This is a genomic window from Spirillospora sp. NPDC048824 (genome assembly GCF_043198455.1).
In the GTDB taxonomy this organism is placed as follows: Bacteria; Actinomycetota; Actinomycetes; order Streptosporangiales; family Streptosporangiaceae; genus Spirillospora.
In genome coordinates this window covers 1-112,752 of record NZ_JBICUS010000009.1, presented here as the reverse complement: position 1 = coordinate 112,752, position 112,752 = coordinate 1, and the positions used below count along the sequence as shown (strand labels likewise).

103 protein-coding genes, 3 tRNA genes and 2 pseudogenes (1 of these 108 only partly in view) are annotated in these 112,752 nt (G+C 71.7%); 46 read left to right on the top strand and 62 right to left on the bottom strand.

Annotated features, from left to right (window positions below):
- A protein-coding gene (locus ACGFIS_RS19710; protein ID WP_392908028.1) for an AraC family transcriptional regulator crosses the window boundary here: on the bottom strand, positions 1-482 show its 5' portion. Its footprint begins 226 nt before the window's first position; the window shows 482 of its 708 coding nt (coding positions 1-482); its start codon is at positions 480-482; the stop codon falls past the left edge of the window.
- A gap of 46 nt (positions 483-528) precedes the next feature.
- Here ACGFIS_RS19710 and ACGFIS_RS19705 point away from each other — a divergent pair, with 46 nt between their 5' ends.
- Positions 529-1,143 (top strand): class I SAM-dependent methyltransferase, encoded by a 615-nt coding sequence (locus ACGFIS_RS19705; protein WP_392971993.1) that lies wholly within the window; start codon positions 529-531, stop codon positions 1,141-1,143.
- Positions 1,144-1,280: 137 nt separating this feature from the next.
- On the opposite strand, the gene ACGFIS_RS19700 is transcribed toward ACGFIS_RS19705, so the two are convergent.
- From ACGFIS_RS19700 to ACGFIS_RS19640, 13 genes are all read right to left on the bottom strand, one after another.
- Entirely contained in the window at positions 1,281-4,175 is a 2,895-nt protein-coding gene (locus ACGFIS_RS19700; RefSeq protein WP_392971991.1) for a M36 family metallopeptidase, read from the bottom strand.
- A 257-nt stretch (positions 4,176-4,432) separates the two neighbouring features.
- Positions 4,433-5,569: an allantoicase gene (alc, locus tag ACGFIS_RS19695; protein WP_392971989.1), complete on the bottom strand. Its 1,137-nt coding sequence runs from the start codon at positions 5,567-5,569 to the stop codon at positions 4,433-4,435.
- Entirely contained in the window at positions 5,566-6,906 is a 1,341-nt protein-coding gene (allB, locus tag ACGFIS_RS19690) for an allantoinase AllB (RefSeq protein WP_392971987.1), read from the bottom strand. The genes alc and allB overlap by 4 nt, the downstream gene beginning before the upstream one ends.
- Positions 6,903-8,045, bottom strand: a complete 1,143-nt coding sequence (locus ACGFIS_RS19685; protein WP_392908041.1) for a glycerate kinase — start codon at positions 8,043-8,045, stop codon at positions 6,903-6,905. Before ACGFIS_RS19685 ends, allB begins: the two co-directional genes overlap by 4 nt.
- A 9-nt stretch (positions 8,046-8,054) precedes the next feature.
- Positions 8,055-8,957: a factor-independent urate hydroxylase gene (gene pucL / locus ACGFIS_RS19680; RefSeq protein ID WP_392908043.1), complete on the bottom strand. Its 903-nt coding sequence runs from the start codon at positions 8,955-8,957 to the stop codon at positions 8,055-8,057.
- Positions 8,958-8,995: 38 nt separating this feature from the next.
- Positions 8,996-9,523, bottom strand: a complete 528-nt coding sequence (gene uraD / locus ACGFIS_RS19675; protein ID WP_392908045.1) for a 2-oxo-4-hydroxy-4-carboxy-5-ureidoimidazoline decarboxylase — start codon at positions 9,521-9,523, stop codon at positions 8,996-8,998.
- 38 nt (positions 9,524-9,561) lie between these two features.
- Positions 9,562-11,088 carry an NADH-quinone oxidoreductase subunit C gene (locus ACGFIS_RS19670; RefSeq protein WP_392971985.1) on the bottom strand — a complete coding sequence of 509 codons (1,527 nt, stop codon included), beginning with the start codon at positions 11,086-11,088 and terminating at the stop codon, positions 9,562-9,564.
- Positions 11,089-11,101: 13 nt separating this feature from the next.
- The gene (locus ACGFIS_RS19665; RefSeq protein ID WP_392971983.1) at positions 11,102-12,589 is read right to left on the bottom strand and encodes a proton-conducting transporter membrane subunit; all 1,488 of its coding nucleotides are present in this window, start codon (positions 12,587-12,589) and stop codon (positions 11,102-11,104) included.
- Positions 12,589-13,248, bottom strand: a complete 660-nt coding sequence (locus tag ACGFIS_RS19660) for a hypothetical protein (protein ID WP_392908053.1) — start codon at positions 13,246-13,248, stop codon at positions 12,589-12,591. The genes ACGFIS_RS19665 and ACGFIS_RS19660 overlap by 1 nt, the downstream gene beginning before the upstream one ends.
- The gene (locus ACGFIS_RS19655) at positions 13,245-14,195 is read right to left on the bottom strand and encodes a respiratory chain complex I subunit 1 family protein (protein ID WP_392908055.1); all 951 of its coding nucleotides are present in this window, start codon (positions 14,193-14,195) and stop codon (positions 13,245-13,247) included. Before ACGFIS_RS19655 ends, ACGFIS_RS19660 begins: the two co-directional genes overlap by 4 nt.
- The gene (locus tag ACGFIS_RS19650; RefSeq protein ID WP_392908058.1) at positions 14,192-16,246 is read right to left on the bottom strand and encodes a proton-conducting transporter membrane subunit; all 2,055 of its coding nucleotides are present in this window, start codon (positions 16,244-16,246) and stop codon (positions 14,192-14,194) included. The genes ACGFIS_RS19655 and ACGFIS_RS19650 overlap by 4 nt, the downstream gene beginning before the upstream one ends.
- The gene (locus ACGFIS_RS19645) at positions 16,243-16,728 is read right to left on the bottom strand and encodes an NADH-quinone oxidoreductase subunit B family protein (RefSeq protein WP_392908060.1); all 486 of its coding nucleotides are present in this window, start codon (positions 16,726-16,728) and stop codon (positions 16,243-16,245) included. Before ACGFIS_RS19645 ends, ACGFIS_RS19650 begins: the two co-directional genes overlap by 4 nt.
- 182 nt (positions 16,729-16,910) lie before the next feature.
- Positions 16,911-17,270, bottom strand: a complete 360-nt coding sequence (locus ACGFIS_RS19640; RefSeq protein ID WP_392971981.1) for an ArsR/SmtB family transcription factor — start codon at positions 17,268-17,270, stop codon at positions 16,911-16,913.
- A 185-nt stretch (positions 17,271-17,455) separates the two neighbouring features.
- Here ACGFIS_RS19640 and ACGFIS_RS19635 point away from each other — a divergent pair, with 185 nt between their 5' ends.
- The 4 genes from ACGFIS_RS19635 to ACGFIS_RS19620 all read left to right on the top strand — a co-directional run bounded on the left by ACGFIS_RS19635 (position 17,456) and on the right by ACGFIS_RS19620 (position 23,237).
- Entirely contained in the window at positions 17,456-18,298 is an 843-nt protein-coding gene (locus tag ACGFIS_RS19635; RefSeq protein WP_392971979.1) for an NAD-dependent epimerase/dehydratase family protein, read from the top strand.
- Positions 18,299-18,399: 101 nt separating this feature from the next.
- Positions 18,400-20,097 carry a sulfatase-like hydrolase/transferase gene (locus ACGFIS_RS19630; RefSeq protein WP_392908066.1) on the top strand — a complete coding sequence of 566 codons (1,698 nt, stop codon included), beginning with the start codon at positions 18,400-18,402 and terminating at the stop codon, positions 20,095-20,097.
- A gap of 106 nt (positions 20,098-20,203) precedes the next feature.
- The gene (locus tag ACGFIS_RS19625; protein ID WP_392971977.1) at positions 20,204-21,436 is read left to right on the top strand and encodes a beta-1,3-glucanase family protein; all 1,233 of its coding nucleotides are present in this window, start codon (positions 20,204-20,206) and stop codon (positions 21,434-21,436) included.
- Between the two features lie 136 nt (positions 21,437-21,572).
- Positions 21,573-23,237: an ArnT family glycosyltransferase gene (locus ACGFIS_RS19620; RefSeq protein WP_392908071.1), complete on the top strand. Its 1,665-nt coding sequence runs from the start codon at positions 21,573-21,575 to the stop codon at positions 23,235-23,237.
- Between the two features lie 7 nt (positions 23,238-23,244).
- On the opposite strand, the gene ACGFIS_RS19615 is transcribed toward ACGFIS_RS19620, so the two are convergent.
- From ACGFIS_RS19615 to polA, 4 genes are all read right to left on the bottom strand, one after another.
- The gene (locus ACGFIS_RS19615; RefSeq protein ID WP_392971975.1) at positions 23,245-26,091 is read right to left on the bottom strand and encodes a hypothetical protein; all 2,847 of its coding nucleotides are present in this window, start codon (positions 26,089-26,091) and stop codon (positions 23,245-23,247) included.
- A gap of 138 nt (positions 26,092-26,229) precedes the next feature.
- Positions 26,230-27,783 carry an FAD-dependent monooxygenase gene (locus tag ACGFIS_RS19610; RefSeq protein WP_392971973.1) on the bottom strand — a complete coding sequence of 518 codons (1,554 nt, stop codon included), beginning with the start codon at positions 27,781-27,783 and terminating at the stop codon, positions 26,230-26,232.
- Between the two features lie 67 nt (positions 27,784-27,850).
- Entirely contained in the window at positions 27,851-28,342 is a 492-nt protein-coding gene (locus tag ACGFIS_RS19605; protein ID WP_392908078.1) for an inorganic diphosphatase, read from the bottom strand.
- Positions 28,343-28,398: 56 nt separating this feature from the next.
- Positions 28,399-31,047, bottom strand: a complete 2,649-nt coding sequence (polA, locus tag ACGFIS_RS19600; protein WP_392971971.1) for a DNA polymerase I — start codon at positions 31,045-31,047, stop codon at positions 28,399-28,401.
- Between the two features lie 63 nt (positions 31,048-31,110).
- On the opposite strand from polA, the gene ACGFIS_RS19595 reads away from it, so the two are divergent.
- Complete coding sequence (locus tag ACGFIS_RS19595) at positions 31,111-31,950, top strand: LLM class F420-dependent oxidoreductase (RefSeq protein WP_392908082.1); 840 nt, start codon at positions 31,111-31,113, stop codon at positions 31,948-31,950.
- Between the two features lie 83 nt (positions 31,951-32,033).
- Here ACGFIS_RS19595 and ACGFIS_RS19590 read toward each other — a convergent pair whose 3' ends face one another.
- The gene (locus tag ACGFIS_RS19590; RefSeq protein ID WP_392971969.1) at positions 32,034-33,548 is read right to left on the bottom strand and encodes a M20/M25/M40 family metallo-hydrolase; all 1,515 of its coding nucleotides are present in this window, start codon (positions 33,546-33,548) and stop codon (positions 32,034-32,036) included.
- Positions 33,549-33,984: 436 nt separating this feature from the next.
- Between ACGFIS_RS19590 and ACGFIS_RS19585 the strand changes: the two genes are divergently transcribed.
- Genes ACGFIS_RS19585 through ACGFIS_RS19570 form a run of 4 tightly spaced genes read left to right on the top strand, consistent with a single transcriptional unit; the run spans position 33,985 to position 37,873 of the window.
- Positions 33,985-36,471, top strand: a complete 2,487-nt coding sequence (locus ACGFIS_RS19585; RefSeq protein WP_392908086.1) for a nitrate- and nitrite sensing domain-containing protein — start codon at positions 33,985-33,987, stop codon at positions 36,469-36,471.
- Positions 36,468-36,911, top strand: coding sequence for a roadblock/LC7 domain-containing protein (locus tag ACGFIS_RS19580; protein ID WP_392908088.1), 444 nt, complete (start codon positions 36,468-36,470; stop codon positions 36,909-36,911). The genes ACGFIS_RS19585 and ACGFIS_RS19580 overlap by 4 nt, the downstream gene beginning before the upstream one ends.
- A 7-nt stretch (positions 36,912-36,918) precedes the next feature.
- Complete coding sequence (locus ACGFIS_RS19575; protein WP_392908090.1) at positions 36,919-37,293, top strand: DUF742 domain-containing protein; 375 nt, start codon at positions 36,919-36,921, stop codon at positions 37,291-37,293.
- On the top strand, positions 37,274-37,873 hold the full coding sequence (locus ACGFIS_RS19570) for an ATP/GTP-binding protein (protein WP_392908092.1): 600 nt from the start codon (positions 37,274-37,276) through the stop codon (positions 37,871-37,873). The genes ACGFIS_RS19575 and ACGFIS_RS19570 overlap by 20 nt, the downstream gene beginning before the upstream one ends.
- Here ACGFIS_RS19570 and ACGFIS_RS19565 read toward each other — a convergent pair.
- Complete coding sequence (locus ACGFIS_RS19565; protein ID WP_392908094.1) at positions 37,870-38,505, bottom strand: TetR/AcrR family transcriptional regulator; 636 nt, start codon at positions 38,503-38,505, stop codon at positions 37,870-37,872. The genes ACGFIS_RS19570 and ACGFIS_RS19565 overlap by 4 nt on opposite strands.
- A gap of 86 nt (positions 38,506-38,591) precedes the next feature.
- On the opposite strand from ACGFIS_RS19565, the gene ACGFIS_RS19560 reads away from it, so the two are divergent.
- Positions 38,592-39,734 carry an acyl-CoA dehydrogenase family protein gene (locus ACGFIS_RS19560; RefSeq protein WP_392908096.1) on the top strand — a complete coding sequence of 381 codons (1,143 nt, stop codon included), beginning with the start codon at positions 38,592-38,594 and terminating at the stop codon, positions 39,732-39,734.
- A gap of 17 nt (positions 39,735-39,751) precedes the next feature.
- On the opposite strand, the gene ACGFIS_RS19555 is transcribed toward ACGFIS_RS19560, so the two are convergent.
- Complete coding sequence (locus ACGFIS_RS19555) at positions 39,752-40,153, bottom strand: PaaI family thioesterase (protein WP_392908098.1); 402 nt, start codon at positions 40,151-40,153, stop codon at positions 39,752-39,754.
- 186 nt (positions 40,154-40,339) lie between these two features.
- On the opposite strand from ACGFIS_RS19555, the gene ACGFIS_RS19550 reads away from it, so the two are divergent.
- The 5 genes from ACGFIS_RS19550 to ACGFIS_RS19530 all read left to right on the top strand — a co-directional run bounded on the left by ACGFIS_RS19550 (position 40,340) and on the right by ACGFIS_RS19530 (position 46,692).
- Positions 40,340-41,158: a 4Fe-4S dicluster domain-containing protein gene (locus ACGFIS_RS19550; protein WP_392908274.1), complete on the top strand. Its 819-nt coding sequence runs from the start codon at positions 40,340-40,342 to the stop codon at positions 41,156-41,158.
- Positions 41,155-42,198: an NrfD/PsrC family molybdoenzyme membrane anchor subunit gene (nrfD, locus tag ACGFIS_RS19545; protein ID WP_392908101.1), complete on the top strand. Its 1,044-nt coding sequence runs from the start codon at positions 41,155-41,157 to the stop codon at positions 42,196-42,198. The genes ACGFIS_RS19550 and nrfD overlap by 4 nt, the downstream gene beginning before the upstream one ends.
- A 162-nt stretch (positions 42,199-42,360) precedes the next feature.
- Positions 42,361-43,974 (top strand): alpha-amylase family protein, encoded by a 1,614-nt coding sequence (locus tag ACGFIS_RS19540; RefSeq protein ID WP_392971967.1) that lies wholly within the window; start codon positions 42,361-42,363, stop codon positions 43,972-43,974.
- Between the two features lie 163 nt (positions 43,975-44,137).
- A complete protein-coding gene (locus ACGFIS_RS19535) occupies positions 44,138-44,779 on the top strand; it encodes a hypothetical protein (protein WP_392908105.1) in 642 nt (213 codons plus the stop codon).
- A 230-nt stretch (positions 44,780-45,009) separates the two neighbouring features.
- The gene (locus ACGFIS_RS19530; protein WP_392971965.1) at positions 45,010-46,692 is read left to right on the top strand and encodes a cytochrome bc complex cytochrome b subunit; all 1,683 of its coding nucleotides are present in this window, start codon (positions 45,010-45,012) and stop codon (positions 46,690-46,692) included.
- Between the two features lie 23 nt (positions 46,693-46,715).
- Here the strand turns inward: ACGFIS_RS19530 and ACGFIS_RS19525 are convergent, their stop codons facing one another.
- A complete protein-coding gene (locus ACGFIS_RS19525; RefSeq protein WP_392971963.1) occupies positions 46,716-47,273 on the bottom strand; it encodes a TetR/AcrR family transcriptional regulator in 558 nt (185 codons plus the stop codon).
- Between the two features lie 115 nt (positions 47,274-47,388).
- On the opposite strand from ACGFIS_RS19525, the gene ACGFIS_RS19520 reads away from it, so the two are divergent.
- Positions 47,389-47,727 (top strand): YciI family protein, encoded by a 339-nt coding sequence (locus ACGFIS_RS19520; protein ID WP_392908111.1) that lies wholly within the window; start codon positions 47,389-47,391, stop codon positions 47,725-47,727.
- Positions 47,728-47,729: 2 nt separating this feature from the next.
- Positions 47,730-48,941 (top strand): RNA polymerase sigma factor, encoded by a 1,212-nt coding sequence (locus ACGFIS_RS19515; RefSeq protein ID WP_392971961.1) that lies wholly within the window; start codon positions 47,730-47,732, stop codon positions 48,939-48,941.
- Positions 48,942-48,957: 16 nt separating this feature from the next.
- On the opposite strand, the gene ACGFIS_RS19510 is transcribed toward ACGFIS_RS19515, so the two are convergent.
- The 3 genes from ACGFIS_RS19510 to ACGFIS_RS19500 form a co-directional block, all read right to left on the bottom strand.
- Positions 48,958-49,662, bottom strand: coding sequence for a Crp/Fnr family transcriptional regulator (locus tag ACGFIS_RS19510; protein WP_392908115.1), 705 nt, complete (start codon positions 49,660-49,662; stop codon positions 48,958-48,960).
- Positions 49,663-49,737: 75 nt separating this feature from the next.
- The gene (locus ACGFIS_RS19505) at positions 49,738-50,526 is read right to left on the bottom strand and encodes a DUF427 domain-containing protein (RefSeq protein WP_392971959.1); all 789 of its coding nucleotides are present in this window, start codon (positions 50,524-50,526) and stop codon (positions 49,738-49,740) included.
- Between the two features lie 44 nt (positions 50,527-50,570).
- A complete protein-coding gene (locus ACGFIS_RS19500) occupies positions 50,571-51,971 on the bottom strand; it encodes an erythromycin esterase family protein (protein WP_392971957.1) in 1,401 nt (466 codons plus the stop codon).
- A gap of 428 nt (positions 51,972-52,399) precedes the next feature.
- Here ACGFIS_RS19500 and ACGFIS_RS19495 point away from each other — a divergent pair, with 428 nt between their 5' ends.
- Complete coding sequence (locus ACGFIS_RS19495) at positions 52,400-53,476, top strand: DUF2637 domain-containing protein (RefSeq protein ID WP_392971955.1); 1,077 nt, start codon at positions 52,400-52,402, stop codon at positions 53,474-53,476.
- Between the two features lie 66 nt (positions 53,477-53,542).
- Here ACGFIS_RS19495 and ACGFIS_RS19490 read toward each other — a convergent pair whose 3' ends face one another.
- From ACGFIS_RS19490 to ACGFIS_RS19430, 13 genes are all read right to left on the bottom strand, one after another.
- Complete coding sequence (locus ACGFIS_RS19490) at positions 53,543-54,298, bottom strand: SDR family NAD(P)-dependent oxidoreductase (protein WP_392908123.1); 756 nt, start codon at positions 54,296-54,298, stop codon at positions 53,543-53,545.
- Positions 54,299-54,359: 61 nt separating this feature from the next.
- The gene (locus tag ACGFIS_RS19485; RefSeq protein WP_392971953.1) at positions 54,360-55,232 is read right to left on the bottom strand and encodes an ABC transporter permease; all 873 of its coding nucleotides are present in this window, start codon (positions 55,230-55,232) and stop codon (positions 54,360-54,362) included.
- Entirely contained in the window at positions 55,229-56,158 is a 930-nt protein-coding gene (locus tag ACGFIS_RS19480; protein ID WP_392908126.1) for an ABC transporter permease, read from the bottom strand. The genes ACGFIS_RS19485 and ACGFIS_RS19480 overlap by 4 nt, the downstream gene beginning before the upstream one ends.
- A complete protein-coding gene (locus ACGFIS_RS19475; RefSeq protein WP_392908129.1) occupies positions 56,148-57,335 on the bottom strand; it encodes an ABC transporter ATP-binding protein in 1,188 nt (395 codons plus the stop codon). Before ACGFIS_RS19475 ends, ACGFIS_RS19480 begins: the two co-directional genes overlap by 11 nt.
- Positions 57,336-57,444: 109 nt before the next feature.
- Positions 57,445-58,665 (bottom strand): extracellular solute-binding protein, encoded by a 1,221-nt coding sequence (locus ACGFIS_RS19470; protein ID WP_392971951.1) that lies wholly within the window; start codon positions 58,663-58,665, stop codon positions 57,445-57,447.
- A gap of 62 nt (positions 58,666-58,727) precedes the next feature.
- The gene (locus ACGFIS_RS19465; RefSeq protein ID WP_392908134.1) at positions 58,728-59,765 is read right to left on the bottom strand and encodes a LacI family DNA-binding transcriptional regulator; all 1,038 of its coding nucleotides are present in this window, start codon (positions 59,763-59,765) and stop codon (positions 58,728-58,730) included.
- Positions 59,766-60,066: 301 nt separating this feature from the next.
- Positions 60,067-60,540 (bottom strand): carboxymuconolactone decarboxylase family protein, encoded by a 474-nt coding sequence (locus tag ACGFIS_RS19460; protein WP_392908137.1) that lies wholly within the window; start codon positions 60,538-60,540, stop codon positions 60,067-60,069.
- Positions 60,541-60,631: 91 nt separating this feature from the next.
- The gene (locus ACGFIS_RS19455) at positions 60,632-61,759 is read right to left on the bottom strand and encodes a hypothetical protein (RefSeq protein ID WP_392971949.1); all 1,128 of its coding nucleotides are present in this window, start codon (positions 61,757-61,759) and stop codon (positions 60,632-60,634) included.
- 40 nt (positions 61,760-61,799) lie between these two features.
- Entirely contained in the window at positions 61,800-64,091 is a 2,292-nt protein-coding gene (hypF, locus tag ACGFIS_RS19450; RefSeq protein ID WP_392908142.1) for a carbamoyltransferase HypF, read from the bottom strand.
- 133 nt (positions 64,092-64,224) lie between these two features.
- Complete coding sequence (locus ACGFIS_RS19445) at positions 64,225-64,857, bottom strand: SRPBCC family protein (RefSeq protein ID WP_392908145.1); 633 nt, start codon at positions 64,855-64,857, stop codon at positions 64,225-64,227.
- Positions 64,854-65,255 (bottom strand): ArsR/SmtB family transcription factor, encoded by a 402-nt coding sequence (locus ACGFIS_RS19440; RefSeq protein ID WP_392908147.1) that lies wholly within the window; start codon positions 65,253-65,255, stop codon positions 64,854-64,856. The genes ACGFIS_RS19445 and ACGFIS_RS19440 overlap by 4 nt, the downstream gene beginning before the upstream one ends.
- A gap of 46 nt (positions 65,256-65,301) precedes the next feature.
- Positions 65,302-65,946: a CE1759 family FMN reductase gene (locus ACGFIS_RS19435; RefSeq protein WP_392908151.1), complete on the bottom strand. Its 645-nt coding sequence runs from the start codon at positions 65,944-65,946 to the stop codon at positions 65,302-65,304.
- Positions 65,943-67,037, bottom strand: coding sequence for an LLM class flavin-dependent oxidoreductase (locus ACGFIS_RS19430; RefSeq protein ID WP_392908153.1), 1,095 nt, complete (start codon positions 67,035-67,037; stop codon positions 65,943-65,945). The genes ACGFIS_RS19435 and ACGFIS_RS19430 overlap by 4 nt, the downstream gene beginning before the upstream one ends.
- A gap of 173 nt (positions 67,038-67,210) precedes the next feature.
- Between ACGFIS_RS19430 and ACGFIS_RS19425 the strand changes: the two genes are divergently transcribed.
- The 8 genes from ACGFIS_RS19425 (at position 67,211) to ACGFIS_RS19390 (ending at position 73,576) form a co-directional block, all read left to right on the top strand.
- Complete coding sequence (locus ACGFIS_RS19425) at positions 67,211-68,026, top strand: universal stress protein (protein WP_392908155.1); 816 nt, start codon at positions 67,211-67,213, stop codon at positions 68,024-68,026.
- A 171-nt stretch (positions 68,027-68,197) separates the two neighbouring features.
- On the top strand, positions 68,198-69,163 hold the full coding sequence (locus ACGFIS_RS19420; protein ID WP_392908157.1) for a CHAP domain-containing protein: 966 nt from the start codon (positions 68,198-68,200) through the stop codon (positions 69,161-69,163).
- 41 nt (positions 69,164-69,204) lie between these two features.
- A tRNA-Gly gene (locus ACGFIS_RS19415) sits at positions 69,205-69,277 on the top strand.
- Positions 69,278-69,304: 27 nt separating this feature from the next.
- Positions 69,305-69,375 (top strand) — tRNA-Cys (locus tag ACGFIS_RS19410).
- Positions 69,376-69,387: 12 nt separating this feature from the next.
- A tRNA-Val gene (locus ACGFIS_RS19405) sits at positions 69,388-69,462 on the top strand.
- 133 nt (positions 69,463-69,595) lie between these two features.
- Positions 69,596-71,152, top strand: a complete 1,557-nt coding sequence (locus ACGFIS_RS19400) for an alkaline phosphatase D family protein (protein WP_392971947.1) — start codon at positions 69,596-69,598, stop codon at positions 71,150-71,152.
- Positions 71,149-72,015: a discoidin domain-containing protein gene (locus tag ACGFIS_RS19395; protein ID WP_392971945.1), complete on the top strand. Its 867-nt coding sequence runs from the start codon at positions 71,149-71,151 to the stop codon at positions 72,013-72,015. Before ACGFIS_RS19400 ends, ACGFIS_RS19395 begins: the two co-directional genes overlap by 4 nt.
- A gap of 169 nt (positions 72,016-72,184) precedes the next feature.
- Complete coding sequence (locus ACGFIS_RS19390) at positions 72,185-73,576, top strand: GntP family permease (RefSeq protein WP_392908164.1); 1,392 nt, start codon at positions 72,185-72,187, stop codon at positions 73,574-73,576.
- 11 nt (positions 73,577-73,587) lie between these two features.
- Here ACGFIS_RS19390 and ACGFIS_RS19385 read toward each other — a convergent pair whose 3' ends face one another.
- Complete coding sequence (locus ACGFIS_RS19385) at positions 73,588-74,295, bottom strand: FadR/GntR family transcriptional regulator (RefSeq protein ID WP_392908167.1); 708 nt, start codon at positions 74,293-74,295, stop codon at positions 73,588-73,590.
- Between the two features lie 33 nt (positions 74,296-74,328).
- Between ACGFIS_RS19385 and ACGFIS_RS19380 the strand changes: the two genes are divergently transcribed.
- Positions 74,329-74,865 carry a gluconokinase gene (locus ACGFIS_RS19380; RefSeq protein WP_392908169.1) on the top strand — a complete coding sequence of 179 codons (537 nt, stop codon included), beginning with the start codon at positions 74,329-74,331 and terminating at the stop codon, positions 74,863-74,865.
- Between the two features lie 86 nt (positions 74,866-74,951).
- Here the strand turns inward: ACGFIS_RS19380 and ACGFIS_RS19375 are convergent, their stop codons facing one another.
- The 7 genes from ACGFIS_RS19375 to ACGFIS_RS19345 all read right to left on the bottom strand — a co-directional run bounded on the left by ACGFIS_RS19375 (position 74,952) and on the right by ACGFIS_RS19345 (position 82,823).
- Positions 74,952-75,299, bottom strand: coding sequence for a DUF4387 domain-containing protein (locus tag ACGFIS_RS19375; RefSeq protein ID WP_392908171.1), 348 nt, complete (start codon positions 75,297-75,299; stop codon positions 74,952-74,954).
- The gene (locus ACGFIS_RS19370) at positions 75,292-76,680 is read right to left on the bottom strand and encodes an acyclic terpene utilization AtuA family protein (RefSeq protein WP_392908173.1); all 1,389 of its coding nucleotides are present in this window, start codon (positions 76,678-76,680) and stop codon (positions 75,292-75,294) included. Before ACGFIS_RS19370 ends, ACGFIS_RS19375 begins: the two co-directional genes overlap by 8 nt.
- A gap of 11 nt (positions 76,681-76,691) precedes the next feature.
- Positions 76,692-77,786: an ABC transporter ATP-binding protein gene (locus tag ACGFIS_RS19365; RefSeq protein ID WP_392908175.1), complete on the bottom strand. Its 1,095-nt coding sequence runs from the start codon at positions 77,784-77,786 to the stop codon at positions 76,692-76,694.
- Complete coding sequence (locus ACGFIS_RS19360) at positions 77,779-79,518, bottom strand: ABC transporter permease (protein WP_392908177.1); 1,740 nt, start codon at positions 79,516-79,518, stop codon at positions 77,779-77,781. The genes ACGFIS_RS19365 and ACGFIS_RS19360 overlap by 8 nt, the downstream gene beginning before the upstream one ends.
- Positions 79,519-79,618: 100 nt before the next feature.
- Positions 79,619-80,731, bottom strand: coding sequence for an ABC transporter substrate-binding protein (locus ACGFIS_RS19355; protein WP_392908180.1), 1,113 nt, complete (start codon positions 80,729-80,731; stop codon positions 79,619-79,621).
- Positions 80,732-80,970: 239 nt separating this feature from the next.
- On the bottom strand, positions 80,971-82,092 hold the full coding sequence (locus ACGFIS_RS19350; protein WP_392908182.1) for a tartrate dehydrogenase: 1,122 nt from the start codon (positions 82,090-82,092) through the stop codon (positions 80,971-80,973).
- The gene (locus ACGFIS_RS19345; RefSeq protein ID WP_392908184.1) at positions 82,089-82,823 is read right to left on the bottom strand and encodes a GntR family transcriptional regulator; all 735 of its coding nucleotides are present in this window, start codon (positions 82,821-82,823) and stop codon (positions 82,089-82,091) included. The genes ACGFIS_RS19350 and ACGFIS_RS19345 overlap by 4 nt, the downstream gene beginning before the upstream one ends.
- 84 nt (positions 82,824-82,907) lie before the next feature.
- On the opposite strand from ACGFIS_RS19345, the gene ACGFIS_RS19340 reads away from it, so the two are divergent.
- Positions 82,908-83,891: a phosphoglycerate dehydrogenase gene (locus ACGFIS_RS19340; protein WP_392908186.1), complete on the top strand. Its 984-nt coding sequence runs from the start codon at positions 82,908-82,910 to the stop codon at positions 83,889-83,891.
- Positions 83,892-83,957: 66 nt separating this feature from the next.
- Here the strand turns inward: ACGFIS_RS19340 and efeU are convergent, their stop codons facing one another.
- The 3 genes from efeU to efeO are packed head-to-tail and all read right to left on the bottom strand — an operon-like array spanning position 83,958 to position 87,218.
- Positions 83,958-84,812, bottom strand: a complete 855-nt coding sequence (gene efeU / locus ACGFIS_RS19335) for an iron uptake transporter permease EfeU (protein WP_392908188.1) — start codon at positions 84,810-84,812, stop codon at positions 83,958-83,960.
- Positions 84,812-86,065 (bottom strand): iron uptake transporter deferrochelatase/peroxidase subunit, encoded by a 1,254-nt coding sequence (gene efeB, locus ACGFIS_RS19330; RefSeq protein ID WP_392908190.1) that lies wholly within the window; start codon positions 86,063-86,065, stop codon positions 84,812-84,814. Before efeB ends, efeU begins: the two co-directional genes overlap by 1 nt.
- Before the next feature lie 10 nt (positions 86,066-86,075).
- Complete coding sequence (gene efeO, locus ACGFIS_RS19325; protein ID WP_392908192.1) at positions 86,076-87,218, bottom strand: iron uptake system protein EfeO; 1,143 nt, start codon at positions 87,216-87,218, stop codon at positions 86,076-86,078.
- Between the two features lie 431 nt (positions 87,219-87,649).
- Here efeO and ACGFIS_RS19320 point away from each other — a divergent pair, with 431 nt between their 5' ends.
- From ACGFIS_RS19320 to ACGFIS_RS19305, 4 genes are all read left to right on the top strand, one after another.
- Complete coding sequence (locus ACGFIS_RS19320) at positions 87,650-88,213, top strand: hypothetical protein (protein ID WP_392971943.1); 564 nt, start codon at positions 87,650-87,652, stop codon at positions 88,211-88,213.
- Positions 88,210-88,647, top strand: coding sequence for an ATP-binding cassette domain-containing protein (locus tag ACGFIS_RS19315; protein ID WP_392971941.1), 438 nt, complete (start codon positions 88,210-88,212; stop codon positions 88,645-88,647). Before ACGFIS_RS19320 ends, ACGFIS_RS19315 begins: the two co-directional genes overlap by 4 nt.
- 13 nt (positions 88,648-88,660) lie before the next feature.
- Positions 88,661-89,596, top strand: coding sequence for a sigma-70 family RNA polymerase sigma factor (locus ACGFIS_RS19310; RefSeq protein WP_392971939.1), 936 nt, complete (start codon positions 88,661-88,663; stop codon positions 89,594-89,596).
- 86 nt (positions 89,597-89,682) lie between these two features.
- On the top strand, positions 89,683-90,660 hold the full coding sequence (locus tag ACGFIS_RS19305; protein ID WP_392971937.1) for a S1C family serine protease: 978 nt from the start codon (positions 89,683-89,685) through the stop codon (positions 90,658-90,660).
- Positions 90,661-90,673: 13 nt separating this feature from the next.
- On the opposite strand, the gene ACGFIS_RS19300 is transcribed toward ACGFIS_RS19305, so the two are convergent.
- Positions 90,674-91,519, bottom strand: a complete 846-nt coding sequence (locus ACGFIS_RS19300) for an LLM class F420-dependent oxidoreductase (RefSeq protein ID WP_392971935.1) — start codon at positions 91,517-91,519, stop codon at positions 90,674-90,676.
- 173 nt (positions 91,520-91,692) lie between these two features.
- Here ACGFIS_RS19300 and ACGFIS_RS19295 point away from each other — a divergent pair, with 173 nt between their 5' ends.
- Entirely contained in the window at positions 91,693-92,085 is a 393-nt protein-coding gene (locus ACGFIS_RS19295) for a nuclear transport factor 2 family protein (protein WP_392908206.1), read from the top strand.
- Positions 92,086-92,328: 243 nt separating this feature from the next.
- Here ACGFIS_RS19295 and ACGFIS_RS19290 read toward each other — a convergent pair whose 3' ends face one another.
- From ACGFIS_RS19290 to ACGFIS_RS19275, 4 genes and pseudogenes are all read right to left on the bottom strand, one after another.
- Complete coding sequence (locus ACGFIS_RS19290; protein WP_392908208.1) at positions 92,329-92,589, bottom strand: hypothetical protein; 261 nt, start codon at positions 92,587-92,589, stop codon at positions 92,329-92,331.
- 11 nt (positions 92,590-92,600) lie between these two features.
- Positions 92,601-92,915: pseudogene (locus ACGFIS_RS19285) on the bottom strand (ATP/GTP-binding protein); the annotation flags it as partial.
- A 4-nt stretch (positions 92,916-92,919) separates the two neighbouring features.
- A complete protein-coding gene (locus ACGFIS_RS19280; RefSeq protein WP_392908210.1) occupies positions 92,920-93,108 on the bottom strand; it encodes a hypothetical protein in 189 nt (62 codons plus the stop codon).
- Positions 93,105-93,510, bottom strand: a pseudogene (locus tag ACGFIS_RS19275) (roadblock/LC7 domain-containing protein). The gene ACGFIS_RS19280 and the pseudogene ACGFIS_RS19275 overlap by 4 nt, the downstream one beginning before the upstream one ends.
- A 709-nt stretch (positions 93,511-94,219) precedes the next feature.
- Between ACGFIS_RS19275 and ACGFIS_RS19270 the strand changes: the two are divergent.
- A complete protein-coding gene (locus tag ACGFIS_RS19270) occupies positions 94,220-95,335 on the top strand; it encodes a 5-methyltetrahydropteroyltriglutamate--homocysteine S-methyltransferase (protein WP_392908215.1) in 1,116 nt (371 codons plus the stop codon).
- Positions 95,336-95,593: 258 nt separating this feature from the next.
- Positions 95,594-96,430, top strand: a complete 837-nt coding sequence (locus ACGFIS_RS19265; RefSeq protein ID WP_392908217.1) for an undecaprenyl-diphosphate phosphatase — start codon at positions 95,594-95,596, stop codon at positions 96,428-96,430.
- A gap of 120 nt (positions 96,431-96,550) precedes the next feature.
- On the opposite strand, the gene ACGFIS_RS19260 is transcribed toward ACGFIS_RS19265, so the two are convergent.
- A complete protein-coding gene (locus tag ACGFIS_RS19260; protein ID WP_392908219.1) occupies positions 96,551-97,996 on the bottom strand; it encodes an amidohydrolase family protein in 1,446 nt (481 codons plus the stop codon).
- A gap of 227 nt (positions 97,997-98,223) precedes the next feature.
- On the opposite strand from ACGFIS_RS19260, the gene ACGFIS_RS19255 reads away from it, so the two are divergent.
- From ACGFIS_RS19255 to ACGFIS_RS19235, 5 genes are all read left to right on the top strand, one after another.
- Positions 98,224-99,423 carry a CaiB/BaiF CoA transferase family protein gene (locus tag ACGFIS_RS19255; protein ID WP_392971933.1) on the top strand — a complete coding sequence of 400 codons (1,200 nt, stop codon included), beginning with the start codon at positions 98,224-98,226 and terminating at the stop codon, positions 99,421-99,423.
- Positions 99,416-100,270 carry a citryl-CoA lyase gene (locus tag ACGFIS_RS19250; protein WP_392908225.1) on the top strand — a complete coding sequence of 285 codons (855 nt, stop codon included), beginning with the start codon at positions 99,416-99,418 and terminating at the stop codon, positions 100,268-100,270. The genes ACGFIS_RS19255 and ACGFIS_RS19250 overlap by 8 nt, the downstream gene beginning before the upstream one ends.
- Positions 100,263-101,159 carry an extradiol ring-cleavage dioxygenase gene (locus ACGFIS_RS19245; protein WP_392908227.1) on the top strand — a complete coding sequence of 299 codons (897 nt, stop codon included), beginning with the start codon at positions 100,263-100,265 and terminating at the stop codon, positions 101,157-101,159. Before ACGFIS_RS19250 ends, ACGFIS_RS19245 begins: the two co-directional genes overlap by 8 nt.
- A gap of 294 nt (positions 101,160-101,453) precedes the next feature.
- Positions 101,454-101,816, top strand: a complete 363-nt coding sequence (locus tag ACGFIS_RS19240; RefSeq protein ID WP_392971931.1) for a hypothetical protein — start codon at positions 101,454-101,456, stop codon at positions 101,814-101,816.
- A gap of 2 nt (positions 101,817-101,818) precedes the next feature.
- Positions 101,819-102,784, top strand: coding sequence for a zinc-binding alcohol dehydrogenase family protein (locus ACGFIS_RS19235; protein WP_392908233.1), 966 nt, complete (start codon positions 101,819-101,821; stop codon positions 102,782-102,784).
- On the opposite strand, the gene ACGFIS_RS19230 is transcribed toward ACGFIS_RS19235, so the two are convergent.
- From ACGFIS_RS19230 to ACGFIS_RS19215, 4 genes are all read right to left on the bottom strand, one after another.
- On the bottom strand, positions 102,762-103,571 hold the full coding sequence (locus ACGFIS_RS19230; RefSeq protein ID WP_392908235.1) for an IclR family transcriptional regulator C-terminal domain-containing protein: 810 nt from the start codon (positions 103,569-103,571) through the stop codon (positions 102,762-102,764). The two genes, ACGFIS_RS19235 and ACGFIS_RS19230, sit on opposite strands and share 23 nt — an antisense overlap.
- Positions 103,572-103,686: 115 nt before the next feature.
- Entirely contained in the window at positions 103,687-104,139 is a 453-nt protein-coding gene (locus tag ACGFIS_RS19225; RefSeq protein WP_392908238.1) for a MaoC family dehydratase, read from the bottom strand.
- Entirely contained in the window at positions 104,136-105,023 is an 888-nt protein-coding gene (locus ACGFIS_RS19220) for an amidohydrolase family protein (RefSeq protein ID WP_392908241.1), read from the bottom strand. The genes ACGFIS_RS19225 and ACGFIS_RS19220 overlap by 4 nt, the downstream gene beginning before the upstream one ends.
- Positions 105,020-105,940, bottom strand: coding sequence for an SDR family NAD(P)-dependent oxidoreductase (locus ACGFIS_RS19215; RefSeq protein WP_392908244.1), 921 nt, complete (start codon positions 105,938-105,940; stop codon positions 105,020-105,022). Before ACGFIS_RS19215 ends, ACGFIS_RS19220 begins: the two co-directional genes overlap by 4 nt.
- A 256-nt stretch (positions 105,941-106,196) precedes the next feature.
- Between ACGFIS_RS19215 and ACGFIS_RS19210 the strand changes: the two genes are divergently transcribed.
- The 3 genes from ACGFIS_RS19210 (at position 106,197) to ACGFIS_RS19200 (ending at position 109,865) form a co-directional block, all read left to right on the top strand.
- Positions 106,197-107,045: a PaaX family transcriptional regulator C-terminal domain-containing protein gene (locus ACGFIS_RS19210; RefSeq protein WP_392908247.1), complete on the top strand. Its 849-nt coding sequence runs from the start codon at positions 106,197-106,199 to the stop codon at positions 107,043-107,045.
- Positions 107,046-107,235: 190 nt separating this feature from the next.
- Positions 107,236-108,510, top strand: a complete 1,275-nt coding sequence (locus tag ACGFIS_RS19205) for a pyridoxal phosphate-dependent aminotransferase (RefSeq protein ID WP_392908251.1) — start codon at positions 107,236-107,238, stop codon at positions 108,508-108,510.
- A gap of 140 nt (positions 108,511-108,650) precedes the next feature.
- A complete protein-coding gene (locus ACGFIS_RS19200) occupies positions 108,651-109,865 on the top strand; it encodes a cytochrome P450 (protein WP_392908254.1) in 1,215 nt (404 codons plus the stop codon).
- Between the two features lie 169 nt (positions 109,866-110,034).
- On the opposite strand, the gene ligD is transcribed toward ACGFIS_RS19200, so the two are convergent.
- Positions 110,035-110,988: a non-homologous end-joining DNA ligase gene (gene ligD / locus ACGFIS_RS19195; RefSeq protein ID WP_392908256.1), complete on the bottom strand. Its 954-nt coding sequence runs from the start codon at positions 110,986-110,988 to the stop codon at positions 110,035-110,037.
- A gap of 86 nt (positions 110,989-111,074) precedes the next feature.
- Entirely contained in the window at positions 111,075-111,350 is a 276-nt protein-coding gene (locus tag ACGFIS_RS19190; protein WP_392908258.1) for a sulfurtransferase TusA family protein, read from the bottom strand.
- 330 nt (positions 111,351-111,680) lie between these two features.
- On the opposite strand from ACGFIS_RS19190, the gene ACGFIS_RS19185 reads away from it, so the two are divergent.
- The gene (locus tag ACGFIS_RS19185) at positions 111,681-112,034 is read left to right on the top strand and encodes an STAS domain-containing protein (RefSeq protein WP_392971929.1); all 354 of its coding nucleotides are present in this window, start codon (positions 111,681-111,683) and stop codon (positions 112,032-112,034) included.
- Between the two features lie 3 nt (positions 112,035-112,037).
- Here ACGFIS_RS19185 and ACGFIS_RS19180 read toward each other — a convergent pair whose 3' ends face one another.
- Entirely contained in the window at positions 112,038-112,289 is a 252-nt protein-coding gene (locus tag ACGFIS_RS19180) for an ROK family protein (protein ID WP_392972141.1), read from the bottom strand.
- A gap of 297 nt (positions 112,290-112,586) precedes the next feature.
- On the opposite strand from ACGFIS_RS19180, the gene ACGFIS_RS19175 reads away from it, so the two are divergent.
- A partial coding sequence (locus ACGFIS_RS19175; RefSeq protein WP_392908278.1) for a maltotransferase domain-containing protein occupies positions 112,587-112,752 on the top strand: 166 nt, incomplete at its 3' end.

Sequence of the window (112,752 nt, the reverse complement as noted above, 5' to 3'; positions counted from 1 at the left end):
GTCCGGCCCCACTGGACGAGTGTGCGCTGGTCGGCTGGGTCGCGGGCGAGCAGGCCGGCGACGCGGCGGGCGCGGTCGTCGACGGGGGCGGGCACGTGGACGGTGGCGGCGGGCAGTGGCGACACCAGGTCGAACATGACGGCTTCGGCGCGGGCCCGGGCATCCGGACGCAGATCGGTGGCGAGGTACTCGATGAGCTGCCCGAGCAGCCCGGAGGTGTCGATGACGGTCGGCTCGCAGAACCCGATCGGGCACGTGCCCGGATCGAGGTAGAGGCTGACCATGTTGACCGGCGCGCTGGCAAGGACATCGTGGTCGACCCCGGCGGGAATCCACAGACCACGGGCGCGCGGCAGCACCCACGTCCGTCCGGCCGCTCCCAGCGTCAGGACGCCACGGGATGCCCAGGCGAATTGGTGGAAGGGGTGCGTGTGGGTGGGGAAGCGCGCCCCGTCGCGCAGCATATTCGCTCGGACGGCCACGACGGCAGACTGTCTTGTTCGCGACATGAGTCGTCATGCTACGCCGTTGTGGACACCACCGGCCGGACCTACCGTGGTGCCGGTGAACAAGAATCACCTCGCCCTCCTGGCGACCGATGACTGGCGCAACGTCCTGCGAGACCTGATCTTCCCCTTCGCGTTCAAGGGCGCCGAGCCGAGTGATCTCGGTGACGACGCCATCGAAGTCGGCCCGGGTCCGGGGCTGACGACCGATCTGCTCCTTGCGCGGATTCAACGGCTGACGGCGATCGAACTCGATGCAGACCTGGCGGACGCCCTGTCGGCACGTACCGACCCTGCTCGCGTGACGGTCGTGCACGGCGACGCCACCGCGATGCCGTTCGAGGCCGGGCGCTTCAGCGGCGCCGCGTGCTTCACGATGCTGCACCACGTCCCCGACGCGGCCGGTCAGGACCGGTTGTTCACCGAGGTGTGCCGTGTGCTGCGGCCGGGCGGGGTGTTCATCGCCAGCGACAGCGTCGCCAACGATGAGCTGGCTGCCTTCCACGAGGACGACATCTACAACCCGGTCGACCCGGCGACGTTGGAGGCGCGCTTGTACCGGGCCGGTTTCGACCGCGTCGGGGTACGCGTCGTCCCCGACCGCGCGTGGGCGGTCCGGGCCTTCAAGCCGGCCTGACCGGCCGGCGGCGGGGCCGGGCGGTGGGCGGTGGGCGGCGCCGGCGGAGCCGGTCGAGGACAGGAACCGGTGACACCACGGTGACCGGTGCCGCCCCGCCGCCACACCGGCGGGGCGGCACCGTCCGGCCGCTCCGGTTATCGGGCGAAGGCCTGGAGTTCGGCGGCGCGGACTATGCCGGCCCGGGGAGAGGCCGTGGTGCAGTCGGTGCCGGAGCGCGGGTCGTTGTCCTGCTCGCCCGCGTACGCCGGGGAGCCGGTGCACTGGCTGGAGACCACCTGGAACCGCAGGTGCGTCGCGGTGAAGTCCCGTGTGTCGAAGGAGCGCAGGGCGATGTCGGGTGCCGTGGGTCGCGGCCGGTCGGCGGGGAAGGCGTCGTCCGGGCTGGTGTAGACGGTGCGGTACGAGGTGTTCTGCGAGCAGTCGGCCTTCGTGGCGTTACAGGCCAGCAGCCGGAAGGCGCGCAGGGCGGTGAAACGGTTCTGTGACGTGTCGGGGCCCTCCGGGTCTTCGGCCACCGTGGGGCGCAGCATCGCGCTCACCTGGACCCGGCCGATCCTGACCGGGCGGTCGCCGGCCAGGTCGACGGTCACCTGGCGACCGGCGACCGGGGCCTCGACCGACTGCCAGTTGGTCGCCTCGGTCTCGTCCAGCAGCGCCCGGTGCGACAGGCCGTCGCCGGTGGCGGTGGCTCCGTTGGCGCTCGCGGCCTGGTTGCGGTGCATCGCGACCGGCAGGGTGCGCCGTGATCCTCTGATCGTTGCGGTGAACTTCTTGTGGCCGACGCCCTCGCCCACCGCGACGAAGGAGTAGCGGCCGGGTGTGATGGCGAAGGTGGCACCGAGCGGGGTCGCCGGGTCGGTGTCGGCCACCGGGACCGCGCGGGCCTCGTAGTCGCCCACGTACAGCCGGACCTTCGCGTCCTCGGCGTCGCCGCGGGGTTCGAGCGTGACGCCGGCGTTGCGCGAGAGCGGAGAGGCGAAGCTCGGCGTGGGGTCGGCGTCGGCGGGGCCGTCGCTGGCGGCGGTCGCGCCCAGGCCGTGCTGGGCGAAGACCTTCCACATCAGCGCCTGGTTCTTGCCGCCGAAGCGGATGGCGTCGGCGGCCAGGAGGGCGTTGCGGTGGTCGACGTAGCTGACCGCTCCGGTGGCCATGAGAAGGAGCGCGTCGAACGACAGCTGCATCCACCGCCTGTTCCCCGGGCACCTGTCCACCGGCACCTTCCCGTCGGCGCACTTGCGCTGCAGTGCCGTGTTGCCGTCGCCGTACCGCCGGACGAAAGCCCGGCGCAGGTCGAACTGGGTGGCGGTCCAGATCTCACCGTCGGCGTGGACCTGGGCGCCGGTCAGGTCATAGCCGAGATCGCCGTAGTTGAGGGGGCTCCGGCTCATGTCATAGTTGCGGATTCCTGCGCGCGGTTCTCCGGTGACGTATCCGCCGATGACGTACGGCGTCCGGCCGGGAGAGCGCAGCCCGTACTCGCTGAGGTACTCCATGGCCAGCAGGTCGGACGTGCTCTCGTTCATGGCCCCCGCCTGCGGCCCGTTCCATCCGGCGTCCGGCCCGGCGACCATGCGGCCGGAGATGGCGTGGCCGTACTCGTGGCCGATGACGGTCATGTCGAAGTCGCCGTCGACGCACGGCGGGTAGAACGCGCCCGCGATCGGCTGCCACAGGTACATGTTGGTGATGGCGGCGACGCCGTCGGGCGGCGTGATCTGGTTCGCGTTGTCGCGGATGGCGGGGAACCTGGCGCCGGCCTGGGCGTTGCCCTGCTCCGGGTCGCCGCCCAGGCCGCCGCGGTCGCCGTTGTCGACCTGCATGTTCCAGGCCGACTCGGTGAACCCGAGCCGGTAGGACCAGTCGTGCATGCGGTTGTGCTGGACGAACAGGTTGGACATGGCCGCTTCGACATCGGCCTCCTGCGGGCTGTCCAGCGTCGCCGGGTCGCACTTGCTCGTGTGCCACTGGTTGGCCCAGGGGTAGGTGTAGTTGCGGTCCGGCTTGGACGCGCTGGTGCGGGTGCCGACGCTGAACGGGTCGTCGCTCGCGCGGTTCTCGTACGTCCGGGCCGCGTTGCCCAGGCTGGTGGTCGTGGACGCGCCGGTCGCGGGATCGGCGTCCCACGGCAGCCCGCCGGAGGGGTCGCCGCCCACGACCATGCGGCATCCCGCCGCGGGGACGAAGCACCAGGTCTGGCGGGTGTCACGGGACGAGTAATCGCCGGGCGGGGTGGCCGGGAAGACCGACCAGCGCGGGTCGTCGCTGTCGTGATCGACGAGGTTCTCGCGCACGAGCACCGCACCGGAGCGGGCGTCGACGTGGGACGTGACCGCCTTGGGCTCGCCGCCGGAGGAGTCCATGAGGACGACCTGGTAGGCGCTGCGGACACCCCCGGCGGTGGGGACCGCGACGAGCCGCACCCTGCGGATGTCGCCGGCGGAGACGGCGATGCCCGCGTCGCGCCCGGCGGCGGCCACCGCGTCCTCCTCGGAGAGCGTGGCGGGCGCCGGGGGCCCGTCGTCACGGGACAGGGTCGAGGTGACCGAGACGACCTTGCCGCCGGTCACGCCGACCGCCACCAGTCCGTCGTGGCCGGCGGGCAGGTCACCGAAGCGCTGGCGCAGCAGCACGGCGGCGCCCTCGCCGATGGGGTTGACGGCGACCTTCTCAAGGCCGGCCACGGCGTCGGCGTCCAGGCCGAACAGTTCCCGATGGCCGGTCAGGTAGGCGCGTGCGGCCTTCTCGGGGTCGCCGGCGAGACCTGCGGCCAGGGGGCCGCTTGCGGTCACCGATGCGGGGGTGCCGAGCTTGTTCCAGCGCACGGTCACGCCGCGGGCCGCGCCCCGCTGCCGGGTGGTGGGCGCCAGGCGGCCGGTGCGGGCGTCCTTGTCGGGCAGTTCGACGTGTTCGCCCGGGGGCTGGGAGCGGGGAGTTCGTGTCTCGGCTTGCCCGGGGACCGTGAGTCCCGATGTGAGGAGTGTTCCGGTGACCGCGAGCGCGGTCGCGGCGATCCAGCGTGTCCTGGGCACCTTTGCCTCCTGGAGGCGGGCGGACGACCCGTGGGGGGACGGCCGGATGATCACCCGGCCGCTTCACGAGACAAGCACCACACCAGGACCGCAACTATGGCGATATGAGACACGAAGGACGCATGAGCGGGAGGCGATCCTCGCCGTTGACAGTGACCGCTTCACATGGATGCGGTGACCACACGGCTGGAAGGGCGAGAAGTCAGCCGGGCGGCCGCCGCGGCGGTGCCGGTGCCGGCAGGCCTTCATGGGCCGCCTCAGGGGCTCCGGAGGATGCGATCCAGGAGGTCGGCGGGGAGGGCCGTGGGGCGGGTGGCGAGGAGGGACCTGGCCTCGGATGCGGGGAGGCCCGCGTCGGTGAGGATCGCCGCGGCGTGGTCGCCGGGAAGGATGTTCAGGAAACGGGCGGTCGCGGCGGCGCGGCTTTCGGGGGTCAGGGTGCCGTGTACGCGCAGGCGGGCTATGCCGCCGTCCGGGTAGACGTCCAGGCGGACGTGGGTCACCGGGGCCGTGGTCGCCGAGCGGAGGTGATGGCGGGTGTCGGGCTGCAGGCGGGTCTTCGGGAGGAGGTCCACGCGGGCGTCGGTCCGGGCGTCGATGCCCGTGAGGGAGGCCCAGCCGGGGGCGTTGCCCACGTAGTAGGACGTGTCGATTTCGACGCGGTGGACGTGGGCGCGGCCGGCCAGCGCGACGGTGACGTGGTCGTTTCCGTCGTCGCGGCGGCGGGCGTTCTCCCAGCCGTCGCCCATGAGCCGTGACCGTCCCGGCAGGAGGATGTTGCGCGGTGAGCTGTAGAACATGTCGGAGCAGTCCACGACGTCGCCGCCGGACTCCAGGGCCGCCAGGTCGACCGTGCCGTCCATGAGGCGGGGGTCGGGTACCGGCTCGCCGTGGACGCGGAATCGCGCCACGCCGCCGTCGGGGTAGATGGTGAGCCGGACGTGGGTGAAGCGGTGGGGGTCGGTGACCGGGAACGGGTTCTCCGCGTCGCCCTTGATCGGTGATCTGTCAACGAGTGTCACCCATGTCGCCTGATGCAACTCGTCGGGTGAGGGGTAGCCCTCGACGCCGGTCGCCTCCACGGAGGCCAGCGGCGGGTAGTTGCCCTTGAACCAGGCGGTGTCGATGACGACGCCCCTGACCACGCCGGGTACGCCGAGGCGCACGATCGCGTGGTCGCCGCCCGTGCCCGGTTCCCGGCGGCGGCGCGTCTCCCAGCCGTCGTAGGTCTTGCCCTTGTGCCCGAAGTCCTCGGCGGAGAAGGCGGCGGGTCCCGGTTTGATGAGGTTCTCGCGCTCGGCGAAGAACTCGTCGCTGGCGAAGACGACGCCGGCGGCGAGGTCCCGGCAGGCGAGGTCGGGCAGGGCGGTGAAGCCGGTGGCGCCGGACGTCATGCCTCTCCTCTCGTCAGGAGCCGGCCGCGCGGCTCCCCGGCGATGTCGACCTGCGCGCCGCGCAGCCAGGTGGCGCGCACGGTGCCGGTCAGCGGGCGGCCGTCATAGGGGGAGATCCGGTTCCGATGGTGCAGGCGCCGGACGTCCACGGTGAAGGCGTCGTCGGGGGCGAAGACGCAGAAGTCGGCCTGGTGGCCCAGGGCGATCCGTCCCTTGCGGCGGAGGCCGGTCTGCCGCGCGGGATGCTCGGCCGTCCAGCGCACGACGTCGGCGAGCGAGTGGCCGCGGCGGCGGGCCTCGGTCCACACGGCGGGCAGGACGACCTGGAGGGAGGCGATGCCGCCCCAGGCCTCACCGAAGTCGCCGGTGTCGAGACGTTTCAGCTCGGGTGTGCAGGGTGAGTGGTCGGAGACGACCATGTCGATCGTCGCGTCGGCGAGGCCCTGCCACAGCAGTTCGCGGTTGCGGGCCTCCCGGATGGGCGGGCAGCACTTGAACTGGGTGGCGCCGTCGGCGATCTGCTCCGCCGCGAACGTCAGGTAGTGGGGGCAGGTCTCCACGGTGATCCGGACGCCGTCCCGCTTGGCCGAGCGGATCATCGGGAGGGCGTCCGAACTGGACAGGTGCAGGATGTGCGCACGCGCGCCGGTCGACCGTGCCAGCCCGATGACCTGGGCGATCGCGAGGTTCTCCGCGCCTCGGGGGCGGGACGCCAGGAAGTCGCGGTAGCCGGCGCCGTGCGCGGCGGGCGCCCGGTCAATGGCGCGGGAGTCCTCGGCGTGGACGATCATCAGCGCGTCGAAGTCGCGCAGTGCCCGCATCGCCCGGCGAAGTTCGTCGCCGGTGAGGGGCGGGAACTCCTCGACGCCCGAGTGCAGCAGGAAGGCCTTGAAGCCGAACACGCCCGCGTCGTGCAGTTTCCGCAGGTCCGGCAGGTTGCCGGGGACGGCGCCGCCCCAGAATCCGACGTCCACCCAGGCCTGTGTCGCGGCCGTCTCGCGCTTGATGCCGAGCGCGCCGGCGTTCACCGTCGGCGGGATGCTGTTCAGCGGCATGTCGACGATCGTGGTGATGCCGCCGGCGGCCGCCGCGCGGGTCGCGGTGGCGAACCCCTCCCATTCGGTGCGGCCGGGGTCGTTGACGTGGACGTGGGTGTCGACCAGGCCCGGCAGCAGGACCTCGTCGTCGCGGAGTTCCACGACGCGGGACGCCCGGAGCGCCGAGCCCGGCGGCTCGATCGCGGCGATCGCCCCGTCCCTCACCCCGACGCAGCGGGGCGCCTCGCCGGAGCCGGTGATCACGCGCGGGGCGCGGATGAGGAGGTCGAGTTCCGTCATGTGCCGCCTCCGGGGCGGGCGAGGCCGAGGTCCGCGGCGAGCCGCGCGGCCAGCCGTTCCAGCAGCGGGCCGGCCTCGGCCATGCTGCGCCGCACGTCGGGTTCGAGGTCGGTGAGGGTGTAGACGCGGGAGATCCCCGCCGTGGCGAGGTCGGGCGCGGTCAGGGTCGCGCGCCCGGCGACGGCGGCCACGGGGACACCGGCCCGCGCGGCGGCCGCGGCGACGCCGGCGGGGGCCTTGCCGCTGAGGGTCTGCTCGTCCAGCGAGCCCTCACCGGTGATCACGAGCCTGGCTCCGGGGAGCCGTTCCGCGTAGCCGACGAGTTCGAGGACGATGTCGATGCCGGGCCGCGGTGTTGCGTTCAGCAGGGCCAGCGCCGCGAACCCCGCCCCTCCCGCGGCGCCCGCCCCCGGGGTCGCCGAGTGGTCGGTGCCGGTGGCGCGGGCCACCTGCGCGGCCCAGCGGGCCAGCGCGCGGTCGAGGACGGCGACGTCGCCGGGGCCGGCCCCTTTCTGCGGGCCGTAGACCGCCGCCGCGCCCCGCGGGCCCAGCAGGGGGTTGTCGACGTCGCAGGCCACGATGAACTCGGTCTCGGCGATTCTCGGGTGCAGGCCGCGCAGATCGACCTCCGCGACGTCGAGCAGGCCCGCTCCGCCGCGTTCGACGTCGCGGCCGTCGCCGCGCCGGACGCCGGCGCCGAGAGCCTGCGCGAGGCCGGCGCCGCCGTCGGTGGACGCGCTGCCGCCGAGGCCGAGGACGACCGTGTGCGCTCCGGCGTCCAGCGCCGCCCGCACGACCTGCCCGGTGCCGTGGCTGCCGGCGCCGAGGGGGTCGAGCCGGCCGCCGGGCAGCAGGGAAAGGCCGGAGACGCCCGCCATCTCGACGACGGCGACGCCGCCGCGCAGCGCGAACGCGGTGGTGACCGGTTCGCCGGTGGGGCCTTCGGCGGTCACCGGCACGCTCCGGAAACCCGCGGACAGCGCGGCGTCGACGGTCCCGTCGCCGCCGTCGGCCACGGGCAGTTCGACGACGTCCAGGCCGGGGGCGGCCCGGCGCAGGCCGGCCGCGACGTGCCCGGCGACCCGCCGGGCGGACAGGCTGCCCTTGAACTTGTCAGGGGCGACGACGACATGGCTCATGGCGGTTCCTCAGCAGAATCCGGGGACGCCGAGCCAGGCCTGGCCGGCGTCCGGCGCGTCGTCGCGGGTCACGGTGGCCTCGATGAGGCCGTACGGCCGGTCGGCCGCGATGAACACCTCGCCCGCATTGTCCAGGCCGAACGGTGACAGGTCGACCTCGAAATGATGTCTGTTCGGCGCGGAGAAGCGGATCTCGGCGACCTCCGGGCGCCGTTCGAGCACGGCGCTGCCCATGGCGTACAGCGACTGCTGCAGGGCGAGGCTGTGCACCTCGGCGAACCGCTCCAGCAGCACCGAGCGGATCGCGGAGTGGCTTTCGTCGAAGTCGGCGTCCGTGCCGGCGTAGCGCCACCGGGCCACCAGCGACGTGGCGAGGACGCGGTCGGTGGTCTCGGCGAGGGTGGTGTACTCGTCTTTCAGGAAACCGGAGAACTCCGAGCCGGTGGTCTTGGCGATGACGAGGTCCCGGAGGCCGGACACGACCCAGGCCCGCCGGGCGGCGCCCTGGCCCGCGACCGTGACGACCGTGGTGCGGGTCTCCCCGCCGCGCCGGACGAACGAGTGGTCATGGCCCCCGCTCCCGGCCGGGATGCGGTCCCAGGCGTACTCCTCGATCTCGATGCGGGCGCCGTCGGCGGCGGGGACCTGCGCGACGAAGTGGTCGGCGAGGGTCAGGCCGAACTCCTCGATCGCGCCGATGCCCCGCTTGGCGAAGGAGAACACGGTGTTCTTCTGGGTGTCGGTCGGCAGCACGCCGGACTGGTCGCCGGTGTCGTGCGCCGCGGTGAAGTCGCCGCGCAGCAAGGTCGACACGTTGAGGTCGCGTATCTCGTGCCGGGCGGTCTCGCGGTGGACGCGGAAGACCCGGTTCTGCGCCTTGCCGTACTGGTTGGGGCCCAGGACGATGCCCATGGATCAGCTCCCTCGGTAGGTGGCGTGGGCGAAGGGGCTCATGAGCCGACGGCCTTCCGCAGGCGCAGCAGGGCGATCTTGCGGAGTTCCCCGGCGACGACCCGCCGCTCGGTCTCGTCGTCGTTGCCGAGACGGGCGCGGGCGGCGTCGAGGACCTGCCCGGCGTCCAGGCCGGTGGCGCAGATGAGGAACACGCGGCCGAAGCGTTCCTCGTAGCGGCGGTTGGCCTCGGCGAGGTCGGCGAGGACACCGGCGTCGTCGCCCACCCCGGACTGCTCACCGCGTGACCAGCGGGCCCGGGTCCCGGTTCCGGCGGGCCGTTCCCCGATCCGCGGGTGCGCCGCCAGAGCCCGGTCGATCTCGCGGGGGGCGAGCTTCCGGGCGGCCATGTCGGCGCGTTCGAGAAGCGCGTCCAGATCGGTGTAGGGACGGGCCGACAGCAGGGCGTCCGCCCACGCGGGTACATCGAGGCAGGCCAGGAGCGACTCGCGTGCCTGCGCGTCCGGCAGCGTGTTGAACCGGCGGAGGCCGGTGGCCTCCTCGGGGAGCTCCGCCCGGGATGTCATGCAGGCAGGCTAGCCGCCGTCGCGGCCGTCGTCGCCGGTCAGAGGTCGTTGCCGGCGTAGGAGAGGTTGAAGCTCTTGTTGACGAGGGGGAAGTCGGGAACGATCGTGCCGGTCAGGGCGACGGGCAGGGCCGGCCAGTTGAAGAAGGACGGGTCGACGATCTTGGTGCGGGTGATCGAGCCGTCCCGGGCCAGCTCGACGCGGTGGACGATGGTGCCGCGCCAGCCCTCGACGACGCCGACGCCGGACACGGGGCCGTCCAGCGGGGCCAGCGGCGGCCAGTAGGTGACGACGCCCGGGGACATTCCGTACGCCAGGTCCTTCACGATCGCGGCGGAGACGGCGATCTCCTGGACGCGGACCTGGAAGCGGGCCAGTACGTCGCCGGTGGCCCGGGTGGCGACGCTGAAGGCGGGCCGCAGGTCGGTGAACGGGTGGTCGCGGCGGGCGTCGGCGCCGATGCCGCTCGCGCGGGCGACGTAGCCGAGGGCGCCCAGATCGCGGGCGGCCTGGGCGGGCAGCTCCGCGGTGCCGGTGAAGCGGTCGGCGACCACGGTGTGGGAGAGGGCCAGGGCGGCGAGTTCGGCGGCGTCCTCGGCGATGGCGGCCAGCCGGGCGGGGGCGGGGACGGCGCGCAGGGCTGCGCCGCCCAGCACGACTCCGCCGCGCAGGAGGCGGTGGCCGGTGACCTCGCGGTTGAGGCGCAGCAGGTGCTCGCGGATGCGGCCGAACTGGGAGTTGAGGATGGAGTGGCCCACGTCGTTGCACAGGGCGCCCAGGTCGGTGACGTGGTTGTAGAGGCGTTCGAGTTCCAGGAGCAGCGCCCGCATCCGCCGCGCGCCCGGGGAGACCTCGACGCCGGTGGCCTCCTCGACGGCCATGCAGAACGCGAGGGTGTGCCCGACGGTGGTGTCGCCGCTGACGCGTTCCGCGAGCGGCACCGCGTCGGCGGCGGCGCGGCCGTGGAACAGCTTCTCCAGGCCCTTGTGCACGAACCACAGCCGTGCCTTCAGCTTGAGAATGCTCTCGCCGACGACCGAGAACCGGAAGTGACCGGGTTCGATCATCCCCGCGTGAACGGGCCCGACCGGGATCTCGTACACGCCGGGGCCCTCGACGCTGACGAACGGGTAGGGCCCCTCCGGGTCGCCGAACTCCGGCGCGGGACCGGCGTCGGCGCGCATCGGGTACCAGCCGCGGGGCCAGTGGTGGTGCCGGACGAGGCGGCGCGGCAGCGGATGGTTCTCGGGGACGATCCCGTAAAGGTCGCGCATCTCCCGCTCGAACCGTCCGGCGGGGAAGCTGGTCGCGGCCAGGCTCGGGACGGCCGGGGCGTCCGGGTCCAGCCGGACGTGCAGTTCGGTGCGGCGGTCCGGGGACGCGGCGGTGAACAGGTACACGATCCGGAGCGCGTCGGGGTCGTGGTGGGCGGCGGCCAGCGCGAGCCGGTGTCCGCCGTCCAGGAGCGCGGCCGCCCGTGCCGGGAGCGCACCGGCGTCGATGTCGGTGATCGTGCGGTGCGGGCCGGCGGGCCGGTCGCCCGCGGGCCGGTCTTCGGTACTCATCGGGACACCCCCTTCAGAAGGCCGTGAGGATTTCGGCGGCGGCGTCCAGCAGCGTCCGCAGCGGCCATGCGGTGACGCCGATGACGGCGCAGGCGGCGAGGCCGGCGATCAGCGCCGCGGTGAGCGCGGCCGGCGGCCGCAGGCCGGCCTGGATGGTGGCCGCTCCGGGTCCGTCCGGGCGGGAGCCGAGCAGCATCCCGGCCATCCGCGCGGAGACGGCGGCCACGATGAGGAGCGTCAGGACCAGGGCGATCGTCACCGCCCAGCCGAGCCCGGCGGAGAACCCCGCGCGCACCATGGCGATCTCACCGGCGAACAGGGTGAACGGCGGGAACCCGAGCAGGGCCAGCAGCCCGGCGCCCAGGGCGGCGGCGAGCACCGGGGCCCGGCCGCCCAGTGCGCGGACGGCGTCGATGCGGCTGGTGCCCAGGGCCTGGTGGATGCGTCCGGCGGCGAGGAACGAGACCGACTTGGCCAGCCCGTGACCGAGGATGTGCAGCAGCACCGCGCCCATGGCCAGGCGGGTGCCGATCGCGGTGCCGAGGGCCAGCAGGCCCATGTGCTCGATGCTGGAGTAGGCGAGCATCCGTTTGAGGTCGCGCTGGCCGAGCAGCATCGCGGCGGCCACCGCGATCGAGGCCAGCGCGACGATCAGGAGCAGCGTCCGGGCGAAGCCGGTGCCGAGCGCGATGTCGGCGATCACCTTCACGCGCAGGACGGCGTAGAGGGCCACCGACAGCAGCACGCCCGACATCAGCGCGGAGACCGGTGCGGGCGCCTGGCTGTGCGCGTCGGGCAGCCAGGCGTGCAGCGGCGCGAGCCCGGCCTTGGCGCCGAACCCGATGATCAGCAGCGCCACCGCGATCCGGGTGACGCCGGGGTCCAGGTCGGCGGCGTGCTCGGCCAGCCGGACCCAGTCCAGCGCGCCCGACGACGGGACGTGCGCGTGCCGGGCCGCGAAGTGCAGCAGGACGATGCCGAGCAGCGCCAGCCCGATCCCGGCCGAGCAGATCACCACGTACTTCCAGGCCGCCTCGGTGGCGTTGCGGGTGCGGCGGTGCCCGACCAGGAACGCCGTCACGATCGTGGTGGCCTCGACCGCGACCCACAGCACGCCGAGGCTGGCGGCCAGCACGGCCAGCGCCATCGCGGCCACGAACCCCTGCGTCAGGACGCCGTACCGGCGCGTGTCGGCGGAGGTGGCGTGGCCCGCCGCGCGCTCGGCGGCCAGATACGACGGGCTCGCGAGCATCGCCAGCAGCGCCACGGCGCCGATCACGATCAGCATGTAGGCGGTGAGGGCGTCGGCGCGCAGGAGCCCGCCGAGGCCGGTCCGGGGACGGCCGGCGGCCGGCACCGCCAGCAACACCGCGGCGGCGAGCACGCCCGCGGCCGCGGCGGGGGCCAGCCATGCCGTGCCGCGCCGCCAGCCGAACACGGCGTAGCCGCAGGCGGCCAGGGCGGGCACGGCGACGGGGGCGATCAACAGGGTCGTCGTCATCAGTCGTGCAGCTCCCGCAGGTCGTCCAGGTCGCTGTCGCCGAACGCGGCGCGGATGCGGGCGGTGAGGATCTGCAGCACCAGGACCGCGAGCAGCACGTCCAGGGACACTCCGAGCTCCACGATGAGCGGCACGCCCGAGGTGGTGAGGAACGCGACGGCGGTGATGCCGTTGTCCATCATCAGGAAACCCGCCACCTGGGACAGCGCGCGGCGCCGGGTGACCAGGACGAAGAAGCCGAGCAGCACCACCGTGAGCGCCACCGGGACGGCGCGGGTGGCCGGGGACGGCGACAGCGCGACCACCGGGCGCATCACGGCGAACGACAGCAGCGCCAGCAGCGCGGCGGCGACCAGCGAGGACGCCACGTTCACCAGCGGCTCGGTCTCCCGGAACGCGCCGCCGGCCCGCATCGCCCGGCGCAGCATCAGCGGCAGGACGGCGCCGCGCAGGACGGCGATCCCCGCGGCCAGCGCGATCGTCCCCGCGTGGCCCTCGTGCAGCCCGAGCACGGCGACCAGCGCGGCCAGGGCCGCCCCCTGGACGGCGAACAGCCGCACGATGGCCGCCAGGTCGCGCCGCCACAGCGCCAGGACGCCCGCCAGCAGCAGCGCGCTGCAGGACACGTCGAGGAGCTGGACGTAGAGGGTCTCGCTCATGGGGCCGCCAGGAAGAAGGACGCGGCGACGGCCAGCAGCGCCAGCAGGAACGACCCGGCCAGCAGCTCGGGAACGCGGAACATCCGCAGTTTCGCCATGAACACCTCACCGGCGGCGAGCAGGCCGCCCAGGACGACGACCTTCGCGCTGAACGCCGCCACCGCGACGGGCAGCATCGCCATCGACGTCCCGGCGATCCCCCACGGCGCGAAGAGGTTGGCGAACAGGCCGAGCAGGACCGTCAGCCGCATCGCCGACGCCCATTCGACCAGGGCCAGGTCCGGCCCGGAGTACTCCAGCACCATCGCCTCGTGGATCATCGTCAGCTCAAGGTGGGTGGACGGGTTGTCCACCGGGATCCGGCCGGTCTCGGCGATGGTGACCACGGCCAGCGCGACCGCCGCGAGCAGGCTCACCGGGGAGATCACGAGTTGCGGCTCGTGCAGGGTGGTGGTGACGATCGACCCGAGGTTGGTCGAGCCGACCCGCGCCGACAGCGCGAACACCGACAGCAGGATCGTCGGCTCCACCAGCGCCAGCACGACCATCTCGCGGCTGGCGCCCATGCCGCCGAACGCGGTGGCGGTGTCCAGGCCCGCGAGCGCGAGGAACACGGTGCCGAGCGCCAGCAGCGCGGTCACCGCGAACAGGTCGGCCGTCCCGTCCAGCGGCGAGGCCGTGGTCACGATCGGGACCACCGCGCTCACGACCAGTGCCGTGCCCGCCAGCACCAGCGGCGCCGCGCGGAACAGCACGCCGGTCCCGTCCGGGGTGATCGGCTCCTTGCGCAGCAGCTTGCGCAGGTCCCGCCACGGCTGCGCGACGCCCGCGCCGGCCCGCCCCTCAAGGCGGGCCCGGACCTGCCGCATCACCCCGACCAGCAGCGGTGCGCCGAACGCCACCAGCGCCACCTGGATGACCGCCCCGGCGGCTCCGGCCGCGCTCATCTCGTCACCGCCAGCAGGATCAGCATGCCGGTGAAGGCGTAGAAGCCGTACCCGACGTAGCGGTGGACGCTGCCGTTGGCCAGGGGCCGGGCCGCCCGCCCGATCCAGTCGACCGCCGCCAGCACCGGCCGGTACAGCCGGTGCTCGATCCGGTCGCCGACCCGCGTCCGGTAGCGGACGCTGTCGACCAGGTACGCCGACTCCTCGACCGGTGTGACGTCCAGGTCGGTCTCGGGGGCGAGCACGTCGTCGAACACCCGCACCAGCGGCTCGGCGAACGACGTCGCGGTGTACTCCATCCGCGCCGAGGCCGGCCCGGCCCCGCAGTCCCACAGCCGGGCCCGGCGGCGGGCGCGGCGGGCCGTGACCGCCCGCAGCACCGCCATCAGCACGACGACCGCCGCCAGCAGCGCCACGGTGATCAGCAGGGGGGACATGGTGCTCGGCATCCCGGCCGGGCGGAGCGTCACCGGGCCCGTGACGGTACCGCCGGCCGGTCCGGCCACGGCCGCCGCGACGCCGACGGCCCGTGCGAGGCCGCCGGCGACCAGTCCCGGCGCCAGCGCGGCGGCGACGCAGCCCAGCGCGGCGAGGACCATCCCGGCGATCATCGCCGGGGGGCTCTCGTGGGCGCGCTCGGCGGCGGCGCTGCGGGGACGCGCCAGGAACCCGACACCGAACGCCTTGACGAACGCGGCGATCGCCAGCCCCGCCGACAGCGCCACCACGGCCACCGCGACGGGCATGGTGACGGCGGCGACCGTCCCGCCCTCGGGCAGTGCGTGGACGAGGCTCTGCAGCAGCAGCCATTCGCTGACGAAGGCGCTGCCCGGCGGCAGGGCCGACGCCATCAGCGCCCCGATCCCGAACAGCGCGGTCGTGGCCGGCATCGGCGAGCGCAGGCCGCCCAGCGCGTCCAGGTCCCGGGTGCCGGTGGCGTGCAGCACGGACCCGGCCGCGAGGAACAGCAGCGTCTTGAAGCCCGCGTGGTTGACCACGTGCAGCAGCGCGGCGGTGAGCGCGAGCGCCGCCATGGTGCGGGCGCCGGACACCGACAGCAGGCCCGCGGCGCCCACGCCGATCAGGATGAGACCCATGTTCTCGCAGGTCGAATACGCCAGCAGACGTTTCATGTCGGTGGCGACCACCGCCTGCAGGACCCCGTACAGGGCCGACACGGCGCCGGCGGCCAGCACCGCCAGCCACCACCACGCGGGTCCGCCGCCGAGCAGGTCCAGCCCCACCCGGACGATCCCGTACACGCCCATGTTCACCATCGCCGCGCTCATCAGCGCGGACACGTGGCTGGGCGCCTCGGGATGGGCGCGCGGCAGCCAGACGTGCAGCGGCACGACGCCCGCCTTCGAGGCGAACCCGGCCAGCGTCGCCACGAACACCGCGCTCCGCACGGCCGGGGACAGTCCGTCCGCCGCCGCCCGCATGCCCTCGAAGGACTCGTCGTGCGACGCGGCGGCGAACCCGGCGAGGCCCGCCATGATCGTGACCAGTCCCAGGTGGGTCATCACCGCGTACCACAGCCCGGCCTCGCCCACCGACGCACGGCGCCGGTGCTCGGCCACCACGAGCAGCAGCGACGTGACCGCCATGAGCTCCCACGCCAGCAGGAACGTGCTCACGCTGGCCGCGGCGGGCACCAGCAGCATCGCCACCACGAACAGCGGCAGCATGGCCTGCACCGCCCGGCCGTCCAGGCCCGGCACGTCACCCGCCCCGGCGCGGGCCGGACGGGTGTAGCCGATCGCGTACACGGCGGCGCACACGGCCACGGCGCCGGTGACGGCGATGAAGAGCCCGCTCAGCGCGTCGACCGCCAGGCGTACGCCGGCCAGGGGCAGCAGGTCCGGCAGCCACACCGCCCAGGGGTGCCCCGCCATCGCCGCGAGGCCCGCCACGACCGCGGCGGCGCCCGCGGCGGCCGTCCCGCCCCCGGCGGCGGCCGGGCGCACCCGGCGCGGCAGCAGCGACCCCGCGGCGGCGAGCAGTCCAAGACCCAGGGCCGCGGTGAACGCGGCACCGGTCACAGTCGTCATCGGCCGGTGAGCCCCCGCAGCGCGGCCACGATCGCCTCCGGCTCCGGCGGGCAGCCCGGCACCTCGACGTCGACGGGGACCACGTCGTTCACGGCACCGGCCACCCCGTACGCACCCGCGAACACCCCGCAGCCGCGGGCGCAGTCGCCCAGCGCCACCACGACCTTCGGCTCCGGCACCGCCTCGTGGGTGCGGCGGAGCGCCACCTTCATGTTGCGCGTCACCGGCCCGGTCACCAGCAGCGCGTCGGCGTGCCGGGGCGAGGCCACCAGCCGCGCCCCGTACCGCTCGGCGTCGTGGACGGGCCCGAACGCCGAGGCGATCTCGACCTCGCAGCCGTTGCACGACCCGGCGTCCACATGGCGGAGCTGGACCGATCCCCGCAGTTCGGCCGCGCGCTCGGGCACGGCGCCCTCGGGACGGGCGGGCGCGTCCTCGGCGACCCGCCCGGTCCTCATGATCTTGCGGAGTAGATCCTTCACCCGGTTCCCCGACCTTGCGACGGCAGAGCTGTGACCCGCGCCGGAAAGCTAGTGTCCTGCGCAATTGCCAATATTAGCAATCAATGAGGTGTGGGTCGGACAGGGTGGCCGGAGGGGTGGCGGCCGTCCCGTGAGGGGGATGGAGTCCCAGGCGGGACGGCCGCGGCTCGATGCCGGGCGCGCTACCCGGGCGGGCGCTCCCCGCCCGCCGGCGCACCTCCGGAGCGCAGGTCGTCCAGCAGCTCCGCCTGCCCGGTCAGCACCCCGGTGAGGATCGACCTCGCGACGGCGAGAAGGTCCGCGACCTGGGGGCTGGTCAGCGAGTAGATGACCGTCGCTCCCTCCTTGCGGGAGACGACCAGCCCGGCGCGGCGCAGCACGGCGAGCTGCTGGGACAGGTGTGCCGGCCCGATCCCGACCTCCGGCAGCATCTCGGCGACCGCGTGGTCGCGTCCGCTCAGGAGTTCCAGTACCCGGATCCGGGCCGGGTGCCCCAGCGTCTTGAAGAACTCGGCCTTGAGCTGGTACAGCGGAGTGCTCACGGCGGGCGGCCCCTCACAGGGTTTCCGCAGCGGCCGGCCCGTGGCACTGAACGAACCACACCCGGCGCCCTGCTGGACGATCATCGGTTTACTACATTGGCAATTGCCAATTCTAGCAACACCGCCGGACGTCCGCGGGCGATCCATGACACTATGGAAACGCTGTTTCCCCATGGAGGTCGCGCGTGCGGTATCTGATCATCGGCTGCGGCCACATCGGCACGGAGCTGGCCCGGCGCTGGACGTCCGCCGGTCACCACGTCGTCGGCACCACCACCTCGCCCGGCCGGGTCGCCGAACTCGGCCAGATCTGCTCCGGCGTGGCCGTCCTGCGCGGCGCCGACCGGGAGGCCGTCGCCCGCGCCGCCGACGGCGCCGACGCGGTCGTCCTGACCGTGAGCCCGCGGCTGCAGCGCTCCTTCGACGCCGCCCAGCGCGTCGCCGAATACGCCGACACGCTCACCGCGAGCGCCCGGACGGCCGTCGCCGCGCACCCTCGCGTGGTGTTCACCAGCTCGTCCTCGGTGTACGGGGCGGGCGACGGCGCCCTGCTCGACGAGGAGGCCCCGACCACCGCCGACACCGACGCCTCCCCGCGCAACTTCGTCGCCGCGGAGCAGGCCGTGCTGTCCTCACCGCGCGGCGCCGTGGTGCGCATCCCCGACGTCTACGGCCACCCGGACGACATCGACTACCCGACCCGGGTGAAGTTCGCGCACGACGTCCTGGGCGGCAGCGTCCCCTTCTCCGCGGACGCCCTGCTGTACCGCATCGACTACCGGGACGCGGCCGCCGCACTCGACTTCGTCGTGACCCGCGAGCTGACCGGCGTGTACAACGCCGTCCCGGACGAGACCGTCCCGCCGACGAACGCGGCGGCCTTCGGCGAGATCTGCGAGACCGCGAACCTGCCCGCGCTCACCTACCGCGGCGAGATCAAGACCCCGTCCGTCCCCGTCACCTCCGCGAAACTGCGCGCCGCGGGCTTCACCTTCACCCACCGGGACGACGGCGCCGCGCGAGGGTGATGGCCGCCCGGCCCCTCAGGTGGGAGCGTTGAACCGGTGGGCGCCCCATCCACGTGCAGTGGGTGTCGCGTCTGCGGCGGGGGGACCGAGCCTGGGAGGACGTGCTGACCACCGATAGCCGCCTTGAGCGGGTGAAAGACGATGACGGCGCCGCGGAGACCGCCGCGGGGACCGCCCCGGGACCGGGCGGCCGGCGGAGATGGCGGCGGGCCGCGGGCCGGGCGGTCACCGTCGCGGCCTTCCTGTTCGTGGCGGCCGCGCTCGTCGCACCGGCCGAGTCCTCCAAGCTGACCCCGGCGGCGTTCGCGCGGGTGCCGCTGGAGGGGATCGCGGGCGTCGCTCTGATCCTCGCCGTGCCGGCGAGGGCGAGACGGTACGTGGCCGGGGCGGCGGGGGCGGTCCTGGGGCTCCTGTTCGTCCTGAAGGTCCTGGACCTCGGTTTCGAGGCCGTGATGTTCCGGCCCTTCGACCTCGTCCTCGACTGGCCGCTGCTCAGCCCCGCCATCGAGTTCGTCGAAGGGTCGGCCGGGCGGGCCGGGGCGGTCGGCGCCGTGATCCTGGCGGTCGTGCTGGCCGTCGCCGCGGTCACGCTCATGTCGCTGTCGGCGCTGCGGCTCGGCCGCGTCGCCGCCCGCCACACCAGGACGGCGGCCGGCTCGGCCGCCGTGCTGGGCGCCGTCTGGCTCCTGTGCGCCGCAATGGGCGCCCAGTTCGTCGACGGGGTGCCGGTCGCGTCGCGGAGCACCGCCGTCCTCGCCTACGACCACACCGTGCAGGTGCGGTCCAGCCTGAACGACGGGGAGGAGTTCGCCGAGGCCGCCGCCGTCGACGCCTTCCGCGACACGCCCCCCGGCAAGCTGCTGACCGGACTGCGGGGCAAAGACGTCGTCCTGGCGTTCGTGGAGAGCTACGGGCGTTCGGCGGTCGAGCACCCCGAGTACGCGCGGCAGGTCGGCGCGGTGCTGGACGCCGGGACACGGCACCTGGACGAGGCCGGGTTCTCCGCGCGCAGCGGCTGGCTCACCTCCCCCACGGCCGGCGGCGGCAGCTGGCTGGCGCACGCGACCCTGCTGTCGGGCCTGCGGGTCGACAACCAGCAGCGCTACCGCACCCTCGTCAACAGCGACCGCTTCACCCTCAACCACGCGTTCCACCGCGCCGGCTCGCGGACGGTCGCTCTCATGCCGGCCATCACCCGGGCCTGGCCGGAGGGCGAGTTCTACGGCTACGACAAGGTGTACGACAACCGCAACCTCGGGTACCGGGGGCCGCGCTTCGCGTTCGCCACCATGCCCGACCAGTACACGCTGTCGGTCCTGCAGCGCAGCGAACTCGCGGCGGACGACCACGCCCCGGTGATGGCGGAGACGGCCCTCGTGTCGAGCCACGCGCCGTGGGCGTCGATCCCCCGCATGGTCCCGTGGGACAAGGTCGGCGACGGCTCGGTCTTCCAGGGCATGGGCAAGGGCTACGACGCGCCGTGGCCGCCGCCCGACGAAATCCGCGGCGAGTACCGCAAGTCCGTCGAGTACACGCTGAACGCCCTCGTCTCGTTCATGGAGACCTTCGGCGACGAGGACACCGTGCTCGTCTTCCTCGGCGACCACCAGCCCGCGCCGGTCCTCACCGGCCAGGGCGCGAGCCGCGACGTGCCGATCACGGTCGTGGCCAAGGACGACGCCGTCCTGGAACGGATCTCCGGCTGGGGCTGGCAGGACGGTCTCAAGCCCGCGAAGAACGGTCCGGTATGGCCGATGAAGGACTTCCGCGACCGGTTCCTCACGGCTTTCGGCGGCTGACCGGATTGGCGGGAAGGCATCCCGGGAATGGTCAGTGTTGATCAGAATTGATCAGCATCCGCAGGTGCCGACCCACCTCCCCGCCAACTCCTGTGGAAAGGCCATCATGCCGTACCCACCCCGACGGCCGCATTCCCGCACGCCCTGGAAGTCCCGTCCCGGAAAGGCATTCCGCCCGCTCGCCGCGGTCATTGCGAGCCTCCTCGTCCTCGCCCCGTTCTCGCCGGTGCGCGCCGCCGTGCGAGACGTGCTGCCGCTGCACGTCGCCAACGAATCCGGGCGCACCGGCCAGGTGCATCTTTACATCGTCGGAACGGACATCGACACGGGCAGGCTCGGATACGTCGACGAGTCCGGAACGTTCACGCCGTGGCCGGCGGGTTCCATCCCGCCGAGCCCCGCCCCCGACGTCTCGATCAGCGGCCCGGCCGGCGGCGCGACCAGGACGCTCCGCGTCCCGCGCGGACTCTCCGGGCGCGTCTACTTCTCGTTCGGGGAGAAGATCAGGTTCTTCCTCACGCCGACCGGGCTCGTGCAGCCGGCACCGTGGAATCCGGGCGACCCCAACCACGACGTCCTCTTCGACTGGAGCGAATTCACCTACAATGACGACGGGCTGTGGCTCAACAGTTCCCAGGTCGACATGTTCAGCATCCCGCATTCCGTCGCGGTGACGAACGGCGCGGGCTCGACGACGCGAACCGGCGTGCTCGTCACGAATGGACGTGAACGAATCTTCAATGCCGTACAAGGCCAGGCCGGAGACTGGACCAGTCTGATCACGACGCGTTCGGACGGCCTTCGGCTCCGCGTCCTTTCTCCGGCGAAGGGCATCGACGCCGGTGTTTTCAGTCCCGCGTATCTCGACGGCTATATCAGCAGCGCATGGAACACCTACAGGACTCGCGCGCTGACCGTCGTGCCATTCCAGCACGAGCCGCAGAAGCGGTTCACCGGCCGGACCGGCGCGGACGACGTCATGCGCTTCACCGACGGCACGGGCGCCACCGTGGCCTCCTTCGAGAAGCCCGGCACGAAGGACGTGCTCGGCTGCGACGGCAGGCTCCACGCGCCCAACGACGCCGTGGTGGGCCCGATCGCGCGGACGCTGTGCGCGGCGTTCCACCGCTCGACGCTCGGCCACCTGCACACCCAGCCCACCTACGACTCCGGGCAGTTCTACACGCGGGACGTCACCGACCACTATTCGCGGATCGTCCACGAGAACATGGTCGACGGCAGGGCCTACGGGTTCGCGTTCGACGATGTCGGCGGGTTCGAGTCCCTCGTCCACGACGGCTCCCCCTCCTCCGCAGCGATCGGCCTGACCCCGTGGTGAGGACCCCGTGGTGAAGGCGCCGTGGTGAAGACCCCGTGGTGAAGGCGCCGTGGTGAAGGCGCCGTGGTGAGGGCGTCCTCGTGAAACGCCGTGGTGGGAGCCGTGATGAGAAGCCACAGCATGCGAGGGTGATGCGGTGACCTCACTGTCCGCCGAGCCCGGACGGCCGCCGGCGTCTCCCCGCGAGACGCCGGCGGGCCGTTTCGGGGCGCTGCGCCGGCACCGGCGGTGGCTGCTCGTGCTCGTCGTGGCGGCGCTGCTGGCCGAGATGGCCGTCGCGATGGCCGCCACGGCCGTGCGGCAGTCGCCGACCTCCGACGAACCCGTCTACGTGGTGGCCGGCGTCGAGTACCTCCTCGAACACGACCTGCGCCACAACCCGGAGCATCCGCCGCTCGGCAAGCTGCTCATCGGCGCCGGAGCGGTGCTCGCCGGCCCGCATTTCGACGCCGCCTACACGGGCTCGCAGACGCAGGCCGGGCGGCACCTCCTCTACGGGTCGGGCAATGACGCACAGCGGCTGCTGCTGGCCGCGCGGATCCCGGTCATCCTCGTGACGCTGCTGTTCGGGCTGGTCGTGTTCGCCTTCGCCCGTGACCTCGCCGGCCCGGCCGCCGGGGTGACGGCGCTCGCCCTGTACGCGTTCTCGCCCGGCGTCATCGCGCACGGCTCCCTGGCGACGCTGGACGTGCCCACGGCCGGCCTTCTGGTCACATCGGCGTGGCTGGCGTGGCGTGCGCGCGGGCGGCCCCGGCTCCATGTGCCGTTGGCCGGGCTGGCACTCGGCGCGGCCCTCGCCACCAAGATGTCCACGCTTCCCGCCGTGCCGGTCCTGATGGCACTGGTGGCGGGGTCGGTGTGGTCGTCGCGCCGTTCCGTGCGCGCCGCCGCGGCGTCGGCGGCCGGTGTGGCCGCGCTGGCGGTCGCCGTCGTGTGGGCGTCCTACCTGGCCGTCGATCCGCGGCTGCACTGGACGACGCCCCCCGGCGTCCCCGCCGTGGACGGGCTGCGGGGACTCGCCGTCGCCCTCATGCCGTTCCCTGAGCCTTTCCGGGACGGGATGCGCCTCCAGTTCGGCTTCGAGGACCTGCAATGGGGCGGATTCCTGTTCGGAGACGCCTACCGGGGCACTCGCTGGTACTACCTTCCGGCCGCGCTGCTGGTGAAGACACCGCTCGGGACGCTCGCCCTGTGGGCGGCGGGGATCGCGGCGATGACGGCGCTGCCGCGGCTGCGGCCCGCCGCGCCGTACGTGCTGGGCACCACGGCCGTCCTGCTGGCGGCGGCGATGACGGGCACCCGCGACTTCGGCATCCGGTACGTCATCTTCATGCCGATGTTCCTGGCGGTGGCGGCAGCCGGAGTGACGCTCGTGCGATGGCGCTGGGCCAGGGCCGCCGCCGGTGGACTCGTGTTGTTCGTGGCGGTCAGTTCGCTGCGGACGTTCCCGTACTACCTGCCCTATTCGAACGAGGCGTTCGGCGGCCCCGCCAAGACCCGCCTGCACCTGCACGACTCCAACGTCGACTGGGGGCAGGATCTCTGGCGGCTCGCCGACCGGCTCCACGAGCGCCACCCGGGCGAGAGGGTCTGGCTCGTCTACAAGGGCGGCGGCGTCCCGGCCTACTACGGCGTCCACGCGTCCGATCCGCGCACCGCGCGCCCGGACGAGGTGCACGGGCTTCTGGTGGTGTCCAACAGCTGGATCTCCAAGCAGGACCCGCGGCTGGTGCCGCTGATCCGCTCCAGCGAGCGGATCGGCGAGGTCGGCCACTCCATCACCATCTTCCGCCGCCCCTAGGCGCGGCTCAGCGGCGGTGACCGTGGGCACGGGCCCACAGCGCCGTCCATCCGCCGGAGGCGAGCCAGGACGCGGGGACGCGCAGCCCGTGTCCGGCGATCCCGTCCCAGAAGGCGGCGGTGTCGGCGCCGAGTTCGCGGGCGGCGGGCAGGGCGCGCTGCCACGGGCCGTCCCCGTCCTTGAGCGTGGTGGCCGGGTAGCCGGGGACCCTGACCCTCCGCGGCGCCGTCACGGGCACCGGCTCGATCCCGGAGGCGTCGCAGTTGACGGTGACGATGAGCGCGCAGAGCAGCGGCTCGGTCGCACGCCGCGCGAGGGCGCGGGCGATGACCGGGTCGTCCTGGACGGCCAGCCGCCCGATCGCCCGGCGCGTCCGGCGTCCCGCCAGGTCGAGGTTGTAGGCGTCGGCGATGGCGGGGACCTTGATGAGCCTGCGCAGCGTCTTGGGGAGCGGCGGCTCGCCCAGCAGGAGCGGGAGCTGGTCGAAGCGGTCGCGGAGCGACGGGTCCAGGCCGTCCAGCGCGGTTTCGAGGGGACGGTTCCCGGTCGCCGCCCAGAGTTCGATCAGGTCGGCCCGCTCCGTGGCGAGCGCTCGCCGGACGGCGGAGGCCAGCTGGGCGGCGCCCAGGCGGCGCAGCCGGACGAGAGCGGCGTCCGGCGGCGTCGCGGCGACGGCGGCGAAGACGCCGAGGACCCCGGGGGCCGTCTCCTCCCAGGCCCGGCGCGCGAGCGTCCCGAGCGCCGGGCCCGCGTCCTCGACGAGGCGGGGCGCGGCACGGCGCCGGGCGGGCCGCGCGGGCGGAAGCTCGTCGGGAGGAGGAGTGGGCTCCTCTTCGAGGGTGCCGGGGATCGCGGCGACCCAGTCGCGAATCCGCCGCTCCAGCTCCTCGTCCGGGTCGTCGTTGAACCTCGCCGCGATCTCGCTGATCCGCCATCCCCGCGAGGCGGGCCGCAGCGGGGCCAGTTCGGCGTTGACGACGAGCAGCCCGTGCTTGCCGTAGAAGCCGAGGAGGCCGGTGCGGCCCTTGCGGGCGTCGTCGAGATAGGCCGGGCCGGCGATGCAGTTGCCCATGTAGTCGGCCCATTCCGCCAGATCGCGTGCGCCGCGCGCGACCTTCACCCTGACCCCGGCGCCCGGGACGGCCTTGCCGTCCCATGCGAGCAGCGGCGCGGGGACGGCGAAGCCGCCGGTCAGCGCCTCGGCGATGGCGGTGCCCGACATCAGCCCGCCGGTGAGGGCGGACCAGGTCCGGGCGCCGCGCGGCGGGACGCCGCCGAGCGCGGCGAGCTGGGCGGCGCCCGAGACCGCCAGCGTGATCGAGTCGAGGCGGGGCGCCAGCGGTTCGACGACCGGTTCCGGGTCGTGGTCGAGCCAGGGCGCCCCGAAGCCGGGCACGCCCTGCGCCCGGTCGTGCCCGTGCAGGCGTGCGAGCGCGTCGAGCAGATCCGCGTACCACAGCAGGTCGCCGACCTTTTCCACAGCGGCCGGTTCTTCGGTGGCGGTGAGGCGCTCGTGGAGCGGCGCGGTGTCGCCCAGCAGGGGGCCCGACCAGGGCGGAATGCCGGCCCACTCGCCCGGAGGGCGCTCGTATCCCACGGCCTCGCGCCAGTCCCGCAGCCCGGTCGCCCCCCACTCGCGAAGCATCTCGTCACGGACGCCGCGCATCTCGTCCAGCAGCCGCTCGACGTCCTCGATGATCACGAGGGCGTAGTCGCGGGCGGACGTCAGTCGGGGCCTGAGGTGGGCGGCGAACCTGGCGTCCCTCGGGGCGCCGCCGGAGAGCCTGCGGTGGATGTCGCGGACGTGGGCGGCCGGGCGCGCCGGGATGCCGGTGAGCCCCGGCACGCGGCGCGCCGATTGCGCCGCGGTCATGTCGTTCACCTGCGCCGCCGCGGCGCCGATGAGGGCCGCCGAACGGTCCAGGCCGTCCTGCAGCCCGTGGTCGGCGACCGCCGTCGCGGTCCGCAGCAGCGCCGTCGCGCCGAGCGCGTCCTGGACGATCACCTGAAGCCGGTCGCTCCAGTACCGCTCGTCCGGCTTCCAGCGCGCGGCCTCCGCGAGCGACGGGTCCCTCACGATGCCCAGGGACGTCCGCAGCAGGTTGAGGATCCATTCGTCCTCGTAGTGACGGCGCCGCTCACGCAGATCGGCGACCCGGTCCCGGCGGCCCTGCGTCCCCAGCCGCCGCTTCCGCCGCGCCACCCCCGCATGGTGTTCCAGGACCCGTTCCCACAGGTCCAGGATCAGGTCGAGCCTCCGGGGCCGCGGGACCGGCTCGAACACCTGCCGCAGATGCTCCCCGAGCACCGAGGGCAGGCCGCCGGGGACGATGTCGACGCCCTCGGGCGCCTCCAGCGCGAGGACCCGCTCCAGCTGCTCGGGCCCCAGGACGTCGCTGGCCGCCACCGCCAGATGCAGCGCCGCCCACCGTCCGTCCTCCACGGCCCGCCCGGCCGCCGCGCCCACCCGTCGTGTGACCGCGGGCCCGAACAGAGCCACCAGGAATCCCGCCCGGTCCCCCAGCCGGCCCGCCTCGCGCAGGCCCACGGCCCGCAGTGCCGCCAGGACCGCGTCCCGCTGGTCCCCGCGCGCCCCGTCCAGCCGCGCGGACCGGAACCCCGCCCCGAGATCGACGCCCGCTCCCGCCGCGACCACTCCCCCGGCCCCGACGAGCCGGCCCAGTTCCGCGACGGCGTGCGCGACGTCCTCCCCGGAGGCCTCCTCGGGCCCCAGGGCGACGGCCTCCCCGGGACGGGCGTCCGCCTCATCCGGCAGCCGGGCCGGACCCGGCGGCCGGGCGGCCCAGGCGCACAGGCCCGAGGCCACCACACCCCACGCAAGCCGGATCTTCACCCGCCCCATGATCCCCGCCGGACCGCCCCGGGCCAACGGGGTTTCGGCGATCACCCCGGCCCGCATGCGCTCCCGTACCCGTAAGCGGCGATCCGTTTTCCCCGTCCTGTCGTCATCGCAGGCGGTGGTCCTGACGGGCTAGGGGCGGCCGCAGGCGCGGTCGAGGGCGTCGGTCAGCGTCGCGGGGTCGCAGGACGGGAGGACGGCGGCGAGATGGCCGTCCGGGCGGACGACGTGAACGGTGTCCGGGCCGGCCTGCAGGGCGGTCCGCAGGACCCCGTCCACGTCGATGTCGTCCAAGGCGCGTATCTCATGGGGGACGTCGGTCTCCGGTTCCAGCGCGCGGCGTCGCGCCGTCAGGACGACGAAGCCGGTTCCGAACAGGCGGCGCAGGCGGGTGGTCTCGCCGGAGACGGCGCACGGGCCGTCCGGGCAGAGGGTTCCGGGCACGGGCGGGCGGGCGGCCCCCGGTTCGAGCGGGAAGTCGTCCACCGGGCCGGACGGGGTGGTCAGCGGCGAGTCCAGGTACCAGAACGGTTCGGCGAGCTTGCCCGAGTCGATGATCGTGCGGGGTTCCGGATGCGTCCGCGCCCGCTCCAGGGACTCCAGCCGGTGGGTGCGCTGCGCGGGCGTCTGCGGGACGAGGAACTCCATCGTCCGCGTGGTGACGCGGAGGTTCTCCCCCGCCGCGGCGCGGCGCTCGGTGTCGTAGGACGCGAGCAGCCCCTCGGGCGCCAGGCCGTGCCGGACGAACGCGAGCTTCCACGCGAGGTTCTCCGCGTCCTGGAGGCCCGAGTTGAGCCCGCGGGCGCCGAACGGGGCGTACAGGTGGGCGGCGTCCCCGGCGAGGAACGCGCGGCCGGAGGCGAACGTCGCCGCGCGCCGCTCGTGGAACCGGTACACGGTCGCCCACACGATCTCGTACGGGACGTCCCCGACGATCTTCCGGATCCGCGCGTCCAGGGCCCCGGAGGCGCGTTCGGTGTCGAGGTCGTGGTCGGCGGGGACCTGCCAGTCGATCCGCCAGATGCCGTCCGGGCACTGGTGGACGAGGACCTGCCGGCCGGGATTCCACTCGGGGTCGAAGTGGAACCGCCGCTCGCTCGGGAACGGCAGCTCGGCCCGGATGTCGCAGATGAGGAACCTGTCGGCGAACGTGCGCCCGGGGAAGCCGATGCCGAGCAGCCGCCGGACGGCGCTGTGCCCGCCGTCCGCGCCCACCAGATGGCTGCCCCGGACGGTGACGCCCGCGTCGGCCTCGACACCTCGCCCGTCCTGGTGGAGCCCGCTGACGGGATGCCCGTACCGCAGATCGACCAGCGGCTCGGCGAGGGCGAGTTCGCGCAGGTGCCGCTCCACCTCCGCCTGGGAGATGTTGATCCAGGGCGGGACGGCGCCGCGCCCGGCGCCGGGGAAGGTGACCGAGAACAGCTCATCCCCGCGGTAGTAGGTCCGGCCGGTCGTCCACGTCACGCCGCGGGCGATCAGCTGCTCGGCGCAGCCGGCCCGGTCGAGGACGTCCAGGACGTCGCGCTGGAAGCAGATGGCCCTGGACCCGGACGGATCACGCCGGGCGGCGGCCTCCAGCACCACGCTGGGCACGCCGTGCCGCGCCAGCAGCAGCGCCGTGACCAGACCGACCGGCCCGGCGCCGACGATGACGACCGGCTCCATCACGCTCCGGGAGCTCACCTGAAAATGGTGCGCCTCCCGGCCGCCGCCGTAAAGGCGGCCACGCCGGGCGCGGCCGTGGCCGCGGTCAGGGCGTCGTCTTGGTCCGTGCCCGTTCGGCGGCCTGGGAGATGGTCTGGTCGGCGATCTGGCGGTCCTGCCAGCCGCGCACGTCGGAGCTCTTGTTCGGCTCCAGGTTCTTGTAGATGTCGAAGAAATGGGCGATCTCGTTGCGGATGTGCTCGTGCACGTCGTCCAGGTCGCGGAGTTCGGCGTAGCGGACGTCCTTGGACGGGACGCAGAGGATCTTCGCGTCGGGGCCGCCCTCGTCGTGCATCCAGAACACCCCGAGGCTGCGGACGGTGATCTGGCAGCCGGGAAAGGTGGGTTCGTCCAGCAGCACCATCGCGTCCAGCGGGTCGCCGTCCTCGGCGACCGTGTCCGGGATGTAGCCGTAGTCGACCGGGTACTGGGTCGAGGTGAACAGCATCCGGTCCAGCCGGATGCGGCCGAGCCGGTGGTCCATCTCGTACTTGTTGCGCGATCCCCTGGGGATCTCGACGATCATCTCGATCTCCATGCATGCCTCCCCGTGCATCTTCATATCCGCTGTCGGGTGGTTCATCGGGCGGCGGTTCAGTGGGCGGCGGCGTTCCAGTCGGGGCCGGCGCCGATGGCGACCTCCAGTCCGACGGAGAGCGGGTACGCGGTCGTCATGTGGGTGCGGACGATGTCCTCCACCCTGTCACGTTCGCCCGGAGCGACCTCCAGGACGATCTCGTCGTGGACCTGGAGCAGCAGGCGGCTGGCGAGCCCGGCGCCGGTCAGCGCCTCGTCCACCCGCAGCATCGCGATCTTGACGATGTCGGCGGCGGAGCCCTGCACGGGGGCGTTCAGCGCCATCCGCTCGGCGGTCTCGCGGCGCTGCCGGTTGTCGCTGGTCAGGTGCGGCAGGTAGCGGCGGCGGCCGAGGACCGTGCGGGTGTAGCCGGTGACGCGGGCCTCGGCGACGACGTGGTCGAGGTAGTCGCGGACGCCGCCGAGCCGCTCGAAGTAGGCGTCCATCAGCGGACGCGCCTCCGCCATCGGGACGCCGAGCTGCTTGGCCAGGCCGAACGCCGACAGGCCGTACGCCAGCCCGTACGACATCGCCTTGATCTTGCGGCGCATGTCGGGGGTGACGGCCTCCGGGGCGACCCCGAACACCTGTGCGGCCATCGTGGTGTGCAGGTCCTCGCCGGATTCGAACGCGGCGACGAGCGTGGGGTCCTGCGACAGGTGCGCCATGACGCGCAGTTCGAGCTGGCCGTAGTCGGCCGTCATCAGCGACTCGAAGCCGCCGCCGGGCAGGAACGCGCGGCGGATGCGCCGCCCCTCCTCGGTCCGGACGGGGATGACCTGGAGGTTCGGCTCGGTGGAGGTGAGGCGGCCGGTGGCGGCGACGGTCTGCTGGAACGTGGTGTGGATCCGGCCGTCCGCGCCGATCTCCCTGATCAGCCCGGCCACGGTGGCGCGCAGCCGCGCCTGGTCGCGGTGATGGAGCAGGACCTGCGGCAGGCCGTTGTCGGTCTGGGTGGCGAGCCAGGTCAGCGCGTCGAGGTCGGTGGAGTACCCGGACTTGATCTTCTTGGTCCTGGGCAGGCCCAGCTCGCCGAACAGGACTTCCTGGAGCTGCTTGGTCGAGCCAGGGTTGAAGCGGCGCCCGGCGATGTCGGCGGCCTCGCCGGCCGCGCGTTCCATCGCGTCGGCGAAGTGGCGTTCCAGCTCGTGCAGGAGGCCGGCGTCGACATGGACTCCGGCACGTTCCGCTCTGGCGAGCAGGCCCGACAGCGGCAGCTCGACGTCGCGGAGGACCTCGTCCATGCCCGTGGAGGCGAGGTCGGCGGCGAACCTGCCCGCCAGGTCGAGGACGGCGCGCGCGCTCAGCATCAGCCCGGCCGCCCCGTCGGCGGGCGGACGGCGCCCGAGGTGACGCCCCGCCAGGTCGGCGATGCCGTAGGCGGCCAGGCCGGGCAGCAGGAGGTAGGCGGCCATCGCGGTGTCGGCGGCGATCCCGGCGAGCCGCCAGCCGCGCTCACCGAACACGCGCAGCAGCGACTTCACGTCGTGCAGCGCCTTGGGACGGCCGGGGTCGGCCAGCCATTCCGTGAAGGCGCGCTCGTCGTCCTCGGTGAGGCCGGACGGTTCGAACGAGGCCGCATGCCTCTCGCCGGTGGCCAGCGCGATCCGGGTGACGTCGCCCGCGCCGCGGACCCAGGTGTGGTCGGCGGCCAGCCCGACCGTGCCGGCCGCGTGGGACCGGAGCCAGCCCGCCAGCTCGTCCGGCCCCAGCTCACGGCCCCTGATCGGCTCGGGCCCGGCCGACCCGGCCGGCCCGGTGTCCGGCGCGCGGCCGCCGCCCGGGTCGGCGGCGAACAGGCGCTGCCGGAGGCTGGCGTTGCGGAACTCCAGCTCGTCCAGCAGGGACGTGAACGCGGACAGGTCGTAGGGCCGCCGCCGCAGGTCCCCGATCTCCACCGGCAGGTCCAGGTCGCGGACGAGTTCGGTCAGCCGCCGGTTGAGCCGCACCGAGTCGAGCGCGGCGCGCAGCTTCTCGCCCGCCTTCCCCTTCACCTCGCCGGACCGGTCCAGCAGAGCGTCGAGGGAGCCGAACTCGCGGACCCACTTCGCGGCGGTCTTCTCCCCGATGCCCGGGATGCTCGGCAGGTTGTCGGACGGGTCGCCGCGCAGCGCCGCGAAGTCGGGGTACTGCGCCGGGGTCAGGCCGTACTTCTCCCGCACCGCATCAGGCGTGTACCGGATCATCTCCGAGGCCGTCCGGTAGAAGTACAGGACGGTGACGTCGTCGCTGACGAGCTGGAGGACGTCCCGGTCGCCGGTGATGATGAGCACCTGGAGGCCGTCCGCCTCGGCCCTGGCGGTGAGGGACGCGATGACGTCGTCGGCCTCGTAGCCGGGCGCCCGCAGCACCGGCATGTTCATCGCGGCGAGGAGCTCGTCCAGGATCCTCAGCTGGCTGCCGAACTCGTCCGGCGACCGTGACCGGGTGGCCTTGTACTCGGGGAACGCCTCCGTCCGGAACGTCCGCCGCGACACGTCGAACGCGACCGCGGCGTGCGTCGGGCGCTCGTCGCGCAGCGCGTTGGCCAGCATGTTCGCGAACCCGTACACGGCGTTGGTGGGCTGCCCGGCGGTGGTGCTGAAGTTCTCGACCGGCAGCGCGTAGAACGCCCGGTAGGCCAGCGAGTGGCCGTCCAGGAGAAGAAGGCGGGGCCGGTCGGTCATGCATCCCATCCTGGCACCGGGGGAAGGTGGCATGAAACAGCCGGACGACGTGTTGGGGGCGACATGACGAAGATCGATCTGGGCAGGCTGGGGATCTGGCGCCCGTGGAGCGAACTCGGCCCCGAGCTGGCCAAGGACGTCGAGGACCTCGGCTACGGCACCATCTGGATCGGCGGTTCGCCGCGCGGGGACCTGAAGGTCGCCGAGCGGCTCCTCGCCGCCACCGACCGCATCGTGATCGCGACCGGCATCGTGAACATGTGGACCACGCCCGCCGATGAGGTCGCGGCGTCGTACCACCGGCTCGACGACGCGTACGGCGGCCGGTTCCTGCTCGGCGTCGGCATCGGCCATCCGGAGGCGACGCAGGAGTACCGCAGCCCGTACGAGACGATCCTGGCGTATCTGGACCGGCTCGACGCGGCGGACGTTCCGGTGGGCAGGCGGGTGCTGGCCGCGCTGGGGCCGAAGGTGCTGCGGCTGTCGGCGGAACGCGCCGGGGGTGCGCACCCGTACCTGACCACGCCCGAGCACACGCGCCGGGCACGGGAGACGCTCGGCGACGGCCCGATCCTCGCTCCGGACCAGAAGGTGGTGCTCGACACCGACCCCGAGCGCGCCCGCGCGCTGGCCAGGGAGAAGATCGGCTTCTACTTCCGGCTGACGAACTACGTCGCCAGTTTCAAGCGGCTCGGCTTCACCGACGAGGACGTCGCCGGGGACGGCAGCGACGCGCTCCTGGACGCGCTGGTCGCGCACGGGGATCCGGCGGCGGTGGCGGCGCGGCTGAGCGGCCACCTGGACGCCGGTGCCGACCACGTCGCCGTCCAGGTGCTGACCGAGCAGGGCGCAGACCCTCGTCCCGCGCTGCGGACGATCACCGAGACGCTCTCCCCGCGCTGACCCCGCAACGGGGGGAGGCGCGGGGAAACGGCGGGGGACGCGCCCGGTCGCGGACGCGTCCCCCGGTCGAACGGCTGGGACCGCTACTTCGTCGCGAAGTGGCCGATCATGTCCGGCACGGCGCGCTTGCCGGCCGGCGCCTGCCTTCTGGCGAGTTCGTTGCCGTTGACGGTCAGGGTGCTGTAGGCGAACTTCTGGGTGACCGCCGCCGCGCCGTCGGTCATCTGGTCGAGGCCGCGGGGGTCGACGTTGCCGTAGCGGTCGCAGACCGCGTGATAGCACGGGTCGTACGCCTCGCCCGCGGTTCCGCCGTACACCTGCGCCTGCTCGGGCGTCTTGATGCCCTCGGCGCCGGTGAACAGCCCGCCGGCGGGGATGCCCGCGTCGATGAAGGCGCTGTAGTCCGACCGCCCGTTGAACGGCGACGGGTCGGTGGCGAGCCCGCGCTTGGCGAAGTAGTCGTTGAACGCCTTCTCGATCGCGCCGGACCCTGCGGGTGACTCGACGGGGTTCTGGCCCTCGCTGTTGTCGCCGTCGTAGACGAACCGGACGAAGTTCGGAGAGCCGATCATGTCGAAGTTGAGGTTCAGCGCGATCTTGTCCCGCTCCTCCTCCGGGAGGTTGGCCACGTAGTGGTTGGAGCCGAGCAGGCCCTCCTCCTCGGCGCCCCAGAACGCGAACCGCACCGTGTTGCGGAGCTTGGGCCCGAGCTTGTGGATCTGCTTGGCCATCTCCAGCAGCGCCGCCGTGCCCGAGCCGTTGTCGTTGATGCCGGGCCCGTCGATGACGCTGTCGTTGTGCGCGCCGACGACCACGACGTTGTCGGTCTTGCCGCGGCGGGTGTCGGCGATGACGTTGGCCGCCCCGCGCTCCTCGGTGAAGGTGTCGGTCTTGACGCGCAGCGTCACTCCGCCGTCCTGCGCCTGCTGGACGAGCGCCGTCCCGACGGCGCTGGTCGGGCCGATGACCGGGATGCCGTACGGCTTGGTCAGCGTGCCGGCGACCGGTCCCGGCTGGTCGGGGAGCTGGTAGATGGCGACGGCGGCGGCGCCGGCGGCGATGGCGTGGTCGGTCTTGAGGGAGAAGAAGCAGCCGCCGCGCTGGATCAGCGCGATGTGCCCCGCGGGGAAGCCGGCGAAGTCGTCGGCCTCGCAGCCGCTGCCGACCCCGGTGGCGCCCGGGTCGACGGGGGTCGCGGCGGCGGTGACGTCGCCGGCGCCGGAGTACTGCATGGTCGCGAAGTCGGTGCCGGGCTGGAACGTCTTCTGCCCGGGTGCGGTCTGCTCGAAGACCGGCTCCGACATTTCCTGCCAGAAGTCGAACGTGAACTTCTGGACGGTCGGGTCGTATCCGGCCCGTTCGAGCTGGTTCGCGATGTACTTGACGGTGATCTCGTTGCCCGGGAGCCCGGCGGCCCGGTTGCCGCCGTTGGCGTCGGCGATCTTCTGCAGGTTCAGCTGGTGGTGGCGGACGTTCTTGAGCTTGACCAGGCGGGCCAGTTGGGAGTGCGCCGGTGCGGCGGCCTGGGCCGGTACCGCGGCCAGGGTGGTGGCGGCGAGTGACAGCCCGGTGAGGGCTGCTAGCGCGGTTCTGCGCATGACTTGGTCTCCGTTTTGTGGGGGGGACGAAGCAACCCGAAGCCTGACACGCGTCAATTCACGCAACAAGACACGACTCGGCATCAAAACGGCCAATATTGGTCTCATTCGGAACCCGTATTTACAAGATCAGCATCCGTATCGCGATCACCGTCCGTTCCCTTCGCCACCACCGTTAGTGTCGATCATGACGGCACCACGGAAACGCGTTCTCCAAGGTCAGCGCCGGAATGGCCGCCCCTGCGGACGCCGTGACCTGCGGGAACGGCGAGAAGGGGCACGCGGGCACACGGCACCCGCCGGCCAGGGCGCCGAGAGCCGCGGCACACCCGGCGCGCCCGAGTTCCAGCAGGTGAGACCACTGGCCCCGGACAAAACGGCCTGAGTATGCTTCGTGACCCCTACCAGGTGGCCGCCGACGATCAGGAGTGGGCTGTTGTCGAGTCCCGAACAGGTGCATCGATCCCGGAGACGCCCCCGGACGAGCCCGATCGGACGAAGGATCGCACTGCTCCTGGCGATCCCGCTGGTGTCGCTCGTGTCCCTGTGGTCGTTCTCGGCCGTCCCGGCGCTGAGCGACGCGCTGGAGCGGATCCAGTACGCCGGGAACCACGACCGGGTCGGCCAGCCGTCCAACCTCGCCATGCAGGCGCTGCAGGAGGAACGTGCCGCCGGGATCGCCGCGCTGACGGCGCCGTCCCCCGCGAACACGCAGAAGTTCCAGGCGCAGGCCGCCAAGACCGACCGTGCGGTGGCCCTCTTCCGCAAGTCGGCGTTCTCCCCCGAGGCCGCGGAGAACAGAACCGCCGAGGCGATGCAGCGCACCCGGAACGTCGGCAACCAGTTCGACCAGCTGGCCAGCATCCGGTCCCAGATCACCTCCCGGAACGTCTCGGCGCTGGAGACCATCAACACCTACAGCGAGGTCTTCGACAACGTCGTCCGGCTGCTCAGCACGCTGGTGAGCATCGGCGACATCGAGGTCTACCAGCAGACCAGCGGCATCCTGTACATGTACTGGTCGCGCGACTTCATGCTGCGCGAGGATTTGCTGCTGACGAGCCTGCGCGGCAACCGGCTGAAGTCCGGCGGCCGGGCCGCGTTCGCCCAGTGGGCGGGCACCCGCGCGGAGCTGTTCGACCTCGGCCAGACCGGGATCGGCGGCGAGGTCGCGCGGACCATGAGCGGCCTGGTGAACTCCCCCGCCCTCGCCTCCTACGTCGCCCTGGAGAACGGCGTCGTGCAGCAGGGCAGGACCCCCGACCCGCAGCGGTGGCAGGCCGCCGTCAAGGCGGCCGGGCAGATATGGCTCGGCACGACCTACAAGGCCGGCGAAGTCATCCAGCACGACGAGGTCGAGCCCGCCGCCCAGCGGATCATGCTGCGGGTCTACCTGGCGGGCGGCCTCGGGCTGCTGGCCGTGATCGCGTCCATCGCGCTGTCGCTGCTGTTCGCCCGCAGGCACGCCCACGAGCTCAGGAGCCTGCAGCGGTCGGCGCAGGAGCTGGCGAACGACCGGCTGCCCCGCGTCGTCGAGCGGCTGCGGCGCGGCGAGCGCGTGGACCTGGAGGCGGAGACGCCCGGCCCGGCGGCCGGAAGGACCCGCGAGGTGGCCCTGGTCAGCGAGGCGTTCGACACCGTCCAGCGGACGGCCATCAGCACCGCGATCGGTGAGGCGGACCTGCGCGCGAGCATCAACCGGGTCTTCGTCAACCTGTCGTGGCGCAGCCAGTCGCTCCTGCACCGGCAGCTGCGGCTGCTGGACCAGATGGAGCGGCGCGCCTCCAGCCCCGAGGAGCTCGACGACCTGTTCCGCCTCGACCACCTGACCACCCGCATGCGGCGGCACGCCGAGGGCCTGGTCATCCTGTCCGGCTCGCCGACCGTCCGGGCCTGGGACCATCCGGTCGCGGCCGAGGACGTGGTGCGCGCGGCGATCGCGGAGGTGGAGGACTACACCCGGGTGGAGCTGACCGGGGAGTCGTCGGCCGCGGTCTCCGGCGGCGTGGTCGCCGACGTCATCCATCTGCTGGCCGAGCTGATCGAGAACGCGACGATGTTCTCGCCGCCCGCCACCGAGGTCACCGTCAAGGTCGAGACCGTCGCCAACGGACTGGCCGTGGAGGTGGTCGACCGGGGCCTCGGGCTCAACACGCAGGAACGGGACGAGCTGAACCGGCGGCTGGCCAGCGCGGTGGAGTTCGACCTGGTCGACACCGAACGTCTCGGCCTGTTCGTCGTCGCGCGGCTGGCCGCCCGGCACGACATCAAGGTCTCGCTGCAGCCGTCGCCGTACGGCGGCACCACCGCGATCGTCCTCGTCCCGCACTCCCTGGTCGTCCTGAGCGACGACTGGCATTCCTCCCGCGGCCTCGGCGCCGGCACGCAGCAGCCGGTCGGGGCGGCGGCCGCGGCCGGATCCCCGCCGCCGCTCGGCCGCCCGGCCCGCCCGGCCCGCCCGGCGCTCCCGGCCGCCGACCAGCCGCCCGCACCGTCCGGCGAGCCGCCGCCGGGACCCGTTCTCGACCCGGGCCGCGTTTTCGACCCGGGCCCTGTTCTGGACCCGGGCCCTGTTCTCAGCCCCGGCCCCGCCTACGACCCGGCGCAGCCGGGCGATGCGCTCGCCGGCGGCCGCGGCCGCCGGTCCGGCGAGGATCCGGAGGCGGGCGGCATCGAGGACAGCGAGATCACCGGCAGGCTCCCGCGCCGGGTACGCCGTGCCCACCTGGCACCTCAGCTGCGCAAGCGTCCCGCACGGCGGAACGCCGAATCATCCCGGGGGGCCGACGACGACTTCGACGAGCCCAGTCCGGAGTTCAGCCGCGACCTGATGGCCTCACTACAGTCGGGTTGGCTGCGCGGCAGGAACGCCGACGACGAACCGGGCGATCTCGATCCACGCGACGAATGGGGGGACTCATGATGGGGCAGAGCCACGCCACGGGCGAGCTCGACTGGCTGCTCGACGACCTGGTGGAACGGGTCGGCGAGGTCCACCAGGCCGTCCTGCTGTCCCGGGACGGGCTGGTCATGGGCGCGTCGAAGGGCGTCACCCGCAAGGACTCGGAGTTCCTGGCGGCACTGTCGTCCGGCTTCCACAGCCTGGCCAACGGGGCGCGCGAGCACTTCGAGGCCAAGCAGGTGCGGCAGACCGTCGTCGAACTGGACGGCATGCTGTTCTTCATCATCCCCGCCGGCAGCGGCAGCTGCCTGGCGGTGCTGAGCGACGCCGGAGGCAACGCCGGGCTGGTCGCCTACGAGACCACCATGCTGATCAAGCGGGTGCGCCGGCAGCTCAGCGCGTCGCCCCGGACCCCGGACGACGCGCAGGACCCCTCGCTGCATTCGGGTGCCTCGGGCTGAGCCGACGGTGGAGACTCCGAGAGAGCGCTGGATCGGGCGGGACGCCGGCCCGGTCGTCCGGCCGTACGCGGTCACCCGCGGGCGCACTCGCGCCCGCGGTCCCGTCGTCGACCTGGTGGCGATCCTCGTCGCGACCGGGCGGACCCCGGGCGACCGGGTGTGGCTGTCCCGTGAGCACCGGATGCTCCTTGAGATGTGCGGGCGGCCGTCCACCCCCGCCGACCTGGCCTCGAAGGCCGACCTGCCGTTCCGGGTGGTGCAGATCCTGCTGGCGGATCTGCGCGAATACGGCCTGATCGAGGAGTCGGACCAGGACCGGCCGTCCGAACGCCCCGACCCCCGCATACTGATGAGAGTGCTCGATGAACTTCGCCGCCTCTAAGACCGTCCCGCCGCGAGACGCGGACGACGACATCCCTCTGCACACGCTGAAGGTCCTGGTGGCCGGCGGCTTCGGCGTCGGCAAGACGACGCTGGTCGGCACGGTGAGCGAGGTCCACCCGCTGCGCACGGAGGAGACGCTCACCGACGCCTCCGTCGGCGTGGACGACCTCGGCGGCGTGGAAGGCAAGACGACCACGACCGTCGCCATGGACTTCGGCCGGCTGACGTTCTCCGGCGGTGTCCGGCTGTACCTGTTCGGGACGCCCGGACAGGAGCGGTTCTGGTTCATGTGGGACCAGATCGCCTACGGCGCGATCGGCGCGATCGTCCTGGTCGACACCCGCCGGCTCACCACGAGCTTCGCGTCCATCGACTTCTTCGAGCAGCGGGAGATCCCGTTCGTCATCGCCGCGAACAGGTTCGACGGCGCCCGCGCCTACACCGTCGAGGAGATCCGCGACGCCCTCGACGTCGACCCCGAGGTCCCCGTCATGCTCTGCGACGTGCGCGACCCCGTCATGGCGAAGGGCGCGCTCGTCGCGCTCGTCGAGCACGCGCTGCAGGCGTCGAAGGTCTAGCCCGGCGCGGTCTGGCCGGCGGCCATCCGGGCGACGATCAGGGACGCGAGCGCGGCGTAGGCGGCGGAGTCGTCCAGGCCGGTCTGCGCCTTGATCTCGCCGCGGTGGATGGACTCCATGACCTGGCCCGCGACGGCGCCGACGAACGCGGCGTCGGTCCCGGCGCCGGTGCCGGGCGCCGCCTCGCGGACGAGTCCCTGCACGCGCCGGACGGCGAACCCGGTGTTCCGCTTGTAGATCTCGCGGGCGGGGGCGAAGGCGTCCAGGTCGGCGAAGAAGGCGGGCGACGCGGGCGCCAGTTCGCCGGAGATCGCACGCAGGTAGGCGCCGACGCGGTCGCGCGGGTCGGCGCCCGCCCGCGTGACCGCGTCGAGGGCGGCCTCCACCCGCTCGGTGGCGCGGCGGAAGAACGCGCGGACGACGGTCACGATGATCTGCTCCCGGCTCGCCGCGACGGAGTAGAGGGTGCTCTTCGAGCAGCGCAGGGCGGCGGCCAGCTCCGCGACGCTCAGCTCGGCGAAGCCGCGGTCGAGGAAGACGTCGATGAGGCGGCCGACGAGTACGTCGCGCCGCCGCATGGCGCGGGAGGCCCGTGCGGCGGGCGTGGCGCGGGCGCCGTCCAGCGAGGTCATGCCCGAGACGGTACCAAAACGCAGTACCAGAATCGGTTCGCCAGTACTGCCGTTGGTACGGTGAGCGTGCCGAAAGGAGTCCGCCCATGCCCGCCACCCGGCACCTGCCCACACCCGAGTCCGAGGACCTCATCGCACTCACCCGCGAGATCGCGGCGAAGGAGCTGGAGCCGCGGGCCGCCGGCGCCGAGCGCACCGGGACGTTCCCCCGCGAGGTGTTCGCGACGCTGGGCCGGGCGGGGCTGCTCACGCTGCCGTACCCGGAGGAGTTCGGCGGCGGCGGCCAGCCGTATGAGATCTACCTCCAGGTCCTTGAGGAGATCGGCGCGGCGTGGGCGAGCGTCGGCGTCGGCGTCAGCGTCCACGCGCTGTCGTGCTTCCCGCTGTTCGCCTACGGGACGGACGGGCAGCGCGCCCGGTGGCTCCCGGACATGCTGTCCGGCGAGCGCCTCGGCGCGTACTGCCTGTCGGAGGCGCACGCCGGGTCCGATCCGGCGGCGATGCGGGCCAGGGCCGTCCGGGACGGCGACTCCTACGTCCTGAACGGCGCCAAGGCGTGGACGACCCACGGCGGCAAGGCCGACTTCTACACCGTCATGGCCCGCACGTCCGACGACGGCGCCCGCGGCATCTCGTGCTTCCACGTCCCCGCGGGCACGGCCGGGCTGGAGTTCGACGAGCCCGAGGACAAGATGGGCCTGATGGGGTCGACGACCGCGACCGTCCGCTTCGAGGACGCGCGCGTCCCGGCCGGCAACCTGATCGGCGGCGAGGGCCAGGGCCTGTCGATCGCGCTCGCGGGTCTCGACGCCGGCCGCCTCGGCATCGCCGCGGTCGCCACCGGGCTCTCCCAGGGCGCGCTCGACACCGCCGTCGCCTACGCCAAGGAGCGCGAGGCGTTCGGCAAGGCGATCATCGACCACCAGGGCCTGGCGTTCGTGCTGGCCGACATGGCCGCCGCCGTCGAGTCGGCCCGCGCGACGTACCTGTCGGCGGCGCGCCTGAAGGACGCGGGCCGCCCCTACGGCCGGGAGGCGTCGATCGCCAAGCTGGTCGCCACCGACAACGCGATGAAGGTGACCACGGACGCCGTCCAGGTCCTCGGCGGCGCCGGCTACACCCGCGACTTCCCCGCCGAGCGGTTCATGCGCGAGGCGAAGGTGATGCAGATCTTCGAGGGCACCAACCAGATCCAGCGGCTGGTGATCTCGCGCCATCTGGCCCGCTGACCGGCCGCGAGTCCCCCTCAGCCTTCGGGCGGGGTGAGCTTCAGCAGGTTGACCGTGCCCTCGGCGACCACGCGGCCCTTCTCGTCGGTGATCGTCGACTGCCAGGTCACATGGTCGTCCACCCGGTCGACCGGACGGGCGCGGGCGGTCAGCCGGCCCTCGCGCACGGCCCGGATGAACCGGGTGTGGTTGCTGACGCCGACGACCTGGCTGCCGAGCCCGACCGTGAGCGCGGCACCCATGCTGCACACCGTCTCGGTGATCGCGCAGTACACACCGCCGTGGACGATGCCGTACGCCTGCATGAGCTTGTCGGTGACCTCCAGTTCGGCCACGACCTCCTGTTCGGACGCCTCGACCACCAGGAGACCGAGCGTCTTGTCCAGCGGACCCGCGTAACCGACCCGTTCAACCGTCATCCCCAGAAGCTATCCAGCCCCCGAAATCGGCGTCAACGAGGGTGTAGAGCCCGGCTGCCCGGGAAGGTGGCCAGCGCCCCGGGATATGGAGGTCGCGGAATGAGCAGCCTGGTCGGACGGAACCTGCTGGCGGGGGCGGAGCCCGATGTCGCGGCGAACGCGGGCTACACCGACCCGCCCCCCAGGATGGGCTTCTTCACCGACACGTCCGTCTGCATCGGCTGCAAGGCGTGCGAGGTGGCCTGCAAGGAATGGAACGCCATTCCCGAGGACGGCCTGGAGTTCACCGGCATGTCCTACGACAACACGCAGGGCCTCGGCGCCGACACCTGGCGGCACGTCGCGTTCATCGAGCAGGACAAGCCCATGGGGAACGCCGAGGCCGGCGTCGACCACGGCGGCGCCACGGGCGGCGGTGCCACGGACATGCGCTGGCTGATGGCGTCCGACGTGTGCAAGCACTGCACGCACGCCGCCTGCCTGGACGTCTGCCCGACCGGTTCGCTGTTCCGCACGGAGTTCGGCACCGTCGTCGTCCAGGAGGACATCTGCAACGGGTGCGGCTACTGCATTCCCGCCTGCCCCTACGGCGTCATCGACCAGCGCAAGGACGACGGCCGGGCCTGGAAGTGCACGATGTGCTACGACCGGATCGGCGTGGGGCAGGAACCGGCGTGCGCCAAGGCGTGCCCGACGGACTCCATCCAGTACGGGCCGCTCGACGAGTTGCGCGAGCGCGCCGCCCTGCGCGTCGAGCAGCTCCACGACATCGGCGTGGAGGACGCGCGCCTGTACGGGCACGACCCGGACGACGGCGTCGGCGGCGACGGCGCGTTCTTCCTCCTCCTGGACGAGCCGGAGGTGTACGGGCTGCCGCCGGACCCCGTCGTCACCACCCGCGACCTGCCGTCCATCTGGAAGCACGCGGGCGTGGCGGCCGCCACGCTGCTCGGCGGTCTCGCCGCCGTCTTCACCGTCCACGGCCGCAACGGAGGCGGGCGATGAGCGACCCTCGCGACGAAAGCGGTGTCGGCAAGGAGGGCATGCGCGGGCAGCGGCCGGGCCGCGAGGCGGAGATCGGCAAGGGCCTGCCCGGCCGGGACGGGAGGCGCCGCAAGCGCCGGGGCGAGAAGGCGATGGTGCCGGAGGCGGAGTTCACCTCCTACTACGGCCTGCCCATCCTGAACCCGCCCGTCTGGAAGGCCTACGACATCGCCGGGTACTTCTTCCTCGGCGGGCTGGCCGGCGCCGGTTCGGTGCTGGCCGCCGGCGCGCAGCTCACCGGGCGTCCCGGCGCCGCACGGGCGCTGAAGGTCTCGTCGCTGCTGGCCATCGGCGGGTCCACGGCCGCGCTGATCCACGATCTCGGGCGGCCCGCCCGGTTCGCCAACATGCTGCGCGTCATGAAGCCCACCTCGCCGATGAGCATGGGCTCCTGGCTGCTGGCGGCCTACGGGCCGGCCGCGGGCGCGGCGGCCGTCCTGGACGTGACCGGGCTGTTCCCGCGCCTCGGCGGGACCGCGACGGCGGGCGCCGCCGCACTGGGACCGGCCGTCGCCGCCTACACCGCGGCACTGGCCGCCGACACGGCCGTGCCCGCCTGGCACGACGTCCACCGCGAGCTGCCGATGGTGTTCGTGGGCTCGTCCGCGGCCGCCGCGTCCGGGATGGCGCTGATCACCTCCCCGGTCCGCGAGACGGCGCCGATGCGCAGTGCGGCGGTGCTCGGCACGGCCCTCGAACTGGCTGCGGCGAAGGTGATGGAGCGTCGAGCCGGCGTGGTCGCCGAGCCGTACAAGGAGGGCAGGGCCGGCAGGTTGGTGCGCGCGGGAGAGATCCTGTCGGCCGCGGGCGCCGCCGGGGGCGCCCTGCTCGGCGGGCGCAGCCGCGCGGTGGCGGCGCTCAGCGGGGCGGCGCTCCTGGCGGGCTCGGCCTGTACGCGTTTCGGTGTCTTCCACGCCGGGATCCAGTCGGCCCGGGACCCCAAGTACACGGTCGTTCCCCAGCGGGAACGTCTCGCCACACCCGTGTCGGACCGCGACTGACTCGATTGCCGACTTTCTGAAACTCCATTGAAATTTTGCGCAAGCTCTTGACCTTGCTGCAAGAAGAGAGCATTCTCACGGTGCATCGCGGACGGCCGTCCCCCACCCCTCAGGCGCCCACACCGCCGGCACCCGGGCGCCCTGTGACAGGAGTTCGCCCCCATGCAACGCGCCAGAGTCCCCCGCCGCCTGTCCCTGCTCGCCGCAGGAGCCCTCGTCCTCGGCGGGCCGGCATCCGCCGCCCTGCTCCCCGGCGACGCCGGCGCCACCCCTTCCTCCGCCGCATCGCTCAACACCGGTGACGTGACCGCCAACCTCTGGGAATGGAACTGGCCGTCGGTCGCGGAGGCGTGCACCGGCCATCTCGGGCCGGCCGGGTACGCGGCCGTCCAGGTCGCACCGCCCGCCGAGTCGGTCAGCCTCGCGAGCACCGGCGACGGCGCCCACCCGTGGTGGGAGGTCTACCAGCCCGTCTCCTACGGCCTGACCAGCCGGCTCGGCACGCGCGCCGAGTTCTCCGCCATGGTCGCCGCCTGCCACGACGCCGGCGTCCGCGTCTACGTCGACGCCGTCATCAACCACATGGCCGGCCACAACAACACGGTGAACACCACCTACGGCGGCTCGGCGTTCGACCCGGCCGGATTCTCCTACCCGGCCGTCCCCTACGGCCACGGCGACTTCCACCACGCGAACGACGGGTACTGCCACGACGACGACGCGGGCATCGACGACTGGAACGACAAGTCCGAGGTGCAGAACTGCGAACTGGTGTCGCTGTCGGACCTGAAGACGCAGTCCGGCCACGTCCGCGGGAAGATCGCCGGGTACCTCAACGACCTGATCGGGCTCGGCGTGGACGGGTTCCGCATCGACGCCGCCAAGCACATCGACCAGGACGACTTCGCCGCCGTCAAGGGCGCGCTGAACACCACGACCGCCGAGGGCAGGCCGCCCTACATCGCACAGGAGATCTTCCCGGGGGCGTCCAACCCCGATCTGAAGGCGGCCGCGTTCACCCGGAACGGCGACGTGCTCGGCTTCGCCTACGCGATGGGCCTCAAGACCCAGTTCCAGGACGGCACGCTGGCGAACCTGTCTGGCATCCCCTCCTGGTCGCTGGACGCCGACGGCTCGCAGACCTACGCCATGATCACCAACCACGACACGGAGCGGGACGGCTCGACGCTCAGCTACAAGAACGGCTCCGACTACACCCTGGCCAACTACTTCCTGCTGGCCTACCCGTACGGGAAACCGGCCATCTTCGACGGGTTCGCCTGGTCGTCCCGGGGGCAGTCACCGCCCGCCGACTCGCGCGGCTTCGTCACCGGCACGGACTGCTCAAGCGGCTGGCAGTGCATCACCCAGTCGATCGGGATCAAGGGCATGGTCGGCTGGCGCAACGCGACCGCGTCCGCCACGACCGTGTCCGACTTCACGGCGACGGCGAGCGGCGTCATCGGGTTCCGCCGCGGGTCGAGGGGCTGGATCGGCCTCAACGACTCGTCCGGGCCGTCCACCGCGTCCTACCCGACCGGGCTCGCGGACGGCGTCTACTGCGACGTCATCACCGGCGGGGCCGGGCCGGGCGGCTGCGCGGGCACGGCCGTCACCGTGTCCGGCGGCACCGCGACCGTGACCATCCCGGCGCGCGGCGCGGTCGCCGTCCACGCGGACGCCATGTCCGGCGCGACCCCGACGGCCTCCTCAGGCGCGAACCGCGGCTCCACCACCGGCACGTCGTTCCGTACCGGGAACGACACCTGGAGTTAGCCCCTCCCGGGCAGGCACCGCCCCGCGCCGCCCCGATTATCGGGCGCGGCGTGGGGCAGATCACAAAGGTCGGTCTCCGGATCACGTCACGTTCGGGGACTTCGATCCATCTTTCTGTGTGGGTGCCCGGTCCGGCGGCACCGGCGGAGAGCTTGGAGGCGCCATGGGCTGCGAACCAAGGCGGTTCGACCTGACGATGCTGCACGCCGCGTACGACGCGTTCCGCCGCGACGCGGCCCGGATCGAGGCCGCGGCCGACCTGGGCGGCACGCCGGCGGCCCCGGCGGTCGCGAACACCTGGTCCCTGTTCCGGTTCCACTGGCGCGTCCAGGACATCACGGAGAAGAGCGCCCTCTGGTCGGTGATGTACGCCAAGGACGCCGGCGCCCCGGGGCGGCTCGGGATCGTCCTCGACTCCATGGCGTTCCAGGCGATACGGGTCGTCTCGCTGATCGACGCCCTGGACGCCGCGCTGGAGCACCGTGACCGGCTCATGTTCGCCCGGTACGCGCAGGAGCTTCACACGTCCGTGGATACGCTCCTGGCCTTCAAGGAGTCGGAGGTCCTCCCGCTGATCTCCGGGACCCTGACCGCGTTCGAGTGGGGCACGTTCGACGTCGAGTTCCGCCGCGAGCTCGGCATCCGGGGACTCGGCGTCTTCCTGCCGTGGCTGCTGGACGACGCCCCGGAGGCCACCCGCCGCGCGGTGCTGCACCTCCTGCCGCCGCCGATCCGGCTCTTCTACCGGACGAGCTGGCGTCCCCGCTATCGGCGCCGCAGCCGCCTGGCCGTCCCGGCCTGCTGAACCCGGCCTGCTGAACCGCGCCTTCTGAACCCCCGGCCTTCTGAACCCCCGCCTGCTGAACCCCGCCTTCTGGATCCCGCCCGCCGGACTCCCGGGTGTGACGGGGTCCACATCCGCGTGATGTCACATCTCGCCGCACTGGATCGGTCTTATGCGCACAAGCGCGACATGCGCGGTCGTTCGGCATGTGCAGTCGCGCGGCGACGACGTGCGACGAGAGGACGTTGACGATGGCGGGGAGTCGGACGGCCGGCGGAGGACGGCCGGGCGAGCGCAGGGCGCCGAAGTCCGTGGACGCGACGGCGCGGGCCCTCGACGAGCGGTTCGGCTCGACCGGATTCGCCCGCAGGGCCATGCGCAAGGCGTTCCCGGACCAGTGGAGCTTCCTGGTCGGCGAGATCGCGATGTACTCGTTCGTGATCATTCTGCTGACCGGGGTGTTCCTCACGCTGTTCTACAAGCCGAGCATGCAGGAGGTCATCTACGACGGCTCCTACACCAGGCTGCAGGGCGTGGAGATGAGCGAGGCGTACGCCTCCACCCTCAAGATCAGCTTCGATGTGCGGGGCGGGCTGCTCGTCCGGCAGCTGCACCACTGGTCGACGCTCATCTTCATGGCGGCGATCCTCGTCCACCTGCTGCGCCACTTCTTCACCGGCTCGTTCCGCAAGCCGCGGGAGCTGAACTGGCTGATCGGCATCGCCATGTTCATGCTCGTCATGCTGAACGGCCTGTTCGGCTACTCCCTGCCGGACGACCTGCTGTCGGGCACGGGCCTCCGCATCCTGGAGGGCGTCCTCGCGTCGATCCCGCTGGTCGGCTCGTACGCGGTGATGTTCGTGTTCGGCGGGGAGTTCCCCGGGACCGACATCGTCCCGCGGCTGTACGTCGTCCACGTACTGCTGATCCCCGGCATCCTGGCGGCGCTGATCCCGCTGCACGCGATCGTGCTGACGTGGCGGCAGACGCACACCCAGTTCCCCGGGAAGGGCAGCTCCAACAAGGCGCAGTACGGCTACCCGTTCTTCCCCGTCTTCATCGCCAAGACCACGGCGCTGTTCCTGTGGGTGCTGGGGGTGTCGACGCTCCTCGCGGCGTTCATACAGATCAACCCCGTATGGCTGTTCGGCCCGTACGACCCGGGCGCGATCAGCTCCGGATCGCAGCCCGACTGGTACATGGGCTGGCTGGAGGGCGCGCTGCGGATCATGCCGGCCTGGGAGATCAGCGCGTGGGGCCACACGGTCACGATGAGCGTCGTCGTCCCGGCGCTGGTGGTCCCGGGCGTGCTGTTCACCGGTCTCGCCCTCTACCCGTTCATCGAACGCTGGGTGACCGGCGACGACCAGATCCACCACCTGCTCGACCGTCCCCGCGACGTCCCCGCCCGCACCGGCATCGGGGTCGGCGGCGTGATCTTCTACGGGACGCTCTGGCTCGCGGGCGGCAACGACATCCTCGCCGAGCGGTTCGACATCCCGCTGTTCTGGACGACCTGGTTCTTCCGCGGCCTGATCATCCTCGGGCCGGTGCTGGGCTACGTCGTCGCCTACCGCATCTGCCTCGGCCTGCAGCGCCGCGACCTCGGCCTCGTCCGGCACGGGCTGGAGACCGGCATCATCCGCCAGTCCCCGGACGGCGGGTTCAGCGAGGTCGAGCGGCCCCTGCCCGATGAGGCGATCGCCGCGATCACCGATCCGCGCCCGGCGGCCGCCGCCGACCTGGACGTCCCGCCGCCGGTCGACGGCATCGAGAGCCCGCGCGCCCGCAGCGCCTTGCGCCGGGTGCGCGCCTCCCTGAACCGCCGGTTCAGGGCGGACCTGGCCGTCGTCCCCGTGCGTCCCCCGGCCGAGGGCGACGGGGACCGGCGCGAGATCACCGGCTCCGAGTCGGAGTCCGTGCCGTCACGCTGACCCGGGCCGGACGCCGGGCCGGGTCAGCGGTCGAAGAGGTGGCGGATGACCGGGCGGGCGGCGGCCACGGGGTCGTCGCCGAGTTCGGCGGGCAGGGCGCCGCTCAGCCAGAGGTGCGCGAAGCCGTGGACGATCGACCAGGCGGCGATCGGGGCCGTCCGGTCGTCGTCCGGGCGGCCCGGTGCGGCGCCGCGGACGCCCGCGGTGAGGACCCGGCCGGCGCGGTCGCGGGCGGCGGCCACCTCGGGGTCGTCCGGCCGGTACAGCTCCGGCCTGAAGATCACCTCGAAGTAGGGCCGGTGGTCGACGGCGAAGCGGATGTAGGCGAGGCCCACCTCGTGCAGGTCGTCGCCGGCGGCTTCGAGAGCGTCCGCGAACCGGGTGTAGCCCTCGGCGGCGACGGCGGTCAGCACTCCCGCCCGGTCGCCGAAGTGGTGGGCGGGCGCGGCGTGCGAGACCCCGGCGCGGCGCGCCAGCTCGCGCAGGCTCCAGGCGGCCGGGCCGGATTCGGCGATCGCCCCGACGGCCGCATCGATGATCGCCCGCCGCAGATTGCCGTGATGGTAGGTGTCGCCGCTCATGACCGCGATCCTATCTTGCCATTGACAAGTTCATGGCCGGGTCGCGGAGAATTGATGTACTGCGGTGTCGGATCGGCGAAGCCGCCGATCGTCTCAAGGGCAGGAGGTGACGCACATGAGGTATGTGCTGATGTTCGTGGAGAACGAGGAGTACGCCAAGGACTGGGAGGCCAGGCCCGAGGACGAGCGGCAGGAGCTTTTCGGCAAGGTCGAGAAGTGGCTGGCCGACCACTCGGCGCAGATCGTGCACAGGACGAGGCTTCAGAGCCGCGAGACCGCGACCACGGTCCGGCTCGGCGGAGGCGACCCGGTCGTGACCGACGGGCCGTTCGTGGAGGGCAAGGAGGTCGTCAGCGGCTACGTCGAGGTCGAGGTCGCGGATTTGGACGAGGCGCTCGCCATCGCGAAGGCCTGGCCGTCCTGCCCGATCGTCGAGATCCGTCCCGCGCTGTGACCATGCGCGGCGAGCGGAGCGTCCCGGAGAAGGAGGCCGCGGCCGAACTGGCCCGCGTGGTGCGCGAGCACTCGGGCCGGCTCGCCGGGGCCCTGGTCCGGGTCCTCGGCGACTTCTCCCTGGCGGAGGACGTCGTCCAGGACGCGGTGTGCGTCGCGCTCGAACGCTGGCCGGCCGAGGGCATCCCCGACCGTCCGGACGCCTGGCTGTTCACCGTCGCCCGCAGGCGGGGCCTCGACGTGCTCCGCCGCCAGGCGCGCTACCGCGACAAGCTGGCGATGCTGGACTGGTCCCCGCCGCACGAACCCGACGACCGGCTCCGGCTGATCTTCACCTGCTGCCATCCGGCGCTGCCGCGCACCGCCCAGATCGCGCTCACCCTGCGGGTCGTGTGCGGGCTCACCACCGCGCAGATCGCCGCCGCGTTCCTCGTCCCGGAGCCGACGGTGGCCCGGCGCATCACCCGGGCCAAACGCAAGATCTCCGACGCGGGGATCCCCTACCGGATCCCCCGCGACGCCGAGATGCCCGAGCGGCTCGCCGAGGTCCTCACGGTCATCTACCTGCTGTTCAACGAGGGCTACCTGTCGAGCACCCCCGACCAGGAACGCCACCTCGCCGACGACGCCGAATGGCTGGCCGCACTGCTGGCGTGGCTGGTCCCCGCCGACCCGGAGGCCACCGGCCTGCTGGCGCTGATCCGGCTCCACCAGGCACGCGCCGCGGCGCGTTTCGACGCCGCCGGCCGCCTCGTCCTGCTGCGCGACCAGGACCGGTCACGCTGGGACCACGCCGCCATCGACGACGCCACCGCCCTGCTGGCCCGCGCCGCCCGCAAGGGCAGGCCCGGCCCCTACCAGCTTCAGGCCGCCATCGTCGCCTGCCACGCCGACGCCCCCACCTGGGACGACACCGACTGGCACCAGATCGTCGTGCTGTACGACATGCTGCTGCGGCTCGCCCCGTCCCCGGTGACGCGGCTGCACCGGGCCGTCGCGCTGCACCACCACGCGGGGCCGTCCGCCGCCATGTCCGAGCTCGACGCGCTCGCCGGCGACCTGGACTGCCATCACCTCTACCACGCCGCCCGGGCCGAGCTGCTGCGCGACCTCGGCCGTCCCGGCGAGGCCCGCGAGTCCGACGCGCGCGCCCTGCGCCTGACCGCCAACCGCGCCCAGCAGGCCCTCCTGGAAGAACGCCTCACCTGGGGCTAGCCGCGGCTGATCGCGGCTAGTCGTTCTCCTTGGCGTACTCGCGCAGGCCTGGCAGGTCCATGACGGTGATCTTGCGCCAGCCGGTGCGGATCAGGCCCTCGCGGCGCAGGCCGTTCAGGGCGCGCGCGACCGTCTCGCGGGACGCGTCCATCCAGCTGCCCAGCTCCTCCTGCGACAGCGGCGGCCCGATCTCGATCGACCCGTCCGGCGCGGGCGGAGCGTAGTGGACGGACCGTTCCGCGAGTTCGGCGAGCAGCATCGCAAGGCGCCGGGTGCCCCGGCTGGTCACGTGGGCCTTCAGGCGCCGGTCCATGGCGTCGATGCGCTGGACGAAGGTCCCGGTCACCAGCATCCACACGTTCGGATGGTCGTCCAGGAAGCCGGTGAAGCGGGCGGCGGGCACCACCAGGGCGCGGATCGGCGACAGCGCGGTGACCGTCGCCGACCGGGTCCGGCCGCCGAGCACCGCGCTCTCGGCGAGCAGGTCGCCGGGGCCCCGGACCGCCAGCACCACGTTGTGGCCGTCCTCGGTCGACGAGGTCACCTTCGCCCAGCCCCGCTCGATGATGATCACGTGGTCGGACTCGTCGCCCTGGTACACCAGGGGCGATTTCACCGGGAACTGGCGGGGACGCCCGGCGGCGCGCAGCGCGGACTGCTGCGCGGCGTCGAGCGCGGCCCAGAATTCCGGGCGCGGAGAGGTCGCCGCGTAGGGTGCCACCAGCCTCCTCCTTGCCTCCGGCGTGCTCACTGAATCCTTGACATGCCCGCAGTCACCTGAACAGTAAACCGGAAGTCATGTGCCCGGCGGCGGCTCGGTCTCGATCGTGAGGGCCTCATGGTCGAAGCACAGGTGGCCGCCGACCTTGACGGTGGCCTCCAGCGGATCCTCGTAGGACCACGCGGCGTCCTCCGCGCCGTCCAGCGACCAGTACGTCGCCTCGCCCTTGTACGGGCAGACGGTCCGCTTCGTGCTCTCGCTGAGCAGGCCGAGGCGGACGTCGCCGGCGGGGATGTAGAAGCGGTTGGGCAGCCCGGTCTCCGACAGCACCTTCGGCCGCTCGGTCTCGGCGACGACCTCCCCGTCCAGCAGCACCCGGACACGGCGGGACGAGGCGCGGGCGTCGACGCGGTGGAACGGGTCGCGCAGATGCCCGCGGACCTCCTCGTCCTCGTCGAACCAGGCGTCCATCCGGCCCCAGTAGAACGCCATGAGCCCGCGCAGCCACTCCGACTCCGGCTTCGGCTCCGGATAGGCCCACACCGCGTTCTCCGCCGCCCGGCCGCCGACTCGGACCGTCCAGTACGCGGCGTCGCCTTTGAACGGGCAATAGGTCGAGTGGGCGGTCTGCTCCAGCAGATCGGTCCGCACGTCCTCCTCCGGGACGTACAGGACGGGCAGCAGCCCCGTCTCGTGCAGGAGCCGTCCGCGCTCGGTGTCCAGGACGGTCTCGCCCGCGAACCGGGCACGGACCCGGCGCGGGAAGCCGTGCATGAACAATCTGTGCTTCGGCCCGTCGAGGCTGAAATTGACCTCGTCTCCCGGCGAACCGGCGAGCGGTCCCGGCCGCATGGTCAGCGACATGCCGTGCTCCTAACGCTCCCGTTGGCTCCTCGTGCCCCGCCGGCTCATACTCCCGTCGGCAGCGTCTCAAGCTCACCACGGCGCGCCGCCTCACGGTGCAGCGGCTCCAGAGCGGACGTCATCCGGAACCAGCACAGGGCGTCGTACCGGTCGGCGAGCCTCGTCGGGACGTACTGGCGCCGGTCGCGGTCCGGGTCGTACACCACGCCGATCGCACGGTGCCCGAGCGTCCGGGTGAGGAAGTCGGGCTTGTCCGGCTCGGGCGGCACGATGAACATCCCGCGGTGCAGCTCCGACTCCGCAAGCACCGCCTCCAGCGACCCGTGCACCGGCGGCGGGACGTGCATGTTCTCCATCTGGGCACCCCAGCGCGGGGCCGCGATCACCTCGCCGTGACCGCCGGCGAACCCGATCAGCACGACCCCCTCCCGGCCCGGCCGATCGGCGTGCCGCTCTCTGGCGAGCTGGCCGAGGCTGACCATCCCGGCGGCGGCCATGTCGGTCGCCCGCGCGTCGCCGATGTGCGAGTTGTGCGCCCACACCACCGCCTTGCCGGTCCCGTCCCCGGGGAGCGCCCCGCCCCCGTGGAACTCCATGAGCCGGTCGAGGGTGTCGGCCATGTGGACGTCCCGGATGTTCCACGACTCCGGGCCGCCATTGATCATGGCGCGGTAGTACCGCTCGGCCCCGGCCGTGACCTCGGCGTTCTGCCGGGCGTCGAACTCCTCCACGGGGTCACGGGTGTCGCCGTGGGTCACGGGCCGGCGCAGCCTGGTCAGCAGGGCCAGGATCTCGTCCTGGCACCCGTCCGGGACGAGCGCGGTGTTCCACCCGTACGCCTCCGGGTCCTCCCCGTACGGCTCGAAGCAGCGGTAGGCCTCCAGCGCCGCCTCCAGATACTCCGGACGTTGCTCCGCCAGGTAGTCGACGACCGCCCGGAGCGACTCCCACAGGCTGTAGACGTCCAGCCCGTAGAAGCCGGCGCGTCGGCCCGGCGGCAGACCCGCGTTGTGGTCGCGCAGCCAGCGGCAGAACTTGACGGTCTCCTGGTTGGCCCACATCCAGGTCGGCCACCGCTCGTAGGCGTCCAGGGCGTCCCGCGGATCCTCGGGCGAACCCGGCGCCAGCGTCACGCTGCGCCCGACCCTGCGGCAGTCCGGCCAGTCCCCCTCGACCGCGACGAACGAGAACCCGCGCTCGGCGATCAGCCGCCTGGTCAGCGCCGCCCGCCACCCGTAGTACTCGTGCGTTCCGTGGCTGGCCTCGCCGATCAGCACGCAGCGGGCGTCCCCGATCCGGTCCAGAAGCGGGCCGAGGTCCTCCTCGTACTCCAGCGGCAGCGCCGCCCCGTGCACGTCCTCGGCGTCGCTCGGGGCCGGGCCCGCTCCAGAGCCTGCGCCAGGGCCCGCTCCAGGGACGGCTCCAGGGACGGCTCCAGGGCTCACTGCGATCCCCTCCGCTCGCCCTCCGGGCCTTCGCCCCGTCCGCTCTTCGCGCGTTTGATGTCGTACTTGTGACTTTCTGGGCGCGGCATATCGACGATCCCCCTTTGTCGTCTTCCTCCCCACGCCCTTCCCAGGTTCCGGGCATCGATGCGACCGGCCTTCCCTCCGGCACCCGACCGGCGCGGCGCACAGCGCCGCCGGCCATATGTCGTCCGAAAAGCGTAATTCGCACCATTTATTGGCACGCCGTCCCATCCGGCCTCCCACGGGAATGGGACCGAGACGTGATGCGAATCCCCTACGAAACGCCAAAGGAATGGATAGTCTCCCCCCGATAACTTTCAGTTGGTAAGCAAATCTGGAGCACACCCCGCATGAGCGTTGCCAACCGGGCACAGGTCATCACACGGTGGGGGGCCATCGCATTCATGGCGGCAGCGGTCCTGACCGCCACCGCCGGTGGCTTCGCCCAGTCCTACGCCGGCCTCTACCACTGGGCGATGGAACACGGCCTGCGGGGCTGGAAGGCCGAATCGTTCCCGCTCCTGGTCGACCTGTTCATCATCGTGGGAGAACTCGGCCTCTTCCTGCTGGCCATCGACGCCTTCGTGCTGCGCCGCCGGGCCCTGATGAGCTGGCTGGACTTCTTCCTGCCGCTGACCATCGCCCTCGCCGGCTGGACGGCCAGCCTCGTCTTCAACGTGGGCCACGTCGGGCAGAAGACGTTCTCGTACCAGGCGACGGCCGCCGTCCCGCCGATCGTGTCGATGCTCGGCCTGTTCGTCCTGCTGCGGACGCTGCACCGGTACGTGGCGCAGCAGGAGGACGAGGAGGAGCCGCCCAAGCAGCCGGAGCCGCAGACGCGCGCCATCGCCGGGCCCGTCACCCTGAACCAGATCACGCTGATGCCCCTGCGGAACACCGGCCCGTTCCCGCAGATCCAGGTTCCCGGCCACTCCGGGAAGGCGATCGAGCCCGGCCGCTCGGCCACCGCGACGGAGACCGCGGCCAAGACGGACGCCGGAGCCGAAACGGCCTCGGAGACCCTGCCCGCTCAACCCGCCGCGCCCGCCCGACCGGCCCGCGCCCAGGCCCCGGCGCCCGCCCCCGCGCCTGAGCCCGAGCCGGAACTGGCCGTCGTCAGCGCCGCCGCGCGCGGGAGCCTCAACGGCCGCAGCGGCTACGGCACGGCCACCGAGGAGCCCGCACCCGCCGTGGTCCCCGCACCCGACCCGGACGGCCTGCGCGCCCTCGTCATCGACGTCCTGGAGCGCCGCCACGGGGATGTCGCCGGAACGCTCGCCGAGGTCAGGGCCGAGGGCCACACCTGCGACGAGGCCGAGATCCAGCGGATCAGCGACAACCACTGGTTCCCGTACGCGGTGTACCGGCTGCTGGCCAAGCACCACGGCGACGGCGAACTGGTCGCCGGGGAGCTCCGGGCGCAGGGCATCATCTACGACCCGACCATGCTGGACGAACTCGTCCGTTCCTGGCGCGTCTGATCCACCCGAGCCGCGAGGCCGCCGAACCGGTCCCGCCCCGCACATGCCGGGGCGGGACCGTACGTCCTACGCGTCGCGCTGCTGCTCCTGGGACGGGTCGGTGCGCAGCCGGGCGTGCAGGCCGCCGTCCACCCGCAGGACATGCCCGTTGAGCTGCGCCGCCGCCGGTGACGCCAGGAAGAGCGTCGCGTCGGCGACCTCCTCGGGGGCGGTCGTGCGGCCCGCCGGGAGATCGGTCGCGGGCCGTACCTCCCCGACGACGCTGGCCGGCGCGACGCAGTTGGCGCGGATGCCGAGCCCGCCGAGCTCCACGGCGATCGCGCGGCTGAGGGCCTCGATGCCCGCCTTGGTCACGTCGTAGGCACTCTGGTCATCGTGCGCGCGGGAGGCTCCCGGCGACGACATGCTGACGATCGCCCCGCCGCGCCCGCCGTCACGCCAGTACCGGACGGCGCGCACCGACAGCAGATACGCCGAGCGCAGGTTCGCGGCGATCACCGCGTCCCAGACGGGGGCGTCGATGTCGATGAACGGGGTGCGCACCTCCGTCATCGCCGCGTTGTTCACGAGGACGTCCAGGCCGCCGTCTCGGCGGAGCCTGTCGAAGACGGCGTCGGCGACGTCCTCGCGGGCCAGGTCGCCGGCCATCGTGGCGACCCGGGGCATCGCGTCGAAGACCTTCAGCCCCTCGGCGTCCACGTCCACGGCGAGCACGGCGGCGCCCGCGTCCGCGAACCGGTGCACCAGCGCGCGCCCGATCAGGCCCGCGGCACCGGTGACCAGCGCCCGCTCCCCCGAGAAGTCGAACCGTACCGCGCTCATAGGGTCATGCTCACTCGGCCGGGCCCTGCCTGACCGTGCATGTGCCTCACATACCTGAGGTTCATTCGCTGGGAGCCTCCCTCACCTGGGCGACGATCTGTGTTGGATTGACGAACATCAACGCGATGATCAACAGCAGCGCCGACAACGCCATGTAGATCACGGCCATCGCGTCGATGGCCTGCGCGGCGCGGATGCCCGGCGTGAACGCGGCGCTGTACAGCGCGACGATCAGGGTCTGGCTGTCGGCGTCGGCGACCAGGAAGGTCAGCTCGAACATCGCGACGGTCCGGACCAGTACCAGGATCCCCGCGGCGAGAATGCCGGGCAGCAGCAGCGGCACCAGCACCCGCGTGAACACCTGCCGGGTGCGGGCGCCGCACATCCGCGCCGCCGACTCCACGTTGGTGTCGATCTGCTCGACGAACGGCGTCATCACGAGGATGACGAACGGCAGCGCCGGGACGAGGTTCGCCGCGATGACGCCCGTCATCGTCCCCGCCAGGTGCACCTTGTACAGGACGGTGGCGAGCGGGATGCCGTAGGTGATCGGCGGCAGCAGCACCGGGAGCAGCAGCAGGAACATCACGATCCGCTTGCCCGGGAAGTCGCGCCGCGCGAGCGCGTACCCGGCGGGCACGCCGATCAGCAGCGACAGCGCCACCACGATGAGCGTGATCTCCAGCGTGACGGTCAGCACGTCGCCGAGCGCGAACTCCGACCAGGCGTTGGAGTACCACGCGGTGGTGAAGCCCTGCGGCAGCCAGCCGGCGAACCATTTCGTACCAAAAGAGTTGACGATCACCGAGAGGATCAGCCCGGCCAGGTTGACCAGGAAGAACGCGACGCAGGCCCAGACGAACCAGCCGCTCAGCCGGCCCTTCGGCAGCCGCCTCCTGCGCATCGGGGCGTTGCCCGCCACGGCAGCGGTCATGATCCCTTACCTCCCATCGCGGGCCCGGTGTACAGGCGGCCGCGCAGCAGCAGCGTCACCGAGATGACGAGCAGCTCGAACACGCCCATCAGCACGGCGATGGTCGAGGCCATCGAGTAGTCGTACTTCTCGAACGCCGCCTGGTAGGCCGCGATCGCCATCACCCGCGTCTCCCCCGCCGGTTCACCGACGAGGCTCGCGGACGGGAACACCGAGAACGCCAGCACGAACGCGAGCACGAACGTGGTGGCCAGGCCCGGCGCCAGCAGCGGCAGGATGATCCGCCGCATCCGCTGCCAGGGCCCGGCGCCGAGCGTGGCCGCGGCCCGCTCCAGCGTCGGGTCGATGCCCGACATGTAGGCGAGCACCAGCAGGAACGCGAACGGGAACCCGGTGATGAGCAGCGAGAACAGCACGCCCCAGTAGTTGTAGATCAGCCGGACGGGCTCGTCGACGAGGCCGATGTCCATCAGGACCCGGTTGAACCAGCCCTTGGGGCCGAGGTAGCGCAGGAGCCCGTCCGCGACGAGGACGGTGCCGAGCGTCACCGGAAGGACGAGCGCCGCCGTCAGCAGCCGGCGTCCCCGGAACCTGCCGCGCAGCCGGTACGCGATCGGCACCGACGCGCCGACGTTGATCAGCGCGGCGGGGAGGGCGAGCCGCAGCGTCTTCCAGACGGTGCTGCGCTCGTAGGAGTCGCGGAAGAAGTCGGCGTAGTTGCCGAGCGGGCCGCCGCCGTTCTTCGGCTGCAGCGACAGCCCCACCCCGTACGCCATCGGGTAGATGAACAGCAGCCCGACGACCAGCACCGCGGGCAGCAGCAGGAGCAGCACCCGGTCGACGCCGCGTTCGGCGAGCCGGTGCCGCAGACCGCTGCGCCGCGGCACCGGCGTCTTCGGTGGACGGGCGGGAGCCTCAACCGCCATCTTGGACCCCGATCTCCGCGGGGTCGTCGAACGCGTCCGCGGCGTCCCCGGCGCCGTCCCCGAACACGAGCACACGTTCGGGCGGGACGGTCAGCGTGACCCGCTCCCCCGGCGCGATCCGCTCCGGCGACCTGAAGTGGACGACGCGGCCGTCGTCCATCACGCCCTCGGCGGCGACCTCGCGTCCGTGGAACTCCGACACCTCCACCCGGACCGTCACGAGGTTCTCCCCCGTCGCCGAACCGTCCGGCTCGGCGACGCGGAAGTCCTCGGGGCGGACGGCGGCGACCGCGCGCGCCCCGGTGACCGGCCGGCGGCTCAGCCCGGTCAGCGTGAGTCCGCCCTTCTCACCGAGCGACACCCTGCCGCCGGCACCGCCGTTCACCGAGCCGCCGCCCGCCAGGACGGGCAGCTCCAGCAGGTTCCGGTACCCCATGAAACCGGCGATGTAGGCGCTGGCCGGGTGGGTGTAGACCTCCTCCGGCGTCCCGATCTGCTCGATCTGGCCGGACCGCAGCACCACGACCCGGTCGGCGAGCGCGAGCGCCTCCTCCTGGTCGTGCGTGACGTACACGGTGGTCAGGCCGAGGTCCTGGTGGATCCGCCGGATCTCGGTGCGCATCTGCACGCGCAGCTTGGCGTCCAGGTTGGACAGCGGCTCGTCCATCAGCACCAGCTTCGGCCGCAGCACGATCGCGCGGGCGATCGCCACCCGCTGCTGCTGCCCGCCCGACAGCTGGCCGGGCAGTTTGCCCGCGTGCTCGGTCAGCTCGACCGTCGCGAGCGCCTCGTCGACCCGGCGGGCCGTCTCGGCCTTGCCGACCCGCCGGACCGACAGCCCGAACGCGACGTTCTTGCGGACGGACAGGTGCGGGAACAGCGCGTAGTTCTGGAACACCATCCCGAACCCGCGGCGCTCCGGCGGCAGCGTGTCGATGCGCTCCTCGTCCAGCCAGATCGCGCCGTCCGACAGGGGCAGCAGCCCGGCCAGGCAGTTCAGCGCGGTCGACTTGCCGCATCCGGACGGCCCGAGCAGGGCGATGAACTCGCCGCCCTCGATCCGCAGGTCGAAACCGTCCAGCGCGGTCGCCTTGCCGAAATGCCGGGTCACACCGTCCAGGCGCAGATGCCCGAACCCGGCGCGCGCGTCTTTTTCCAGCACGGTCTCCGCCTTCATGACGCACCTCCCGAGGACGCCGGCTCTTCTCGCGTCCGGCTGATCTCGTGCGTCCGGTCGCCTTGGTGCGCGGGCATGACCGTTCGGCGGGTCACGCCGTCCTCACCTGTCATTGCTTCTTGACCTTCTGCCCGCCGATCTCGCGGTCCCAGCGGTCGAACGCGGCGACGAGGGCCTTGGCGTCCAGCGGCGGGGCCTTCGGGTTGTCGGCGATGAGCTTGTCGTACTCGGGACGTCCGAACTCCTCGATGGCCTGCCGGCTCTCCGCCGGCGCCATGTCCAGCGTCACGCCCTTGACCGCCGGGCCGGGGTAGAAGTAGCCCTTGTCGAACGTGACCGCCTGCTGCTTGGGCTGGAGCGCGAACTTCATCACGTCGAGCAGGACGGCCAGCTTCTCGCCCGAGACGCCCTTGGGAACGACCATGTAGTGCGCGTCGGTGACCCAGGTGAAGCCCTCCAGCGGCTGGATCTTGACGTCCTTCGGCACCTGGCCGAGGACGCGCGGGTTGATGTCCCAGCCGGTGGTGCTGAGGACGATGTCGCGGGTTCCCTCGCCCAGCTCCTTCATCGTCTGGGTGGTGCCGGTCGGGTAGTACTCGGTGTACTTGTCCAGCTCCTTGAGGTACTTCCAGGTCTTGGCCCAGCCGTTCGCCGGGTCCATGGGGTCCTTGTCCCCGAGGATGTAGGGCAGGCCCATCAGCCACGTCCGCCCGGGCCCCGAGTTGGACGGGCGCGCGTACATCAGCTTGTTCGGGTTCGCCTTGGCCCAGTCCAGCAGCTCGTCCGCCGTCGTGGGCGGGTCGGAGACGTTCTTCGGGTTGTACTCCAGCAGCGGCCCGGACGGGTAGTACGTCACGACGACGCCCTTGCCCTGCGCCAGGTCCTGCATCTTGGACGCCGGCTCCAGGTACAGCGACTTCAGGTCCGGGAGCTTGCCGGAGTACTTGCCGAGCACGTCAACCCACAGGTTCTGCTCCAGGCCCGCGGCGAGCCCGTCGGTGCCGGTCAGCACCAGGTCGATGTCGATCTGCCCGGCGTCCTGCTGGGCCTTGACCTTGCCGGCCAGCTCCGGCGAGGTCGCCTTCGTGTAGGTGATCTTGCTGATGAGCTCCGGGTGCTCCTTCTTGTAGTTCTCGAAGATCTCCTGGGTGAGCTGGAGGTTCCCGGCGACGTCGATGACGTTCAGGGTGACGGGGTCGGACGGCATCGTGACGTCCGCCGCGGACGGCTCGGACGCGGTGCCGCCGTCCGAGCCCGGCGCTCCGCAGCCGGCCAGCAGCAGTCCGGCGGCGGTCGCGAGGGTGAGGAGGGCGGATCGAGGAGTTCTCATGGGGTGGGCCTCCTGGCAGGACGTCCGGTCTCAGACGTCTGTTCCTTATGGCCGGGCCGGGCTCACACCGGCCCGGTGGTGCCTCGGATGAGGAGTCGGGTCGCCAGCTCCGCGGCCGGCGGCAGGGGAGGCGCCTTCGGCGCCCCGGGGTCGAGCATCGAGTGCATGGTGGCGGCCGCCGCCCGCGACAGCGCGTTCACGGGCATGGCCACCGTCGTGAGAGGTGGGTTGGTCATGGACGCCATCGGCACGTCGTCGAACCCGACGATGCTGATCCCTTCGGATCCATCGGGCTCACCGGGCACGCGTTTGCCGGGCACGGGGACGCCGCGCGCGGTGAGCCGTGACAGCACCCCGAGCGCGACCAGGTCGTTGTAGGCGAACACCGCGGTCACGCCGGCGGCGAGGACCTCGTCGGCGGCCCGGAAGCCGCCGGTGAAGCGCGGCTCGTACGGGCCGAGATCGACCAGTTCGATGCCGCGTTCCGCGCAGGCGGCGCCGATGAACTTGCGCCGCTGCCGGTTCGACCACGAGTTGGCCGGGCCGGACAGGTACGCGCACCGCCGGTGGCCGAGCGCGTGGACGTGCGCCGCCGCCTGATCCATGCCGGACTGGAAGTCCGACACGATCGACGGCGCCGACCGGCTCGTCCGGTAGGCGAGAACCACGGTCGTCTTGGACGCGACGGCCCGCAGCCGCGTCCCCGACATGCGCGGCGCGCACAGGATCAGCCCGTCCACCCGCTCGACCATGGCCTCGGCCAGCCTGACCTCCGTCGCCGTGTCCTCGTCGGTGTCGGCCAGGAACACCGCGAACTCGGTGTCCCTGAAGTAGGCCTCCACGCCCTTGATGAACGGCGCGAAGAACGGGTTGGCGATGTCGGGGACGATCAGCCCGACGTTGCGGGTCCGCCCGAGGACCAGCGACTGCGCCGCACGGTTCGGCTGGTAGCCCAGCCGTTCGGCGCACTCGAGCACGCGCCGCCGGGTCTCGGCGTTCACGAGCTCCGGGGAGTTCAGCGCACGCGAGACCGTCGAAGGCGATACCCCTGCGAGGCTCGCCACGGCCCGGATCGAGGCCCGGGTGCTGTCCGCGCTCATGCCGACGATTATGAAAACGTTTGCGGAACAGTGTCAATGGCCGGCGCCAAGAACCCTTGCCCGTGACCGACCCGTTACCCGGGCGCGCCTGGCCTGCGCAGCGGCTCGGGTGCGCATCGCGAGGGAGCCGGAGCGCGAGAAGGCCCCGCCGGATGTCGGCGGGGCCTTGCGAGCTGGTCGACGGCTTGGTGGTCGACGGCTTGGTGGTCGACGGCTTGGTGGTCGATGGCTTGGTGGTTATGGCGTCCGATTCAGTCGCCGTGTCCGGCGTCCTGCCGGTCCTGGCGGCAGGGCTCGCCGGTCACCCCCACTGGCCGGGCCGGTAGGCGCCGGCGGGCTGCCGGGTGATGACGTTCATGCGGTTCCAGGTGTTGATGAGGGCGATGCCGGACACCAGCGCGGCAAGCTGGTCGTCGTCGTAGTGCTTGGCGGCGTTCGCCCACGCTTCGTCGGTGACACCGCCGGCGGCGTCCGCGATGCGGGTGCCCTGTTCGGTCAGTTCCAAGGCGGCGCGCTCGGCTTCGGTGAAGACAGTCGCCTCCCGCCACGCCGCGACCAGGTTGAGCCGCACCGAGGTCTCCCCTGCGTGCGCGGCATCCTTGGTGTGCATGTCGACGCAGACGCCGCAGCCGTTGATCTGGCTGGCGCGGAGCCTCACCAGCTCCTGTGTGGCGGCGGGCAGCGTCGAGTCCGCGAGCGCCTTGCCCGCCGACTGGAGGTACTTCATGTACTTGGCCGCGACAGAGGTGCCGTAGTAGTCGAATCGAGCGTCCATGTCGATCTCCTTGCCGTGTCGGTTGTGACACCTCGATGACGGAACAGGCGGGCGAGATGTGACCCGGCTGGTCTCGTCATCTCGTCCGCCTTTAATAGGCGTAGGTCGATCCGCAGGTCAGGCGGCTACTGGAGATCATCAGAAATTCGCCGTCGACCGCTCTGCCGAAGGCGTCGATACCGCCCAGGCAGGCGTAGCGGGGTTCGTCCTCGCTGGAGAAGGAGAACAGCATCACGGTGTTCGGCTTGGACGCGATCGTGTCGGTGACGCGCATCGGCTCGTCCTCGGCGAAGGTGAAAATGATGGTGGCCGGCGGCCGTCCCTTCTTCATCACCCCGTAGCCGGTGCGGCCGTCCGGGGCCATCACCGCGGAGGTGATCCATCCGGAGTCGTCCGGTTGACGGAACAGGCGGCGGGCCGCGCGCAGGTCGGTGCCCTGCTCATCGGTGTCGAGAGCGTGGACGGCGACGTTCACGACTCTGCCCGCGTCCGGAAAGCCCGGGTTGACGGGGCCGTCGGCGGACGGCGCATTTCGGCGGACGTCTCCGAGCGTGTAGCCGAGGGTGTCGTTGTCGCTCGCCCAGACGATCTCGCCGATGACGGAAGGCCCGGTCGTTCTCCATGTGCGGCGGCTGCCCGAGTCGATGTCCAGAACGGTCAAGGCGGCGCGCGACGGCTGGGGGACGTCCATGCACGGAGTTGTCGCGAAGGCGATCCGGTCGCCGTCCGGGCTCATCGCCAGGCCCGCGACACGGGACGGGATGACGCCTTCGTGCAATGGCGCGATATCGGTCGCATGGCCGTCGCCGGCGAGCCGGAACCGGTGGATGCGCGACTCGCACGGCTTGTCGCGGGACGAGGCCACCAAGAATGTCCCCTCGGGGCCTGCGAGGAGTTCTCGTGCTTTACCAGCGGAAGGCGAAGGCGGCTGGACGGAGTCGGTCAGACGTTTCCGTCCGCTCTGCAGCGAATGCACCTGGAACCATGGTTCAGGTCCGTTGTCCTGTAAGGGACCTCCGGTTGGCCCAATGGTGACGATAAAGCGCGGTTTCCGGTGGTCACCGTAGGGCGTCGTGGACAAAGCGTGTTCGTCGGCCAGCAGTTGCACGGCGCCGATGGAGGCTGCGACGGACAACGCCATCGCGACCGGTGCCGCCCATCGTCGTATCCGCCATGACAGCGGGTCGCGGTCGTGTGGCTCGTCCCATTCGTCCGGCATCTGATGATCATGCCGTGCCGCGGCCCCGCCGCGGGCTCGTTCAGGACGATCGGGCCGTGGCCACGGCGGCCTGCCCGAGGCTGATACCGCCGTCGTTGGGCGGGACGCGGTGGTGGGTCAGCACGTCGAAGCCAGCGTCAGCAAGGCCGGACACGGCGCGGTCCAGCAGGAACATGTTCTGGAACACGCCGCCGGACAGCGCGACCGTGCCGAGCCCTGTCGTGGCCCGGATGCGGGTCGCGCCGTCCACGATCAGGGAGGCCACGCCGTTGTGGAATCTCGCGGCGATCAGCGGGACGGGGACGCCGGCCTGGACGTCGGCCACCACCGCGTCGAGCAGGTCACCGCCCCGCACCGTGAAACCTTCCGCTCCGTCGATGGACGCCGGGTATGCGGCGAGCTCCGAGGGGTCGGCGCGCTGTTCCAGTTCGATGGCGGCCTGTCCCTCGTAGTTGACCACGTCGCGGACGCCGACGACCGCTGCGACCGCGTCGAACAGGCGTCCCATGCTGGATGTGAGCGGTGCGTTGACACGGCGGCGCGCCATCGCGTCGACCGCGGCCCAGCCGGGCCGGCGGGCGACCGGCAGGTCGTCCGGGACTCCGTAGGCGGCCGCCATCCGCCACGGCTCGCGGATCGCCGCCGCGCCGCCCGGCATCGGTACCGGGTCCAGATGTCCGGCCCGTTCGAAGCCGCGCAGGTCGGCGACGAGGAACTCGCCGCCCCACAGCGTGCCGTCCGTGCCGAAGCCGGTGCCGTCGAAGGCGACGCCGATCACCGGGCCGGCCGCACCGTTGTCGGCCAGGCAGGACGCGATGTGCGCGTGGTGGTGCTGGACGGCGATCAGCGGCAGGTCCCCGTCGCGGGCGTACCGGTCGTGGGCGTACTTGGTCGACAGGTACTCGGGGTGCGGGTCGCAGGCGACCATTTCGGGGGTGATGTCGAACAGCCGCCGGAAATGCCCGATGCCCTCCTCGAAGGCGCGGAGCGTCTCGTAGTTCTCCAGGTCGCCGATGTGGTGGGAGATGAAGGCCCGGCCGTCGCGGGTCAGGCAGAACGTGTTCTTCAGCTCGGCCCCGCACGCCAGGACGGACCGTCCCCGCGCGATCGGCACGGGTTCCGGGGTGTACCCGCGCGAGCGCCGCACCGGCAGCGGACGGCCTCGGAAGGCCCGCACCACCGAGTCGTCGGTGCGCGTGTGGATCGGACGGTCGTGGAACAGGAACGCGTCGGCGATGCCGCTGAGCCGTTCGAAGGCGTCGTCGTCCCGGTAGGCGATCGGCTCATCGGAGACGTTCGCACTGGTCAGGACGAGTGGTTCGGTCACCAGCAGGTGGTGCAGCGGGGTGTAGGGCAGCATGAGGCCGACGAAGTCGTTGCCCGGCGCGACGGCGGCCGCCAGCCGTGCCCCGCGGCACGGCACGCCGGGGCGCCGGCGGGCCAGGACGATCGGACGCCGGGGCCCGGTGAGCAGTCCCTCCTCGGTGTCGTCGAGCAGGCAGATCGCGCGGGCGGCCGGCAGGCCGGGCACCATGACGGCGAACGGCCTGTCCGCACGGTGCTTGCGTGCGCGCAGTGCGGCCACCGCGTCCTCGTCCGCGGCCCGCGCCGCCAGGTGGTAGCCGCCCAGTCCTTTGACGGCGAGGACGGCCCCGTCCGCGAGCAGTGCCCGAGCGGCCGCGATCGGGTCCGCCGCAGCGTGGCCCGCAGGAGGGCGCGCCGGGCCGGCGATCCCTGCGCACTCCGACGTGGGTGCGGATGCGAGTAGCGACAGGGAGGGACCGCAGTCAGGGCAGCACACCGGCTGGGCATGGAACCGGCGGTCCGCCGGGTCGCCGTACTCGGCGGCACACGGGCCGCACATCGCGAAACCCGCCATGGTCGTGTTGGGGCGGTCGTACGGGACGTCCGTCACGATCGTAAAGCGCGGCCCGCAGCCGGTGCAGTTGATGAACGGGTACCCGTGGCGCCGGTCGGCCGGGTCGCGGAGTTCGCGGAGGCAGTCGTCGCAGGTCGCGGAGTCCCAGGACACCAGTGCGCGCTGGTCCCCCGACGCTTCGCTGCGCACGATCGCGAAGCCGCCGCGTCCCTGTGCGTCGAGGTTCCGCGTGGTGACGCGTTCGACGACGGCCAGCCGCGGCGGGCGGGTGCGCAGGCCGTCCAGGAACCGCCCGACCACGTCGGGTGCGCCCTCGACCTCGATGAACACGCCGCCCGCGTCGTTGCCGACCAGCCCGGACAGTCCGAGGCCGATCGCGAGCCCGTGCACGAACGGACGGAACCCGACGCCCTGCACGACCCCCTCGACGCGGACGCCGACCCTGACGTCCATCCCGCCATTCTGCCTGGTCGACGTCCCCTGAACGGGAAGGCCCGCGCGGAGGGCGTGTCCGGGCCGCGGTGTGCCGCGGGGCCGGCGCGAGTCGGTCGCGGCCGGGCCCCGCAGCGGGGTCACGCGGCGGAGGTCACTCCGATCCGGTGTAGGCGGCGATGGTGCGGTCCGCGCAGGCCCGGGCGAGGGACGCGTCGGTGCCGGACGCGATGTGCGCCTCGCGCCACGCCTCGCCGCTCTGCCGCGTGAACTCCTTGCCCTCGTCCGTCATGGCCCACTCCGGGCCCATCCCCTCGGGGACGCCCTCGCCGGACCCCAGGTGCAGGGCGAGGCCGAGGAGTCCCTGGTCCCAGCCGATGCCGACGGCGCCGGGTCCGAACTGGTTCCACATGTCGTCGTCGACGTGGGCGATGTGCTCCAGTTCGAGGCGGGCCCGGTCGTCCGCCTCGGGGGTCAGCCGCACCTCGATCCAGCTGGTCTGGCCGCCGTACTCCCACGTCGCGAAGAATTCCTTGGGCGGGTCGCAGCGCTCGATCGTCCCGCTCGCGTTGCCCTCCAGCTCGTAGCGGCCGCCGAGCCGCAGGTCGCCGGAGACGGGCAGGAACCAGCGCGAGATGCGCTCGGGGGTGGTGACGGCGTCCCACAGGTCCTCGACGCCGGTGTCGTAGATCTGGCTGACCGTCGTGGTCCGCGCGGCTCCGGCCTCCAGCACCCGCTCGCCGACCCGGCGCCGCACCGCGTTGATCTGACCGGTCACTTCGATCATGGCTGGCTCCCTGCTTCCCGTCCTGGTGGCTGTTCGTCCCTTGGCGCCTGCTCGTCCGGTGTCCGGCGGTCCAGGCGGCGTGCGCGCTTACCACGGGCGATCTCCGTCGCCAGGGAGTCCAGGTGCGGCGTCCAGAACCGGCGGAAGCGGTCGAGCCACGCGTCGACCTCCCGCAGCGGCCCGGAGTCGACGGCGTAGAGGCGCCGTGTGCCCTCCGCGCGCACGACCGCGAACCCGGTGTCCCGCAGCACCTTCAGATGCTGCGACACCGCGGGCTGCGAGATCCCGAACTCTTCCCGGATGACACCCGACACCTCCCCGGAGGACCGTTCGCCGTCGGCGAGCAGCTCCAGGATCCTGCGTCGGACCGGATCACCCAGCACATCGAATGCGTGCACGCGACCAAGCTACAGCCTCAACTTTTATAAGCCAAGTCTTAAATACTTACCGGCTGGCCGCGGACAGGAGATCCTCGAACGGAACAGGGGTGTCGTACGGGTCGGGCTTCGCCGGCGCGGGGCGGGCGTTCATCAGCGCCGCGAGCTCCACGCCGGCACGGGCGACCCGCTCCGCGAGGGGGCCGGCATCGCCGGCCGCGCCGCCTTCGGACCCTCCGGCACCGCCCCAGTCCTCGGACGCCGCGTACACGGCGGTCGGGACGACCGCGGCGCGCAGGTAGGCGAACAGCGGGCGCATGGCGTAGTCGATGGCGAGGGAGTGCCGCTCGGTCCCGCCGGTCGCGCCGAGCAGCACCGGCTTGCCGTCCAGGGAATCGCGTCCGACGACGTCGAAGAAGGTCTTGAACAGGCCGCTGTAGGACGCGTTGAAGACGGGCGTCACGGCGATCAGCCCGTCGGCGGTCGCGACCGCCTCGACGGCGGCGCGGAACGCCCCGGCCGGGAAGCCGGTCAGGGCCGCGTCCACCAACGCGTGCGCGTGGTCGCGCAGCTCGATCACCTCGATGGCGGCGTCGCGCCCGGAGGCGTCCGGGCGCAGGGCGGCGGCGGCCGCCCTGGCGAGCCGGTCGGCGAGGAGCCGGGTGGACGACGGCTGCCCGAGCCCGGCGGAGACCACGGCGAGCGTGCTCATCGAACCTCCTCGGCGTTCCGCCGCGCCTCGGCGCGGGACGCGTGGGTGGGGGCCGTCGCGGGGACGTGCGCCGGGCGCAGCGCCTCGAACTCCCTGCGCAGGATCGGGACGACCTCCTCCCCCAGCATGTCGATCTGCTCCAGGACGGTCTTCAGCGGCAGCCCGGCGTGGTCCATCAGGAACAGCTGGCGCTGGTAGTCGCCGAAGTTGTCGCGGAACGTCAGGGTCTTGTCGATGACCTGCTGCGGGCTGCCGACGGTGAGGGGCGTCTCGGCGGTGAACTCCTCCAGCGAGGGGCCGTGCCCGTACACCGGGGCGTTGTCGAAGTAGGGACGGAACTCGCGGACGGCGTCCTGGGAGTTCTTCCGCATGAAGACCTGCCCGCCGAGGCCGACGATCGCCTGGTCGGCGGAGCCGTGACCGTAGTGCTCGTAGCGCTGCCGGTAGAGGCCGATCAGCCGCTGGAAGTGCTCCTTGGGCCAGAAGATGTGATTGGCGAAGAAGCCGTCGCCGTAGTAGGCGGCCTGCTCGGCGATCTCGGGGCTGCGGATGGAGCCGTGCCACACGAACGGCGGGACGCCGTCCAGCGGGCGCGGCGTCGAGGTGAACGACTGCAGCGGAGTGCGGAACCTGCCCTCCCAGTCGACGACGTCCTCGCGCCAGAGCCGGTGCAGGAGGTGGTAGTTCTCGATGGCGAGCGGGATGCCGTCGCGGATGTCCTTGCCGAACCACGGGTAGACGGGCGCCATGTTGCCGCGTCCCATCATCAGGTCCACCCGGCCGCCGGCCAGGTGCTGGAGCATCGCGAAGTCCTCGGCGATCTTCACCGGGTCGTTGGTGGTGATCAGCGTCGTCGCGGTGGACAGGATCAGCCGCTCGGTGCGGGCCGCGATGTAGCCGAGCATCGTCGTCGGGGACGACGGGACGAACGGCGGATTGTGGTGCTCGCCGGTGGCGAAGACGTCGAGCCCGGCCTCTTCGGCCTTCGCCGCGATGGCGACCATCGCCTGGATCCGCTCGGCCTCGGACGGGACGCGTCCGGTGGTGGGGTCCGGGGTCACGTCACCGACGGTGAAGATTCCGAACTGCATGCCGGGCTCCAAAAATAGTAGAACTTTCAATCACCTTATCGAACGCCGCAGGCGGAGATCATATTCCTGGCCGTCCCGCAGGTCCCGGACGGCCGAGCCGGGTACCCTGAAGCCCCTTGGTCTGATCGGCCGCCTCGGGGGAATGCTGGTCCCATGATCGGAGCGCGGATCACATGATCGGGGATCACGTCCTGGCGGGATACGTCAACGACGGCGGCGGCAGGGAGGCGGTCGACCTGGCGTCCGCGATCGTCGCACTGACCGGCGGGCGGCTGAGCGTGGCGACGGTCCATCCCCCGGACCTCCCGGCGGCCGCAGGCGAGGCCCGCGCGCTGCTGGACCAGGTTCCCGACCTGCTGGACGGCCAGCCCGCCGACCTCCTCACCCAGGAGGGGCGCAGCGTCGCCCGCGGGCTCACCGTCCTCGCCAGCCGGATCGGCGCCGACCTGATCGTCGTCGGCTCCCCCGAGGGCGGCGCGCGCGGACGCATCGGCGTCGGCGCCGCCGCCGACCACCTGCTGCACTCGGCGACCGAGGCCGTGATGCTCACCCCGGCCGGCTACACACCGCCCGAGGACCTCGGCCGCATCACGGTCATGTACGTCCGGCGGCCGCAGTGCGACGACGCGGTCATCCGCACGGCGCAGGCCGCCGAGCGCCTGGACGTCCCCCTGCGCCTGGTCACGCTCGCCGTCGGCGACGTCGGCGGAGACGACGGCGCCGAACGGCTCCGCGACGACCTGGCCCTCGCCATCCGCCTCGCCGTGGACTCCGCCGACCTGCCCCCCGAGGACGTCTCCGCGGAACTCGCCGAGGGCGACGACGTCGCCGACGCCCTGGACGACGTCGACTGGCCCGAGGACGAGATCCTCGTCCTCGCGTCCAGCGAGGACGCCGCCGCCCACCGCGTGTTCCTGGGCGAGGTCGCTCTCAAGGTTCTGCGCGCCGCATCGTGCCCCGTGACCGTCCTGCCCAGGGGCTACTTCTGAGTAGCCCGATTTGACCGGTTTCACGGAACAGGTTGCCGCCCAGGGTTTACCTCGGCTACATTCCGTCGAGATCAGAACGTGACCTTGGAACGTGCCCGTGCGGCACGGCATGGTCCGTCCCCCCCGGTCGGGCACCACCCTGCCCGGACGAGCGAGGCGGCAGGGAGCGCAATGGACCCGATCGGCAAGAAGCTGCTCGACATCGCCGAGAACGAACTCGGATACACCGAGAAGGGCGACGGCTACACCAAGTTCGGCAACTGGTGGACCGAGAACGTCGACGGCGACCACGACGACTACTTCACGACGGCCCCCTGGTGCGACATGTTCCTCGCCTGGGCCGCCGACAAGGCCGACGTCACCGAGCAGGTCGGGCAGTTCGCCGCCACCGTCGACCACGCCAAGTGGTTCGAGAAGCACGACGCCTGGGGCAGCGAGCCCGAACCGGGCGCCATCGTCTTCTACGACTGGAACGGCTCCAAGGACATCGACCGGATCGACCACGTCGGCATCGTCGAGAAGGTCGACGGGCACACCCTCCACACCATCGAGGGCAACGCCGACGGCTACAAGCTCATGCGCAAGACCCGCGACATGGGCACCGTCGTGGGCTTCGGCTACCCCTCCAAGGTCAAGGTCGAGGCCAAGTACACCCCGAAACACGCCGCCGCTGCCCCCACCGTCGACAAGGTCGGCACCCGCACCACCTCGACCAACACCCACGAGCAGGAGCACGCCGCCCCCGAGCAGCTCCCCACCCAGGAGGTCGTCCTCGGCGGCATCCTCGCCTTCGTGCTGTGCGGCAGCGTCGCCCTCGCCGCCGGGCGTGCCGCCGCCGCCAAGACCCCCACCACACCGCCCATCCGCGTCCGCAAGCGCGGCAAGCACCACCGTCCCTCCACCCCCGTCGCCCTGCCCGCCGACCTCACCCCCGCCGACCTCGAGTCCGCGGACGCCGGCACCGCCGTCATGCCCGTCCTCTCCCTCGCCGCCGCCCACGAGGCGGAGGACCGCGAGTTCTGGGGCCGCATCGCCCACCTCGAAGAGGACAGCGAACTCGCCTTCTGGAACTCCCTGCACGACGAAGTCAGCGAGACCACACCCGCCCTGTACGCAAGCACCCCTGGATTCCGCTAGAGTTGTCCGTGCAAGCCCGGAGGGCGACCTCCGGTCGGCACGCGGACGTGGCTCAGTTGGTAGAGCATCACCTTGCCAAGGTGAGGGTCGCGGGTTCGAATCCCGTCGTCCGCTCTGAGGCCCCCGGTCAGGCCTCGCTCTGGTGGAGTGGCCGAGAGGCGAGGCAACGGCCTGCAAAGCCGTGTACACGGGTTCAAATCCCGTCTCCACCTCGCAGCACACAAGGGCGATTAGCTCAGTGGGAGAGCGCTACCTTGACACGGTAGAGGCCACTGGTTCAATCCCAGTATCGCCCACCACACCAGCCCAGGTCAGGCACACACAAGCCGACCTGGGCTTCGTCGTTTCGACCCGGTAGGACGCGAAACCGGAGCACGCTGCTCCGCCTACACCCGTCGCGCTTGTCCCTCTGCTCTGCGTGCCCTGCGGTCGATGGGACGTCCCGCGCGCGCCGCGTCGCCGGACCGCTCACGGCCCGTGCCGGTTCCGCGCCCCCCGCTGCCCGACTCGGTCGTCCTGTGGACGCGGCTGGCACCGGAACCGCTGGCATCGCTCGGCGGCATGGAGCCGCATCGCGTCCCCGTCCGCTGGCAGGTCGCCGAGGACACGCGGTTCCGCCGGATCGTCCGGGAAGGGACGGCGACCGCGAGGCCGGAGTACGCGCACTCGGTGCACGTCGACGTGCGCGGCCTGCAGCCCGGACGGGAGTACTTCTACCGGTTCCAGGCGGGCAACGAGATCTCACCGGCGGGCCGGACCAAGACCGCCCCCGCCCCCGGGGCGACGGCGAACGCGTTCACCTTCGGGATGGTGTCGTGCCAGGCATGGTTCGACGGCTACTACACCGCGTACGGCCACCTGGCCGAGGAGGACCTCGACCTGGTCGTTCATCTCGGCGACTACCTGTACGAATACGGCGGGCAGACCAACGGCGGCAGACCGGACACACCGGTGCCGGACAAGTTCCACACCCCCACCGTGCACCTGTCGGAGTATCGCGACCGGTATGCGCTCTACAAGCTCGACCCGGAGCTGCAGGCCGCGCACGCCATGGCACCGTGGCTCGTCACGTGGGACGACCACGAGGTCGTCGGCAACTACGCCGACCTCGCCCACCCGTCGGCGCCGCCGGAGGACTTCCTGGTCCGCCGCGCCAACGCCTACCGGGCGTACTGGGAGCACATGCCGCTGCGGGCGCTGGAGCCGGCCGGCCAGAACATGTCGCTGTACCGCCGGTTCACCTTCGGCCGGCTGCTGGAGTTCAGCGTCCTGGACACCCGCCAGTACCGCAGTGGCCAGGCGTGCGGCGACGGCCTGGAGACCGACTGCGCCCAGCGGCTGGACCCGTCCCGGACGATGCTCGGCGACGCCCAGGAGGCGTGGCTGCTGGACGGCCTCGGACGCTCGCAGGCGACGTGGAACGTTCTGGCGCAGCAGATCATGGTGTCGCAGGTCGACTTCAACACCGATCCCGGGCAGGCGTTCGGGATGGACCTGTGGGACGGGTACAAGCCGTCCCGGGACCGGCTGCTGAACGGGATCGTCGAGCGGAACGTGAGCAACCCGATCGTGCTGTCGGGCGACTTCCACCGCAGCATGGCCGCGAACGTCAAGCAGGACTTCGACGACCCCGCGTCCCCCACGATCGCGACGGAGTTCCTCGGTTCGTCCATCTCGTCCGGCATGGACGGGGCGGACATGGACGAGTACGGCTCGCAGTTCCTCGCGGCCAACGACCACATCCGCTTCTACAACGGGCAGCGCGGATACATGACGTTCAACGTCACGCCCGGCACATGGAACGCGTCCTACCGTGTCGTGCCGTACGTCCGGGAGCGCGGCGCGCCCGTGTTCACCCGCGCGAGCTTCTCCGTCGAGGACGGCAGGCCCGGCCTGCAGGCCGACTCGCAGAGCGCGGCACGCGGCACGAGCTACCTGCCCGCCTCCGAGGTCGATCCTCCCGAGCCGCTGAAGGGGAACCGCAAGTGAGCGTTCGCAAGATCATCGCCCTGCCGGCCGTGTCGCTCACGGCGGTCGCCGGCGTCGTCCTGCACGCCGGCGCGGCCTCCGCCGCCGAACAGGGGCGCGGGTCGGTCACGATGACGCTGCAGTCCGGGCCGCTGGACGTGCTCGCCGCCCCGTGCGGAGGCGAGCCGCTGGTGGTCGCCCTCACCAACTCCGGCCCCGAGGGCGCCTACGCCGACGTGTTCATCACGCCGGAGCGTCCCCTCGTCACCTCGCATGACGTCATATCGACCTACGTGCCGCCTGACGGCGACGTCGTCGTCCGGGTACAGGTCTCCGCGCCGCTCGGCTCCGCCGGAGGGACCCACGACGTGTCGCTGCGGCTGGGTCCGCACGGGCCTCGGCAGGACGCTTCCGTCACGGTCACGCCGAAGCCGTCCGGGCCGGGCGCCAACCTCGCCCTCGGCGGTCCCGTCAACGCCTCGTCCACGCACGGCAACTTCCACGTGTGCGGCGCTGTGGACGGCAACACCGACTCCGAGGCCTGGTCCACGCGCACCGGCTGGAACGACGGCACGCGCACGGTGTTCCCGGACACCTACACGGTCGAGTTCGGCGCCCCGCAGCCGATCGACCGGATCGTCCTGTACACCCTGGACTCCGCGCGCTATCCCGCCGCTCGCTACGGCCTGCGGGACTTCGACGTGCAGGTGCTCGGCGGCGGCGAGTGGACGACGGTGTCGAGCGTCCGCGGCAACGCCACGGGCCGGCTGGAGATCTCGCCCGATCCGGTCGTCTCCGCCACGTCGGTACGCGTCGTCGCGCTCGCGTCCAACAGCGGCGACTACTCCCGCATCGTCGAGCTGGAGGTCTATCAGGACTCGTAATGGCCGCCGTTCGCCCACGTGATGCCGGCCGTCGCGGGGTCGGCGATCGTCGACCCCGCCACGGCCTGCGAAGAGTCTTCCGCGACGGGTCTTGTAAAGGTACTACCTTTGCGGCAAGGTGTGCGTACTCGCCCGAGACCGGCCGGGCCGGAACGTATCGGAGTCGCCCGTGGAAGCGATCGAACCCCAATTCGGGACCGTCACGCTGCTGCTGATAGCGGCCGGCGCTGTGGCGGTACTGCTGTTCCTGATCATGAAGGTGAAGCTGCACGCCTTCATATCCCTCGTCCTGGTGAGCGTGCTGACGGCCATCGCCGTCGGATTCGAGCCCGGTGACATCCCCGACGTGCTGATGTTCGGGTTCGCCGACACCATCGGCTCGGTGGCCCTGCTGGTCGCGTTCGGCGTCATGCTCGGCCGACTGCTGGAGGTGACCGGCGGCGCGCAGACGCTGGCGGACACCCTCATCGGCCGGTTCGGTGAGAAACGGGCCCCCTTGGCGCTGGGCATCGCGTCCCTGCTGTTCGGGTTCCCGATCTTCTTCGATGCCGGGCTCGTCGTCTTCGTCCCGATCATCCTCACCGTGGCGCGGCGCTTCGGCGGGTCGGTCCTCTACTACGCGCTGCCCGCGGCGGGCGCGTTCGCCGCGATGCACGCGGTCGTCCCGCCGCACCCCGGGCCCGTCGCCGCGGCGAACCTGATCGGCGCCAACGTCGGGCTCACGCTGCTCGTCGGCATCCCGATCGCGGTGGTGGCGTGGTATGTCGGCGTCATGCTGGTCTCCCGCTTCCTCGCCGCCAGGTTCGACGTGTCCGTGTCGGACGTGATCTTCGGCGAGGTGCAGGACGGCAAGGACGCGGAGGAGCCCGACTGGCGCGCGCCGTCCTTCGGCACGGTCCTCATGCTGCTGCTCATCCCGCTGGTGCTGATCTCCTTCAACACGGTGCTCTCGACGCTGGTCGAGAGCGGCGTGCTCGAAGAGGGGCAGGACTGGGTCGGCTTCCTGAGCCTGATCGGCATCACACCGGTCGCCCTGATGATCACGGTCATCGTCGCGATCCTGGTGCTCGGCCGGCCCAACGCGTCGATGGCCACCGTCAGCAGGATCGTCGATCAGGCCCTCGGGCCGGTGTGCGCCATCATCCTGATCACCGGCGCGGGCGGCATGTTCGGCGGGGTGCTGGAGCTCAGCGGCATCGGCGACGCGCTGAGCGGGAGCCTGTCCGATCTCGGCATCTCCCTGATCCTGCAAGCGTTCATCATCGCGACCCTGCTGCGGGTCGCGCAGGGCTCCGCCACCGTCGCGCTCACCACGACCGGCGGGCTGATCGCGGGGGCGGTCGGCGACGCGGGCCTGAGCGACTTCAAGCTGGCTCTCCTCGTGGTCGCCATCGCGGCGGGCGCCACCGTGCTCTCGCACGTGAACGACTCCGGCTTCTGGCTGGTGAGCCGGTTGTTCGGGATGGACGAGAAGACCACGCTGAAGACCTGGACCGTCATGGAGACGACGCTCGGGCTGTCGGTGTTCGTGATCGCCTACCTTCTGTGGCTGGTCACCTGAGTCCGGCCGGGTCAGGAGGCCGGGGCACCGTCCCCGGCCACCTGGCCCATCTCGTCGGCGACCTCGACGCAGATCGCCGTCATCGCGGCCCTGGCGACCTCGGACTCGCGGCCGGCGACGGCCTCCGCGACCACGAGATGGAGCCGGCGCGCCTCGGGCTTGGGCTGCGGCGGCATCAGGTGGTGGAGCGTGCGCCCGCGCAGTACCTCCTCCACGACGTAGGCGAGGCCGGCGAACATCACGTTTCCCGAAGCTTCGAGCAGCAACCGGTGGTAGGCGATGTCGTGTTCGAGGAACGTGGTCAGGTCGCCGGCCGCGCCCGCCGACTCCATCGCCGCGCCGAGCTCGACGATCCGGTCCCGCTGGCGGCCGTCCGCGTACCGGGCGGCCAGCGCGGCGGCGGGCGGTTCGATCGCGGTACGCAGCTGCGAGAGCTGGTGCAACTGCGTGCCCCGCTCCGGCCCGTCGAGCCGCCACCTGATCACGGCACGGTCGTAGGAGTCCCACTCGTCCTTCGGCAGCACGGTGACGCCGGTCCGCCGGCGACTGGTGACCAGCCGCATCGACGCGAGCACCTGAACCGCCTCCCGGGCGACCGTCCGGGACACGCCGAACTCCTGCTGCACCCACTCCAAGTTGACCTTCGAACCCGGCACGAGGGACCCCGAGATGATCAATGGCCCGAGCTTGGCGAGGACCTCCTCGTGCAGAGTCGACATGGCCGCCAGCGTACCCGCGGACGGAGCAATCCCTTGATCGCAGGCTTCCACGTCGTGGTGATGGGAGTGGCCGGCTGCGGCAAGAGCACGATCGCACGGCACCTCCGGGACGAGTTCGGGCTGCGGATGGCCGAGGCCGACGACTTCCATCCGCCCGCGAACATCGCGAAGATGTCCGGCGGCGACCCGCTGACCGACGACGACCGGTGGCCGTGGCTTGAGGCACTCGCCCGGTGGACGGCCGATCGGCAGGCCACCGGGACGTCCACGGTCCTCGCCTGCTCGGCCCTCAAGCGGTCCTACCGCGACGTGCTCCGACACCCCGTGCCGGACACCTTCTTCCTCCACCTGCACGGTGCCGAGGACCTGTTACACCAGCGGATGCGAAACCGCGACCACTTCATGCCGCCCGCGTTGCTCCGCTCCCAGTTCGAGACCCTGGAGGCCCTCCAGCCGGACGAGCACGGCGCCGCACTGGACGTCGCGCCGGCCGTCGATGAGCTGGCCCGGCAGGCGGTGCGGCTCATCAGGCCGCTCATCCCCGCCGGGCCCGGCACGACACGGGCCTGACCGGCGGAACCGGCGCTGACCAGAGCCGACGTCCGCTCTGATCAGCCTGGGCGGTCCCGGCTCGACGCGTCGGTTCCGCCGCGGCCCTAGGCGCTCTCCGGCAGGAGCCGGTCCGGAACCCTGAGCATCGCCAGCGGGACGTGGTGCTGCCCGGCGTGAACGTCGCGGTCGCGCAGGCCGGCCTGGGGAACCGGCCGCGGGAACGAGATCTTCACGACGTTGAGCGACGGGATCCGGAATATCTGAACGGTCGCGGGGTCCACGTTGTACATCTCACCGATCACGTCCTCGTTCAGGAAGCTCCGGTCAGAGGCGATGCGATAGCAGAGCTCATCCTTCATGAACGTCTCAAAGGTGATCCAGAAGGGGCCCGCGTTCTTCGAACGGATCTCGATCGCGAAGTCCCCGAGTTTCGGCTGCGTTGAATCAGGCACTCGATGCCTCCAGTTGCGTGACGCGGAACATTCCCGTCGGCGAATCGACGTCGACGACGTGGTTCAGCGCGAACTCGTACACGGGACCACGCTCGACCTCCGCCGGCGACGTGGCGAACGAGAAGCTCGGAAGGTACTTCATGTCCGGCAGCGGCAGATGCAGAAGAAGCGGATTGGCGAATTTCGCGATCGACGTCGCCGTCGCCTGCTCCCCGGCGCGCACCAGCAACATGACTCCGATCTCGCGGCAGGGAACGTCGGCCGGCTCGATGTCGTCCAGGATCGCGCTGTGTCCGTACAGGCGAAGGTCGTACTCGTACTCCGACGGTTCGAGTCCGAGTGTGTGCGCGACCCGTTCGGTGAGGATCTTGTTCATGAAGGCGACCCACTCGTCGATACGACCGATGATGTGCGGGTCGCGGATCGCGGCGAAGGACATCGTCTCGTAGCCCACGACCTTGGCGCCTTCGAGCTTGATGGTGTGCTGGTCCGCGTCGATGAATCGCGAACCGCCGACCCTCACGCGACGCGAGTCGAGCGCCGTGTAGGTGGCATCGGTGACGTCGATCGTGCCGGCGGGCTCCCTCATGACGAACGGGTCGACCGTCTCGTAGAGCATGTGGGCCGCGACCGAGATCGGCGTGCACGAGGTGTCCGGGTCGAGCGGCTCGATCTCGAACCCGTTCCGGTCGATCGTGGCGAACACCCCGCCGGACTTCGGATCGGTGGTGCACTGCCCCCCGCACTCCACGATCTTCGCGGCATGCCAGGTGGGTCCGGCCGGCATGCCCAGCATCAGGGGAACGGCGGCCGCCACCGCGGTGTCCGTCGCCCGCCCCGCGAGGACGACGTCGGCGCCGGCTCGCAGCGCTTCGACGAACGGCTCGTGGCCCATCATCCCGACGATGTGCGCGCATTCGTCGAGCGTTGACGCGTCAAGCTCCCCCATGGGCGCCAGGGGGTGGATCTTCCCCGCGGCCAGTTGCTTTTTGAGGAAGCCGGCCTTCTGCTCGCTGTAGATGCGGGCGACCTTCAGGTCCAGCCCTTCTTCGCGCATGATCGCGTCCACCATTCCGCCGACCCAGTCGACGCCCGAATCGGTGCCGGACGTGCCGCATGAGCCGATGACGAGCGGGATTCCCGCCGTCGCGCAGGCCGTCAGCAGGATGCGCAGATCCCTGGAGACCGCCGCCGCGGCGGTCTTCGCTCGTCCGGCGCCCAGGTAGAAGGGGCCTGAGTCGGTCGAGCCGCCGTCCACCGTGATGACGTCCGCCCCAAGGGACAGACCCCGCTCGACGGTGGCCGGGTCGAAGCCCGCGCCGAGCATGCCGAGCGGTGTCAGGACACCGACTCGCTCAATGGTTCCGGCTGACTTGTTCACGTACGTCTCCCCTACAGAACTCGGTCGATGGTGGATACGGGGTAGAAGAGCCGAAGATCTTCGGACGGCAACCGAATGGTCAGTTCGGAGTCGTCGGCCGGGCGTGTCGTCGTCACCACGACCCGCTCGTCTCCGATGAGGACGACGTACCGGTAGTGGTCGCCCAGATAGGACACGGACTCGACCTTTGCCGCGATGGCGCTTTCCGGGGTTCCCTTGGAGACATCCCGAACGATCTGGATCGCCTCGGGGCGAATGGAAAGGAAAGCCTTTCCGACGTCGGAACCGTCGTGCGGGACCGAGAGGACTCCGGGGGCTCCGGGCAGCCTCACGACGGCTCGGGCTCCGTCCACCTCGACTATCTCTGCCGGCAGGACGTTGGCCGTCCCGACGAAGTCGGCGACGAACAGGTCGGCGGGGTTCTGGTACACCTCGGTCGGAGTCCCGGTCTGCCGGATGACGCCCTTGTCCATCACCGCGACCCGGTCACTGATGGAAAGCGCCTCGTCCTGATCGTGGGTGACGAACACGGTGGTGATGCCGACCTGCTGCTGGAGCGCCTTGAGCCATTCACGTGACCGCTCGCGCAGCTTGGCGTCGAGGTTGGAGAACGGCTCGTCCAGGAGAAGCATGTCGGGCGGGTGGGCGAGCGCCCGGGCGAGCGCCACACGCTGCTGCTGGCCACCCGAGAGCTGGTGGGGGTAACGGTCGGCGTGATCGCCGAGTTCGACCAGGTCGAGCACCTCCCGCACTCGCGCCCGGCGCCTGTCGCCCTTGACCTTCCGGCGCTTCAGCGGATACGCGACGTTGTCGAACACCGACATGTGCGGCCAGATCGCGTAGGACTGGAACACCACCCCGCAGTTGCGGCGCTCCGGCGCCACATCGATCTTGTCGTCCTCGTACACGACCCGGTCGCCGAAGGCGATCCGCCCGCCGTCGGGCCGGTGCAGACCCGCGACCGACCACAGCGTCGTGGACTTGCCGCATCCGCTGGGACCGAGCAGGGCGAGCACCTCGCCGTCCCGCACCGTGAGCGACAGGTCGCGCAGCACGACGTTGTCGCCGAACTTCTTCGTCAGCCCCGTGATGTTCAGGTCAGGCACGCGGACGCACCCCGAACAGGCCTCGGCCGATGCCGAGCACGGCAAGGGTGATGATCATTTGAATGACTCCCAGTGCGGCGACCGAGCCGCCGATGGACGTTGCCGCGAGCTGCAGCATGGTGAGCCCGAGGACGGGCGTGTTCTCCGTGACGAGGAAGACCGCGGGTTCCGCGTCGTTCATCATGGCCACGAAAAGGAGGATGAACGAGGCGGCCATCGCCGGCGTGACCAACCTGAGGACGACCGTCCGCATCGCCTGCCACCAGGTGGCTCCGGAGGTCCGGGCGGCGTTGTCGAGCGACTCCCCGATGCTCGCGAGGGCCGGGTAGAAGGCGCTGTAGCCCAGCGCGAGGTTCCGCACCGCGAACGCCAGTCCCATTCCCCAGAGCGATCCGCGCACGGCCCCCGACGGATCGAGCATCACGAACGACCAGAAGAAGGCCATGCCCGTGATCAGGCCCGGGATCATCCGGGGCCAGAGCATGCTCTGCTGCAGGGAGCCCCGGAACCGGAACCGCGATCGATGGGCGACGACCGAGAGCATCGCGATCGCCGCGGTCGTCAGAGCGCCGCCCACGCCGGCGATCAGCAGGCTGTTGACGATCGACTTGGTATAGAGCGGGTTGTCCAGGATCGAGGAGAAGTTGTCCAGCGTCAGGACGCTCCACGGGCTGATGAACGGGGTCAGCACGGTGGTGAACGCGGCGAGAACGACGCCCGCCAGCGGGACGAGCACGAAGACGACCAGGACCAGCGCGACGACGGCGCTCAGGGCCCACCGGACCGGCCCGAGCTGCACCACCCGGTCACCGGCGGGCTTTCCGCCCACGGTGTGGTACCGGCTCACGTTGCCGACCACGCGGTTCCGCAGGATCAGCAGCACCGTGACCATGAGCAGAAGCATCATGGCCCCCGACGACACGAGTCCGGTCCGCGGCGGCGCCTCGTTCGTCCAGTTGTTGTAGAGGTACGTGGAGACCGTGTCGATGTTCTTCGAGAAGCCCAGCACGAGCGGCAGGCCGAGCACCTCCATCAGCAGCGCGAAGATCAGGATCGCCGAATTGATGACGGCCGGCCGCAGCAGCGGAACGCTGACCGATACCAGGGCGAAGACCGGCGACGCGCCCGAACTCCTCGCCGCGTCCTCCAGCGACGGATCGATCGACAGAAGGGTGCCCCGGGACAACAGGAACACGACGGGTGCGGCGACGCTCACGCCGACGAGCGCCATTCCAGGCACGCTGTGGAGGTCCAGTGGCATCCCGAGGAACGTGTTCTCTTCCAGCCATGACGCGGCGAAGCCCGACGGGGCCCACATCAGGGTCCACCCGAGGACCAGGACGATTCCGGGAAGCAGGACGGGAAGGACGAACATCCCGGCGAGGGTCCGCCGGCCCGGCAGGTTCGTCCGTGTGAACAGCAGCGCGAAGAAGACGCCGATCACCAGGGATCCGGCGGTCGTGAGCGACGCGAACAGCAGGCTGTTGCCCACCGCGGTCCACCAGGAAGAGTCGGACAGCAGGTCACGATAGTTCTGGAGGGTGAAGTGGCCACCGGACTCGTACAGGGGAGTCGACCACAGCGAGGCGACGGCGACCGGGACGAGCGACCCCACCGTCACGATGAGCAGGAGAGCCCACAACACGTAGTGACTGGCCGTCTCCCCCAGTCTCTGCCTTCTCCGCGTGCGAAGTATCCCGAGATACCGCTCGCCGCGGGTCTTCTCCAACATTCTCATTGACTCCTGATTTCGGGCGGGCAACCCGCCGGCGCACCGCGAGACGTGGTCGGTGTGTGTGCGGCCGCCGGCACCGGCGCTCTTCTCGCCTGGTCTATCGGCCGAACGCCGCGTTCCAGCGCGACACGGTCGCCTTCTTCTTGCCGGAGAAGTCCGAGGCCCAGCCGGCGACCTTCAGGCTCTCCTCATCCGCGCGGACCGCGGAAAGCGCGTACTCGCACTTCACACCGCTGCGGTAGGGCGTGAAGCCGCCGGCGCACCCGGCTTCCTGGCCCTTGACCGACAGGGCGTAGTTGACGAACAACTTCGCCGCATTCGGCGCCGGGGCGTCCGCCGTGATTCCCATGCCACGCGGGATCACCATCGCGACATCGGAGAAGTAGGTGTAGTTGAGAACCTTCGCGACGTCGCCGGTGATGTGCGGTCGCAGGGTCCCGGACAGGAAGAAGCCCGCCGTGTAGGCGCCCTTCAGGAGTTTCTGCGTCACGGCGGCGTTGCCGGACTCGACGCCGGCGTTCGAGCCCAGCTTCCCGAGGGTCTCCCAGCCTTTGTCGCCGGTGGCGTCGATGTAGCCGGACGTCGCCGCCAGCTGGACGGGGTTGCTGATATCGGTCGTCCCGATCTTCCCCTTCATGGACGGTGCCATCTCGGCGAACTCCGCCAGGCTCTTGGGCTGCTTCTCGACGGGCAGGAGGGCCTTGTTGAACATGGCGATCATGGGGTCCATCGACAACGCGACGACTCCCGGGGCCAGCTCGGCATCGTCGCGGAGGTGCACGAGGTTGGGGTCCTCGTAGTCGAGGATCTTGCCGTCCTCCGTGAGGGCCCGCATGGCGACGCCGTCGGTGGAGATGAGGACGCCCGCGGACGGCGTGCCGGTCGCGCGTTCGGTGCGATACCTCTGCACGACCTCCGCGCTGCCGAGGCTGATCACGCTGACCTTGATTCCGGGGAACGCGGTCTCGAACCCGTCGACGAGCGGCTTCATGCTCTCCTCGTCCCCGTTGGTGTAGATCAGCAGGGCGCCTTCGTCCTTCGCGGCCTTGATGATCTCGTCGCTGAGGGGAGTGGGGGGCGCGGCCTCTCCGGGGTCGAACTTCACCGTCGGCTCGCCGGCCCCCTCGACGTCCGCCGATGATCCGCAGCCTGCGAGGGCGGCGGCGCAGACGACCGCGACCATGGCCGCACGTACTGTGAAGGCTCCCATCATGTGCTCCTTACCAGCGGGTCAGGCTGCGCTGGTGCGCAGGCCAGGTTGCTTCCAGGAGTATGGGCTACACCACACGGTGGATGCAATAGCAAAAGAGCTAAAGAGTGCAGATGATGTTGTGCTATGGATAGTTGGACACCCGTCCGGGCGCGATGGCGAGGCCCTCGCGCTGGACGGGTTCGATGCTCGGACGGGCCACCCGCATGCGGTGGCGGGGCGCCGGGTGTGCGCCGTGATCAGTTCGCTGCGCCGGGGGTGCGCGCGGACCGCCCGCGTTCCACGACCCGCTCGGCGATCGCCCGCCCCAGTTCCACGGTGGTGCCCCGGCCCTGGAGGTCCGGAGTCAGTGGCGCCTCATCGGGGCCTGCCTTGAGGACGTCCTCGATCGCTCCCAGCAGATGGGCGCCGGCGTCCGGGTGCCCGAGGTGGTCGAGCATCATCGAGGCGCACCAGATCTGCCCGATCGGGTTGGCGATGCCGCGGCCGGCGATGTCCGGTGCGGAGCCGTGGACAGGTTCGAAGAGGCTCGGATGGGTCCGGTCCGGGTTGATGTTCGCGCTCGGGGCGATCCCGATCGTGCCGGTGCAGGCCGGCCCCAGATCGGAGAGGATGTCGCCGAAGAGGTTGCTGGCCACCACGACGTCGAACCGGTCCGGGTGCAGCACGAAGTCGGCCACCAGCGCGTCGATGTGCCGCTTGTCATGGGCGACGCCTGGGAACCGCTTCCCCATCTCCTCGACGCGTTCGTCCCAGTAGGGCATCGATATGGAGATGCCGTTGCTCTTCGTGGCCGAGGTCAGGTGCCCGGCCGGGCGCTGCCGGGCGAGTTCGAAGGCGTACCGCAGCACCCGGTCGACGCCCACGCGGGTCATCACCGTTTCCTGCAGGACGGTCTCACGCTCGGTGCCCTCGAAGATCCGGCCGCCGACGCTGGAGTACTCGCCTTCGGTGTTCTCCCGGACGACGAGGAAGTCGATGTCGCCGGGCGCGCGGCCTGCGAGGGGGCTCCGGACCCCCGGCATGAGCCGGCACGGCCGCAGGTTGACGTACTGGTCGAACGTGCGCCTGAACTGAAGGAGACTGCCCCACAGCGAGATGTGGTCGGGGACGATCGACGGCCAGCCCACGGCGCCGAAGAAGAGGGCGTCGTAGGAGCGGAGGATCTCCTGCCAGTCGGGCGGCAGCATCGCCCCATGGCGCTGCCAGTAGGCGGCGCAGGCGAAGTCGAAGTGGTCGAACCGCAGGTCGAGACCGAACGATCCGGCGGTCGCCTCCAGCGCCCGGAGTCCTTCGGGGACGACCTCGGCGCCGATCCCGTCGCCGGGGATGACGGCGATCCGGTACGAGGGCGCCGTCATCGCGTCCTCCTGCGGGAGCGTTCCCTCAGCGCCGCCAGGCCGCCCTGGGCGTCCTCGATGACGAGCCGTTCCGCGGTCGCCGAGTCGCCCTCCCGGAGGGCGCGCACCAGGGCGCGGTGAATGGAGTAGCGGTCCAGTCCGAAGCGGTCGTCCTCAGCGATCGTCTCGAGGCGCAGGGCCCGGCGCTCGGGCTGGGAGAAGACCCGGGACTGTTCGAGGAGCCGGATCAGCACCGGGTTGGCCGCACACGCGTTCACCGCCTCGTTGAACTCCCGCATCCGGTCGAGGAGCGCGGTGATGTGCCGTTCGGTGTCCTCGCCGTTCCGGTGCCGGGCGGTGATGACGATCAGGAGGTCGTCGGCGTCGTCGAGGATCGCGTCGAGGGCGTCGAGCTGTTCGGGCGTGGCGTGCCGGGCCGCGAACCGGGCCACCAGGCCCCGCAGGCCGATCTCGACCTCGGCGAGGTCGTCGATGGCGCGCTCGGCGATGTCGGCGACCACGACGGTCCGGGGCCCCGTGCGCTGGATGAGGCCGTCCTGCTCAAGCCTGCGCAGCGCCTCGCGCACGGGGGTGGGGCTGACCTCGAGCTGTTCGGCCAGGCCCCGCTCGGTCACCTTCTGGCCGGGCTGCAGGGTGCCGGACCCGATCGCCTCCCTGAGGCTCTGATATGCGAGATCCGCTCGGGTCTCGCCGTTTGCACCGGACCGGTCCGTCGTCGACTTGGCCATCATGGGTTGCATGATAACAGAGGCAATGGCAAGGGAGGATGGTGTATGTTGCTATCTTTGCTATGGCAAAACGGGAAGGGCCCCTCTGTGAGCACGTCGCCCATCGTCCTCATCACCACCGACTACCTGCTCCCCGGCGACGAGGTCGACGGCCACCTCCACGACGCCGGATTCACGACCCGGCACCGGCCGCTGCGGGGAACCCGGGACATCGACGAGCTCATCGCGATCCTGGACGGCGCCGTGGGCGCGCTGATCGCCAATGAGCCGATGACCGCCGACGTGTTCGCGCAGGCTCCGGCCCTGCGCGCGGTGGTGCGCACCGGCGTCGGCCACGACTCCGTCGACGTCGCGGCGGCGACCCGCGCGGGTGTCTCGGTCAGCAATCTGCCGGGGGTCAACGCCAACGCCGTGGCCGAGTACACGATGGCCCTGCTGCTGGCCCAGGCCCGCCGGCTGGTGCCCGTCGCCGCCGGAGTCGCGGCCGGCCGCTGGCCGCGCGAGGACGGTCATGAGCTGCGCGGCAAGACGCTCGGGGTCGTGGGATACGGTGCGGCGGCCCGGGCCGTGGTGCCTCTCGCCCGGGCCTTCGGACTGTCGGTTCTCTGCACGACCGGTGTGCCGGCGAGCGAGCGGCGTGACGCCTCCGTACAGTTCGTGGCTCTTCCCGAACTGCTGGCCGGCGCCGACTTCGTCTCCCTGCACACGGCGCTCACTCCGGCCACCCGGCACCTGATCGACGCGTCCGCGCTCGCGCGGATGAAACCGACGGCGCATCTGATCAACACCGCGCGCGGCGCCATCGTCGACGAGCCGGCACTGGCCGCCGCGGTGCGCACCGGCCGGATCGCCGGCGCCGCCCTCGACGTCACCGGCACCGAGCCGCTGCCGGACGGCAGCCCGCTGCGCGACGTCCCGGGCATCACGGTCTACTCCCACCTGGCGGGGCAGACCGCCGACGCCCGTCGGGCCGCCGGGCTCGACGGCGTCCGTGAACTGGTGGCCGCCCTGCGGGGACGCCCCCGATCCTCGCTCAACGCGCACCTGCTGTCCCCGGCATCGCGCCGGTGATCGCGAACCGGCACGTCGTCCGCCGGTGCGTCATCCGCCACTCCGTCGGCCCGGTTCAGGCGTCCCTCACGGCTTCGTCGGGGTCGCGTCGGCGGCGGGCGCCGGCCGCGCGGGGGCGGGTTTCTTCCTGCTCGGGAGCAGGAACAGGGTCAGGACGGGGACGACGTACAGCGTCCACGCGACCACCTGCAGCACCGTGGGGTCGGGCTGGAAGTTGATCGTGCCCTTGAGCAGCGTGCCGTACCAGCTGCCCGGCGGGATCGCGTCGCTGACGTCGAACGCCTTGGTGCCGAGGCCCGGCAGGAAACGCGCCTCCTGGAGGTCGTGGAACCCGTAGGCGAGCACCCCGGCGGCCACGACCACCAGCATCGCGCCCGTCCACGTGAAGAACCGGGCCAGGTTGATCTTCAGGGCGCCGCGGTAGAACAGCCAGCCCAGCAGCACCGCCGTGGCCAGCCCGAGGGTCGCGCCGGCCAGAGGGCGCACGCCGTCGCCGGTGGCCTGCACCGCCGACCAGATGAACAGCGCGGTCTCCAGCCCTTCCCGGCCCACCGCCAGGAACGCCGTCATCACCAGCGCGGCGGTGCCCATCACCAGCGCCTGGTCCAGCTTGCCGTGCAGTTCGGCCTTCAGGTGCCGGGCGGTGCGCCGCATCCAGAACACCATCCAGGTCACCAGACCCACCGCGATGATCGACAGGGTGCCGCCGAGGAGTTCCTGCGCCTCGAACGTCAGCGTCGTCGTCCCGTACTGCAGGATCGCGCCGAAGGCGAGGCTGATGCCGACCGCGATGGCCACGCCCGCCCAGATGGGACGCAGCGCGTCCCGCCGCCCGGTCTTGACCAGGTACGCGACCAGGATGCACACGATGAGGCTGGCCTCCAGGCCCTCCCGCAGTCCGATCAGGTAGTTGGCGAACATCAGGAGAACAGCTCCTTGCCCCACCAGCCGGCCGCGTCCCGGACCCCGGGCGGGACCGCGAAGACCGCCGAGCCGACATGCTGGATGTACTCGTTGAGGGCGTCGATCCGCGCGAGCCTGGTCTGCACCGGCAGGAACCCGCGGCGGATGTCGCGCTGGTAGGCCAGGAAGAACAGCCCGGCGTCGAGGCGTCCCAGACCGTCGGTGCCGTCGGTGTAGGAGTAGCCGCGGCGCAGGAGCCGCGCCCCGTTGTTGGCGTCGGGGTGCGCCAGCCGCACGTGCGCGTCGGGCAGCATCGCGTTCAGGTTCGGCTCGTCGTGTTCGCGCTTCCCGCCGATCGGCGCGCCCTCGCCCTTGGTGCGGCCGAAGATGTCCTCCTGCTCCCTGAGGGAGGTGCGGTCCCAGGTCTCGATGCGCATCGCGATCCGGCGCGCGACCAGGTAGGAGCCCCCGGCCATCCAGGACGGGCCGTCCTCCGGCGACACCCACACGTGGTCGTTCAGCGCGGCGGTGTCGGTTCCGGAGACGTTGCGCGTGCCGTCCTTGAAGCCCAGCAGGTTGCGCGGGGTCTGCGCTTCGGGGGTGGTCGACGAGGTCTTGCCGAACCCGAGCTGCGACCAGCGCACCGTCACCTCGCCGAAGCCGATGCGCGCCAGGTTGCGCACGGCGTGCACGGCGACCTGCGGATCGTCGGCGCACGCCTGGACGCACAGGTCGCCGCCGCTGCGCGCCGGGTCGAGGTTGTCGCCGGCGAACGCCGGCAGGTCGATCAGCGCGGGCGGGCGGCGGGAGGCGATCCCGAACCGGTCCTTGCCGTCCTTGGTGAACAGGGTGGGCCCGAAGCCGACGGTGAGGGTCAGCCGGGACGGTTTGAGCCCCAGCGCCTCGCCGGTGTCGTCGGGCGGGGCCTCGGGCGGCCCGCCGACCGCGCCGTCGCCGGCCGCCCGCCCGGCCGTCATCTGCTCCGCGGCCCGCGTCCACTTCCTGAGCAGGGCGATCAGCTCGTCGCGGTCGTCGGTGGTGACGTCGAACGCGGCGAAGTGCATCCGGTCCTGGACGGGTGTGGCGATCCCCGCCTGGTGCGAGCCGTGGAACGGGACGGCCTCCCCGGCCGGAGCGTCGCCGGTGATGCCGATCGCGGCCGCGGCGGCACCGCCGGAGGCGGTCACGCCGATGGCCAGGCCGGCCCCGCCCCAGCCGAGCAGGGCCCGGCGCGAGAACGTCTTCGACTCGCCCTTGTCCTCGGGGCTCATCGGGCCTCCCTCACTTCGCGACGGCGGCGGCCAGCTTCGACAGCGGCTCGGCCAGGGCGTTGACCCCGTCCGACAGCTTCTTGCGGTCGTCGTCGCCGACGGTGTCGTAGGCGACGAAGCCGGCGGGACGGTCCTCATCGCGGTACTTGTCGAGCAGCCCGAACAGCGCCGCGAACTGCTCGTCCAGCTCCTTGGCGAGCGCCGGGTCCTTTTCGGTCACCACCGGCTTGAGCAGGTCGTAGGCCTTCTTGGCGCCCTCCACGTTGGCGTGGAAGTCGACCAGGTCGGTGTGGCTGTAGCGCTCTTCCTCGCCGGTGACCTTGCCGGTGGCGACCTCGTCCAGCAGCTCCTTGGCGCCGTTGCCCATGCCGGTGGCGGTGATCTCGGCGGTGCCGACGCGCTTCTGCCAGTCCCGCAGGTCGGTGACGAGCTGGTCGGCGAGATTCTTCTCCTCGTCACCGATCTCGCCGTCCTGCCACAGCGCCTTCTCCAGGCGGTGCCAGCCGGTCCACTTCTGGCCCTGTTCGAGGCCGTCCTCGCGGACGTCGACCTTGGGGTCGATGTCGCCGAACGACTCCGCGACCGGCTCGGTACGCTCCCAGCCGATGCGGGACAGCGCGTAGGTCTTCTTGGCGCCCTCGATGTCGCCCGCCTTGACGGCGGCGGCGAACTTCTCCGCCTTGGGGAGGGTCTCGTCGGCCTGCGCCTGCGCGTACTTGCGGTACTCGGCGACGGCGTGGTCCAGGCGCGGGTCCTGCGGCTTGACCGAGCCCTGGCCGGTGGCCGTCACCTTCTGGCGGATGCCGTCGCCCTTCATGCCGGGCTTGCAGGCGATCTCGTACGACCCGGCCTTGACCTCGGCGGTGATGTCGGCCGTGGTGCCCGGCCCGATGTTCTCCCGCTCGGTGACGATCCGGTCGCCGGGCGCGTAGATGTAGACCTCGGTGACCTTGGAGCCCTTGTTCTCCACGTGCAGCCGGACGTTCCCGGCAGGGAACTCCGTGCGCGACACCTCGCACTCGGTATCGCCGGCGGTGACCTGGATCGCGTCCGATCCGCCGCCGTCCTTCTCCGCACAGCCGGGGACGCTCACGAGCGCCACGAGAGCGGCCACCGCGGCCGCGCAGCTTCGGAGATGACGGACGGCTTTCATGCTCGGCTCCAGGACGGTCGGGCGAGGAACACCTCGCCGAGAAATTAGGCAGGCCTAATTTAGCTTAGCTTTGCCTAAGTCATCTAGGTACCCCCGCCGAACCCGGCGTTCCGGCTCCATGACCACACGGTCGGGGTTCCTCCCGGCTGCGGCGTCCGCTGCCGGAGGTACTCGGGCATACGCCCGGGGGCGTACTCCCGGCCCCGGTGGCGCGGCGGCCATCCGGCCGATACCGCCGCCACCCTTGTCCACCTGGCCGGCGTTACGTCGCGCACCGTATGGGCGGGCGGCGGCGTGCACCACGTGGCGTACCCGAAGTGTCGACGCGCAACGGACGGCATCCGGGCGGCGAAGCGGGATCGTCTTCGTGTGAACGGACCGGGCTCGTGCGGATCCCGGACCATGACCGTCCTCTCACCTCAGGGGGAATCATGACCACCGCACCGACCAGATCGTCGTCCGCGACCCGGCGGCAGGAGGGCCTGTTCCGGCTCGGCAAGAAGTGGCGCAAGGCGACGCTCATCGTCCATATCGTCTCCGCCGGCGCCTGGATCGGGATCGACGTCATGGTGGCGGTCCTGGTCCTCACGGGACGGTTCGGGACGACCGACGCGGTACGCGGCCTGGCGTACGAGGCGCTGGCGACCTTCGTCGTCTGGCCGATGCTGACCTCGGGGCTGGTCTGCCTGGTCACCGGGATCGTCCTGGGGCTCGGCACACGCTGGGGGCTGCTGCGCTACTGGTGGGTCGCCGTCAAGCTCGCCCTCAACCTCACTCTGTGCGTCCTCATCCTGGTGGCGCTGCGACCGGGGATGGACGAGGTCGGCGAGTACGGCCGCAGCCTCGGCACCGGCGTGCCCGAGCCACTGGACGTCTCGGGCCTGTTCTTCCCGCCGGCGGTGTCGCTGACGACGCTGACGCTCGCGACCGTGCTCGCCGTGGCCAAGCCATGGGGCCGGATCCGTGGCGCCCGCAAGGGAGGCGGACCCCGATGACGACGGCGCTGACCACCAGCGGGCTGACCAAGCGGTACGGCTCCCTCGTCGCCGTGGACGGCCTGGACCTGCACGTGCGGACCGGCGAGGTCTACGGGTTCCTCGGCCCGAACGGCGCCGGGAAGACCACGACGCTGCGCATGCTGCTCGGGCTCGTCCGCCCCACCGCGGGCTCGCTCAGCGTCCTTGGGGGCCGGCCGCGCCGCTGCTGGACTGGGTGGACGCACTCCAGGCGTGGCTGCCCGGCGGCGCGGCGGGGTCGCCCGCCGCGGGCTTCTTCCTCCGCCGCCGCGACCTGTGAGCTCCACCGGCGTCCCGGCAGGCGAACGGACGGCTTCCGAGGCGGCCGTGACGCCGCGGCCGGGATTGTCACCGGTCCCATTGGGTATGGGGTTGATCCTGCCGGACGCATCGGCCGTAGGGGGAGGCCATGAGGCGGCTGAGATCATGAAGAGGCACCGTTCCGAGCCCCGGGGGCCGGAGAACGAGGCCGACCTGGTGGGCCAGTACCTCAACCAGATCGGCCGGACGCCGCTGCTGACCGCCGACGAGGAGGTCGAGATGGCCCGGCGGATCGAGGCGGGGGTGTACGCCCGTCACCTGCTGGACGGCGAGGAGACACGAGCCGGGCGTGCGGATCTGGAGGCGATCGCCCGGGACGGGACGCTGGCCAAGGATCACATGATCCGGGCGAATCTGCGGCTGGTCGTGGCGGCCGCACGCAAGTTCCCCCATCGCGGGCTGTCGTTCCTCGACCTCGTCCAGGAGGGCAATATCGGGCTGATCCACGCGGTCGAGAAGTTCGACTACGCCAGGGGTTACAAGTTCTCCACCTACGCGATGTGGTGGATCCGGCAGGCCATCGGACGCGGCCTCGCCGAGAAGGCCCGTATCGTGCGGCTGCCCGCGCACGTCGTCGAGGATCTGTCCAAGCTCGCCCGGATCGAACGCGGGCTGGAGCTGGCGGGCACGGAGGCGACCGACGAGCGGGTCGCGGCCGAGGCCGGAGAGTCCGTCGAGAAGATCGTCGCGCTGCGGCGGGTGGGCCGCGACGCCATCAGCCTGGACACGGTGGTCGGCGAGGACGAGGACACCAGGGTCGGCGACCTGATCGCCGATACCAGCGCCGTCGCGGCGCCGGACCTGGTGGAGTTCCAGCAGCTGGCCGTGGAGGTGCGGTCGATGGTCGACCGGCTGCCGCCCCGGGAGGCGATGATCCTCACCCTGCGGTACGGCCTCGGCGACGGCCGCCCGCACACCCTCCAGGACATCGCCGACCGCATCGGTCTCACCCGCGAACGGGTCCGCCAGCTCGAGAAGCAGGCTTTGGCGCAGTTGCGCGACCCGCGCCACGGTGAGCCGCTGCTCACCTGGGTCAGCTGACTTCGCACGCCTTCCCCGGCTCCCTTCCTGAACGAAACGCAGGGCAGCGGAGTACTCACTAGGGAGAGAAGAGCGTGAGGAGCCTCATGAGCTATCCACCGCAGGCGGATTCCCGGTACGGCATGGGGCGGGACACTGCCCAGTACGGTCTCCGCGACGACGTCCGGTACGGTCTGGGCGATGCGCACGGGACCGGCTTCCTGTCGCCTCCGCCCCCTCGTACGCGGCCGCATGACGATCCGTTCAGGCGGCCGGCGCCGGCCGACCCCTGGGCGCCGCCCGGCTACGACGAGCCGCGCCGCGACCGCAGGGGCGGTCCCGGCCGGGCGGTCGTCGCGGCCGTGCTCGCGGCGCTACTGGCCGGCGGCCTGGCCGGGGCCGTCGCCGGCCGGGTGACCGCCGGCGGCCCGCTCACGGGCCCGGCGCAGTCCACCGCCGGGCCGGTGAACGCCGGGTCCGGCGACCTCAGCGACGTGGCGGCGCGGGTGCAGGCGAGCGTGGTGTCGATCGAGGTGGAGGCGGGGAACGCGAGCGGCACCGGGTCCGGGTTCGTGATCGACCGGCAGGGGCACGTGCTGACCAACGCGCACGTCGTCGAGGACGGCGGCCGCGTCACCGTGGTGCTGGCCGACCGGCGCCGGGTCGCGGCGCGCGTGGTCGGCTCCGACAGCGCCCTCGACCTGGCCGTGGTCGCGATCCCCGCCGGGCGGGGCCCGGAGCCGCTGGCGTTCGGCCGCTTCTCGGACGTGCGGGTCGGCGACCCGGTCATCGCGCTCGGCTCCCCGCTGGGCCTGCAGGGCACCGTCACCGGCGGCATCGTCAGCGCGCTGAACCGCCAGGTGCGGCTGGGCGAGGGCCGCGGCGCGGGCACCGCCGTGCAGACCGACGCGTCCATCAACCCCGGCAACTCGGGCGGGCCGCTCGTCAACGCGCGCGGCGAGGTCATCGGCGTGAACACGGCGATCGCGACGCTGATGCGCGGCGGGGGCGGCGGTTCGATCGGCATCGGTTTCGCGATCCCCGCGGACCGGGCGCGGGAGGGGGCCCGGCGGCTCCTGCGCTGACTCGTCCGCCGGGTCAGAGGCCGAGGCGCCCGGCGTGACGTCCGAGGAAGGCGACGACCTCGTCCTCGGGCTTGTCCGGGAGGCCCCAGATGATCTCGGTGACGCCCGCCCGCTCCCAGGCCGCCATGTCCTCGGCCGACGGGCGCGCGGCGGCCAGGACGGAGATCTCCGGCCGTCCGGCGCGGCCCGCCTCCTCCCAGGCGGACTGGAGGGCGGTGGCCTTGGGCAGGATGTCCTGCTCGATGGGGGTGGTCATCCAGCCGTCGGCGTTGGCGGCGATCCACGCGAACGTCTTCGGGCCCCCGCCGGCGCCGATCAGCAGCGGGATGTGCGGCTGGGCCGGCTTGGGCCAGGCCCAGGACGGGCCGAAGGACACGAACTCACCGGCGTAGGACGCCTGCTCCTCCGTCCACAGCGCCCGCATCGCCTCCACGTACTCGCGCAGCACCGTGCGGCGCTTGCCGGCCGGGACGTGGTGGTCGGCGAGTTCGTCGGTGTTCCAGCCGAACCCGGCACCGATCGTGACGCGGCCGCCCGACAGGTGGTCGAGCGTGGCGATGGCCTTGGCGAGGGTGATCGGGTCCGACTCCACGGGGAGCGCCACGGCCGTCGCGAGCCGGATGGACGACGTGACGGTGGCCGCGGACGCCAGCGATACCCAGGGGTCCAGCGTGCGCATGTAGCGGTCATCCGGGAGGGATTCGTCGCCTGTACCGGGATGCGCGGCATCGCGCTTGACCGGGATGTGGGTGTGCTCAGGCACGTAGAACGCGTGGAACCCGTTCTCTTCTGCGGCCTTCGCGGCGGCGGCGGGCGTGATGCCCCTGTCACTGGTGAAGAGCACGATGCCATGGCGCATGGCCTCGATACTAGAACGTGTTCTAGGGGGCGGGCCAGGAGCCTCCCCGCGGACGGTGAACGCTCACCCGGGGGAGAACGAACGCACTCTTCGCGGCCAGTGGCGCCCGGCGTCCCGGCCTGCCAGTATTCTGGTTACTGGCTAGTCAACAATATGACTATCAAGGTGAGCGCATGCATCCGTTCCGAGCTGCCGCCGAGGCCGGCGAGCATGATGCGATCGAGGCCCTGCTGTCCGACGACGTCGTCTTCACCAGCCCGGTCGTCTTCAAGCCGTACTCAGGCAAGCCCGTCACGGCGGCGATCCTGCGCGCCGTCCTGCGGGTCTTCACCGACGTCCGCTATGTCCGGGAGATCAACGACGTGGACGGCCGCGACCACGCGCTGCTCTTCGAGGCCAGGGTCGGCGACCTGACGATCAGCGGCTGCGACTTCCTGAGGACGAACGACGACGGCCTGATCGAGGACCTGACGGTCATGGTCCGGCCGCTGTCGGCGGCCCGGGCACTGGCCGACGCCATGGCCGTGGAATTCGAGCAGGTCGAGCGCGAACTGGCGGCGGGCTGACCGCGATCGGCCATTTCCTGGCATTTACGGCGTTGATTTATGTTTCGGTTCGGTCAGTTGACATGTCCGAAACCGCGGGTACCTGGACCTTCCCTCCGCTCGTTCCCAGGTTCGGCGGAAGTCACCGAATCGCGTTCCAGGGAGTGTCATGACCACGAGTACGGAGCTGCCCGAAATCTTGTCGGACGATTTCGCGTCCGACCCCTTCAGCGGCTACGAGGTCCTGCGGGAGAAGGCTCCGCTTCACTGGCACGAGGGGATGCATGGACTTTTTCGAGTTTGATCATCCGTCAATTGACAGCCGTGCTCGCCGTGCCCGAACGACAGGTGGGCGCGGTTGCCGATGTCGCCGCGGTCCGCCGGCCGGACCTGCGGGTCGGTGTTGGCCGCGGCGAGCCCCATGACCAGCAGGTCGCCGGAGCGGATGTCGCGGCCGCCGAGCCGGCAGGCGTGCACGGCCCAGCGGCCGATGAAGTTCTGCGTCGGCGTGTCCTCCCAGAGCACCTGGGTGAGCGCCTGGTCGAGTCCCGGACGCGGGCGTCGCAGTCGATCAGCGGGACGCCCTCGTCGAGGGACAGCGCGTCCCGGACCCGGTCGAGCGCCGGCCGCCGGCCGTCGCCGAACCGGTTGACCGCCACGACGAACGGCATCGCGTGCGCCTCCAGGCGGTCGAGGCTGTAGAAGCAGTCCTCCAGCCGGCGCGTGTCCACCAGGACGATGGCGCCCAGGCTTCCGGAGAACAACTGGTCCCACAGGAACCAGAACCGTTCCTGGCCCGGCGCCCCGAACAGGTAGAGCACCTTCTGCTCGTCGAGGGAGATGCGGCCGAAGCGATCAGCCCGCCGGTCTGCGCACCGGCGTCCGGTTCGCGGCGTGCTCGGACTGCATGCCGGACACCGGCTCGTCCTCGGCGACGATCAGCGCCACCAGGTCGAGCGTGTCGTCGGCGGCCTCGCTGCGGCCGCCCCCGGTCACGGTGTAGAGCCGGTCGGGGTCCTCCCGGCCGAGAGGGCGGGAGTTCATGCGCTGACGTCGTGCTCGGATCTGCGGGGTGCGGCCGTGAGATAGCCGCCGATCTGCTCGACCAGCTCGTTCATGGAGTGCCCCACCAGGCCGACGTCGGCGATGTCGTCGGCGACGACGGCGAGGTGGGCGCCCTCGCCCGCCGGCACGATGAGCAGCACGCCGCCGGGGAACTCCACCATCGACTGGCCCGTGCCCAGGGCGTCGCCGAACTCGCCGGAGGCGCTCAGCGAGTGGATGCCGGACGCGACGGCGGCGAGCTGGTCGGCCCTGTCCTCGTCGAGCCCGGCGGTGTAGCAGATCTTGAGGCCGTCCCTGGACAGCACCAGAACGTGCCGGACACCCGGCGCGGTCCACGAGGCCCGCGAGTAGCCAATCGAGATCACGCTGATCGGTGCTCATCGGTTTCCGGGGCGGCCGGTGGCCCGGACGCCCCTCCTCCCATCTGTGATTCCTGCTGGTTGTCGATCCCGCGGGGTCCGTGCACTGTCAGCCGGTGTCGCCGGGCCCGGTCTCCCCGGTCGCGGTCTCCCGGGTCGCGGTCCGCTCCGTCCCGGTGTCCTCCGGTCCGGGCGCGGACACGGGGGATGCCCTGCCGCGGACCGGCGGAACGCGGCGAACCGGCTCCCGGTGTCACGGGGGAGGCGGTCCCGAGCCGCGGGCGGCCCGGCGGGCGCGTTCGCGAGGGCGGCGCCGCGGTTGCGTTTGGGCAGGACGAGATCGTCGGACTCCGCGTCGTCCGGCGGGGCCACCGCCGCCGCCTGCCGTGGCGCCACCGGGCGGCGCGCGGCGGGGACGGCGACGGCCGGGCCGCGTGTGGCCCCGTCCGTCGGGGGCGTGCCCGGGGTCGGGCTGCGGGGAGTAGATCACGAGCTTGGCGGGGATCAGCACGATCACGCCGATGCCGCCGCGCGAGGACGGCCGGAAGCTGACCCGCAGATCGTGCTTGCGGGCGAGCCGGCGCGATCCACCGGTTCCCGTGCCCGGCGCCCGGCGCGGACGGGGTCGTGGGAGGTCGCGCCGCATCTTAGGCAGCTTATTGATTGCCGTCGCGACAGTGCCTAGATTGGCATCGTCCAAGTCCCGCCCGCAAGAGGAGCAAGCCTTGTCCGTGCGAACCAAGCCACCGTTTCGGGCCGACCATGTCGGCAGTCTCCTGCGTCCGGCCGAGCTTCTGGCGGCGCGGGAGGATCATGCGCAGGGCCGCATCGACGCCGCCCGGCTCGCCGAGATCGAGGACGCCGCCATCCGCGACGTGGTGCGGATGCAGGGCGAGGCCGGGCTGCGGTCGGCCACCGACGGGGAGTTCCGCCGCACCTCGTGGCACATGGACTTCATCTACCAGCTCGGCGGGATCAGCCCGGCGGACGAGAAGATCAAGGTCCAGTTCCACAGCGACGCCGGGGACATCGAGTTCACCACGGCGGCGCTGAGCGTGCACGACAAGGTCCGGCTGGAGCACACGATCTTCGCGGACCACTTCTCGTACCTGCAGAGCGTCGCCGGGGACGGGGTGACGCCGAAGCTGACCATCCCGTCGCCGAACATGGTCCACTACCGGGGCGGACCGGCGTCGATCGACCCGAAGGTCTACCCGGACATCGAGGAGTTCTGGGACGACCTGGCCGCCGCCTACGCCGAGCAGGTGCGCCGGCTGGGCGACCTGGGCTGCCGGTACCTGCAGCTCGACGACACCAGCCTCGCCTACCTCAACGACCCGGCGCAGCGGGCCATGATCTCCGAGCGCGGGGACGACGCCGAGCACCTGCACCTGCGCTACATCCGGCAGATCAACGCGGCGCTGGCCGGGCGGCCCGAGAGCATGAACGTCACCACCCACATGTGCCGGGGCAACTTCCGGTCGTCCTGGACGGCCGAGGGCGGCTACGACTTCGTGGCCGAGGCCCTGTTCGGCGAGCTGAACGTGGACGGGTTCTTCCTGGAGTTCGACGATGAGCGGTCGGGCGGGTTCGAGCCGCTCCGGTTCGTCCCCCCGGGCAAGATGGTCGTGCTGGGCCTGGTCACGACCAAGCGCGGCGAACTGGAGTCCAAGGACGACCTGAAGCGCCGCATCGACGAGGCGGCGCGGCACGTCCCGCTGGAGCAGCTCTGCCTGTCGCCGCAGTGCGGGTTCTCCTCCACGGTCGAGGGCAACGTGCTGACCGCCGAGCAGCAGGCGGCGAAGCTCCGCCTCATCGCCGAGACCGCCGAGGACGTCTGGGGCTGAGCACACTCCGGTGGACCATTCCGGATAGGCCATTCCGGTCGGCCACTCCCCCGGTCGACCTTCCCCCGCGGGCCACTCCCGGGCCGACACGCCGGCCGGCACGACGCGCCGGCCGGCGTTTCCCGTTGCGGACGGACCACCGCACGCCGGCCATCCGGTTAACGGCGGGTGAAGTTCTCCTCTCCATGACCGAACGTGATCGCGGACGCGCAGTAGGCTCGCCGCGGACGGGTGCAGGTCAGGAGAGGAACCGGGTCATTGAGCGGGATCAACGTCGGGCAGGCCATCGTTCTCGGCATCGTGGAGGGCCTGACCGAGTTCCTCCCGGTGTCCTCGACCGGCCATCTGAAGATCACCGAGGGCCTGATGGGCATCCCGGTGGAGGACCGCGCGGTGATCGGGTTCACCGCCGTCATCCAGACCGGGGCGATCGCGGCGGTGCTGGTGTACTTCTTCTCCGACATCGTCCGCATCGTCAAGGCCTGGGGACGCGGCGTCGTCGACAAGGACGAGCGGTACCACCACGACTACAAGTTCGGCTGGTGGGTCATCTACGCCACGATCCCCGTCGTCGCCGTCGGTGTCGCCGCCGACGACCTCATCCACGGCCCGCTCGCCTCGCTGTGGGTGGTCGCGGGGTCGCTGATCGGCGGCAGCGTCGTGATGTGGCTCGCCGACCGGTACGGCAGGCACAAGCGCGGTGAGGACGACACGTCTCTCACCGACGCGATGCTGATCGGCGGCTCGCAGATCCTCGCGATGCTGTTCCCCGGCTTCTCCCGCTCGGGGGCGACCATCTCCACCGGCCTCCTGCTGGGCCTGGACCGCGTCGCCGCGACGAGGCTGTCGTTCTTCATGGGTATCCCGGCGCTGACCGGCGCCGGGATCTACGAGCTGCCCACCGCGCTGACGTCGGGTGCGGGCGCCCTCCCGCTGATCGTCGGAACCGCCGTGTCGTTCATCGTCGCCTACGCGTCCATCGCCTGGCTTCTCAAGTTCGTCGCCGGCCACAGCTTCACGTCGTTCGTGATCTACCGGATCGTCATCGGGCTGCTCCTGTTCGGTCTCCTCGGCGCGGGGACGCTGAACGCCTGAGCTCCGTGGCCGTGGCGGTGAGGGCCGGGACGGGTCTCGCCCGGCATGCCACCGGCCCCGTGACCTCCCCTCCGAGGGCACGGAGCCGGTGACGCAGACCCGCGGATCTGGAGAACCGGGTCAGCGGGTGTGGGTCGAAGCGCTGCGGTAGTCGGTGTAGGTGTAGGGGTTGTCGAGAACCTTCGTCTCGGGGACGTCCGGGTTCATGCCGGCCGCCCATTCCTCGTCCCCCATCGACGAGCGCAGGTACTCGACCGTCGACTCGACCTCGCGGCGCGCTGCGGCGAGGTCGGCGTCCACCAGGCGGTGCTCGTGCTTGACGACGCGCCCGTCCACGACCACGGTGTGGACGTCGCCGCGCTGCGCCTGGAACGCGACGTGCCCGTAGGGGTTGAGGACGGGGAACGAAACCGGCGAGTGGTCGTTCTTGATCAGGACGACGTCGGCCTTCTTGCCGGGTTCGAGGCTGCCGAGGTCGTCGCGGCCGATCGTCCGGGCGCCGCCGCGCGTGGCCCACTCGACGACCTGGTCGGCGCGCAGGTTGCAGTGCGTGACGGTCTCGCCCTTGTTGTGCGCCTCCAGGTGCATGCGGCAGCGGTCGGCGCCGAGCGTGGTCCGCATGGCGGAGAACAGGTCGCCGCTCCACCAGACGCTCGTGTCCATCGACAGCGACACCGGGATGTCGTGGGCGCGCAGGACCCAGGTGGGCGGGTAGCCCTGCCCGGCGCTCTGCTCGCTCTCGGTGGAGACCGAGATGGATCCGCCGGTGGCGGCGATGCGGTGGTAGGAGTCGGCGGATAGGGACGCGGCGTGCACGTACACCGTCTCGGGCGTCATGAACCCGTGGTCGTGCATGAGCTTGATGCCGTCGTCGCTGGTCGCGCCCCACACGCCGGCGTGGGTGGTGACGGGGACGCCCAGGTCGCGGGCGACCTCGAAGGCGGGCTTCTCCGGGAAGGACGGGTCGCCGGTCACGTCGAACGCGATCTGGAAGCCGAGCAGGTCGCCGCCGATGAGCCTGCCGGCGAAGTCGCGGAACTCCGGCGTCCCGGTCCATTCGGCGGGCGGCGCCTGGATGTTGCCGTAGGCGAGGACGAAGCGTCCGGGGACCGAGCGCAGCGCGTCCACCGCGGCGTCGGCGTGGTCGAGGGTCTGCAGGCCGTGGGACCAGTCGACGACGGTGGTGACGCCGGCGTCGACGGCCTCCAGCGCGGCGAGCACGTTGCCCGCGTGGACGTCGTCGGGGCGGAACCGCTTTCCGTGCTCCAGGTAGTACCAGACGAAGTACTGCGTCAGCGTCCAGTCCGCGCCGTAGCCGCGCATGGCGGTCTGCCACATGTGCCGGTGGGTGTCGATCATCCCGGGCATGACGATGCCGTCGGTCGCGTCGATCTCGGCGGTCCCCTCCGGTACCCGGAGGTCCGGACCCACCGCGGTGATCTTGTCTCCGGTGATGAGGACGTCGGCACGGTGGAGGACCTCGCGCCCGTCGGTCATCGGCAGGACCGTGCCGCCGCGCAGCACCACGGGGCGGCCCGGCTCGAACTCGCTCGTCGTGTTCGGCATCGCTTGCACTCCTCGTCCTCGGGACGCTCTACCGCCGAGCAGGCACGGACTCATGTCCGCTCTACGGTCAGACCTGCATGTGGCCACTCTTCCCATCGGTAGTCAAAGTGTCAACCACTTGACCAGGTCCGATATCGACGTGGCAGAATCGAAATGGCGGACGAGCGTCCGCCCAACGGACGTGGTGGACGGCCGATGGACGACCGATGGACGAGCAAGGGAGCCGGATGACGGACGACACCGCGCGCGAAGGGCCGGGCGGCCCCCTGGCGGGGGTTCTGGTGGCGGACTTCTCCCGGGTCCTGGCCGGGCCCTACGCGACGATGCTGCTGGCCGACCTGGGCGCCGAAGTGATCAAGGTGGAGGGCCCGAAGGGCGACGACACCCGGTCCTGGACACCGCCCGCGCGCGGCGACGTGTCGACCTACTACCTCGGCATCAACCGGGGCAAGCGCTCGATCGCCCTCGACCTGCGGGACGAGGAGGACGCCGCGGCCGGCCGGGAGCTGGCCCGCCGCGCCGACGTGCTGATCGAGAACTTCAAACCGGGCGGGCTCGCCAGGTTCGGCCTCGACTACGACACGGTCCGCGCCGCCAACCCCGGCGTCGTCTACAGCTCGATCACCGGTTTCGGGGCGGGGGCGGGACGCGACGTCCCCGGCTACGACCTGATGGTGCAGGCGATCTCCGGGCTGATGAGCCTGACCGGCGACCCGGACGGCCCGCCCTACCGGGCCGGGATCTCGGTGTTCGACGTGATGGCGGGCAACCACGCCGCGATCGGAATCCTGGCGGCACTGCGGCACCGCGACGCGACGGGCGAGGGCCAGCACGTCGAGGTGAACCTGCTGTCGTCGGCGCTGACGGGCCTGGTCAACCACAGCTCCGCCTACGTCGCCGGCGACACCGTCCCCTACCGGATGGGCAACGCCCACCCGAGCGTGTTCCCGTACGAGCCGCTGCCGACCGCCGACAACGATCTCATCGTCACGGCCGCCAACGACCGCCAGTTCCGCAAGCTGTGCGAGGTCCTCGGAATCCCGGACGTCCCGGACGACCCGCGGTTCGCGGCCAACGCCGACCGGACGGCCAACCGCGCGGAGCTGCGCCCGATCCTGGTGGAGCGGCTGGCGCGGCGCGGCGCCGTCGAATGGTTCGAGCTGCTGGTGGAGGCCGGGGTGCCGAGCGGGCCGATCAACACGATCGACGGCGGGTTCGCGATGGCCGAGCGCTTCGAACTGGACCCGGTCGTCGTGGTCGGCGAGGGCGATGACGCCGTCCCGACGACCCGGCACCCCATACGCTTCTCCCGGACGCCCGTGACGTACCGGCTGCCGCCGCCCAGGCTGGACGAGCACGGCGCCGACCTGCGCAAGTGGCTGGCCGAGCCGCAGGAGGACGAGCCCCGGGAGGACGGCCGTGGCTGAGCCGACGGATCCGAAGCCGCCGCGCGAACCCGGGTATCCGACCGCGCTGGGCGCGTCCAGCCGCGAGACGATCACGCTGCTGGGGCACGATCTCGCGAAGGACGTGATGGGCGAGGTCGGGTTCGGCGAGCTGGCGTTCTGGCTCGCGACGCAGCGGCGGCCCGAGCCGGGCGAGACGCGCGTGTTCGAGGCCGTCCTCGCCGCGCTCGCCGACCACGGCTTCACCCCGACCGCGATCGTCACCCGGCTGACGTACCTGTCGGCGCCCGACTCGGTGCAGGGCGCCCTCGCCGCCGGGCTGCTCGGCGGCGGCTCCCGCTTCCTGGGCGTCACCGAGGACACGGGCCGCTTCCTGCACGACGTCCTGACCTCGGCCGGCGGGGATCCGCCGTCCGGCCTGCCGGTGGACGACGAGGGGTGGGACGCGCTGGCGCTGCGGACCGTCCAGGCGGAACGCGAGGCGAAGCGGTTCGTCCCCGGCCTCGGCCATCACGTGCACAAGGACGGCGACCCGCGCACTCCCCGGCTGATGCAGATCGCCGCCGAGGAGGGCCTGTTCGGGCCGCACCTGTCGCTGTTCGCCGCGATCGGCCGCGTCCACCCCGAGGTGCTGGGCAGGACGCTGCCGCTGAACGGCGCCGGGGTGTGCGGCGCCGCGCTCGCCGATCTCGGGCTGCCGCTGGAACTGCTGCGCGGGTTCGCGCTGCTCGCCCGCACCGCCGGGCTGATCGGGCAGCTCGCCGAGGAGCTGCGCCACCCCGTCGGCAACGAGATCTTCCTTTCAGTGGACCTCAGCAACCGCTCCGTCGCCCCCGACCCCTACTCCCCCGGAGACCGTCATGGCTGAACTGGTCGCTGTGATCGCTTCGACCCATCATCCCTTCTACCACCGCGCGAGCACGGCGACCGGCGCGGACCGTCCCGACTTCGCGGACGAGTGGGTCCGCAAGGTCGAGGCGTTCCGCGAGACGCTGACCAGGGCCCGGCCGGACGTCCTGGTGATGGTCGGCTCCGACCACTTCCACCAGCTGTGGCTGGACAACATGCCGCAGTTCCTCATCGGCAAGGCGCCCTTCTACGACGCGAACTGGTACAACGAGGAACGCGAGTTCGGGCTCCCCAGGATGCTGATGAAGGGGCAGGAGGACCTGTCGGCGTACATGCTGCGCGAGGGCCTGGACGCGGGCTTCGACCTGGCGTTCTCCAATGAGCTGCGCATCGACCACTCGATCACGTGCCCGATCATCACGCTGCGCCCGCAGAACGACCTGCCGATCGTCCCCGTCTACACCAACATCTTCGCGCCGCCGCTGCCGCGGCCGAAGCGGTTCGTGCAGCTGGGGAAGACGATCCGGGAGCTGGTCGAGTCGTGGCCGGGGAACCGGCGGGTCGCGGTCATCGGCACCGGGCACCTGTCGCTGGAGCTCGGCGGCCCGCGCCAGTTCGGCCCGCACGGCCCCGACCCGGAGTTCGACGCGAAGGCCGTGGAGTGGATCTCGTCCGGCGACATCGAGGGCTGCCTGTCGGAGGTGACGCTCGACAGCCTGCACGCGCCCGGCAACGCCACCCACGGCTTCATGGACTTCATGCTGATGATGGGCGTCGCCGGCGAGGGCCGCAAGGCCGACTACGTCGACACCTACGACCTGTTCCACACGATGGAGGCCTACTTCACCTGGTATCCCGATACCTCCAGCCTTCAGTCCCGAGAGGAACACGGACACCGGCATGAATGACCCGGCGCAACCGAAAACGTCAGAGAACGACGTTGCCCGCCACGCCATCCCAGCTCACGTAACGGCTGCCGCACCCGGCACGACCGGGACCACAACGCGGCCAAGAACATCCTTGCGGCTGGTCGAGCCGTAGCCGAGGGCGACCCCGGCGAGGTCTGTGGAGCTGATGTCAGACGGCAAGGGCCCTCCCTTCCGCAATCGGCCGCGAAGCAGAAACACCCACGGCGCGAGCCGTAGGAATCCCTCCCGTCAGGGAGGAGAGGAAGTCAACTGGTATCCGAACGGAGCGGGCGAGTGAGCAAGTACCTGCTGAACAAGTTCCTCTACACCGTCGACCGCGACCCGGCGCTCGTCGAGCGCTACCGGGAGGAGCCGGAGGCGACCGTGGCGTGGTGGGAGAGGGAGCAGGCCAACCGCATCATCAACTGCCACGGCGGCGAGTCGAGCACGTGGCTGCGCTTCGACGACGCCGAGCGGGACGCCCTCACCGGGCACGACTACCCGAAACTGTTCGAGCTGGGCGCACACCCGTTCCTGACGCTGACGCTGTTCATCGCGATGTTCGAGCGCGACCACGACGAGCCGCTCGGGTTTCAGCTGGAGTACGCGCGGAAGCTCTCGCACATGACGCTTCCCTACCCCGACATCGCGACCTGACCGTGCGCGCCGCGGAGATTCGCGAGTGCGGCCGCCCGCCGGTGGTGGCGGAGCGGAAGGCACCGGTTCCCGGGGACGGCGAGGTGCTGGTGGACGTCCTCGCCGCGCCGATCACGCCGCTCGACCTGCTCTGCGCGACCGGGACGTCCTACTTCGGGAAGCCGGCGACGCCGTACGTGCCGGGCGTCCAGGGCGTGGGAACCGCGGGCGGGCGGACGGTCTGGTTCCCGACCCCGGCCGGGATGGCGCCGGGCGACGGGAGCATGGCCGAGGCCGCCACCGTCGCGGAGGCGGCGCTCGTCGAGCTGCCGGGCGGCGTCGACCCGGCCGGGCTGGCCGCGCTCGGGCTGTCGGCGGTCGCCGCGCACATGGCGCTGACCTGGCGCGGCGAGCTGACCGCCGGGGAGCAGGTCATCGTGCTCGGCGCGGGCGGCGTGGTCGGCCAGGCCGCCGTCCGGCTCGCCCGGACGGCGGGCGCGCGGCGGATCATCGCGGGGGCGCGGTCACCGGCCGCGATGGAGCGGGCGGAACAGGCCGGGGCGGACGCGGTCGTCGCGCTCGACACCGGCGACGTCGCCGAACTGGCCCGCCGGTTCACCGGCGCCGCCGACGGTCCCGTCGACCTCGTGCTCGACCCGCTGTTCGGCGCCCCCGCGGCGGCCGCGGCGCGGGCGCTGCGCCCCGGCGGGCGGCTGGTCAACCTGGGGAGCTCGGCGGGCGAGACCTGCCCGATCGAGTCGTCCACCATCCGCGGGAGGTCGCTGCGGCTGCTCGGCTTCACCAACAACGAACTGACCGCGGAGCAGCGCGCGGAGGCGATCACGTTCGTCGCCGGGGAGGCCGCCGCGGGGAGGCTGGCCGTCGCGCACGAGACCGTCCCGCTGGACGGCGCGGCGGAGGCGTGGCGGCGTCAGGGCGAGGGGACGGCGGCGGGACGGATCGTCCTCACCCCGCAACCGGCCGGGTGACCTGCGGGACGGTCTCCAGCCGCGCGAAGTCGGCGCTGATCTCCCCCGCCGTGTGCAGCAGCAGCGGCAGGTGCTCCTCCAGAAGCCGCTCGACGGGCGTCTCGGCGGCGTGGGTGTTGACGTTGATGCCCGCGATGACCCGGCCGGAGCCGTCGCGCAGCGGCGCCGCCACCGAGCGGATGCCGCGCGCGAGCTGCTCGTCGGTCATCGCCCACCCGCGCGCCCGGACCTCGCGCAGCTCGGCGTCGCGCTCCCGCTTGGACAGGTGGACGCGCGGCTCCAGGCCGGAGCGGGTCGGCTCGGCGAGGATCCGGTCGACCTCCGCCGGGTCGAGCGAGGCGAGCTGGACCTTGCCGAGCGACGTCTGCAGGGCAGGGAACCGCGTCCCGATCTGCACCGCCAGCGCGACGATCTTCGGGACGGCGACGCGGGCGACGTACACGATGTCGGACCCGTCGAGCTGCGCGATCGAGCACGACTCGTTCGTCCGCTCGGACAGGCGCTCCATGTGCGGGCGCGCCACGTCCCACAGCCCCATCGACCGGACGTAGGACACGCCGAGGTCGAGGACGCGCGGGGTGAGGGCGTATCCTCCGTCGCCGGCGCGCACGTAGCCGAGTTCGCCGAGGGTCAGCAGGATGCGGCGGGCGGTCGGCCGGGCGAGGCCGGTGGCCTCGGCGACCTGCGCCAGCGACATCACGGGGCGCCGCGCCTCGAAGGCGGTGATGACGTCGAGGCCGCGGGCCAGCGCCTCGATGAAGTCCGGTCCGGTGCCTTCCCGTGGCATCGATGATCCCCTCGCCGTCCTGCACGCCGACCGCCCGCGCCCGTCAACTGTCCATCGTACGGACAACTGACCGGCCCGTGGGCGGCGGCACCCGCGTCAGGGATGAAAGCGGAAGTCAGGGATAGAAGCGGAAGACCGGCTGGAGGACGCAGGCCGGCTTGTCCCCGTTCTCGATCTCGACCACGAGGTCCGGGGTGACCTGGACGCCACCGGCGACCTCGGTCACGTCCGCGAGCGTCCCGGACACCCGGATGCGCGCACCGGCCGGGACGGGTGCCGGGAACCGGACCTTGTTCAGGCCGTAGTTCACCTTGGTCGTGACGCCGGTGACGTCCAGCAGCTCCGTCCACAGCGGGATGACCAGCGACAGCGTCAGGTATCCGTGCGCGATCGGGCCGCCGAACGGGCCGTCCTTCGCACGTTCGGGGTCGACGTGGATCCACTGGTGGTCGTCGGTGGCGTCGGCGAAGGTGTTGATGCGGGCCTGGTCCACCTCCAGCCACCGGCTGGAGCCGAGCGAGCCGCCCGCCAGGCTCTTCAGGTCCTCGAAAGCGACCGTCGTGCTCATGTGATCTCCTTGTCCGCCAGGCGCAGGGCCCGGACGGCGTTGTCCTTGAGGATCTTGGGCCGGACGTGCGGCTTGATCTCCAGCTTGTCGAAGTCGGCCCGCCACCGGTCCGGGGTGATGACCGGGTAGTCGGAGCCGAACAGCACCTTGTCCTGAAGAAGGCTGTTGGCGTACCGGACGAGCTGCGGCGGGAAGTACTTCGGCGACCAGCCGGACAGGTCGATGTAGACGTTCGGCTTGTGCGTGGCGACGGCGAGCGCCTCGTCCTGCCACGGGAACGACGGGTGCGCCAGGATGATCGTCAGGTCGGGGAGGTCGACGGCGACGTCGTCCAGCAGCATCGGATTCGACAGGCCGAGGCGGATGCCCCCGCCGCCCGGCATGCCCGCGCCGATGCCCGTCTGCCCGGTGTGGAACAGGGCCGGGACGCCGTGCTCGGCGGCGACCTCCAGCAGCGGATACGCGCTGCGGTCGTTGGGAGCGAAGTCCTGCAGGGACGGATGGAACTTGATCCCGCGGACGCCGCGTTCCTCGATGAGGCGGCGGAACGCACGCGCGCCGGCGCGTCCCTTGGCCGGGTCGACGCTGGCGAACGGGATGAGGACGTCGGGGTGCTCGGCGGCGGCGTCCGCGATCTCCTCGTTCGACAGCGCCGGGTGGCCGGTGGCGTTCTCGATGTCGACGGTGAACACGACGGCCGCCGTGCGCCGCTCGCGGTAGTAGGCCGCGATCTCGTGGATGTCGGGCGTGTGGTGCCCGCCGCCGAAGTACTTCGCGGAGGCTTCGAGGTACTCCTCCGGCAGCGACAGGTGGCCGTGCTGGTCGGTCTCGACGTGGACGTGCACGTCGATGGCCTCCAGTGCGTCCAGGTCGAGGCGGGTCACCGGGACGGCTCCGGTTCCGGCGCCTCGGGGAGGTTCTCCCCCACGCTCTGCTCGTGCTCGGCGAAGATCGTCGGCCAGGCGGCGGCGATGTCGCCGGCGCCCCAGCCGCCGTCCCGGTAGGCGGCGACGGCCTGGGTGGGGTGCGTCCACAGCGACAGCCGGTCGCCGCCGACGCCGACGGCCTGCCCGGTGATGCCGGACGCGGCGTCGGAGGCGAGGAACGCGACGAGCCCGGCGGCGTCCTCCGGGGTGCCGAAGGCCAGGGCGCGGCGGGCGAACGGCGGCATCTCCCGTCCCTGCCGCATCTCCTCCACGAACGGGGCGAGCGCGGGGATCGTCTCGGTCATCGCGGTCGCGGCGACGGGGACGATGGCGTTCACGGTGACCTTCGCGCGGGCCAACTCCATCGCCCAGGTGCGGACGAACCCGATGATCCCGGCCTTGGCCGCCGAGTAGTTCGTCTGGCCGAAGTTGCCGCGCTGCCCGGCCGGGGAGCCGACCAGGATGAGCCGGCCGCCCTCGCCCTGCTCGCGGAACCGCACCGCCGCCGCGCGGGCGCAGGTGAACGTTCCTTTGAGGTGGACCTGGACGACGGTGTCGAAGTCGTCGTCGGTCATCTTCCACAGGACCTTGTCGCGCAGGACGCCGGCGTTGGTCACCATCACGTCGAGCCGCCCGAACTCGTCCACGGCCCGTCCGACCAGGCCGTCGGCGGCCTCGGACGTGCCGATGGCGGCGACGTGCGCGACGGCCCGCCCTCCCGAGTCGTTGATCTGCTTGGACGCGGCCTCGGCCGTGGCCGCGTCCGCGTCGTTGACCACGACGGCCGCGCCCGCGCGGGCGAGCTCACCGGCGTAGGCGAGGCCGAGACCCCGCCCGCCGCCGGTGACCACCGCCACCTTCCCGTTCAGCTCCATTGCCACCCTTCCTGGTCCGGCCTTGCTTGTCCGGCGTTGCTGGTCCGGTCGTCCCCCTGTGGCCTAGAAATTAGATTCAAAGTTGTCGTGCGTCAAGAATTAATCGAATAACCTGGGTCACAGCGGCATCGCGCGGGGTCATGGTGTGATGGCTGGCGGCGCGCCCGCGCGGGGCCCGGACCACCGGGAACACGGCACCACCGGGAACACGGCCCCACTGGGAACGCGCGACCATGAGAACGACGAGAGGACGGGCATGACCGCCGAGCAGGACGCGTCTCAGAACCCGCGGCCGCGGCCGCGCGCTCCGCAGCAGCTGCTCTTCGGCTTCCTCGGCTCGGTCGTCCTCGACCGCGGCTATCCGCCGATCAGCTCCCGGGTCTTCCTCCACCTGCTCGACGATCTCGGGGTCGCGGAGGCGGCGGGACGCGCCACGCTCGCCCGGATGACGCGCAAAGGCCTGCTCACCCGGGTCCGGGAGGGACGCACCGCCCGGTTCTTCCTCAGCCCGTGGGCGGAGGACCTGCTCCGCGAGGCCAAACCGCGGGTCGACTCCCCGACGCCGTTCACCCACCCGAACGGCGAATGGACGCTGCTCAGCTACTCCATGCCGGAGAGCCGCCGCGACCTGCGCCACCAGATCCGCGCCCGGCTGATCTGGGCCGGCTTCGGCGGCCTGCGCGACGGGCTGTGGATCGCGCCGGGCCGCGTCGACATCGCCGCCGTCTTCGAAGGCCCCGAGTTCGCCGGGCTGGCGGACCTGGCCGACGCGTTCTACTCGGTGCCGGTGGAGGGCACCGACGTGCCGAAGCTCCTGCACCGGGCGTGGGACGTCGACGCCATCCGCGCCGAGCACGAGTCGTTCCTCGCCACCTGGACGCCGGACCGCCGTGAGGCGGGCCGTCCCCTGACCCGCCTCACCCTCCTCGGCGCCGACTGGCTGCAGCTGCTGCGCACCGACCCCGGCCTGCCCGCCGAACACCTCCCGGACGACTGGCCCGCCGCGAGGTCCACCGCCCTGTACCGGGAACGGTTCGACACGCTCGAACCGGACGCGACCGACCAGCTGCGCAAGCTCCTGGACGCCGACGCCGGCCGCCGCTGACCGGGCGCCGTCCCGGCCCGGCGCCGCGCGGGCTGAACCCGGGCGGCGGCGAGGACGTACTTCTGGCGACGGGCACCAACCGGCCCCCGGACCCCGGACCTCGGGCCCCGGGCCCCGGGCCCCACCGACGAAACGGTCGGACGCCGCCCCCCGGCCGAGCGGACGTCCCCGCACGCGAGGAGCACCTTTCGTGTCATCGGACTCGATCGATCCGAGCATGCTGCGCAAGAACGCGCACAGCCCGTCCTTCTTCGCCCTCCAGCGGGCCTCGTCGGGACGGCAGGACCTGGTCGACTTCTGCATCCCCTGCAACCCGTACTTCCCGACGCCCGGCATGTTCTCCCAGCTCGCGGGCGCGATGGAGCAGATCCTGAAGTACTACCCGAGCGACGCCGACACGATCACCGCCGAGCTGTGCGCGGTGCTGGGGCACAACCCGCAGACGGTGGTGATGGGCAACGGGTCGACGGAGCTGATCACCTGGATCGACCATCTGCTGGTCCGCGAGAGCCTCGCCACGCCGATCCCGACGTTCGGGCGCTGGACGGACCAGCCCCTGGAGACCGGCAAGCGCGTCGACATGTTCCAGCTCCACGAGATGCGCGGCTTCGAGTTCGACGTCGACGCGTTCGTGCACTTCGTCCGCACGCGCGGGTCTCGGGTCGCCGTCATCTGCAACCCCAACAACCCCGACGGCGGCTACGTCCCGCGCCGCGAGGTCGTCCGGCTGCTGGACCTGCTGATCGACCTGGACCTGGTCGTGGTGGACGAGTCGTTCCTCGACTTCGTGGACGCCGAGCCGCACACCAGCGTCGCCGACGAGGCCCGCATCCGGCCCAACGCGATCGTCCTGAAGAGCCTCGGCAAGAACTTCGGCCTTCACGGCATCAGGTTCGGCTACATGGTCGCGAACCCGGCGCTGGCGCAGATGGTGCGGTCGGCGCTGCCGAAATGGAACCTCAACTCCTTCGCCGAGGTCGTGGTGTTCCTGCTCCGCGAGCACGGCGCGGAGTACCGGGAGAGCCTGCGGCTGCTGGCGCGCGACCGGATGCTGATGGCCCAGCAGCTCGCGGCGCTGCCGGGGCTGAAGGTCTTCCCGTCCCAGGGCAACTTCATCATGGTCAAACTGCCGGACGGCAGGGACGGCGTCGCGCTGCGCGACCACCTCATCTCCCACCACGGCGTGTTCGTCCGCGAGTGCGGCAACAAGCTGGGCTCGACGAGCCGGTTCGTGCGGCTGGTCGTCCGGCCGCAGCAGGACGTGCAGCGGCTGCTGATCGGCCTCGGCTCCTACCTCTACGGCGCCGCCTCGGAGGCACCGCCCGACAACGTCGTGTCGCCCGGGCACGGCTGGGGCGAGACCGCGCGGCCGGGCGGCGAGCCGGACCTGCCGGGCGCGGGCCGCTTCGCCGAACCGCCGCACCCGGAGCCCGTCCCTCATGAGGATTTCCGGGCCGCCATTTAAGGAATGGCCGAAAAGCAGAAAACGAGTAAGTCGGCCCGATGATCTAGCCGGAGGCACCGGCCGCGTCCTAGGTTGGCAGCGTTGCCATTCGCACGCACCCGTTCACGACGCGTCTCGACGCGACCTCCGGAGAGGATCCAATGGAGAATCCGCACGTCATCGACCCCACCGGCGGCGACGTCCAGGGGGAGGCCGCGAAACTGCGGGAAAGGGGCACGGTGACGCCCGTGGAACTCCCCGGCGGCGTGGCCGCGTGGGCGGTGACCGGCCAGGAAGAGCTCAAGCAACTGCTCGCCGATCCGATGGTGTCGAAGAACCCGAACCTGCACTGGACCAAATGGATCGACGGCGAGATACCGCCGGACTGGCCGCTTTCGCTGTGGGTGTCGGTGCAGAACATGTTCACCGCCTACGGCGACGACCACCGCCGGCTGCGCACCATCATCTCCCGGGCGTTCACCCCGCGGCGCACCGAGGCCCTCAGGCCCGACGTCGAGCAGATCACCCGCGACCTCGCCGACCGGCTGGCCGCGTCCCCCGGCGGACGCGCCGACCTGCGCGAGGAGTTCGCCTACCCGCTGCCGATCGAGGTGATCTGCCGGCTGTTCGGCCTCCCGGACGAGACGCGCCCGAGCCTGCGCCGCTGCGTCGACGGCATCTTCAACACGGCGCTGACGGCCGAGGAGTCCCTCGCCAACCAGCGGGAGATGTACGGCATCCTGCAGGACTTCGTCGAGTACCGGCGCCGCGAGCCCGCCGACGACCTGGCCGGCGTGCTGATCTCCACGCGGGACGACGAGGGTTCGCGGCTCAGCGAGGCGGAACTCGTCGACACGCTGATCCTGATGATCTCCGCCGGCCACGAGACCACGGTGAACCTGCTCGACCAGGCGATTTTGGCACTGCTCACGCACCCCGGGCAGTACGCCCGGGTCCGGTCCGGCGAGGTGCCGTGGGACGAGGTGATCGAGGAGACCCTGCGCTGGCAGGCGCCCGTCGCGAACCTGCCGCTGCGCTACGCCGTGGACGACATCGACGTCGGCGGCGTGACGATCCGCAAGGGCGAGGCGATCCTCGCGGCGTACGCGGCTGCGGGACGCGACCGCGCCCTGCACGGCGCGGACGCCGACCTGTTCGACATCGACCGCGCCGACAAGGAGCATGTTTCGTTCGGCTACGGCGTGCACTTCTGCGTCGGGAAGCATCTCGCGCGGATGGAGGCCGAGATCTCCCTTCCCGCGCTATTCGGCCGCTTCCCCGATATGTCCCTCGCCGTCGATCCGGCCGAACTGCGTCCGGTGGAGTCGTTCATCTCCAACGGTCACCGGGAACTGCCCGTCAACCTGAACTCCTGAGCCCGGCGCCATCGTCCCGTCGATTCTTCCGTTTCCCCGGCCGATCCGCTGGAAAAGCCGGGGAAACGGCGGGCGAATAGGGCGCCGCAGGGCTTTCGTTCGCCGCTCCGGATTCATGCGGAACCGTGGATCCGGAGTGGCACGCGGGATTCACGTGCCCTGGCGGGCTTCAGGTGGCACGGCGGGCGCGGGCCCGGCGCTTGCCCTCGTGCATCGCCTGGACCCGGGCGATCGGGATGGTGTGGCCCTCCTCGATCAGATCGGACGGCAGCCGCTGCGGGGGCGGCATCGGATCGGTCCAGGGATCGCGGTCGGCCACGAGGGCGGCGGCGTTCCGGATGGTGAAGTCGGCCGGGGCGACCCGGTCGAGGTCGTCCCACGGGACGGGGAACGAGACGGGCGTGCCGGGACGGATTCGCGGGCTGTAGGCGGCGACGACGGTCGCGCCGCCGGCGCGGGTGGAGTCGAGGAAGACCTTGCCGCCGCGGTCCTCGCGGATGAAGGCCGTCGTGGCGAGCGCCGGGTCGAGGCGTTCGGCCCGGGCGGCGAGGGCGCGGGTGGCGGCGGCCACGTCGTCGGCGGGCGCCTCCCCGTCCAGGGGCACGAACACGTGGACGCCCTTCGCGCCGCTGGTCTTGACCGCGCCCGCGAGGCCGCAGTCCTCCAAGGCCCGGCGCACGAGGTGCGCGGCGCCGACGACGGGGCCGAACGCGTCCGACTCGGGCGGGTCGAGGTCCATGACGAGGTGGGTGGGCCTGTCCGGGGCGTCCTGGCGGAAGAGGGGCGGGTGGTATTCGACGGCGCGCTGGTTGGCGAACCACAGCAGGGTGCGGCGGTCGTCGCACAGCGCGTAGGACACCTCGCGCTGCGACGTCTCCGCCCACACCTTCACCGTCCGCACCCAGGACGGCGTGTACTTGGGAGTGTTCTTCTGCATGAAGGGTTTCTGGCCGCGCAGCACGCGCTTGACCGACAGCGGACGGCCGGCGAGCTGCGGGATGATCCGGCCGGCGACGGCGTCCAGATAGTCGACCAGGTCGCGCTTGGTCGCGTCCGCCCCCTCGAACAGGGGGTGGTCGAGGTTCGTCAGCCGGACCCCGTCGCGTTCCTCATCGGCGCTCACATGCCCAGCTTCGCACGCGGCACCGACAACCCGGCGTCGCCGTAGATCTTTCGACCCGGCAGAGGCGTTCAGGGCGAAGGAGCCGGTCAGCGGGGGCGCCAGGGGGACTCCGGGGAGGTGGGGCGCGCATCGGCCGCCACCTGGAGGGCGTAGGTGGGGGACGCGGCGCCGTCGAGCGGGCCGAGGTAGGCGTGGCCGGTCAGGTGGCACCAGGCGGGAAGGTCGATGGGGGCGGCCGGGTCACTGGCGATCAGGTGGACGACGGTGCCGGGGGCGAGGCCCGCGATATGGCCGCGCAGTTCCAGGAGGAGGCGCACGCAGGAGCGGTCGCCGCCGTCGATGACCACTGGGTCCGAGCCCATACCCTCTCCCCCGGTTCCGCTGCCCGCGAAGCTAGCAGGCCACAGGGTGAAATATAGAGGTTTGCCCTGACCATGACGGCGGCCACACCCCGGACGGCACGGGTCTGCTCGGCCACGTCCGCCGCGGTAGGCGCGGGCGGCTCCCGTAGGAGGACAAATCAGGATCAATCCACGATGAACGGGATCGTCGCCGATATGGGTGATCGCCGCCCTAGACTTGACCATTTCTTTCAGGTTCCGTCCAGCTTTGGGGCTTACAGTCGCAGTGAAGTACCCCCCGTTGTCATCCAGGTGAGGGAACCGACTTTGGGGCAAACCATGGATCTCGGTGTGGCGCGAGTGGAGATCACGCAGACCTGCGGAACGCTGACGTTCCCGGACGAGGTGGACCTGAGCAACGGCGAGGCGATTTTCGAGCAGGCCGAGAGGCTCCTCGACTCCGGCACGCCGGCCCTGATCCTCGATCTGTCCCCCTGCACGTTCTGCGACTCCAACGGACTGAACGTGATCACCCGCTCCCAGATGCGGGCGAGTGAGCTGGGCGTGCCGATGTGGGTGGTGCTGCCGCCGCGCGGCATCGTCCGCCGGGTCTCGGACGTGGCGGGCCTGCAGCGCCGGGTCGCCATCGCGCCGGACGTGGCGACCGCCCGCAAGGCCCTGGCGTCGGCCGCCGCGCACCGCTGAGCGTCACCGCTCCAGGACGCGGCCGATCCACTCGTCGGAGACGCCGAGCAGCAGGTGCCCCGCGCCGAGGATGCCGGCGTCGCGGCCCGCGCGGGACGTGGCGATCTCCAGATTGCGGGTGGCGAGCGGCAGGCAGCGCTCGTAGATGACGCCCCTGATCGTCGCGACGAGGGGCTCGGCGCCCGACAGGCCGCCGCCGATGACCAGCGCGTCGGGGTTGAAGATGTTCACGAGTGCGGTGAGCACGTCCCCGATCAGGCGGCCGGCGCCCCCTCTTCGGCCTCACCCTGACCGGCCTCGCACGGGCCGCGCGGTCTCTCGTCCTGTCCCGGGACGCCCGCCCGGCCGTGCACCGCAACCCGTACCCGTCCATGGGCGGTGAGCTGCGGCAGCCGGAGTACCGGCGGCTCGTCACGACCACCGCCGGCATCACCTCGGTGATCCGCGCGGCAGCTAGCCGGCCGTGAGCGGGGATCGGCGAATCCCGGCACATGATCTCTTTGCATGATCTTGTCGTGGCGGTGATGGCGGGAAGTTGCGGACGGGGCATGGATGCCTAGGACCAATGCCCACGGACATCGCGGCGATCGGGAGCGGCACGTGCAGGTGAAGCTGGAGGCAGAGCTCGGCCGCATTCCGATTCTGGACGTGGCGCCGGTGGTGGGGTGCGGCCGGTGGCCGGCCAAGGCGGTGGTGGGTGAGACGGTCGAGGTGTCGG

What these genes read in the sequence shown, in the direction of transcription:
- alc (WP_392971989.1), bottom strand. Translation starts at nt 5,569, where the DNA reads ATGACGTCCGGCGCCACCGGCTTCACCGCCCTGCCCGACCTCGCCTGC.
- allB (WP_392971987.1), bottom strand. Translation starts at nt 6,906, where the DNA reads ATGACGGAACTCGACCTCCTCATCCGCGCCCCGCGCGTGATCACCGGC.
- ACGFIS_RS19685 (WP_392908041.1), bottom strand. Translation starts at nt 8,045, where the DNA reads ATGAGCCATGTCGTCGTCGCCCCTGACAAGTTCAAGGGCAGCCTGTCC.
- pucL (WP_392908043.1), bottom strand. Translation starts at nt 8,957, where the DNA reads ATGGGCATCGTCCTGGGCCCCAACCAGTACGGCAAGGCGCAGAACCGG.
- uraD (WP_392908045.1), bottom strand. Translation starts at nt 9,523, where the DNA reads ATGACATCCCGGGCGGAGCTCCCCGAGGAGGCCACCGGCCTCCGCCGG.
- ACGFIS_RS19670 (WP_392971985.1), bottom strand. Translation starts at nt 11,088, where the DNA reads ATGAGTACCGAAGACCGGCCCGCGGGCGACCGGCCCGCCGGCCCGCAC.
- ACGFIS_RS19665 (WP_392971983.1), bottom strand. Translation starts at nt 12,589, where the DNA reads ATGACGACGACCCTGTTGATCGCCCCCGTCGCCGTGCCCGCCCTGGCC.
- ACGFIS_RS19660 (WP_392908053.1), bottom strand. Translation starts at nt 13,248, where the DNA reads ATGAGCGAGACCCTCTACGTCCAGCTCCTCGACGTGTCCTGCAGCGCG.
- ACGFIS_RS19655 (WP_392908055.1), bottom strand. Translation starts at nt 14,195, where the DNA reads ATGAGCGCGGCCGGAGCCGCCGGGGCGGTCATCCAGGTGGCGCTGGTG.
- ACGFIS_RS19650 (WP_392908058.1), bottom strand. Translation starts at nt 16,246, where the DNA reads ATGACGACTGTGACCGGTGCCGCGTTCACCGCGGCCCTGGGTCTTGGA.
- ACGFIS_RS19625 (WP_392971977.1), top strand. Translation starts at nt 20,204, where the DNA reads ATGCCGTACCCACCCCGACGGCCGCATTCCCGCACGCCCTGGAAGTCC.
- ACGFIS_RS19605 (WP_392908078.1), bottom strand. Translation starts at nt 28,342, where the DNA reads ATGGAGATCGAGATGATCGTCGAGATCCCCAGGGGATCGCGCAACAAG.
- polA (WP_392971971.1), bottom strand. Translation starts at nt 31,047, where the DNA reads ATGACCGACCGGCCCCGCCTTCTTCTCCTGGACGGCCACTCGCTGGCC.
- ACGFIS_RS19595 (WP_392908082.1), top strand. Translation starts at nt 31,111, where the DNA reads ATGACGAAGATCGATCTGGGCAGGCTGGGGATCTGGCGCCCGTGGAGC.
- ACGFIS_RS19590 (WP_392971969.1), bottom strand. Translation starts at nt 33,548, where the DNA reads ATGCGCAGAACCGCGCTAGCAGCCCTCACCGGGCTGTCACTCGCCGCC.
- ACGFIS_RS19580 (WP_392908088.1), top strand. Translation starts at nt 36,468, where the DNA reads ATGATGGGGCAGAGCCACGCCACGGGCGAGCTCGACTGGCTGCTCGAC.
- ACGFIS_RS19570 (WP_392908092.1), top strand. Translation starts at nt 37,274, where the DNA reads ATGAACTTCGCCGCCTCTAAGACCGTCCCGCCGCGAGACGCGGACGAC.
- ACGFIS_RS19565 (WP_392908094.1), bottom strand. Translation starts at nt 38,505, where the DNA reads ATGACCTCGCTGGACGGCGCCCGCGCCACGCCCGCCGCACGGGCCTCC.
- ACGFIS_RS19560 (WP_392908096.1), top strand. Translation starts at nt 38,592, where the DNA reads ATGCCCGCCACCCGGCACCTGCCCACACCCGAGTCCGAGGACCTCATC.
- ACGFIS_RS19555 (WP_392908098.1), bottom strand. Translation starts at nt 40,153, where the DNA reads ATGACGGTTGAACGGGTCGGTTACGCGGGTCCGCTGGACAAGACGCTC.
- ACGFIS_RS19550 (WP_392908274.1), top strand. Translation starts at nt 40,340, where the DNA reads ATGGGCTTCTTCACCGACACGTCCGTCTGCATCGGCTGCAAGGCGTGC.
- nrfD (WP_392908101.1), top strand. Translation starts at nt 41,155, where the DNA reads ATGAGCGACCCTCGCGACGAAAGCGGTGTCGGCAAGGAGGGCATGCGC.
- ACGFIS_RS19540 (WP_392971967.1), top strand. Translation starts at nt 42,361, where the DNA reads ATGCAACGCGCCAGAGTCCCCCGCCGCCTGTCCCTGCTCGCCGCAGGA.
- ACGFIS_RS19535 (WP_392908105.1), top strand. Translation starts at nt 44,138, where the DNA reads ATGGGCTGCGAACCAAGGCGGTTCGACCTGACGATGCTGCACGCCGCG.
- ACGFIS_RS19530 (WP_392971965.1), top strand. Translation starts at nt 45,010, where the DNA reads ATGGCGGGGAGTCGGACGGCCGGCGGAGGACGGCCGGGCGAGCGCAGG.
- ACGFIS_RS19525 (WP_392971963.1), bottom strand. Translation starts at nt 47,273, where the DNA reads ATGAGCGGCGACACCTACCATCACGGCAATCTGCGGCGGGCGATCATC.
- ACGFIS_RS19520 (WP_392908111.1), top strand. Translation starts at nt 47,389, where the DNA reads ATGAGGTATGTGCTGATGTTCGTGGAGAACGAGGAGTACGCCAAGGAC.
- ACGFIS_RS19515 (WP_392971961.1), top strand. Translation starts at nt 47,730, where the DNA reads ATGCGCGGCGAGCGGAGCGTCCCGGAGAAGGAGGCCGCGGCCGAACTG.
- ACGFIS_RS19505 (WP_392971959.1), bottom strand. Translation starts at nt 50,526, where the DNA reads ATGTCGCTGACCATGCGGCCGGGACCGCTCGCCGGTTCGCCGGGAGAC.
- ACGFIS_RS19495 (WP_392971955.1), top strand. Translation starts at nt 52,400, where the DNA reads ATGGCGGCAGCGGTCCTGACCGCCACCGCCGGTGGCTTCGCCCAGTCC.
- ACGFIS_RS19490 (WP_392908123.1), bottom strand. Translation starts at nt 54,298, where the DNA reads ATGAGCGCGGTACGGTTCGACTTCTCGGGGGAGCGGGCGCTGGTCACC.
- ACGFIS_RS19485 (WP_392971953.1), bottom strand. Translation starts at nt 55,232, where the DNA reads ATGACCGCTGCCGTGGCGGGCAACGCCCCGATGCGCAGGAGGCGGCTG.
- ACGFIS_RS19480 (WP_392908126.1), bottom strand. Translation starts at nt 56,158, where the DNA reads ATGGCGGTTGAGGCTCCCGCCCGTCCACCGAAGACGCCGGTGCCGCGG.
- ACGFIS_RS19475 (WP_392908129.1), bottom strand. Translation starts at nt 57,335, where the DNA reads ATGAAGGCGGAGACCGTGCTGGAAAAAGACGCGCGCGCCGGGTTCGGG.
- ACGFIS_RS19470 (WP_392971951.1), bottom strand. Translation starts at nt 58,665, where the DNA reads ATGAGAACTCCTCGATCCGCCCTCCTCACCCTCGCGACCGCCGCCGGA.
- ACGFIS_RS19465 (WP_392908134.1), bottom strand. Translation starts at nt 59,765, where the DNA reads ATGAGCGCGGACAGCACCCGGGCCTCGATCCGGGCCGTGGCGAGCCTC.
- ACGFIS_RS19460 (WP_392908137.1), bottom strand. Translation starts at nt 60,540, where the DNA reads ATGGACGCTCGATTCGACTACTACGGCACCTCTGTCGCGGCCAAGTAC.
- ACGFIS_RS19455 (WP_392971949.1), bottom strand. Translation starts at nt 61,759, where the DNA reads ATGCCGGACGAATGGGACGAGCCACACGACCGCGACCCGCTGTCATGG.
- hypF (WP_392908142.1), bottom strand. Translation starts at nt 64,091, where the DNA reads ATGGACGTCAGGGTCGGCGTCCGCGTCGAGGGGGTCGTGCAGGGCGTC.
- ACGFIS_RS19445 (WP_392908145.1), bottom strand. Translation starts at nt 64,857, where the DNA reads ATGATCGAAGTGACCGGTCAGATCAACGCGGTGCGGCGCCGGGTCGGC.
- ACGFIS_RS19435 (WP_392908151.1), bottom strand. Translation starts at nt 65,946, where the DNA reads ATGAGCACGCTCGCCGTGGTCTCCGCCGGGCTCGGGCAGCCGTCGTCC.
- ACGFIS_RS19430 (WP_392908153.1), bottom strand. Translation starts at nt 67,037, where the DNA reads ATGCAGTTCGGAATCTTCACCGTCGGTGACGTGACCCCGGACCCCACC.
- ACGFIS_RS19425 (WP_392908155.1), top strand. Translation starts at nt 67,211, where the DNA reads ATGATCGGGGATCACGTCCTGGCGGGATACGTCAACGACGGCGGCGGC.
- ACGFIS_RS19420 (WP_392908157.1), top strand. Translation starts at nt 68,198, where the DNA reads ATGGACCCGATCGGCAAGAAGCTGCTCGACATCGCCGAGAACGAACTC.
- ACGFIS_RS19400 (WP_392971947.1), top strand. Translation starts at nt 69,596, where the DNA reads ATGGGACGTCCCGCGCGCGCCGCGTCGCCGGACCGCTCACGGCCCGTG.
- ACGFIS_RS19385 (WP_392908167.1), bottom strand. Translation starts at nt 74,295, where the DNA reads ATGTCGACTCTGCACGAGGAGGTCCTCGCCAAGCTCGGGCCATTGATC.
- ACGFIS_RS19360 (WP_392908177.1), bottom strand. Translation starts at nt 79,518, where the DNA reads ATGTTGGAGAAGACCCGCGGCGAGCGGTATCTCGGGATACTTCGCACG.
- ACGFIS_RS19355 (WP_392908180.1), bottom strand. Translation starts at nt 80,731, where the DNA reads ATGGGAGCCTTCACAGTACGTGCGGCCATGGTCGCGGTCGTCTGCGCC.
- ACGFIS_RS19350 (WP_392908182.1), bottom strand. Translation starts at nt 82,092, where the DNA reads ATGACGGCGCCCTCGTACCGGATCGCCGTCATCCCCGGCGACGGGATC.
- ACGFIS_RS19345 (WP_392908184.1), bottom strand. Translation starts at nt 82,823, where the DNA reads ATGATGGCCAAGTCGACGACGGACCGGTCCGGTGCAAACGGCGAGACC.
- efeU (WP_392908188.1), bottom strand. Translation starts at nt 84,812, where the DNA reads ATGTTCGCCAACTACCTGATCGGACTGCGGGAGGGCCTGGAGGCCAGC.
- efeB (WP_392908190.1), bottom strand. Translation starts at nt 86,065, where the DNA reads ATGAGCCCCGAGGACAAGGGCGAGTCGAAGACGTTCTCGCGCCGGGCC.
- efeO (WP_392908192.1), bottom strand. Translation starts at nt 87,218, where the DNA reads ATGAAAGCCGTCCGTCATCTCCGAAGCTGCGCGGCCGCGGTGGCCGCT.
- ACGFIS_RS19320 (WP_392971943.1), top strand. Translation starts at nt 87,650, where the DNA reads ATGACCACCGCACCGACCAGATCGTCGTCCGCGACCCGGCGGCAGGAG.
- ACGFIS_RS19315 (WP_392971941.1), top strand. Translation starts at nt 88,210, where the DNA reads ATGACGACGGCGCTGACCACCAGCGGGCTGACCAAGCGGTACGGCTCC.
- ACGFIS_RS19310 (WP_392971939.1), top strand. Translation starts at nt 88,661, where the DNA reads ATGAAGAGGCACCGTTCCGAGCCCCGGGGGCCGGAGAACGAGGCCGAC.
- ACGFIS_RS19305 (WP_392971937.1), top strand. Translation starts at nt 89,683, where the DNA reads ATGAGCTATCCACCGCAGGCGGATTCCCGGTACGGCATGGGGCGGGAC.
- ACGFIS_RS19300 (WP_392971935.1), bottom strand. Translation starts at nt 91,519, where the DNA reads ATGCGCCATGGCATCGTGCTCTTCACCAGTGACAGGGGCATCACGCCC.
- ACGFIS_RS19295 (WP_392908206.1), top strand. Translation starts at nt 91,693, where the DNA reads ATGCATCCGTTCCGAGCTGCCGCCGAGGCCGGCGAGCATGATGCGATC.
- ACGFIS_RS19280 (WP_392908210.1), bottom strand. Translation starts at nt 93,108, where the DNA reads ATGAACTCCCGCCCTCTCGGCCGGGAGGACCCCGACCGGCTCTACACC.
- ACGFIS_RS19260 (WP_392908219.1), bottom strand. Translation starts at nt 97,996, where the DNA reads ATGCCGAACACGACGAGCGAGTTCGAGCCGGGCCGCCCCGTGGTGCTG.
- ACGFIS_RS19255 (WP_392971933.1), top strand. Translation starts at nt 98,224, where the DNA reads ATGACGGACGACACCGCGCGCGAAGGGCCGGGCGGCCCCCTGGCGGGG.
- ACGFIS_RS19245 (WP_392908227.1), top strand. Translation starts at nt 100,263, where the DNA reads ATGGCTGAACTGGTCGCTGTGATCGCTTCGACCCATCATCCCTTCTAC.
- ACGFIS_RS19230 (WP_392908235.1), bottom strand. Translation starts at nt 103,571, where the DNA reads ATGCCACGGGAAGGCACCGGACCGGACTTCATCGAGGCGCTGGCCCGC.
- ACGFIS_RS19225 (WP_392908238.1), bottom strand. Translation starts at nt 104,139, where the DNA reads ATGAGCACGACGGTCGCTTTCGAGGACCTGAAGAGCCTGGCGGGCGGC.
- ACGFIS_RS19215 (WP_392908244.1), bottom strand. Translation starts at nt 105,940, where the DNA reads ATGGAGCTGAACGGGAAGGTGGCGGTGGTCACCGGCGGCGGGCGGGGT.
- ACGFIS_RS19210 (WP_392908247.1), top strand. Translation starts at nt 106,197, where the DNA reads ATGACCGCCGAGCAGGACGCGTCTCAGAACCCGCGGCCGCGGCCGCGC.
- ACGFIS_RS19200 (WP_392908254.1), top strand. Translation starts at nt 108,651, where the DNA reads ATGGAGAATCCGCACGTCATCGACCCCACCGGCGGCGACGTCCAGGGG.
- ACGFIS_RS19190 (WP_392908258.1), bottom strand. Translation starts at nt 111,350, where the DNA reads ATGGGCTCGGACCCAGTGGTCATCGACGGCGGCGACCGCTCCTGCGTG.